133 protein-coding genes and 2 other annotated features (2 of these 135 only partly in view) are annotated in these 114,072 nt (G+C 36.9%); of the genes, 108 read left to right on the top strand and 25 right to left on the bottom strand.

From position 1 onward, the window contains the following. On the bottom strand, positions 1–208 hold the start of the coding sequence (locus AC6CHJ_RS10715; RefSeq protein WP_249774600.1) for a transglycosylase domain-containing protein. 2,477 nt of this gene lie to the left of the window's left edge; only the first 208 of its 2,685 coding nucleotides appear in the window; the start codon lies at positions 206–208; its stop codon lies off the left edge, out of view. Positions 209–670: 462 nt separating this feature from the next. Then, positions 671–871: a binding site (T-box leader), on the top strand. 45 nt (positions 872–916) lie between these two features. On the opposite strand from AC6CHJ_RS10715, the gene tyrS reads away from it, so the two are divergent. Further along, positions 917–2,185 carry a tyrosine--tRNA ligase gene (gene tyrS, locus AC6CHJ_RS10710; RefSeq protein WP_147196027.1) on the top strand — a complete coding sequence of 423 codons (1,269 nt, stop codon included), beginning with the start codon at positions 917–919 and terminating at the stop codon, positions 2,183–2,185. Between the two features lie 120 nt (positions 2,186–2,305). On the opposite strand, the gene AC6CHJ_RS10705 is transcribed toward tyrS, so the two are convergent. After that, complete coding sequence (locus AC6CHJ_RS10705) at positions 2,306–2,557, bottom strand: glutaredoxin family protein (RefSeq protein WP_392992691.1); 252 nt, start codon at positions 2,555–2,557, stop codon at positions 2,306–2,308. Positions 2,558–2,710: 153 nt separating this feature from the next. On the opposite strand from AC6CHJ_RS10705, the gene AC6CHJ_RS10700 reads away from it, so the two are divergent. The 3 genes from AC6CHJ_RS10700 (at position 2,711) to AC6CHJ_RS10690 (ending at position 4,142) form a co-directional block, all read left to right on the top strand. Further along, entirely contained in the window at positions 2,711–2,974 is a 264-nt protein-coding gene (locus tag AC6CHJ_RS10700; RefSeq protein ID WP_147196024.1) for a metal-sensitive transcriptional regulator, read from the top strand. 16 nt (positions 2,975–2,990) lie between these two features. Continuing rightward, the gene (locus tag AC6CHJ_RS10695; RefSeq protein WP_066788941.1) at positions 2,991–3,287 is read left to right on the top strand and encodes a rhodanese-like domain-containing protein; all 297 of its coding nucleotides are present in this window, start codon (positions 2,991–2,993) and stop codon (positions 3,285–3,287) included. 81 nt (positions 3,288–3,368) lie between these two features. Then, positions 3,369–4,142: a sulfite exporter TauE/SafE family protein gene (locus AC6CHJ_RS10690; protein ID WP_392992695.1), complete on the top strand. Its 774-nt coding sequence runs from the start codon at positions 3,369–3,371 to the stop codon at positions 4,140–4,142. A 61-nt stretch (positions 4,143–4,203) separates the two neighbouring features. Here the strand turns inward: AC6CHJ_RS10690 and AC6CHJ_RS10685 are convergent, their stop codons facing one another. The 3 genes from AC6CHJ_RS10685 to AC6CHJ_RS10675 form a co-directional block, all read right to left on the bottom strand. Next, positions 4,204–4,509: a CotD family spore coat protein gene (locus AC6CHJ_RS10685; RefSeq protein ID WP_244946683.1), complete on the bottom strand. Its 306-nt coding sequence runs from the start codon at positions 4,507–4,509 to the stop codon at positions 4,204–4,206. A gap of 174 nt (positions 4,510–4,683) precedes the next feature. Beyond that, positions 4,684–4,941 carry a transporter suffix domain-containing protein gene (locus AC6CHJ_RS10680; protein WP_244946682.1) on the bottom strand — a complete coding sequence of 86 codons (258 nt, stop codon included), beginning with the start codon at positions 4,939–4,941 and terminating at the stop codon, positions 4,684–4,686. A 124-nt stretch (positions 4,942–5,065) separates the two neighbouring features. Then, positions 5,066–5,575 carry a DUF3231 family protein gene (locus AC6CHJ_RS10675; RefSeq protein WP_147196019.1) on the bottom strand — a complete coding sequence of 170 codons (510 nt, stop codon included), beginning with the start codon at positions 5,573–5,575 and terminating at the stop codon, positions 5,066–5,068. 472 nt (positions 5,576–6,047) lie between these two features. Here AC6CHJ_RS10675 and AC6CHJ_RS10670 point away from each other — a divergent pair, with 472 nt between their 5' ends. After that, on the top strand, positions 6,048–6,170 hold the full coding sequence (locus tag AC6CHJ_RS10670; protein ID WP_498288447.1) for a hypothetical protein: 123 nt from the start codon (positions 6,048–6,050) through the stop codon (positions 6,168–6,170). 141 nt (positions 6,171–6,311) lie between these two features. On the opposite strand, the gene AC6CHJ_RS10665 is transcribed toward AC6CHJ_RS10670, so the two are convergent. Continuing rightward, a complete protein-coding gene (locus tag AC6CHJ_RS10665) occupies positions 6,312–6,938 on the bottom strand; it encodes a DUF4352 domain-containing protein (RefSeq protein ID WP_392992700.1) in 627 nt (208 codons plus the stop codon). An 847-nt stretch (positions 6,939–7,785) separates the two neighbouring features. Next, positions 7,786–8,388: a 30S ribosomal protein S4 gene (gene rpsD / locus AC6CHJ_RS10660; protein WP_066788927.1), complete on the bottom strand. Its 603-nt coding sequence runs from the start codon at positions 8,386–8,388 to the stop codon at positions 7,786–7,788. Positions 8,389–8,780: 392 nt separating this feature from the next. On the opposite strand from rpsD, the gene AC6CHJ_RS10655 reads away from it, so the two are divergent. Next, positions 8,781–10,649: a sensor domain-containing diguanylate cyclase gene (locus AC6CHJ_RS10655; protein ID WP_392992704.1), complete on the top strand. Its 1,869-nt coding sequence runs from the start codon at positions 8,781–8,783 to the stop codon at positions 10,647–10,649. Positions 10,650–10,663: 14 nt separating this feature from the next. On the opposite strand, the gene AC6CHJ_RS10650 is transcribed toward AC6CHJ_RS10655, so the two are convergent. Next, positions 10,664–11,149 (bottom strand): free L-methionine (R)-S-oxide reductase MsrC, encoded by a 486-nt coding sequence (locus tag AC6CHJ_RS10650; protein ID WP_147196016.1) that lies wholly within the window; start codon positions 11,147–11,149, stop codon positions 10,664–10,666. Positions 11,150–11,167: 18 nt separating this feature from the next. Beyond that, on the bottom strand, positions 11,168–11,962 hold the full coding sequence (gene hisJ, locus AC6CHJ_RS10645; protein WP_392992709.1) for a histidinol-phosphatase HisJ: 795 nt from the start codon (positions 11,960–11,962) through the stop codon (positions 11,168–11,170). Between the two features lie 145 nt (positions 11,963–12,107). Between hisJ and ezrA the strand changes: the two genes are divergently transcribed. Continuing rightward, the gene (gene ezrA, locus AC6CHJ_RS10640) at positions 12,108–13,793 is read left to right on the top strand and encodes a septation ring formation regulator EzrA (protein WP_249774596.1); all 1,686 of its coding nucleotides are present in this window, start codon (positions 12,108–12,110) and stop codon (positions 13,791–13,793) included. A gap of 182 nt (positions 13,794–13,975) precedes the next feature. Here ezrA and AC6CHJ_RS10635 read toward each other — a convergent pair whose 3' ends face one another. The 3 genes from AC6CHJ_RS10635 to AC6CHJ_RS10625 all read right to left on the bottom strand — a co-directional run bounded on the left by AC6CHJ_RS10635 (position 13,976) and on the right by AC6CHJ_RS10625 (position 16,026). Further along, a complete protein-coding gene (locus tag AC6CHJ_RS10635) occupies positions 13,976–15,148 on the bottom strand; it encodes a tyrosine-type recombinase/integrase (RefSeq protein WP_498288445.1) in 1,173 nt (390 codons plus the stop codon). Positions 15,149–15,222: 74 nt separating this feature from the next. Next, positions 15,223–15,669 (bottom strand): ImmA/IrrE family metallo-endopeptidase, encoded by a 447-nt coding sequence (locus tag AC6CHJ_RS10630; protein ID WP_498288443.1) that lies wholly within the window; start codon positions 15,667–15,669, stop codon positions 15,223–15,225. A 9-nt stretch (positions 15,670–15,678) separates the two neighbouring features. Continuing rightward, positions 15,679–16,026, bottom strand: coding sequence for a helix-turn-helix domain-containing protein (locus tag AC6CHJ_RS10625; protein ID WP_498288441.1), 348 nt, complete (start codon positions 16,024–16,026; stop codon positions 15,679–15,681). Between the two features lie 196 nt (positions 16,027–16,222). Between AC6CHJ_RS10625 and AC6CHJ_RS10620 the strand changes: the two genes are divergently transcribed. From AC6CHJ_RS10620 to AC6CHJ_RS10365, 52 genes are all read left to right on the top strand, one after another. Then, on the top strand, positions 16,223–16,453 hold the full coding sequence (locus tag AC6CHJ_RS10620) for a helix-turn-helix domain-containing protein (protein WP_498288439.1): 231 nt from the start codon (positions 16,223–16,225) through the stop codon (positions 16,451–16,453). A 34-nt stretch (positions 16,454–16,487) separates the two neighbouring features. Beyond that, a complete protein-coding gene (locus tag AC6CHJ_RS10615) occupies positions 16,488–16,670 on the top strand; it encodes a helix-turn-helix transcriptional regulator (protein ID WP_498288437.1) in 183 nt (60 codons plus the stop codon). Between the two features lie 30 nt (positions 16,671–16,700). Then, positions 16,701–17,645, top strand: coding sequence for a hypothetical protein (locus AC6CHJ_RS10610; protein ID WP_498288435.1), 945 nt, complete (start codon positions 16,701–16,703; stop codon positions 17,643–17,645). Positions 17,646–17,742: 97 nt separating this feature from the next. Continuing rightward, positions 17,743–18,114: a hypothetical protein gene (locus tag AC6CHJ_RS10605; RefSeq protein WP_498288433.1), complete on the top strand. Its 372-nt coding sequence runs from the start codon at positions 17,743–17,745 to the stop codon at positions 18,112–18,114. Between the two features lie 10 nt (positions 18,115–18,124). After that, on the top strand, positions 18,125–18,502 hold the full coding sequence (locus AC6CHJ_RS10600) for a YopX family protein (RefSeq protein WP_498288431.1): 378 nt from the start codon (positions 18,125–18,127) through the stop codon (positions 18,500–18,502). Between the two features lie 5 nt (positions 18,503–18,507). Then, on the top strand, positions 18,508–18,771 hold the full coding sequence (locus AC6CHJ_RS10595; RefSeq protein ID WP_498288429.1) for a hypothetical protein: 264 nt from the start codon (positions 18,508–18,510) through the stop codon (positions 18,769–18,771). 60 nt (positions 18,772–18,831) lie between these two features. Next, positions 18,832–19,311, top strand: a complete 480-nt coding sequence (locus tag AC6CHJ_RS10590; protein ID WP_498288427.1) for a siphovirus Gp157 family protein — start codon at positions 18,832–18,834, stop codon at positions 19,309–19,311. A 15-nt stretch (positions 19,312–19,326) separates the two neighbouring features. Next, entirely contained in the window at positions 19,327–20,262 is a 936-nt protein-coding gene (locus tag AC6CHJ_RS10585; RefSeq protein ID WP_498288425.1) for an AAA family ATPase, read from the top strand. Between the two features lies 1 nt (position 20,263). Further along, positions 20,264–20,698, top strand: coding sequence for a DUF669 domain-containing protein (locus AC6CHJ_RS10580; RefSeq protein WP_498288423.1), 435 nt, complete (start codon positions 20,264–20,266; stop codon positions 20,696–20,698). An 82-nt stretch (positions 20,699–20,780) separates the two neighbouring features. After that, entirely contained in the window at positions 20,781–21,059 is a 279-nt protein-coding gene (locus AC6CHJ_RS10575; protein WP_498288421.1) for a hypothetical protein, read from the top strand. A gap of 13 nt (positions 21,060–21,072) precedes the next feature. Next, positions 21,073–23,436, top strand: coding sequence for a phage/plasmid primase, P4 family (locus AC6CHJ_RS10570; protein ID WP_498288547.1), 2,364 nt, complete (start codon positions 21,073–21,075; stop codon positions 23,434–23,436). Positions 23,437–23,703: 267 nt separating this feature from the next. Continuing rightward, positions 23,704–23,925: a hypothetical protein gene (locus AC6CHJ_RS10565; RefSeq protein ID WP_392995876.1), complete on the top strand. Its 222-nt coding sequence runs from the start codon at positions 23,704–23,706 to the stop codon at positions 23,923–23,925. 10 nt (positions 23,926–23,935) lie between these two features. Beyond that, on the top strand, positions 23,936–24,376 hold the full coding sequence (locus tag AC6CHJ_RS10560) for a hypothetical protein (protein WP_498288419.1): 441 nt from the start codon (positions 23,936–23,938) through the stop codon (positions 24,374–24,376). Next, positions 24,363–24,776, top strand: a complete 414-nt coding sequence (locus tag AC6CHJ_RS10555) for a YopX family protein (RefSeq protein WP_498288417.1) — start codon at positions 24,363–24,365, stop codon at positions 24,774–24,776. The genes AC6CHJ_RS10560 and AC6CHJ_RS10555 overlap by 14 nt, the downstream gene beginning before the upstream one ends. After that, complete coding sequence (locus tag AC6CHJ_RS10550; RefSeq protein WP_498288415.1) at positions 24,773–25,312, top strand: ERCC4 domain-containing protein; 540 nt, start codon at positions 24,773–24,775, stop codon at positions 25,310–25,312. The genes AC6CHJ_RS10555 and AC6CHJ_RS10550 overlap by 4 nt, the downstream gene beginning before the upstream one ends. 1 nt (position 25,313) lies before the next feature. Next, on the top strand, positions 25,314–25,679 hold the full coding sequence (locus tag AC6CHJ_RS10545; protein ID WP_498288414.1) for an organic solvent tolerance protein OstA: 366 nt from the start codon (positions 25,314–25,316) through the stop codon (positions 25,677–25,679). Then, positions 25,676–26,023 carry a hypothetical protein gene (locus AC6CHJ_RS10540; RefSeq protein ID WP_498288413.1) on the top strand — a complete coding sequence of 116 codons (348 nt, stop codon included), beginning with the start codon at positions 25,676–25,678 and terminating at the stop codon, positions 26,021–26,023. The genes AC6CHJ_RS10545 and AC6CHJ_RS10540 overlap by 4 nt, the downstream gene beginning before the upstream one ends. Next, positions 26,020–26,442: a dUTP diphosphatase gene (gene dut / locus AC6CHJ_RS10535; RefSeq protein WP_498288411.1), complete on the top strand. Its 423-nt coding sequence runs from the start codon at positions 26,020–26,022 to the stop codon at positions 26,440–26,442. The genes AC6CHJ_RS10540 and dut overlap by 4 nt, the downstream gene beginning before the upstream one ends. Before the next feature lie 22 nt (positions 26,443–26,464). Further along, positions 26,465–26,659 (top strand): hypothetical protein, encoded by a 195-nt coding sequence (locus AC6CHJ_RS10530; protein WP_498288409.1) that lies wholly within the window; start codon positions 26,465–26,467, stop codon positions 26,657–26,659. A 38-nt stretch (positions 26,660–26,697) separates the two neighbouring features. Next, positions 26,698–26,937 (top strand): hypothetical protein, encoded by a 240-nt coding sequence (locus AC6CHJ_RS10525; RefSeq protein ID WP_392995860.1) that lies wholly within the window; start codon positions 26,698–26,700, stop codon positions 26,935–26,937. Between the two features lie 4 nt (positions 26,938–26,941). Next, a complete protein-coding gene (locus AC6CHJ_RS10520) occupies positions 26,942–27,457 on the top strand; it encodes a hypothetical protein (RefSeq protein ID WP_498288407.1) in 516 nt (171 codons plus the stop codon). Between the two features lie 219 nt (positions 27,458–27,676). Continuing rightward, on the top strand, positions 27,677–28,093 hold the full coding sequence (locus tag AC6CHJ_RS10515) for a DUF722 domain-containing protein (protein WP_498288405.1): 417 nt from the start codon (positions 27,677–27,679) through the stop codon (positions 28,091–28,093). A 486-nt stretch (positions 28,094–28,579) separates the two neighbouring features. Further along, on the top strand, positions 28,580–29,233 hold the full coding sequence (locus tag AC6CHJ_RS10510) for a hypothetical protein (RefSeq protein ID WP_498288403.1): 654 nt from the start codon (positions 28,580–28,582) through the stop codon (positions 29,231–29,233). 187 nt (positions 29,234–29,420) lie between these two features. Next, positions 29,421–29,636 (top strand): hypothetical protein, encoded by a 216-nt coding sequence (locus tag AC6CHJ_RS10505; RefSeq protein WP_498288401.1) that lies wholly within the window; start codon positions 29,421–29,423, stop codon positions 29,634–29,636. Positions 29,637–29,655: 19 nt separating this feature from the next. Continuing rightward, positions 29,656–29,955 (top strand): HNH endonuclease, encoded by a 300-nt coding sequence (locus AC6CHJ_RS10500; protein WP_498288399.1) that lies wholly within the window; start codon positions 29,656–29,658, stop codon positions 29,953–29,955. A gap of 125 nt (positions 29,956–30,080) precedes the next feature. After that, positions 30,081–30,395, top strand: a complete 315-nt coding sequence (locus tag AC6CHJ_RS10495; RefSeq protein ID WP_498288397.1) for a hypothetical protein — start codon at positions 30,081–30,083, stop codon at positions 30,393–30,395. After that, positions 30,392–32,071 carry a terminase TerL endonuclease subunit gene (locus tag AC6CHJ_RS10490; protein ID WP_498288395.1) on the top strand — a complete coding sequence of 560 codons (1,680 nt, stop codon included), beginning with the start codon at positions 30,392–30,394 and terminating at the stop codon, positions 32,069–32,071. Before AC6CHJ_RS10495 ends, AC6CHJ_RS10490 begins: the two co-directional genes overlap by 4 nt. Before the next feature lie 33 nt (positions 32,072–32,104). Next, entirely contained in the window at positions 32,105–33,253 is a 1,149-nt protein-coding gene (locus AC6CHJ_RS10485) for a phage portal protein (protein WP_498288394.1), read from the top strand. Next, positions 33,253–33,948: a head maturation protease, ClpP-related gene (locus AC6CHJ_RS10480; RefSeq protein WP_498288393.1), complete on the top strand. Its 696-nt coding sequence runs from the start codon at positions 33,253–33,255 to the stop codon at positions 33,946–33,948. Before AC6CHJ_RS10485 ends, AC6CHJ_RS10480 begins: the two co-directional genes overlap by 1 nt. Before the next feature lie 15 nt (positions 33,949–33,963). Further along, a complete protein-coding gene (locus AC6CHJ_RS10475) occupies positions 33,964–35,115 on the top strand; it encodes a phage major capsid protein (protein WP_498288391.1) in 1,152 nt (383 codons plus the stop codon). 23 nt (positions 35,116–35,138) lie between these two features. After that, positions 35,139–35,306, top strand: coding sequence for a hypothetical protein (locus AC6CHJ_RS10470; RefSeq protein WP_498288389.1), 168 nt, complete (start codon positions 35,139–35,141; stop codon positions 35,304–35,306). 8 nt (positions 35,307–35,314) lie between these two features. Next, positions 35,315–35,614, top strand: a complete 300-nt coding sequence (locus tag AC6CHJ_RS10465) for a phage head-tail connector protein (protein WP_498288388.1) — start codon at positions 35,315–35,317, stop codon at positions 35,612–35,614. Further along, positions 35,598–35,990 carry a phage head-tail adapter protein gene (locus tag AC6CHJ_RS10460; RefSeq protein WP_498288386.1) on the top strand — a complete coding sequence of 131 codons (393 nt, stop codon included), beginning with the start codon at positions 35,598–35,600 and terminating at the stop codon, positions 35,988–35,990. The genes AC6CHJ_RS10465 and AC6CHJ_RS10460 overlap by 17 nt, the downstream gene beginning before the upstream one ends. Next, positions 35,987–36,388, top strand: a complete 402-nt coding sequence (locus AC6CHJ_RS10455) for an HK97 gp10 family phage protein (RefSeq protein WP_498288384.1) — start codon at positions 35,987–35,989, stop codon at positions 36,386–36,388. The genes AC6CHJ_RS10460 and AC6CHJ_RS10455 overlap by 4 nt, the downstream gene beginning before the upstream one ends. Continuing rightward, entirely contained in the window at positions 36,385–36,768 is a 384-nt protein-coding gene (locus AC6CHJ_RS10450; RefSeq protein WP_498288382.1) for a DUF3168 domain-containing protein, read from the top strand. The genes AC6CHJ_RS10455 and AC6CHJ_RS10450 overlap by 4 nt, the downstream gene beginning before the upstream one ends. A gap of 2 nt (positions 36,769–36,770) precedes the next feature. Then, positions 36,771–37,355, top strand: a complete 585-nt coding sequence (locus tag AC6CHJ_RS10445; protein WP_498288381.1) for a major tail protein — start codon at positions 36,771–36,773, stop codon at positions 37,353–37,355. 57 nt (positions 37,356–37,412) lie between these two features. Next, a complete protein-coding gene (gene gpG, locus AC6CHJ_RS10440) occupies positions 37,413–37,739 on the top strand; it encodes a phage tail assembly chaperone G (protein WP_498288379.1) in 327 nt (108 codons plus the stop codon). Between the two features lie 197 nt (positions 37,740–37,936). After that, entirely contained in the window at positions 37,937–42,871 is a 4,935-nt protein-coding gene (locus AC6CHJ_RS10435; RefSeq protein WP_498288377.1) for a phage tail tape measure protein, read from the top strand. Then, positions 42,868–44,511, top strand: coding sequence for a distal tail protein Dit (locus AC6CHJ_RS10430; RefSeq protein WP_498288376.1), 1,644 nt, complete (start codon positions 42,868–42,870; stop codon positions 44,509–44,511). The genes AC6CHJ_RS10435 and AC6CHJ_RS10430 overlap by 4 nt, the downstream gene beginning before the upstream one ends. A gap of 12 nt (positions 44,512–44,523) precedes the next feature. Then, entirely contained in the window at positions 44,524–47,049 is a 2,526-nt protein-coding gene (locus tag AC6CHJ_RS10425) for a phage tail spike protein (protein WP_498288374.1), read from the top strand. After that, the gene (locus tag AC6CHJ_RS10420) at positions 47,049–48,512 is read left to right on the top strand and encodes a tail fiber domain-containing protein (RefSeq protein ID WP_498288372.1); all 1,464 of its coding nucleotides are present in this window, start codon (positions 47,049–47,051) and stop codon (positions 48,510–48,512) included. Before AC6CHJ_RS10425 ends, AC6CHJ_RS10420 begins: the two co-directional genes overlap by 1 nt. Beyond that, positions 48,505–48,675, top strand: a complete 171-nt coding sequence (locus tag AC6CHJ_RS10415; RefSeq protein ID WP_498288370.1) for a hypothetical protein — start codon at positions 48,505–48,507, stop codon at positions 48,673–48,675. Before AC6CHJ_RS10420 ends, AC6CHJ_RS10415 begins: the two co-directional genes overlap by 8 nt. After that, on the top strand, positions 48,653–50,173 hold the full coding sequence (locus AC6CHJ_RS10410; protein ID WP_498288368.1) for a tail fiber protein: 1,521 nt from the start codon (positions 48,653–48,655) through the stop codon (positions 50,171–50,173). The genes AC6CHJ_RS10415 and AC6CHJ_RS10410 overlap by 23 nt, the downstream gene beginning before the upstream one ends. Positions 50,174–50,231: 58 nt before the next feature. Beyond that, positions 50,232–51,200: a hypothetical protein gene (locus tag AC6CHJ_RS10405; RefSeq protein ID WP_498288366.1), complete on the top strand. Its 969-nt coding sequence runs from the start codon at positions 50,232–50,234 to the stop codon at positions 51,198–51,200. A gap of 2 nt (positions 51,201–51,202) precedes the next feature. Then, positions 51,203–51,775 carry a hypothetical protein gene (locus AC6CHJ_RS10400; protein ID WP_498288364.1) on the top strand — a complete coding sequence of 191 codons (573 nt, stop codon included), beginning with the start codon at positions 51,203–51,205 and terminating at the stop codon, positions 51,773–51,775. A 1-nt stretch (position 51,776) separates the two neighbouring features. Then, positions 51,777–51,935 carry a hypothetical protein gene (locus tag AC6CHJ_RS10395; protein WP_498288363.1) on the top strand — a complete coding sequence of 53 codons (159 nt, stop codon included), beginning with the start codon at positions 51,777–51,779 and terminating at the stop codon, positions 51,933–51,935. A 116-nt stretch (positions 51,936–52,051) separates the two neighbouring features. Next, positions 52,052–52,558 carry a hypothetical protein gene (locus AC6CHJ_RS10390; protein ID WP_498288361.1) on the top strand — a complete coding sequence of 169 codons (507 nt, stop codon included), beginning with the start codon at positions 52,052–52,054 and terminating at the stop codon, positions 52,556–52,558. Between the two features lie 112 nt (positions 52,559–52,670). Continuing rightward, on the top strand, positions 52,671–53,024 hold the full coding sequence (locus tag AC6CHJ_RS10385; protein ID WP_498288359.1) for a hypothetical protein: 354 nt from the start codon (positions 52,671–52,673) through the stop codon (positions 53,022–53,024). A 12-nt stretch (positions 53,025–53,036) separates the two neighbouring features. Further along, entirely contained in the window at positions 53,037–53,288 is a 252-nt protein-coding gene (locus AC6CHJ_RS10380; protein WP_498288357.1) for a phage holin, read from the top strand. Position 53,289: 1 nt separating this feature from the next. Next, the gene (locus AC6CHJ_RS10375) at positions 53,290–54,081 is read left to right on the top strand and encodes an N-acetylmuramoyl-L-alanine amidase (protein ID WP_498288355.1); all 792 of its coding nucleotides are present in this window, start codon (positions 53,290–53,292) and stop codon (positions 54,079–54,081) included. A gap of 266 nt (positions 54,082–54,347) precedes the next feature. Next, the gene (locus AC6CHJ_RS10370; protein WP_498288353.1) at positions 54,348–54,569 is read left to right on the top strand and encodes a transcriptional regulator; all 222 of its coding nucleotides are present in this window, start codon (positions 54,348–54,350) and stop codon (positions 54,567–54,569) included. Then, a complete protein-coding gene (locus AC6CHJ_RS10365; protein ID WP_498288351.1) occupies positions 54,566–54,949 on the top strand; it encodes a YhjD family protein in 384 nt (127 codons plus the stop codon). Before AC6CHJ_RS10370 ends, AC6CHJ_RS10365 begins: the two co-directional genes overlap by 4 nt. A 36-nt stretch (positions 54,950–54,985) precedes the next feature. Here the strand turns inward: AC6CHJ_RS10365 and AC6CHJ_RS10360 are convergent, their stop codons facing one another. Genes AC6CHJ_RS10360 through AC6CHJ_RS10350 form a run of 3 tightly spaced genes read right to left on the bottom strand, consistent with a single transcriptional unit; the run spans position 54,986 to position 57,332 of the window. After that, positions 54,986–55,486 carry a hypothetical protein gene (locus AC6CHJ_RS10360; protein WP_498288349.1) on the bottom strand — a complete coding sequence of 167 codons (501 nt, stop codon included), beginning with the start codon at positions 55,484–55,486 and terminating at the stop codon, positions 54,986–54,988. Between the two features lie 12 nt (positions 55,487–55,498). Beyond that, positions 55,499–56,107, bottom strand: coding sequence for a replication-relaxation family protein (locus tag AC6CHJ_RS10355; protein WP_498288347.1), 609 nt, complete (start codon positions 56,105–56,107; stop codon positions 55,499–55,501). Beyond that, positions 56,043–57,332, bottom strand: a complete 1,290-nt coding sequence (locus tag AC6CHJ_RS10350) for an FtsK/SpoIIIE domain-containing protein (protein ID WP_498288345.1) — start codon at positions 57,330–57,332, stop codon at positions 56,043–56,045. Before AC6CHJ_RS10350 ends, AC6CHJ_RS10355 begins: the two co-directional genes overlap by 65 nt. 271 nt (positions 57,333–57,603) lie before the next feature. On the opposite strand from AC6CHJ_RS10350, the gene AC6CHJ_RS10345 reads away from it, so the two are divergent. Continuing rightward, complete coding sequence (locus AC6CHJ_RS10345; protein WP_498288343.1) at positions 57,604–57,819, top strand: helix-turn-helix domain-containing protein; 216 nt, start codon at positions 57,604–57,606, stop codon at positions 57,817–57,819. 59 nt (positions 57,820–57,878) lie between these two features. Here the strand turns inward: AC6CHJ_RS10345 and AC6CHJ_RS10340 are convergent, their stop codons facing one another. Then, on the bottom strand, positions 57,879–58,088 hold the full coding sequence (locus AC6CHJ_RS10340) for a helix-turn-helix domain-containing protein (RefSeq protein WP_150284186.1): 210 nt from the start codon (positions 58,086–58,088) through the stop codon (positions 57,879–57,881). 183 nt (positions 58,089–58,271) lie between these two features. Between AC6CHJ_RS10340 and AC6CHJ_RS10335 the strand changes: the two genes are divergently transcribed. After that, positions 58,272–59,159 (top strand): helix-turn-helix domain-containing protein, encoded by an 888-nt coding sequence (locus AC6CHJ_RS10335; RefSeq protein ID WP_498288341.1) that lies wholly within the window; start codon positions 58,272–58,274, stop codon positions 59,157–59,159. Between the two features lie 29 nt (positions 59,160–59,188). Here the strand turns inward: AC6CHJ_RS10335 and AC6CHJ_RS10330 are convergent, their stop codons facing one another. After that, positions 59,189–59,692 (bottom strand): hypothetical protein, encoded by a 504-nt coding sequence (locus tag AC6CHJ_RS10330; protein WP_498288339.1) that lies wholly within the window; start codon positions 59,690–59,692, stop codon positions 59,189–59,191. A gap of 218 nt (positions 59,693–59,910) precedes the next feature. On the opposite strand from AC6CHJ_RS10330, the gene AC6CHJ_RS10325 reads away from it, so the two are divergent. From AC6CHJ_RS10325 to AC6CHJ_RS10280, 10 genes are all read left to right on the top strand, one after another. After that, positions 59,911–61,059: a cysteine desulfurase family protein gene (locus tag AC6CHJ_RS10325; RefSeq protein WP_498288337.1), complete on the top strand. Its 1,149-nt coding sequence runs from the start codon at positions 59,911–59,913 to the stop codon at positions 61,057–61,059. A 4-nt stretch (positions 61,060–61,063) separates the two neighbouring features. Then, positions 61,064–62,266, top strand: coding sequence for a tRNA uracil 4-sulfurtransferase ThiI (gene thiI, locus AC6CHJ_RS10320; RefSeq protein WP_150284816.1), 1,203 nt, complete (start codon positions 61,064–61,066; stop codon positions 62,264–62,266). Between the two features lie 79 nt (positions 62,267–62,345). After that, positions 62,346–62,552, top strand: a complete 207-nt coding sequence (locus AC6CHJ_RS10315; protein WP_066788894.1) for an alpha/beta-type small acid-soluble spore protein — start codon at positions 62,346–62,348, stop codon at positions 62,550–62,552. Between the two features lie 98 nt (positions 62,553–62,650). Continuing rightward, positions 62,651–62,863 carry an alpha/beta-type small acid-soluble spore protein gene (locus AC6CHJ_RS10310; RefSeq protein WP_066788891.1) on the top strand — a complete coding sequence of 71 codons (213 nt, stop codon included), beginning with the start codon at positions 62,651–62,653 and terminating at the stop codon, positions 62,861–62,863. A 119-nt stretch (positions 62,864–62,982) separates the two neighbouring features. After that, positions 62,983–64,563: an acyl-CoA synthetase MbcS gene (gene mbcS / locus AC6CHJ_RS10305; protein ID WP_392992716.1), complete on the top strand. Its 1,581-nt coding sequence runs from the start codon at positions 62,983–62,985 to the stop codon at positions 64,561–64,563. Between the two features lie 70 nt (positions 64,564–64,633). Continuing rightward, positions 64,634–65,545, top strand: coding sequence for an EamA family transporter RarD (gene rarD, locus AC6CHJ_RS10300; RefSeq protein WP_392992719.1), 912 nt, complete (start codon positions 64,634–64,636; stop codon positions 65,543–65,545). Positions 65,546–65,611: 66 nt separating this feature from the next. Continuing rightward, positions 65,612–66,622: a signal peptide peptidase SppA gene (gene sppA, locus AC6CHJ_RS10295; protein ID WP_392992722.1), complete on the top strand. Its 1,011-nt coding sequence runs from the start codon at positions 65,612–65,614 to the stop codon at positions 66,620–66,622. Between the two features lie 13 nt (positions 66,623–66,635). Continuing rightward, complete coding sequence (locus tag AC6CHJ_RS10290; RefSeq protein WP_392992725.1) at positions 66,636–67,172, top strand: RDD family protein; 537 nt, start codon at positions 66,636–66,638, stop codon at positions 67,170–67,172. Between the two features lie 221 nt (positions 67,173–67,393). Then, positions 67,394–67,900, top strand: a complete 507-nt coding sequence (gene tpx, locus AC6CHJ_RS10285) for a thiol peroxidase (RefSeq protein ID WP_147196000.1) — start codon at positions 67,394–67,396, stop codon at positions 67,898–67,900. A 63-nt stretch (positions 67,901–67,963) separates the two neighbouring features. Beyond that, positions 67,964–68,902 (top strand): class I SAM-dependent methyltransferase, encoded by a 939-nt coding sequence (locus tag AC6CHJ_RS10280; protein WP_392992729.1) that lies wholly within the window; start codon positions 67,964–67,966, stop codon positions 68,900–68,902. 46 nt (positions 68,903–68,948) lie between these two features. Here the strand turns inward: AC6CHJ_RS10280 and AC6CHJ_RS10275 are convergent, their stop codons facing one another. Further along, on the bottom strand, positions 68,949–69,407 hold the full coding sequence (locus AC6CHJ_RS10275) for a universal stress protein (protein WP_392992732.1): 459 nt from the start codon (positions 69,405–69,407) through the stop codon (positions 68,949–68,951). A 231-nt stretch (positions 69,408–69,638) separates the two neighbouring features. Here AC6CHJ_RS10275 and ald point away from each other — a divergent pair, with 231 nt between their 5' ends. Further along, positions 69,639–70,751, top strand: a complete 1,113-nt coding sequence (gene ald, locus AC6CHJ_RS10270; RefSeq protein ID WP_147195997.1) for an alanine dehydrogenase — start codon at positions 69,639–69,641, stop codon at positions 70,749–70,751. A gap of 110 nt (positions 70,752–70,861) precedes the next feature. Here the strand turns inward: ald and AC6CHJ_RS10265 are convergent, their stop codons facing one another. Further along, entirely contained in the window at positions 70,862–71,959 is a 1,098-nt protein-coding gene (locus AC6CHJ_RS10265) for a M24 family metallopeptidase (RefSeq protein ID WP_392992736.1), read from the bottom strand. Positions 71,960–72,107: 148 nt separating this feature from the next. Here AC6CHJ_RS10265 and AC6CHJ_RS10260 point away from each other — a divergent pair, with 148 nt between their 5' ends. Continuing rightward, on the top strand, positions 72,108–72,788 hold the full coding sequence (locus AC6CHJ_RS10260; RefSeq protein ID WP_392992739.1) for a metal-dependent hydrolase: 681 nt from the start codon (positions 72,108–72,110) through the stop codon (positions 72,786–72,788). Positions 72,789–72,853: 65 nt separating this feature from the next. After that, positions 72,854–74,164 (top strand): DRTGG domain-containing protein, encoded by a 1,311-nt coding sequence (locus AC6CHJ_RS10255; RefSeq protein WP_392992742.1) that lies wholly within the window; start codon positions 72,854–72,856, stop codon positions 74,162–74,164. An 87-nt stretch (positions 74,165–74,251) separates the two neighbouring features. Here the strand turns inward: AC6CHJ_RS10255 and AC6CHJ_RS10250 are convergent, their stop codons facing one another. Further along, positions 74,252–74,569 carry a YtpI family protein gene (locus AC6CHJ_RS10250; protein ID WP_221297910.1) on the bottom strand — a complete coding sequence of 106 codons (318 nt, stop codon included), beginning with the start codon at positions 74,567–74,569 and terminating at the stop codon, positions 74,252–74,254. 179 nt (positions 74,570–74,748) lie between these two features. Between AC6CHJ_RS10250 and AC6CHJ_RS10245 the strand changes: the two genes are divergently transcribed. From AC6CHJ_RS10245 to AC6CHJ_RS10205, 9 genes are all read left to right on the top strand, one after another. Further along, entirely contained in the window at positions 74,749–75,684 is a 936-nt protein-coding gene (locus AC6CHJ_RS10245; protein WP_147195989.1) for a DHH family phosphoesterase, read from the top strand. Positions 75,685–75,711: 27 nt separating this feature from the next. Continuing rightward, positions 75,712–78,798 (top strand): DNA polymerase III subunit alpha, encoded by a 3,087-nt coding sequence (gene dnaE, locus AC6CHJ_RS10240; RefSeq protein ID WP_498288333.1) that lies wholly within the window; start codon positions 75,712–75,714, stop codon positions 78,796–78,798. A gap of 69 nt (positions 78,799–78,867) precedes the next feature. Then, positions 78,868–79,230 carry a VOC family protein gene (locus AC6CHJ_RS10235; RefSeq protein ID WP_392992748.1) on the top strand — a complete coding sequence of 121 codons (363 nt, stop codon included), beginning with the start codon at positions 78,868–78,870 and terminating at the stop codon, positions 79,228–79,230. A gap of 210 nt (positions 79,231–79,440) precedes the next feature. Next, complete coding sequence (locus AC6CHJ_RS10230) at positions 79,441–80,088, top strand: FadR/GntR family transcriptional regulator (RefSeq protein WP_147195983.1); 648 nt, start codon at positions 79,441–79,443, stop codon at positions 80,086–80,088. Position 80,089: 1 nt separating this feature from the next. Next, positions 80,090–80,947, top strand: coding sequence for an acetyl-CoA carboxylase, carboxyltransferase subunit beta (accD, locus tag AC6CHJ_RS10225; RefSeq protein ID WP_066788844.1), 858 nt, complete (start codon positions 80,090–80,092; stop codon positions 80,945–80,947). Beyond that, on the top strand, positions 80,947–81,903 hold the full coding sequence (gene accA, locus AC6CHJ_RS10220) for an acetyl-CoA carboxylase carboxyl transferase subunit alpha (RefSeq protein ID WP_066788841.1): 957 nt from the start codon (positions 80,947–80,949) through the stop codon (positions 81,901–81,903). The genes accD and accA overlap by 1 nt, the downstream gene beginning before the upstream one ends. A 138-nt stretch (positions 81,904–82,041) precedes the next feature. Next, positions 82,042–83,001, top strand: coding sequence for a 6-phosphofructokinase (pfkA, locus tag AC6CHJ_RS10215; protein WP_066788838.1), 960 nt, complete (start codon positions 82,042–82,044; stop codon positions 82,999–83,001). 18 nt (positions 83,002–83,019) lie between these two features. After that, positions 83,020–84,780: a pyruvate kinase gene (gene pyk, locus AC6CHJ_RS10210; RefSeq protein WP_249774583.1), complete on the top strand. Its 1,761-nt coding sequence runs from the start codon at positions 83,020–83,022 to the stop codon at positions 84,778–84,780. A gap of 70 nt (positions 84,781–84,850) precedes the next feature. After that, the gene (locus tag AC6CHJ_RS10205; RefSeq protein WP_147195977.1) at positions 84,851–85,240 is read left to right on the top strand and encodes an FxsA family protein; all 390 of its coding nucleotides are present in this window, start codon (positions 84,851–84,853) and stop codon (positions 85,238–85,240) included. On the opposite strand, the gene AC6CHJ_RS10200 is transcribed toward AC6CHJ_RS10205, so the two are convergent. After that, a complete protein-coding gene (locus AC6CHJ_RS10200) occupies positions 85,221–86,279 on the bottom strand; it encodes an AI-2E family transporter (RefSeq protein ID WP_392992755.1) in 1,059 nt (352 codons plus the stop codon). The two genes, AC6CHJ_RS10205 and AC6CHJ_RS10200, sit on opposite strands and share 20 nt — an antisense overlap. 154 nt (positions 86,280–86,433) lie before the next feature. Here AC6CHJ_RS10200 and citZ point away from each other — a divergent pair, with 154 nt between their 5' ends. The 15 genes from citZ to AC6CHJ_RS10125 all read left to right on the top strand — a co-directional run bounded on the left by citZ (position 86,434) and on the right by AC6CHJ_RS10125 (position 104,679). Then, the gene (citZ, locus tag AC6CHJ_RS10195) at positions 86,434–87,549 is read left to right on the top strand and encodes a citrate synthase (RefSeq protein ID WP_147195974.1); all 1,116 of its coding nucleotides are present in this window, start codon (positions 86,434–86,436) and stop codon (positions 87,547–87,549) included. Positions 87,550–87,732: 183 nt separating this feature from the next. Then, complete coding sequence (gene icd / locus AC6CHJ_RS10190; RefSeq protein ID WP_066788824.1) at positions 87,733–88,998, top strand: NADP-dependent isocitrate dehydrogenase; 1,266 nt, start codon at positions 87,733–87,735, stop codon at positions 88,996–88,998. 75 nt (positions 88,999–89,073) lie between these two features. Next, on the top strand, positions 89,074–90,012 hold the full coding sequence (mdh, locus tag AC6CHJ_RS10185) for a malate dehydrogenase (RefSeq protein WP_498288330.1): 939 nt from the start codon (positions 89,074–89,076) through the stop codon (positions 90,010–90,012). Between the two features lie 119 nt (positions 90,013–90,131). Continuing rightward, positions 90,132–90,578 carry a MaoC/PaaZ C-terminal domain-containing protein gene (locus AC6CHJ_RS10180; protein ID WP_392992761.1) on the top strand — a complete coding sequence of 149 codons (447 nt, stop codon included), beginning with the start codon at positions 90,132–90,134 and terminating at the stop codon, positions 90,576–90,578. Positions 90,579–90,606: 28 nt separating this feature from the next. After that, positions 90,607–91,317, top strand: a complete 711-nt coding sequence (locus AC6CHJ_RS10175) for a response regulator transcription factor (RefSeq protein ID WP_066788816.1) — start codon at positions 90,607–90,609, stop codon at positions 91,315–91,317. Continuing rightward, entirely contained in the window at positions 91,317–92,852 is a 1,536-nt protein-coding gene (gene pnpS, locus AC6CHJ_RS10170; RefSeq protein ID WP_147195968.1) for a two-component system histidine kinase PnpS, read from the top strand. Before AC6CHJ_RS10175 ends, pnpS begins: the two co-directional genes overlap by 1 nt. 314 nt (positions 92,853–93,166) lie before the next feature. Further along, the gene (gene polA / locus AC6CHJ_RS10165) at positions 93,167–95,791 is read left to right on the top strand and encodes a DNA polymerase I (protein WP_498288328.1); all 2,625 of its coding nucleotides are present in this window, start codon (positions 93,167–93,169) and stop codon (positions 95,789–95,791) included. A 12-nt stretch (positions 95,792–95,803) separates the two neighbouring features. Beyond that, on the top strand, positions 95,804–96,676 hold the full coding sequence (gene mutM, locus AC6CHJ_RS10160; protein WP_066788809.1) for a bifunctional DNA-formamidopyrimidine glycosylase/DNA-(apurinic or apyrimidinic site) lyase: 873 nt from the start codon (positions 95,804–95,806) through the stop codon (positions 96,674–96,676). 15 nt (positions 96,677–96,691) lie between these two features. Then, positions 96,692–97,285: a dephospho-CoA kinase gene (gene coaE, locus AC6CHJ_RS10155; RefSeq protein ID WP_147196136.1), complete on the top strand. Its 594-nt coding sequence runs from the start codon at positions 96,692–96,694 to the stop codon at positions 97,283–97,285. A gap of 148 nt (positions 97,286–97,433) precedes the next feature. Next, entirely contained in the window at positions 97,434–98,456 is a 1,023-nt protein-coding gene (locus tag AC6CHJ_RS10150; RefSeq protein ID WP_066788803.1) for a glyceraldehyde-3-phosphate dehydrogenase, read from the top strand. Between the two features lie 201 nt (positions 98,457–98,657). After that, positions 98,658–99,137 (top strand): transcriptional regulator NrdR, encoded by a 480-nt coding sequence (gene nrdR / locus AC6CHJ_RS10145; protein WP_066788799.1) that lies wholly within the window; start codon positions 98,658–98,660, stop codon positions 99,135–99,137. A gap of 21 nt (positions 99,138–99,158) precedes the next feature. Next, complete coding sequence (locus AC6CHJ_RS10140) at positions 99,159–100,961, top strand: DnaD domain protein (protein ID WP_392992772.1); 1,803 nt, start codon at positions 99,159–99,161, stop codon at positions 100,959–100,961. Between the two features lies 1 nt (position 100,962). After that, a complete protein-coding gene (dnaI, locus tag AC6CHJ_RS10135) occupies positions 100,963–101,907 on the top strand; it encodes a primosomal protein DnaI (protein ID WP_147195962.1) in 945 nt (314 codons plus the stop codon). A gap of 58 nt (positions 101,908–101,965) precedes the next feature. Beyond that, positions 101,966–102,200: a binding site (T-box leader), on the top strand. A 96-nt stretch (positions 102,201–102,296) separates the two neighbouring features. Beyond that, on the top strand, positions 102,297–104,219 hold the full coding sequence (gene thrS / locus AC6CHJ_RS10130) for a threonine--tRNA ligase (protein WP_249774573.1): 1,923 nt from the start codon (positions 102,297–102,299) through the stop codon (positions 104,217–104,219). A gap of 241 nt (positions 104,220–104,460) precedes the next feature. Next, entirely contained in the window at positions 104,461–104,679 is a 219-nt protein-coding gene (locus tag AC6CHJ_RS10125; protein WP_392992779.1) for a hypothetical protein, read from the top strand. Positions 104,680–105,080: 401 nt separating this feature from the next. On the opposite strand, the gene AC6CHJ_RS10120 is transcribed toward AC6CHJ_RS10125, so the two are convergent. After that, on the bottom strand, positions 105,081–105,428 hold the full coding sequence (locus AC6CHJ_RS10120; protein WP_249774572.1) for a DUF2019 domain-containing protein: 348 nt from the start codon (positions 105,426–105,428) through the stop codon (positions 105,081–105,083). Positions 105,429–105,543: 115 nt separating this feature from the next. Between AC6CHJ_RS10120 and AC6CHJ_RS10115 the strand changes: the two genes are divergently transcribed. The 6 genes from AC6CHJ_RS10115 to AC6CHJ_RS10090 all read left to right on the top strand — a co-directional run bounded on the left by AC6CHJ_RS10115 (position 105,544) and on the right by AC6CHJ_RS10090 (position 109,380). Beyond that, positions 105,544–106,008 (top strand): hypothetical protein, encoded by a 465-nt coding sequence (locus tag AC6CHJ_RS10115; RefSeq protein WP_392992782.1) that lies wholly within the window; start codon positions 105,544–105,546, stop codon positions 106,006–106,008. Between the two features lie 396 nt (positions 106,009–106,404). Continuing rightward, positions 106,405–106,752, top strand: a complete 348-nt coding sequence (locus tag AC6CHJ_RS10110) for a hypothetical protein (RefSeq protein ID WP_147195951.1) — start codon at positions 106,405–106,407, stop codon at positions 106,750–106,752. A 67-nt stretch (positions 106,753–106,819) separates the two neighbouring features. After that, entirely contained in the window at positions 106,820–107,803 is a 984-nt protein-coding gene (locus AC6CHJ_RS10105) for a 3-oxoacyl-[acyl-carrier-protein] synthase III C-terminal domain-containing protein (RefSeq protein ID WP_498288325.1), read from the top strand. A 188-nt stretch (positions 107,804–107,991) separates the two neighbouring features. Beyond that, positions 107,992–108,354, top strand: a complete 363-nt coding sequence (locus tag AC6CHJ_RS10100) for a hypothetical protein (RefSeq protein WP_249774569.1) — start codon at positions 107,992–107,994, stop codon at positions 108,352–108,354. A 120-nt stretch (positions 108,355–108,474) separates the two neighbouring features. After that, positions 108,475–108,972, top strand: coding sequence for a barstar family protein (locus AC6CHJ_RS10095; RefSeq protein ID WP_249774568.1), 498 nt, complete (start codon positions 108,475–108,477; stop codon positions 108,970–108,972). A 24-nt stretch (positions 108,973–108,996) separates the two neighbouring features. Next, positions 108,997–109,380, top strand: a complete 384-nt coding sequence (locus tag AC6CHJ_RS10090) for a hypothetical protein (RefSeq protein ID WP_249774567.1) — start codon at positions 108,997–108,999, stop codon at positions 109,378–109,380. A gap of 77 nt (positions 109,381–109,457) precedes the next feature. Here the strand turns inward: AC6CHJ_RS10090 and AC6CHJ_RS10085 are convergent, their stop codons facing one another. Continuing rightward, a complete protein-coding gene (locus tag AC6CHJ_RS10085; RefSeq protein ID WP_498288323.1) occupies positions 109,458–110,180 on the bottom strand; it encodes an HAD-IIB family hydrolase in 723 nt (240 codons plus the stop codon). Then, on the bottom strand, positions 110,161–111,369 hold the full coding sequence (locus AC6CHJ_RS10080; protein ID WP_498288321.1) for a glycosyltransferase: 1,209 nt from the start codon (positions 111,367–111,369) through the stop codon (positions 110,161–110,163). Before AC6CHJ_RS10080 ends, AC6CHJ_RS10085 begins: the two co-directional genes overlap by 20 nt. A gap of 428 nt (positions 111,370–111,797) precedes the next feature. On the opposite strand from AC6CHJ_RS10080, the gene infC reads away from it, so the two are divergent. Genes infC through rplT form a run of 3 tightly spaced genes read left to right on the top strand, consistent with a single transcriptional unit; the run spans position 111,798 to position 112,939 of the window. Next, a complete protein-coding gene (infC, locus tag AC6CHJ_RS10075) occupies positions 111,798–112,304 on the top strand; it encodes a translation initiation factor IF-3 (protein ID WP_066788772.1) in 507 nt (168 codons plus the stop codon). Between the two features lie 32 nt (positions 112,305–112,336). After that, positions 112,337–112,537 (top strand): 50S ribosomal protein L35, encoded by a 201-nt coding sequence (gene rpmI / locus AC6CHJ_RS10070; RefSeq protein ID WP_066788770.1) that lies wholly within the window; start codon positions 112,337–112,339, stop codon positions 112,535–112,537. A gap of 42 nt (positions 112,538–112,579) precedes the next feature. Then, complete coding sequence (gene rplT, locus AC6CHJ_RS10065; protein ID WP_066788767.1) at positions 112,580–112,939, top strand: 50S ribosomal protein L20; 360 nt, start codon at positions 112,580–112,582, stop codon at positions 112,937–112,939. A gap of 107 nt (positions 112,940–113,046) precedes the next feature. Here rplT and AC6CHJ_RS10060 read toward each other — a convergent pair whose 3' ends face one another. Then, positions 113,047–113,484 (bottom strand): RrF2 family transcriptional regulator, encoded by a 438-nt coding sequence (locus tag AC6CHJ_RS10060; protein ID WP_498288319.1) that lies wholly within the window; start codon positions 113,482–113,484, stop codon positions 113,047–113,049. A 169-nt stretch (positions 113,485–113,653) separates the two neighbouring features. On the opposite strand from AC6CHJ_RS10060, the gene hmpA reads away from it, so the two are divergent. Then, positions 113,654–114,072, top strand: partial view of an NO-inducible flavohemoprotein gene (hmpA, locus tag AC6CHJ_RS10055; protein ID WP_498288318.1) — the beginning only. It continues 769 nt past the right edge of the window; only the first 419 of its 1,188 coding nucleotides appear in the window; its start codon is at positions 113,654–113,656; its stop codon lies off the right edge, out of view.

Below are 114,072 nucleotides of genomic sequence, written 5' to 3'. Positions count from 1 at the left end.
TTTTTGGCATATTCGGCTCATGCTTTACAAGCGAAGCGAAGTAGCCAGCGCCAATCGAGCCGACAAATACCAGCCCCATCACAACAAACAGAATGAAGATCAAAAATAAATTCCAAATGACACTAGAAGTAATACGGAAATACTTCATCCCTGTTTTCTCGGCTAATTGATCAAGCTTTTGATTTATAGTGGCTATCCATTCTTTCATTTTTTCAATCACACGCGACCAATGCTAAAAAGTCATATCAATTGTTAGATGATTCACTTTTAGCAAGAGGCCTACCTCCTTTTATAGTATGAATTCCAAAAGAAATGCGCACTACTGCTATAATAGTGCCCATCCAAAGGCTACCTCGGTAGCATCTGTTGTACTAAGAAGTCCAGGTTATAGGCACAATTACTTGCTATGATTCTAATGTTTTTGTATAAAAAAGAACATAATAAAGAATACTATTCTTTGTACGTCTGCCTAATGCAGACTGGTGAAGTATCATTTTATATAGTCTATCTCTTTCTTTATGTATTTATACAAATATTTTAGTATACAAGCAATAATCAAAAGTGCTATTTTATAACCTTTTAAAATATTGTCTATTATACCATAAGTCGAATCAACGACAAGATTACTTATTGACAACAACTTAAAATGCAGTAAAATAGTCATTAATATATTCTTGCGATGAAGCATGCCTGAGTAATGGCCATATTTCCTGTTTAGAGAGCTAGCGGTTGGTGCAAGCTAGTCATAGTATGGACGTGAATTACACATGGGGAGCAAGAACGCAGCCGCTGCGATAAAGCGATTTAAGCGGAAGATGAAAATCTTCAAGCTGGGTGGTACCGCGTTAAATTAGTAATTAACGTCCCTGCATTTTTAAATGCAGGGGCGTTTTTATTTTTATTAGGAGGGAAAAAGATGACAAATGCACTACTAGAAGACTTACAATGGCGAGGATTGCTATATCAGCAAACAGATGAGGAAGGCATGGAAAAGTTATTGACTGAAGAGAGTGTTTCTTTATATGTAGGCGTTGATCCGACTGCTGACTCGATGCATATCGGCCATATTGTACCTATGTTAACTCTTCGTCGCTTCCAACAAGCTGGACATAGACCAATATTGGTAGTTGGCGGCGCAACTGGTATGATTGGCGACCCATCCGGAAGACAATCAGAACGTAGTCTTTTGACAGCTGAACAAATTGATAACAACGTAGCAGGGATTAAAAAACAATTAGAACAAATTTTTGACTTCTCTGAAGGTGAAAATGGCGCAAAACTTGTTAATAACTACGATTGGGTTGGAAAATTAAGTACAATTGAATTCTTACGCGACTACGGCAAGTTAATCAACATCAATTACATGCTAAGCAAAGATACTATTGCTTCTCGTTTAGAATCTGGATTGTCATTTACTGAATTTACGTATACCTTGATTCAAGGGCTGGATTTTAACCATTTATATGATCATTACAATGTTAAAATCCAAGTTGGTGGTTCTGATCAATGGGGTAATATTACAACAGGCCTTGAAGTAATTCGTAAAACGCATGACGAAGAAGCAAAAGCGTTCGGTTTTACAATTCCATTAGTAACCAAATCAGATGGGACGAAATTCGGTAAAACAGCAGGGGGAGCGATATGGCTTGATCCTGAAAAAACGTCTCCTTATGAATTTTATCAATTCTGGTTGAATACTGCGGATGCTGATGTGATTAAGTATTTAAAAATCTTTACGTTCCTAAGCAGGGAAGATATTGAATCGTTGGCGGAGAAAGTGGAATCAGAGCCGCATCTTCGCGAGGCTCAAAAAACATTGGCTGCGGAAATGACAAAGCTTATCCATGGAGAAGCAGGGTTAGACCAAGCACTTCGCATTACTGCTGCATTGTTCTCTGGTGATTTGAAATCACTTTCAGCAGACGAAATGAAAGTTGCTTTTTCAGGCGTACCATCAGTTGAATTGCAAAAAGAAGAAAAAAATATTGTCGATCTATTAGTTGAAGCAAACATTTCTTCTTCTAAACGCCAAGCACGTGAAGATGTTACAAATGGCGCTATTTCAATTAACGGGGAAAAAGTAAAGGATCTAGACTATGTAGTCGATGCAAAAGATCGTATGGAAGATGCGTTTGCTATCATTCGTAGAGGTAAAAAGAAATATCATATGGTGAAATTTAATTAAAAAAGAAACCGCAATGGGGAAAAGTTCAGTAATTCCCAACATTGCGGTTTTATAATTTTAGAAGTAATGTGTGTAGCTTGATTCAATACATTGTTTAAACTTATTTTTTTGCAAATCTATTTAAGAAAATCTTTTAAATCTGTTAATAACGCGGCTTGCTGTATTCGGATCATATCCTAGCACCCATTCACCATTTATAGAAGTCTGTGGTGCTCCTAGTCGACCGGTTTTTTGCATTAAAAATTGTGCCACGTCTGGATTGTTGCCAATGTGGACTTCTTTATAGGGTAAATTTTGATCCTGCAAAAAACTTTTCATCAATTCGCAATAACCACAATTCGATGTAGAGTATATCGTTATATCAAGTTTCATTATATCTTCCTCCTTGATTATACCCTAATAGGTATATAAACTATACAACATAGGGTATTATAATGCAAGAGGAATAAATCTGTTCTTCTTGATTTGATACCTCTCTGGGTATATTATAAAGCATATGAATAGAAGTTCCTGTGAGGTGAGTATATGGAATATAATGATCAAATTCGCAACCGTTTAAAAAGGATTGAAGGGCAGCTACGAGGTGTTCTGCGAATGATTGAGGAAGATAAGGATTGTAAGGATGTCATTACGCAACTCTCAGCCTCTCGTTCAGCTATAGACCGTACTATTGGTCTGATTGTGAGCACCAACTTAGTACATTGTATGAAAGAAGAAAAAAATTCAAACGGCAAGGATTCAGAAGCGTTGATTAAAGAAGCGGTTGAATTATTAGTAAAAAGTAGATAATAAAGGGGAGATAGTCATGAAAACAATTACACCAAGTGAAGTAGCAAAAAAATTAGCTGAAGGACAAGCACTTTCTCTTATTGATGTACGTGAACCTGAGGAAATAGCTTCTGGGAAAATTAGTACAGCAAAAGAGATTCCGCTAGGCACATTACCAGAAAATCTAAATGAATTAGACAAAAATAAGGAATATATTATGGTTTGCCGTTCAGGCAATCGAAGTGGACAAGCAACTCAATATTTGGAGGAACAGGGATTCCAAGCGGTCAATATGGAAGGCGGAATGTTGGCTTGGGACGGTCCTATTGAATAGCTAGCTATATAGATGGAAATAGGGTATGCAATCCGCGTGCCCTTTTTGGCTTGTAGTTAATATGAGAATAGGAGGGGAAGAATGGGGCTAATCGTTGTATTAATGATACTTGGGATTATCGGTTCCTTTTTTTCAGGGTTAGTAGGTGTCGGTGGGGCCATTGTGATGTACCCTTTATTATTTTTCGTACCACCCTTGCTTGGTTTCGAAAAATTTACTTCGTTAGAGGTATCCGGCTTAACGGCATTTCAAGTATTTTTCTCAACATTGAGCGGTATATTGACACATAAAAATGATGGTTCTCTGCGAGGTAATCTTATATGGCTAATAGGGCTTCCTGCGTTAGTCAGTGGTTTTATGGGCGGATTAGTCTCCAAGGAAGTACCTGATACATATTTAAATATGTTATATGGCATTCTAGCTATTGTTGCAGTATTGATGATGTTTCTTCCTAAGAAGGATGCAGGGGAAAATGGATGGGCGAAAAATGTGACAGGTGTATTAGCTGTTGCTACAGGTATTATCGTCGGCTTTGTTGCAGGTATGATAGGAGCAGGAGGAGCATTTCTCTTTGTCCCTCTAATGATTCAAGTCATCCGAATTCCAACACGTACAGCTATGGCGACATCTCTTGCCATAACCTTTTTATCTTCTATAGGCACCATCATTGGAAAAATATTATCACATAGCATTGATTATCGATTGGCAATTTGGCTGGCGATTGCTGGTTTAATTGGTGCGCCTATTGGTGTTCGAATTAGTAAAAAATTGTCTGTTCAAAAATTACAGTGGACGTTCGCTGGCCTTCTAATCATAACAGCAGCCAAAATATGGTGGGATGTATTTTGGGGTTAATAGAATAATAAAAGCTAAGACGTTATAAGCAAACGCCTTAGCTTTTTTCATTATTCAGTGACTAACAGCGACCTCTGTGATGCATTTGGTGTCTTGGATGAGGCATTGGCATTGGGCAAACTGTGTTATTTTCAACGCATTCTTCCACAACAGAATGTGTTTCTGGGAAGTAGTGTTGATTGTTGATTACATGCCGATTAACTGTTGTTACATGTGTTGGATGGATATGTGGTACGACAGTAGGAATAATATTAGTTCTTACAATTTGCCGTGTAGGAGATACCCGCGGCGGATCATACTGTGCTGGTAACATGTTTGGTGGGCAGCATATTGGCATATTGCAATGGTGAGGATGTCTTCTATTCATTCAAATGACCTCCTTTGTGTGTTAAGGTGTGTGTCCTTAATAAGATATGACACTTGTAAATAAACACAGCGGTCATTTGCCTATTGATGCTATGGGTTTTTCCGAACTGAAAACTAAATGGATAACTTTACATTGCAAAAAAACAACAATATATCTTAATGTGTATGTGATGATTCATTTATTTCTCTTTGCTTTTTTCCACGTGTTAGGATTTAAATAACTTTTGAACTTTGCGGCTGCTTCTTTCCCAACGAGCAAAGCACCAATCCAAAAGATAATTTCTGCAATTATGAGAACGCTAGTTATAATTCCTGCCTTTAACTTTGTTGAGATAGGGAAAAATGGAGTCATAACAGGTATTAGCCATAGAATCATAGAGAAGATTAATAGTCCAATTCCTAGTTTATAAACGAATTTTTTTTCTTTAGGCAATACGAGAATCCTCCTGTTGTTATAGTTTATGTATAAAACTATAGAGGAGTACCGGCGAAATCACAAGGTTTAATAGTGAAGCTATAAATGAAAGAAGGCTACCCAGTGGTAGCCTCAACTCTTTTTATTCATCTGGGTAGTTTAAATGCAATGGCGGCATAATAAGCCATCCTTTTTCTTTTTCCAATTTGAGCACTTTTCCTGCAAATTGTCCTTTTTTCATATGGAACTGAGCGTACATCATGGCGATGTCTTCTCTGATGGACATGCCGAGAGCTTGACTACAAGCCATTAATCCAGTAGCTGTGTCTGCAGCAAGCATTGCACAGATTTCCGGATCGTTAAATTTAGCACCGGCTGGAATATCCTCTAAATTAGCATTTGGTCGTTCAGGAGGTGCTGGTGGAAGGGCAATCCCATTCACTTTCAACAAAGTTTCTAATTGCTCATTTTCTTCTTTGCAGCATTGAATAGCTTCCTCAAGGAGTTTGCCTAATTCTTTATCACCTGTATGATTGTATAATGTTTGGTAAGCTGCAATTAAACCATTATTAGTGGCGAAATTCGTCCAAATAGTGATTGCTTCTCCATAATTTAATGGCTGATCTTTCGGATTTCCGCTTAACATACCCATTCTTAACACTCCACTCGTATTTTAATAATATGACTTAAATAGAATGTGCAAACAAATGGTATTTATACATTGATACTATTTTGGGAACAAAAAAAGCTTGTATCCGGAATAGGGGTACAAGTGAAAAAGAATTTTTTTCAGGTTGATAATTTATTAATAAAGTTTGAATTTAAATTGAATTTGGCAACTTGACAAGGGTTGTTTTATTAGTTTTAGATAACATATTTACATTAATGACATAACTTTTTCATGAACATTATTATGAGTATAGAGGGATTTTTATGAAACAATATATACTCAATAAGAAGTTATATAAACGTATATAGACTTATTTGTAAAGGTGAGAATGGAAAAAATAGAGTTTTTAAAAAATTTCCTAAAAGATGATATGATAACATACCTTTTATCAAAGGACTTATAACTATTTATCAACAAGTTATTTTGTTAAAACAGATAACTAAGGGTTGATTTTATGGAAATGGATAATGAAAGATTGCAACAAATCAAAATGAATTCAAAAACTTCATATCAATATATTAAGAAAGTAGAAAAAGAATACAAAGAACGAAGCTTTGGATACCAATATAACGTATAGTTTTGTTGTATCTAATCAAGATGAACCGATTATTGGGAAGGTCAAATATAAATTCATTAAGGCTCACTTCTTGGATATTTTAAAGTAGACTCATATGAAGGATAAACATAAAAGACCGCATTTCTGCGGTCAATTTTTGTGCTATTTTTTTAATTTGATAACTTCAGTTTCAGTACCGAAAACACCAGTTTGAACTTGAAGTTTTAAGTCTTTACTTTGTGCTACGGTGTTGGCAACATCAAAGACAACTTTTCCTGAGATTTGTGATTCTGGATTGACTTCTTGAAGGAAAAAGCTATTGTCAATATCACCACTTTCAGATTGATTTGCACTCATACTTCCTGCGCTATCAGCCTCAAAGGTTTTATTTTCTTTCAACAGTTTAAAGAAATTCGAATCGACAGTTACAGCTTTATCACCATTATTTTTTACAGATACTTCGATAACTACGAATTTCTCACTCGCTTTAGTTGGTAGAGCAGATGGTCCGACTTGGTCAGCCAAGCTAATAGAGTTTACTTTATATTGCATTTTACCAACTTTGACTGTATCACCAATTTTATATTCTTTTGCTTTTTTTGTTTCCTTTGATTTTTGCGTTGTATCTTTTGATACAGCTTTCTTACCTTCTTTTTTCTCAGTTGATGTAGCTGTTTTATTAGTATTATCAGCTTTATCATCAGAATCGTTGCTACAAGCGCCGATAATAACGCCTAGCACGATGAAAATTACTATGATGGTTAAACAACCACTAAAAATCTTCTTCATTGTGTAAATCCTCCTGTTTTGTAGTTTAAAAGTATTGCCGGCATTTAATATACCATACTACCTAGCATTTTGTTGATACTTTTTTGATAATTTTTTGGTTTTTTTTGCTAGAGTAAGTATTATAATGGAAATTCAAGGTCTTTTAGCTTGGAAATGTTGTTTCAATTACTCCACTAAAATAAAAACTCGGGATATAGAGTAATTTTTAGAAATCCTCCATTTAGAGGAGATAAATTTAAGATGGAACCTACGCCAGCAGTGGAGCAAGTACTTCAATTAGTAGAGGACCTGGAGCCGGATGAAAAAAAGAATTTCTAGAAGCTCTCACAACTAAGTATAGGTCTCTTAGGGAAGACAGAAAGTTATGTGTAAAATGGATTAATCTATAATCTTATAACCTGGTAAATACAATATGAGCGATAAAGTACATAAAGCCCTAAAGCTAGTAGTAGAATTAGAGTGTTGTATTTCTCAATATAGTTCTAGGAAAACATTTAATTTATAGAGAAGGATAAACTTGAAGAACTAGAGCGAGAAGAAAAAGAAAAAATTAATTAAGTAATATAAAAAACGGCACTTTTTAGACTTATCTAAGGAATGCCGTTTTTTCGCCTGCCTTTAATATTTATTAATGCTCCCCCAACAGTATTATCAAGGGTTTGAAGGTTCCCCCAGTGCTTTTGAAGCTGCATATTGATGATTAATCAAAGAGTTCCCCCAGTACATCCCCCAAAAAACGAGTGATTATGGGGAGAATTGGAGAACAGAGAAAAACAAAAAAACCTTGCAACCGTTGATATAACGGGAACAAGGCTTTTAAAAAGAGTTCTTTTGAAATCTTTAAAGACTATCTTGAGTAGTACTCAACGATAAACGCTTCATTGATTTCAGCAGATAATTCGCTGCGTTCTGGAAGACGTACAAATGTACCTTCTTTTTTGTCAGCATCGAATGAAAGATATTCTGGAACGAAGTTGTTTACTTCGATTGATTCGCTAACGATTGCTAGGTTTTGAGATTTTTCACGAAGAGAAATCACTTGACCTGGTTTAACGCTGTATGAAGGAATATCAACGCGTTTGCCATCAACTAATACGTGACCATGGTTTACTAATTGGCGAGCAGCACGACGAGTGCGAGCTAAACCAAGACGATAAACAAGGTTGTCTAAGCGAGTTTCAAGAAGGATCATGAAGTTTTCACCATGAACACCATTCATTTTACCAGCTTTAACAAATAGGTTGTGGAATTGACGTTCGTTCATACCGAACATATGACGAAGTTTTTGTTTTTCTTGTAATTGTAAGCCGTACTCAGACAATTTTTTGCGTTGAGTTGGGCCGTGTTGACCTGGAGCGTATGGACGCTTTTCGATTTCTTTACCTGTACCGCTTAAAGAAATACCTAAGCGACGTGATAGTTTCCAAGATGGACCTGTATAACGAGACATTAATAGTCTCCTCCTTTGGTTTTTTATTTAGCATAAAATAAAAACCAATTGTATTTAGCTCCATTGCCATTTTATTTTCATGTATCTTCGCTCATGCAGCCGAAGAGTTACCAATACACCGTCTATTAAATAGAGGAATAAAATGAACAACCAAACCATACAACCGCTGCGTTTATTTTACACAAAGAATATTGTAGTATTTGGACTGTTTTCTGTCAAGCAAATCAATTAAATATAGTTGAGAAATCCAGTGGCAAAAAATTACACAGTGATTTATAATTGAGATTATCGGAATAAATTATTAATTATTAATAGTTTAATATACTTATTTATTTTATTCGGAAATAGTCATAACTACTTAGATAATGGTCAAAGAAAAAGGTGATATAATATTGGGAAATCTCCAAATAATACAAAACATTAAAAGCTACCTATTGGATTTTTGGATTGCTCATGTAGATCAGTCGTTGACAGATACTGAATATTTTCATGAATTTCAAATGATCGCCAAACAAGAATTTAAAATGAAAAAAGTAGAATATTTAAAGCTAGAACACGGCTTATTATGTCCATTGCCAAATTCAACCTTACAAGCACTTCCGTTTAATTCGATTGCACCTTATGTGGAAGAAACACATCCTTTATCTGAAACAAGTGCAAAGCTGATAAATAAAGTACTTAAAATAGATAGTGACGTCATCATTCTAAAAGATGAAAAAGACCATATTTTTGCCTTAATTGTTGTTGAAAACACACCTGAGTGGCAATGTTTTGCCTCGACGCCTTACGTAAAAGAATTAGAAACGTTGTTATCTAGTCTAATATTGTCTCTAATAAGTAAAGAGAAAAACTTTTATGAAGCAAAATTAAATGGGGAATTATATGAAATGACGGCTATTTTTCATTCCACTATGAATATTAATACAATTTTAGAGGCGATGATTCAAAGCATTAAAAGGACATTTCCACAATTTAAATCAAAATTGATCTTATCGAATGACCAAGACCGACTACAAATTGAAGATGTAGAGGTATTTGATTATTTATTAGAAAGACCTTCTACGATTGAAGCTTATGTATCAGGAGAGATTACATCGGAGGAAGCCAAGGATATCAACAATTACTTGCTGAATGTGCCTATTATTGGAAAGCAAGGCATATATGGTGTGCTTCAGATTTTTGCTTCACCTAATTATCATTTTAGCTCAAAAGAAAAGAAATTCTTGTCTCATTTAGCACAGACATCTGGCAATGCTCTAGAAAATGCAAAACTTTATCACCAGTCGCATCGCCTAGTAGCAGATCTGCAGCTAATCAATGAAACATCGCAAAGGTTAAATATGAAGCTTAATAAGGAAGAAATCATTACTTTTTTGACAATGCAACTAAAGAAATCTTTTTTGCCATCAGAAATTTGCTTTGTCTTTAAATCTCATGATGGTTATCAATATATGGGAGATACAGCTGCTTTCTTTTGCGAGGAAAACGCTTCTGTGTACAAAGAATTTATAGCAACACACTTTGAGAAAAGTATGGAGCCTCTCTTTATAGCTGAGTTTAGCCAAGTGGTGGCAGAAAAGACAAAGTATAATTCAATGATCGTTGTCCCTATTATTATAAATGAGAAGGTACAAGGATATTGTGCAATATTCCATGTGGACTCTTACTATTTCTCATTTGATAGTTATAAACTAATGCAGTCTTTAATTCGACATTCTTCATTAGCAATTTCTAATATTCTACTTAGAGAGCAACTCCAGGAAATGATTGATAGAGACCACTTAACAACACTGTATGCTCGTAAATATTTAGAAAGATATATCGAACGTTCTATGGAAGTAGATGATTTCGGCGCATTTATTTTATGTGATATTGACGATTTTAAGAAGATAAATGATACGTACGGTCACCAGACAGGTGATGTTACTTTGCTTATGATAGCAAAACATCTACAGGGTTTGGTAGAGAACCAAGGTATTTGTGCACGTTGGGGAGGAGAAGAAATGGCCATTTATTTGCCAAACAAAGGACTTGATGAAACAATGGCTTTAGTTGGCAAGATTATTAATAGCATACCACAAGTGACTAGCCCTCCAGTTACTATTTCATCAGGTATCGCATTATGGAGAAGCGATGCACGGTTTACGTACCAACGTGTTTTTAAAAATGCTGATGTAGCTCTTTATGAAGCTAAAAATACAGGGAAAAATAAATATTGCATCTTTCAAGGACCGCCTATAAATGAAAAAGCTGATGCTTAAGCATCAGCTTTTTATTATAGGTGAATATGACGGACTAATACATTAACGAACTGTTCAAGACCAGCTTGATCGTCGTTACTGAATCTATTTTTTATAGGGCTATCAATATCTAACACCCCATAGAGCTCTCCATTAACGATTAGAGGGACAACAATCTCTGATTGTGAAGCACTGTCACAAGCAATATGACCAGGGAAAGCATTGACATCCTCTACAACTAACGTCTCTCGCGACGAGGCTGATGTACCACAAACGCCTTTTCCAAGCGGGATATGCACACATGCAGGGAGTCCTTGGAAAGGTCCTAGCAGCAATTCATTATTTTTCATAAGATAAAATCCGCACCAATTAATATTATCTAAAAATTGGTTAAGTAAAGCTGAAGCATTGCTTAAATTCGAGATGGAATCCATTTCTCCATCTAATAATGCATCCAATTGCTTAGCTAGTAATTGATATTGAGCTGTAATATCGCCGCTGTAATTTACTTTTTGAAACATTCCTATACCTCCCGTTGTTTAGCGATCAAATGGAAAAAGTCCTTCCTCATAAGGATGCAAATCATCTGGGTGATGGGCATCTGAACCATGAATAATAGGAATTCCTAATGATTTTGCGTATGATATATATGATACGGTTGGATGTGATCCATTGCAATAAAGTTTTGATAGAGTAGCATAATTTACACCCAATTCATAGTTGTGTTTTGCTATGAGTTTTAAAATATCTATTAATTGTTGTTTAGATAGTAGATTTTCTTGTAGCTCATCAGTAGGGAAAAGCAAAGGATTGCTGATTCTCTTTGGCTTATAATTCCCTAAGTTTGATTGGATAGATTTTGTTATGGTTTTATAATATAGGTTGTAAACGGATTGTAGCGTATCCTTTTTTCTTGCGAGACTTGTCAATTGATCAAAAGGATGGTCGACACATGTATAAGATTGACCACACTTGAGGAATCGGACAGTTAACATTGCATCATCGATATGTGGGCCTATAAGGTTTAGAAAACTTGTCGTTTCTCTTTCATAGTCTTCAAGATAATCTACCTCAAAGCCAATGCGAATATGAATGAGATCTTTATATTTTTCTTTAAGTCTTTGCATTTCATCCATGTAAACAAGTAAACGTCCAGGGCTCATTGTTCGGCCGTCTTTCGGGCAAAAGTCGACAAAATTTGAAGGCAATGGGGCATGTTCTGTAAAGGTTATATCCTCATAGCCTAATTTAATTGCTTTTTTGATATAATCTTCACAAGGAATTGTAGTGCCATTAGGACAAAAAGAGGTATGAATATGGGCGTCACGTTTCATAAAATCCCTCCATTTTTAAAAAATTAATCGAATTATAGATAAATTAATAAGAAATCATTCATATAGATAAACAAAAAAACAAAAAACATGGTAATATTAAGCTTAATTAGATGCTGAAAAACTGATTAGGGACAGGGGGCTTACGATGAGTTTTTTCATTGCCGCAATCATCGTATTATGTATAATTATAGCAATTGTCTTTATATTTCGTCGAAAACATCGAACTGAAATTCAAAGACTAGAACAAAATAAGCAACAAATTCAAAATAAGCCAGTGCTAGAAGAGTTGATGAAAGTAAAGGCACTCAACATGAATGGTCAAACAGAAGAAATGTTTGAACGTTGGCGAAATAAATGGACAGAGCTCATGGATGTTGAGATGCCGAAAATTGACGAACTACTCTTTGATGCGGAAGAGCAAGTAGACAAGTTTCGTTTTGGCAAGGCGACAGAAATAGAAAAAGATATCGATTCGCGCATAGCTGAGTATGACAATGAAATGGCCATCATTTTGAAAGAGTTGGATGAATTAGTTGGAAGCGAAGAGAAAAATAGAGTTGAGATTGAACAGTTGAAGGAACAATATCGTTCGGCTCGTAAGACTCTCCTTGCCCATCAATATTCATATGGTCCTGCTGCTGTTCCGCTTGAGAAAAGACTAGAAACATTTACTCCACAATTCGAAGAATACGAGGAATTAACGAGCTCAGGAAATTACCTGAAGGCAAGGGAATTAGTTGTGAATTTAAGTAATGAAGGACAACAAACCTTTAAATTGATTAATGAAATCCCAACGCTTCTTACAGAAATTCAACACAAAATTCCATCAGATATTCATGAAATTAGAAATGGGCACCGAGAGATGGAAGACCAATCCTACTTCCTTGTACATTTGGAGATTTTAGACAAGCTAGAGGAAATGGAAAAAAGTTTAGCTGAATTCAAACAAAAAGTAGCTGATTTGGATATTGATAATGTTCAACAGCAAGTGGAAGTAATAAAAGATGAAATTGAATCCTTCTACGATGCATTAGAAAAAGAAGTCATTGGGAAGAAATATGTTGATCTTCATTTTGTCTCTATCGGCGAGCAACTGGAATCAACTTTAAAAGCGACAGAAGAAATGGCTATAGAAGCGGAAGCAGTCCAAAAAAGCTATCGATTGCCTTCACGGGAAGCAGAAATTCCCAAAAACTGTAAACAACAACTGCTGGCTCTTCAACAACGCTATGACTTTTTAGCTGTAGAGGTACGAGAAGAACAATCTGCTTATTCAAGCATGGAAGAGGTTCTAAAAGAGCTGAAGGACTCAATAGAAAATCTATTCCAAGAACAAAAACAATTTGCTGAACGCATGAACAACCTTCGCATAGATGAAAATAAAGCAAGAGCTACATTGAACAACTTAAGAAAAATGCTGTCTGATACTGAACGAATGATACATAAAGCAAATCTGCCAGGTATTCCGGAGGAAATGGATGCCAGATTAGAAGAAGCTACTGAAAGAATCTTTATTGTGGTCAACAATCTGCAAGAGATCCCTCTTAATATGGAAACGGTTTATAAGAACTTGGAAATTGCAGAAAAATGTATAGAAGAAGTTCGGCAAACAGCAGTTGAAATGCTTGAGAATGTTCAATTAATTGAATCAATTATTCAGTATGGAAACCGTTACCGCAAGACAAATCCAGCCATGCATCAACAATTATTAGAAGCTGAAGCAGCATTTCGTGATATGAGGTATGCCAAAGCTCTGGAGACGGCTGCAACTGCCGTAGAAGCGGCTGAGCCAGGGGCTATGAAAAAAATTCAAGTACTTGCCAAGGATTAGGTTTGGCGTTCATAATAGAAATGCATTAAGCCACCGCACAGGTTTTTGTGCAGGTGGTTTTCTTTTGGAAGGAAGGTACCAACAATGATTTATTTAGACCATAGTGCAACAACAGCGATAAACCCTTGTATACCGAGGTTTTGAAAGTGGCGATATATAAGAGGTGACCAAGAAGTGACTTTTTATAGAAACATATTTAAAAGGTCACTCGCTTTTTCTTTATCCTTTTCAGTTAAGTGACTATAAATATTAAGCGTTATTTTAATGTCACTATGGCCAAGTTGCTCCTGTATAATTTTAAAATTGACTCCCTTGCTGACCATAAAAGAAGCATAGGAATGTCTTAAATCATGAAAAGAAATTTTAGGGAGATTATACTTCTTTACAATTCGTGCCCACTCAGTTGATGTAGTTCTTGGATTCATTGGGTGACCGTCGTCTCTTGTGATTAAAAAATTGATTGGATTATTATCTTCATCTTTTAATGGTCGCCAAGCACTGCCGGATATTAATTGTAATTTGCGTTTTTCTTTTACATATAACTCTAATTCCTTCATAAATGTGGCCGGAACATTAACTGTTCTTGGCTTTTTATTTTTAGTGGGTCCTAAAACCAGTTTCTTTAATCTCTTATCGTATTGGAGCGTTTTATCAATCAAAATTGTATTGTTTTTAAAATTTATGTTTTCTAAACGTATTCCAGATAGCTCACCTAGTCTTAGACCAACTAATGCAGCTAGCTTAATTTTTATTCTCATTACAGGCTTTAATTCATCAGCGATTTTAAATAAATATTTTAGTTGGTCTTCATCATAAAAGTTTTTCTCTTTCCGAGTAACTCGAGGGGCTTTTATATTATTCATTGGGTTTTCTTTAATAACTCCCCATTCAATTGCTTTTGAAAAAACACTTTTCAATACTGTGAATTTTCCTGCTGTAGTGTTTCCTGTTGAATCATTTTCTTTCCACTCTTTAAAGCATTTAACTATATGGAAAGTTTTAATTTTATTCAACTTAAACTTTCCTAATTGTTCTAATATACCGTGTGAAAGATGGTACTCATAAATATCCCTTGTTTTTATAGATAGATCTACCTCAACGTAAGTATCCATCCATCTGTCTGTGAATTCTTTAAAGGTAATACTTTCTGTGTTATGAGCTTCAGTAGATGTAGCAACTTCTATTTCAAAATCCTTAATCGCTTTGCTAATTGTTCGTTCTGTCAATTTGTTAAGAGTAACATTCCTATGTTTTCTTAATCGTTCTCCAGTTTCTTCGTTATACCCTAGCTCAACAGTTATTTTGATTCTTGGTTTCCCACTTTTGGTTGGTGGTAGTTCTACATAACTTGCCATGTATATTCCTCCCATACTTTTGTAAAAAGAAAAGAGTAGCAATTGCCACCCATCAAATGATTGCGATCACCCCCTTAAAGTTTTTCGATATTCAATGAATCAAATGAAATTCTGTAGCCGTTATGAATTTTTGCAACACCATATTTTTGTGTGTAATAATTCAAAGCTTCTTGTAAATATTTTGGCGTGATATCTAAATAGAAACAGATATCATCAGGTAACCAATGTTCATTCTCATGACATTCAATCAATTTTTCTAGTGGAACTAGCTTTTCGTATCCCCACCTCCTTGCCACTATTTCTAATTTTCGACTTCGAATTTCGTCCAAATCAGTAATATTTCCATAAGTTGTTTCATGATGACCTATTTCCTCAGCTAAAACGCAATGCTTTTCAATACTGTTAAGCCGTTTGTTTAGGAATATAATATTGTCAAAATATAATCCAGATAACCCTCTAGGTAATTCAGCGAATTTAATTGTTATTTGTGGATATTCGGCAATTAAAGAATCTAACCCCATACAAACACCTCATTTTTTACGTTGTGATTTAATAAAGTCTATATACTTTTTTATATCCTCAAGTTCTTCTTCTGTAACATCATCATCGATATGAGCAGCTATAGTTTCAATTTTAGAATTATGTACTTCTGTTTGATCAACTATATCACTGAAGAAATACGAACCAGGTACACCAAAGTAGTCCGATAAAATTCGAACAGAATCTAATTTAGGCTCTGCATCGCCTGTTTCCCAACGACTAATAGAACTTTTACTTAGTTTTGTATTGTATTTTTTATTTAAATTCTCTGCTAGCTCTTCAAGTGTTAGTGAACGTGATGTTCGCAAATTTCTTAGTAAACTTCCGAAATTGGACATTTGTTATTCTCCTTTAAGTAATTAAATTAAATAAATTCTTTATATATGTTAGATACATCTAATATATTATAGGTATTATTCCGTAAATGCAACATATAATTCAATTTTTGTTCCGAAAACGGGAAAATATTTATTGACATATTATTTAATAGATTATAAGATTAAGTTGTTCCAGAAACGGAACGGAGGTGAAGAAATGGCAAATATGTCTATAGAGGCTACTAGGCGTAGAAACCCTTACAGAAAATTAAAAGCATTTATTGTTGAGAAAGGGTTGTCGCAAAAAGAAGTCGCTAATTACTTAGATAAAACACCTAGCGCACTCAATCAAAACCTAAATGGAACAGGCGGAGATTTTTCTTTATCAGAAGCAAGGTTGCTTATTGAAAAATATAATGTACCACCAGAATATTTTTTTGAAATTTAGTTCCGTTTATGGAACAAAAGGGGGTGAAAGTATATTGCGGAAAATTCGAGGTGTAGAAAAATTAGTCGAATATCTAAATGAAATAGGTTGTCCGATATCAAAGGCTACGATATACCGATTAATGCAAACTAAAGAAATACCTGTTCGTAGACCTGCACCAAGAGTAATCATTTTTGATTTAGATGAAATAGACGATTGGCTTGGAGGAAATGCTTAAACTGTTTTTTAATCCAAAGGAGGAACAAAAATGTACCAACAATTAAACGAAAACGCGTATTTAGACAAAGTAATCAACATGGTGGACAAGTTTCGTGAAGAGTTAGTGGCGATGAAGAAAGAAGTTGCTGCAACAACTGTGGAGGAAATTATCGAGCATGAAGGGTTGAAGCTTCGTAAGGTTAATAGAGATACAAAGAAAGGTGATTATGTTCGATTCTTTGAAGAAGAACATGAACATACAAAAGCGAATGTTTTTTATGAAGTTGTAGACGGCAATGACTTTTATAAAGATGATGATGGGTTTTGCGGATATACAACAAGCGGTTGGGGAGGAGCTGACTTAAGAGAAGTATTTGAAGTTGTGAAGGAAATTACACCTGAAGAATTACCGTTTCCAGAAGTTGAGCTTTCTGCAAATCAGAAACGTGCAGCATTGATTGAAAAGGCTAAGGCATTTGTGGAGGAACAAAAAACCACTATTGCTGGGATTGCGGTTTATGGGCCAAATAAAAATCAAAAGGTTGAATTTAAAGATGTATTTGTTCCGCGAAATAATCGTACAAATTTCAGACATTCAGCATGTAAAGCTGAATTTATTGTAAAGAAAAATAAATTAACTTGTTTATTAAAAGGTGTAGAAACAAGCAACGTTTATGGTGTTGGGCGTTCGAAGTGTGCACCAGGAGACGTATTCAACGAACATATTGGACGAGCTATTGCATTGGCTAGAGCGCTTGAAATTGATGTGCCAATAGATTTTATGTTAGCTATACAGCCAGATGAATTTGTCGTTGGTCAATTAGTAGGCAGTACTGATCCAACAAGCATTTATCATAAACCAGTTGAAACTGTAGAGGTCATAAAAGGTCACGCTTATGACAAAGATGAAGAACATTGGTCACTGCATGATTTAAAAAGAGGTTATTGTGTCATAACTGACGACACAAACGCCCTATATCACGAGGTGAATTAAATGGACCATACCACACTAGCACTAATCATATTCCCGCCAGTTTTAATGTTTTTACTTGGGATTATGATAGCTCACAAACCAGAGGAGGAGAAATAACATGCAACTATATGTAAATGTGGAAGGTAAATTGAACAAGGTTTTTAGCGCTTCAATAAGTGATGACAAATTTACAGGTGTTTGCTACACGACTGAAAACAATGAGTACAATTCTTTAAGCGATAGTAATGGAGATCTTCAAGGCAAAATTGTTATTAAGGACAGCAACACAGAAAAGCTGAAAGATAAGCTCGAACAACTTTTACAAGATGAAACGGATTTATTAGACGATTGGGCACATACAGTCGCACAAGAAGAAACATTTGAAGCCTGGAAGAAAAGTAAAAAGCACTATGATAATCAATCAACAAAAATTCAAGGTATTGAAAGCTCTTTGAAACTAGTAAAACGCACACTAGGTTACAAGGATTAGAGGTGAGCAAATGAGGGAGATTAAGTTTCGAGCTTGGTTTAAAAATGAAAGTGTAATAAAGAATGTCGCAATCAATAATATTTATGAAGGTAATAGTACACATTTACATTTATCGCCTATGCCTATGAGTGATTACAGACCGATTGAACTAATGCAATACACAGGCCTTAAAGATAAAAACGGCCGTGAGATTTATGAGGGAGATATAGTTGAACAATTAAGTGAGCGAACTTATGAATCAATAATAGGAGTAGTCAAGTTTATAGAGAGCAGTTTTGTCATTGAATGTATTGGTTTAGAAACGGGTGTATATCTATTTGACGAAGTTGCTTACAACGCTGTTCTAGGAAACATCTACGAAAATCCAGAACTATTGGAAGGAGTGTAGATAAGATGGGGAATCTTTGGGGTCAGCCATTCGGTGACGTGAAATTAAAACGTGCTAGACGTTCGGAATTAGTACAAGCAATTGCAGATTTAGAAGAACGCGGTTATGAACTAATCAGACAAGGCAGAACGCATAAATCATTTAAAAGCTACACGCACAAGCAGGAAACTAAGACCCATTTAAACCGCATTAAGTACGATGGCGACGAAGTATCAGAGTCATTTTACGCTGTAATGAGAAAAAAGCCCGCTAAAGATGGCAGTCTTTAACGAGCACTCAAATAAATATTTTACTAGTAACAATATATCACAAAATGAGGTGAAGTATACATGGCAAATTTATATGAGTTACAAGGTGCCTATGCTCGAATCCAATCCATGATCGAATCAGGCGAAGAAGGCTTAGAAGATACTCTCGAATCTATCGAAGGTGCACTAGAAGAAAAACTAGAAAGCTATGCAATGGTTATTCGTAATATCGAATCGGATGTTGAAGGTTTGAAATCAGAGGAACAGCGTTTGGCAGGACGTCGTAAAAGCATGGAATCAGATATCAAACGTATGAAAGCTCATATGCAAAATGCGATTTCTTCCACAGGAGAGAAGAAGATCCAAGGTGAAAAATTCACTTTCACAGTACAGAAAAATCCACCTTCTCTCAATATTGTGGACGATAAGGCGATTCCCGATGAATTTGTAACGGTTGAAACGGTTCGGAATATCGATAAAAAAGCTTTATTAGCAAAAGTGAAAATAGAAGAAGTTCCTGGTGTAGAAATCAAACAAGGTGAAAGCCTTCGGATTCGTTAAGGGAGGTGAGTAGAAATGAATGAATTTGAAGTACACGATGCCATAAGGGAAAAGCAAAAGGCCTTAATTGGAATCGTTGGACCTTCTGGCAGTGGTAAATCATTAAGCGCATTAAGGTTAGCATTTGGATTAATGAAAGAAGCCTATCCAGATTTACCAGAAGAAGAAGTGTGGAAGAAAATTGGCGCTGCAGATACAGAACATAAACGATTGTTAAATTATGTGGGTCAAACCTTTGGAAATTTAAAAATCGGATCGTTTAAGCATGTTAATTTTACACCGCCATATAATACAGACCGCTATCAGTCAGCAATACAAGCCTTACGTAGAACTGGTGTGGAAGTAATAATCGTGGATAGCCTTTCTCACCAATGGCAAGGCGAGGGAGGGGTTGTTGAAACACATGGAGGTATGCAAGGTAACTCGTTTCAAAACTGGGGTAAGCTTGCGCCTGAATCTAGTAAGTTGGTTAATAGCCTAACAACTTCAGACATCCACATGATTACAACTTTGCGAGTGAAAAGTGATTATGTAATTGAACAGATTGACGGTAAGAACGTGCCTAAGAAAGTCGGTTTGAAGCCCGTTCAAAAAGATGATATGGAGTATGAGTTCGATACTGTCTTTAGTTTAGGGATGGATCATTACGCTCGAATAAGTAAAGACATCACTAACTTATTTGAAGGTGAGTTTCAGATTACAGAAGAAATTGGCTCTAAATTATATCGCTATTTAGAACTTGGTGTCGATGTACAAGCAGAAGAACGTGCTAAACGTGAAGAGCAAGAAAAAGAACGTCAAATGTTGGTTAAGGGGATTAGAGCGAAAGCTTCAAAAAATGAAGCTACGCAAAAGGTTGTCACTAATTGCGAATTTAAAGCTAACCAATCAGTTGAACAAATGAATTATAGAGCAGTCACAAAAATAGTTGAACTAATAGGAGGAATTTAATATGGGATTCAAAATTAATCACGAAGAAGCAAAAGGGTTTGATTTAATTGCGGCAGGAGATTACGAAGTAACAGTTATCAATTACGAAATGGGTAAATCATCTAACGGTAATAACAAAATTACAGTTGATTATGAAATTCGTTCTGATGTACCTCAAGATCATCAAGGACAAAAAATTCTATATGACAACTTCACAATTACAGATAATGCTATGTGGCGGTTACAAGCTGTTGCTAAAGCTGCTGGTTTCCCTGACGGAATGGAATTTAACTCTTATAAAGAGTGGGCTGAAACATTACGCGGTAAAAATTTAGTTGTCACAGTTGGGCATCGTGAATATAACGGAAAGAAATATCCTCAAGTAAATGGTTTTAAAGAATCGCAAGTTGACACACCAACAAAAGTAGAAGTTTCAGAAGATGATATTCCGTTCTAAATAACAATTTCATAGAGAAGTCCTTTTGCTTGGGCTTCTCTTTTCTATTCTCAAAATAGTATTAATGAATGAAGGTGAAGAGTTGAATTACGAATTTAACGTGAAAGTTATTTTTCATGAAAATTGTATTGAATCTTATGAAAAATATTCTTTTATTGCTAACAGTTATCCTTCTTTCCGCACAGAGTTTTTGAAGCGTTTCGGTAACTTAACGACAACAAATAAATTGATGAAACAGAAAGAAAGGTTGAAACAACTTTCCTATATAGCAGAAAATACGAAACAATTTGTCGGATTTGTAAATGTTAATACAGATTTTGAAATTGAAATCGCTGCTAAAAAAGTGGAATGCATTGATTAGGAGGGCAACTATGATAGCCGAAAGACCTTACAACTTTAACGAAATACCTGCCGAACTCAAAGCCCTTCCACAATGGATCCTATGGCGGTTTGAAGAACGTGGTGGGAAGAAAACAAAAGTTCCATACCAACCAGATGGAGAAATGGCACAAGCAAACAATCGCCGTACCTGGTCTACCTTTGCAACAGCTGTGAAGTTTTATATGCAAGGTAACTATGATGGCATTGGCTTTGTATTCAGTCGCCAAGATAACTATATCGGGATTGATATTGATAAGTGTGTTGTGGACGAAAAGCCGAATACATTTGCTACTGAAATTATTGATACTTTGGACAGTTACACGGAGTTTTCGCCAAGTGGAACAGGGATTCACATCATCATCAAGGGTGGTCTTCCACAGTCTGTGATGGGGACGGGACGAAAAAATGTAAAACATGGATTAGAGATTTACTCTTACGGCCGTTACTTCACTTTTACAGGTAACCGTGAAAATTCGAATGAAGTAATTGAAAGAACAGATGAACTGGCCGAGGTTTTTGAAAAGTATTTTGATGATAGCGACATTCAAGGTCGCGTTAATTTAGCAGAGTTTGAAAAGGATGAAATCAAACATTCTAACGAACAGCTTTGGGAAATGATGTTTCGTTCGAAAAACGGTGATGAAATCCGCAGCTTATTCAATGGCAATTTAGTCAACGATGATCATTCAGCGAGCGACTTAGCTTTATGTAATCACTTGGCATTCTGGACAGGTAAGAGTGCTACTAGAATGGACACCATGTTTCGTGAAACTGCCCTCATGCGTGATAAATGGGATGTAATTCATTTTACAGATACAAATGAAACGTATGGAGAACGAACGATTGCAACGGCCATTTCAACAACTACTGCAACCATATTGGATAACATGCATGAGTATGAAGAGTTCTCATTCAATTTCACTGGTGAAGATGTGGACGACGAGGCAGCCGAAGAAAAGCCGAAAAAGAAATTTCGACTTACCGAACTTGGCAACGCTGAACGAATCGCATATGAATATGGCCATGTAATCAAATATGTAAGTGATATGGGCTGGCTTATATGGGACGGCAAACGGTGGAAGATTGATAACAAAAAAGAAATTGAACGTATCACTGCTAAAGTTTTACGCAGCTTGTACAAATCAGAAGATGAGATGGAAAACAAATGGGCGCGTATGTGTGAACGTAGGAACATTCGGATGAACAGCATTAAAGACTTGATGCCTTTAGTTCCAGGAGAGCGTGAAGACTTTGATAAGCATAAGTACCTTTTCAATGTTGATAACGGCATTCTCAATCTCAAAACAGGAAAGCTGCAGCCGCATAATCGTGAGTTAGGACTAACAAAAATCGCTAATATTTCATTTGATGAAAAGGCTACATGCCCGGAATGGTTAAGTTTTTTAGATTCAATATTCCAAGGCAATAAAGAATTAATCGAATATATGCAGCGATTGATTGGCTACAGCTTAACGGGTGAAATATCCGAACAAATAATGGTTTTCTTAATCGGAGGTGGCTCGAATGGTAAATCAACCTTTATCAACACGATTAAAGATCTTATGGGCGAATACGGCAAGCAAGCAAAATCCGATACGTTTATCAAAAAGAAAGAAACAGGAGCCAACAATGACATTGCACGATTGGTCGGCAGTCGCTTTGTCAGCGCGATTGAATCAGAAGATGGAGAACAACTATCTGAAGCATTTGTGAAGCAAATAACAGGCGGTGAGCCGGTATTAGCGAGATTCCTGCGACAAGAATACTTCGAGTTTATTCCAGAGTTTAAAGTATTCTTCACGACTAACCACAAGCCAGTTATTAAAGGCGTGGATGAAGGTATTTGGCGCCGAGTTAAGTTGGTCCCTTTTAATCTGCAACTACCAAAAGAAAAGCGTGACTTAAAGCTTCCTGAAAAGTTATCTCTCGAAATGCCAGGCATCTTGAATTGGGCGCTTGAGGGGTGCATGAAGTGGCAGAAGATGGGGTTGCCGGAGCCAGAAGTCGTTAAGAAGGCAACAGGCGATTACAAAGAAGATATGGATATATTAGGCCCATTCCTTTATGAATGTTGTTTCGCACCAATGATAGATGAAGTGAAAATTGAAGCAAAAGAACTTTTTGAAGTCTATCAAAACTGGTGTTTCAAAACAGGTGAATTTGCATTGAAGAATCGTGCGTTTTATCGAGCAATGGAAACAAAAGGATTTAAAAAGCAAAAAGGCGCTAAAAATAAAACATTCATTCATGGGGTTACTTTGAAGGAGCGAGAAGTTACGTTTAATCGCCAATTGTTAGCGGAAAACAATGAAAAAAGCGAAAAAGGTTATTTAAGTAACCCATACAAATTGTCTTAGAAAGCCAGTCATATCAAGGGTTTAAACCTATTTTTCTTCTTTTGGGTTACTTTTTGTTATCAATAAAATATATAAATAAAAAAATAATATAAATATATAAGTATATTAGGAGCGTGTTTGAACTTTCTCACTAACCTTCGGTAACAAAAATAGCAGAATCCTTGTGGCTCTAAGGTTGAAGAGGTTTTTGTTTAGTAACCCATAGCTGTTTTTTCGCTAATTTTAAATGTTTTTCACTAACCCTTAAATAATTTAGAGGTGAACAAAATGGTTGGAGATTTTATTAGAGATAACGTTATTCGTGAACAAGGTTGCAAAATTAGTCATAAAGCGTTGTATGAAAATTACGTTAGATATTGTTTTGATTTAGGTGTTAAACCTAATTCTAAAAATAAATTTGGAAGAATGATGAATGAATTTGGCTATGGTGCAAATGTAAATTATTGCGGTGTAAGAATGCATAAAGGAATTCGGTTGAGGAAGGAGTGAGTTTACTTCCATGCAAGTTTTAAAAATACTTTCAACCATCTGGAAATCCGGTGCTGAAATGAGCATGCTGCCATCTGGTGAAATTGAAATGAAAAATCATAAAGTTGTGCCACCTGAAACTATGAAGGCAGCTGAACAGGTATTTCCGCAAATTGAAGATTGGTTTAAATCATGGGCGAACGCAAAACCGATTGATATAACCATTCAAAAAACATTGCATCAATACTGTGGATGGACAAAGAACGAATCGATTATTAATTGGCTCAATAACGATATTGAATCAACTGAATTATTTCATGATTGGACGGTTGTTCTTGCTAAAAATGGTTGGATAGATATTTATGAGGATTATCGCCAATTTGAAAATGATGAATCAAAGAAGATGGCGCAGGAGATATATGAACGTGCTGTTGCATTTGCGAAGGGAGGAAATAATGATGAGGGAAATTAAGTTTCGTGCTTGGGAACCATTAAACAAAAAAATGCGAGTTTTAGATTTCTGCTTGTATCAATTTAACTATGGAAGTCTAAATTCACACAAGTTCGTTCTTCCGCCTAACCACCAGAGTATGCAAAACCCATATACTTTCATGAACTTAGATGCAGTGAAAGTAATGCAATACACTGGTCTTAAAGATAAAAATGGTCGTGAGATTTATGAAGGGGATATATTGCAATTTAGTGGGCGTGTGGTTGCTTGTGGAATTGTTAAATACAACGAAAATTTATGTTGCTTTCAAGCATGCCACCAAATGTCCTGCTGGTTGATTTGCAAGGAAAGTGGAGTGGAAGTTGAAATCATCGGCAATATTTACGAAAATCCAGAACTATTAGAAGGTGCTGCACATTGATTCATTACTCTTACACAGATACAGAAATCAATAAAATCCTAAAAACCATGACCATTGTGGTTGATACTCGTGAAAATGTAAACGGCCATATCCTGGACTACTTACATGCGAAGGATATTCCAGTAAAAATCAAAGCACTCAAAACAGGCGACTATTCTGCTATGATTCCCGCTAATCCTGAGTTTGGCATTCCGAGAGATTTATATCTTAATAGTTGCTTGGAGCGAAAAAACTCGATTGATGAGATTACAGGCAACTTGCAGAAAGATACACGCAAAGCATTTGAAAATGAATTAATTCGAGCAAGTCAAAATCCATTTGTTTTAGTTTGCGAGGATAAGGACGGGTACGAAAAAATCCTTACAGGCAAATACAGAAGTCGTTACGATCCAAAAGCATTGCTGGGTACACTCAAAACTTTTGAAGCACGATACGGATTCAGCATTGTGTTTCTTGATAAAAAATACAGCGGAAATTATATCTATTACCATTTCTATTATCAAGCTAAAGAATATCTAAAAAAGGGAGCGTTTTAACATGGCAAAAGTACAACTTAATCAAAAGGAGCAACACTATGCAGATACACGTATCGAGGCAGAAGAAATCGTTGAAACAGCAAAAGAAAATAAAAATTTAATGATGAACAAAATCACAGAGAAATTCAACAAGTATGGCCAGTATTTCCTTGTTGATTTAACGTACCAATACAGCACACCAAAAGAAGTTATGGAAAGTAAGCCGGAAGATGATACGCCAGAAGGTCAGCTAAGTATTGAAGATGTTGAAGAACCGCATGAGGGTGTGAAATACGAGGTTGATAACAATGGAGTTGTTTCAGTTCCTGAAGAACAATTGAAGACAGATGAAGTAGAGTTTGATGAATTTGCGGGTGCTACAGAATGACCACAGAGGAACTAATCTTAGCAAATCCAACATTGTTAGCAGTACGACAACTGTTAGATAACCAAACGGTTAAAGGCTATGCAAAGTACGGTACAACGGTCAATCCAGATGATTATTCTGTGGAAGAATGGATTGACCACGCGCAGGAAGAAGCAACGGATCTACTTGTTTATTTGGAAGTATTGAAAACAAAATTAAATGAATCGAGCAAGAAAACAGCCAATGAAATGGAACGATTAAGAGAAGCATTAGAAGCCATTGCAGCTGATACGAAAACCTGGACAAACCCAGATGAAACGATTCCATATGTAAATAAAATTGCTAGGGAGGCATTGGTGGAATGAAAGTAAAAGTAAAAAAGCTTGCTGAACATGCGGTAATGCCAGTTAGAGCATATACAACGGATAGTGGTTTTGATTTATTTGCACTTGATCAAGTAATCATCTCACCATTTCAAAAAGTGGCAGTCGGTACAGGGATTGCATTTGAGATTCCGGCAGGTTATGAAATTCAGATTCGCCCAAAAAGTGGAGTGTCATCTAAAACGCCATTAAATGTGATTGTAGGCACAGTGGACAGTGGATATATAGGAGAAGTTAGCATTATTGTTCAAAACGTTTCTAGCGAGCGTTACGAGATTCCTAGAGGATACAAACTGGCGCAGGCAGTGTTTCAAAAGCTACCAGACATTGAGCTTGTGGAAGCAACGGAATTGAGTAGTGGTGATCGTGGAGCAAACGGATTTGGGAGCACAGGGGTTTAGAAGAAATGAGGAGGCATGCTAAATGAGTGAATCTATACCATTTATGCTTGTTACTAATGAGAAAGTTAAAAAGGGTCAAATGATAAATTTTGAGGATAAAAAATGTCGTATAACTTCCATCAATGAAATTGAATGGTTTCAAAATGGCTATAAAGTTATCGGCAGATGTAAACAATCTGAATTAGATAAATGGATGAATGGGATAAAGAATCTGTAGCTTGATGCTAATAATTTTAAAACTAAGGAGGAGGACCAATGAATGTAAGAAACGGAATCTTAATTGAAAATCCACGTGCTCGCCTAAAAGTTGAACGAGTGAATGCTTATAACAAGCAAAGGGATAGCAAGCAATATGATGTGTATGTAGAAATGCAGCACAGAACAGAAAAAGACTGGACAGTCGTAACGCCATTTGAAGAACATTATATTCGCGCCTTAGAACAAGAAGGCTACAAGATTATAAAAAATTTCGAGATTAGAAGAATAGGAGGGTAACAACATGAATCCAACAGAAAGGCGGTTAAAGAATGAGTTAAAACTTAAACGCATTGAGATTATGTACCAGACTACTGAAATCTTTAAGAAGAATTGTGAGCCTTGCACAAAAAAGGATTACGATTCCTTGGAACCTTGCCGGAATTGTCAAACATACAAGCAATTACGAAAGCTTGGCACCGAATTGCTAAATTTGTCCGCTAAAGAAAAAGGTAGCGAGATTCACCATCTTAAAGAAAATTTGCTAGGTACGCTTACACTGAATAAATATAGAGAAATGAAAAAAGCTGGTCTAACTGATAAAAAAATTGCTACAAAGCTGAATACAACTGAGCATTACGTGAAGATATGGAAAAAAGAACATATTCCAAGAGAAAAGTATGGTAAGCTTGCTGATTTAACTGTGGAGGAATACAAAGATTTGAAAGCACAAAAATACACGGAAAAAGAAATTGCTGATATGAAGAAAGTGACAGTCGGTACTTTGTTTATTTGGCGGAAAGAACGGGATTTGGCGTAATCTATATATTTTTTACCCTTGAATAGAACGTCAGTTTGTATATTTAAGCTATACAAAGTTCGACATTTAGATTTAGCAAACCATTATACAATTAAAAGCCATAGAAGACTACTAGAGAGATTTTAGAACTATTTTAATAGTCTTAATCCTCTCGCTGTCTAAATGGCTGTAAGGGGCTTTAAATGAGTTATTTTTAGTTAGAAATAAAGAGGTGAGATTGTGGCAGCATTGACGCGTACAGATATAAAAAAGATAGAAGAATATTGGATTAATCATGAACAGAATAAAAAGCAATTGAAATACCGCGAATGGGAATTGCTTTATCCGTATCAGGAAGAAGAACGGATCGGTGGCATATCCAGCGGTAACATATCCAATTCGACACAGCAAAAGGCTATGGCACTTATGCAGGATGCGTTTTACCAAAATCTCAAGAAGATTGTGGAGGCAATCGAAGGATTGTATACAACATTGGACAGTGATTCTAAAACTATTGTAGACATGAGGTATTGGTGTAGGAATGACTTTTTCGAATGGGAAGATATTGCAGATAAACTATACATGTCGAGGCATAAGGTCTTACGTAAAAGAAATATGTTACTTGATAAGACAGCAAAAGCCATAGGATGGGTGTAAGGGATGCATAAACAATACTAAAGAACGAATAAAATATTCTATTGCTCTGTATGTACTCTTATAAGGAGGAACTTTGGCTTGAAGGATATAATGGATACGATTCAATTTTTTTATATTGACCGTTGGAAGTTTTATGCGTGGATGTTTTCAACAATGGCTTTGTGGTTGGTTATTCCTCACTGGAAAAGTAATCGATGGATAAAAAGAAAAATCGTTTGTTTGTTTATATTTACTATATTCGCATATTACTTCGCATTTAAATCTTTATTTGCTTGAACTTTCTAATACTAGCGAAGTTCACTAAAAAACCATGTAAAGTGATAGCATGGAGTTTTTGATAAGAAGCTTCATGATTCTTCCTTTGGATATGGGCCACTCGTAAAGAGTGGTTTTTTAAGTTCACATTCAATCGAGTGCGGCTTTTTTTTGAATGTATTAATGACAGCCTTACTTTATAAATGTAAAATGTGTAAAGGAGGTCGTTAAATGTTTAAAAATTGGACTAATAGAGACTGGTTATGGTTAACAAGTTATTTTATTTTTATAGTAATAATCCTTTTGGCGAATTACTATCTTGAATGGGAAACTAGTCTATCAATTATATCTAGTGCTACATCAATAGCTTTAGCAATTTTAGCCATTTTCTTGTCATTAAAACAAGATTCTGAAAACAAAATTTCTTCAGATTCCAAGCATTTAGAGTTATCAAAACAATTGAGAGAATTGTCACTTACGTTAATTAGTAAACAAAACGGGATAGCTGAGGTTGTAAATAATGTTGAAGAATCAGTAGACACAAATAGTGAATTGGATGAAAAACAAGATAGTTATACTCAAAAACAATTATTAGAGTATGGAGAAAAAGTCAAAAAAGAAACCATTCAAAAGTTTGAAAAAGAATTAAATAAACAAATATTTAATGAAATTGAAAATTTAAATAAGATTAAAGACAATATTAACGTTAGGAAAATAGATCGTAGGATACCGAAGAGTAAAGCAATTATTAAAGATTATATCGATAGTGTTGATAAATTTTCACTAAATGAGATAGTAAATCACTTAAGTGAATTGGGAATTAATATGACTACCAAAGAAGTTATCATTATGATCAAAGCGATTGAAGAGGAACGTGGAAAATAAAACTTTGAAATATTATTACAGTAGTCACATCAAAAACGATGTGGCTTTTTCTTATGCCTTGATAACGACACATGATAACAGTCCATTAAAGATCGTTACGATGTGGTGACTATGAATTATCGTGTGTTGTTGTGAGGGTGTAAGTCAGGTTCGCTATGGACCTAGATAATAGTTGTGGAGGGATAACATGCAAAAAACGGATGTCACTAAACTTAAACAACAATTAGAAACTGCTTCAGTACATGTAAATGCTTTATCTGTTGAGATAGATGCAATTCGAAATGTGATTGGAAATTTAATTAAATGTCCTCATTGTGGGAGCTTAGAGGTTTCAACCTACATGACTGACAATGCTAAACTTTATCAACTAAAGTGTGACAAGTGCAATCAACTGGTTGAATAGTGTGGAGGGATAGCAACAAATGAGATATAAAAAAGCCAATCCATTCTACTTATCAACCGCTTGGAAGCATAAGCGATTAGAAATCCTCAAGCGTGACAACTACGAGTGCCAATGGTGCAAGGAAGAAGGCAAAGTTCAAACCAATGAAGATACAATCCTTGAGGTTGATCACATACAAGAGCTTGAAGACTTTCCTGAATTAGCTTTAGACAATGACAATCTTCGAACACTTTGTAAAGACTGTCACAACAAAAGACACAATCGTTTTGGTTTCCGTCAGAAAAAGAAAAACAAATGGGCTGATGATGAACGATGGTGATACCCCCGGGTCAAAATTTTCCACTAATTAGGGAAAACTGGAAACCGGTGGGAAGGGTGTACTGTCCAAATTTTTTCGTTTTATCGCGTACGTTAGGGGGCTATAGGGGGGAGGGGGTGTAACTTATGGATTTAGAAAAAATGAAAGAGCAGCTATTGAGCCGCATTGATCAAGATGATTTATTGGAAATTAATAAAGTTGAGCGCATGATTGGCTTTATGAAAGATTTACAAAAGTGTGATGAAAAGATTGAAGCGGAAGGTATATCGCAGATAACCGAAAATGGTTCGCAGCGTTTCAATAAAAGTCATCCATTGCTAAATGAAAAAATTAAAATTAATGGCCAAATTATTGCGTTAGAAAAAACAATCAACTTTATTAATGAAGGTACTGCTGCATCTACCCCAGTTGTGGAAGACCCAGGAGATGGTTTAATTTGATTGTAAATAAATATGTACTTGAATATATCCAACTGTATCGAGATGGAAAAATAAAATTAAATGAAGAACGAATCATGCTGATTGATTATCTGGAGAAGTACATATTCAATCGGGATGATTTATTTTTTGATGATGAAATGATTGAAAATGCCATTAAGTTTACGGAGAAATGGTATTTCACATTAACACCTACAGATAAATTTCTATACGCGTTTGTTTTCTTGTTCTTTAAAGAAAATAGGCGCGTTTTTTATCGGAAAAGTTTATGGTTGGTGGCACGTGGTTTTGGTAAGAACGGTAAGATTTCAGCGCTTGTCAATTTCATGATTAGCCCGTTGCATGGCATTTCGGATTACAATATCTCACTCGTAGCCAATAGTGAAGAACAGGCTAAAACATCATTTGATGAAGTCTACAACGCTATTGGCCGCGGTGGTGCGCTAGGTAAGATGTTTAAGCGTACTAAGACACAGATTTTATCTAATAAAACAAATGCCATTTTGAAATATCGTACTTCCAATGGTGAAACAAAGGATGGTTTGCGAGATGGTGCTGTAGTATTTGATGAGATTCACCAATATGAGAGCAATAAAGACGTAGCTGTTCATATATCTGGTTTAGGTAAGAAAGCCAATCCGAGAGAGTTTTATATTGGTACAGATGGATATGTGCGCGATGGCTTTTTAGACAGCATGAAAGATCTAGCCATAAAAGTATTAAAAGGTGAAGCAAGGGTCAATGCAATCTTCCCCTTCATCTGCAAACTGGATAATGAAGATGAGATCAACAATCCAGAGACGTGGGAAAAAGCTAATCCGATGTTGTGCCAGCCTCGCGGTGAATATGCAGTAACCTTATATGACACGATTTATGAGGAATATGAGAACCTGCAAGATGATCCTTCCACATACGAAGAGTTTGTAACAAAACGTATGAACTTGCCAGTAGTTGATTTAGAAAAATCAGTGGCTAAATGGGAAGAAATCGAAGCGACGAACAGACCTTTACCTGATTATAAAAATAAAGAAGCTATTGGTTGTGTAGACTTTGCGAGCATACGTGACTTTGCTGCAAATGGTTTGTTATTCCGAGATGGTGAGAACTATTGCTTTGAAACACATTCATTTGTCCGTAAAGAGTTTGTGGACAAATATTATGGTTATTCAAGAAAGCCAGATGAACAAACGAGAGAAAAATTCGCGCCAATTCGTGAGTGGGAAGAAATGGGGCTCCTTACGGTTTTGGACGAGCCAACTATTGATGTGAAAAAAGTTGTTGGTTGGTTTGTTGAACAACGTAAACACTGCACTATCAAAAAGATTATTTCGGACAACTTCCGTCTCGAACTTTTACGCAAAGAATTTGAAGATAACGGTTTTGAAGTAGAGGTTATCCGAAACCCGCGGGCTATTCATTCGTTGTTGGCCCCGCGTATTGAAACTGCATTTGCTAATCGTCAAATCATCTTTGGTGACAATCCACTAATGCGTTGGTATACAAACAATGTCCTTGTGAAAATTGATAAGCAAGGAAATAAAACGTATGAAAAGAAAGAACCAATTAGGCGGAAAACAGATGGTTTCCAATGTTTTGTTCATGGAATGTACAGGGCGGATGAAATACTTGATACAGACATCGGAGGAGCATTAGACTTCCTTAATTCATTATCATTCTAATAGCTGTAATTGTGGAAGAAAGGAGGTGAGAAGTTGGGTATTTTGGAAAACTGGCTAAAGAGAAATAGTGAAGCAAAGGAAGCTCGTTGGTTAGCCGATTATGAATTCATCATCGAAAGTTCACAGCGTACTTATTTAAAGGAAATTGCTCTTGAAACCTGCATAAATTTTATTGGGCGTACAATGTCTCAAACGGATTTTCGCCACAAGAAAAATAAGAAACGGTTAAAAGATGATTGGGATTACATTTTAAATGTTCGGCCTAATACAGATACCTCTGCATCGGATTTTTGGCAAGCGGTTATTGGTAAGTTGATTAGAGATAATGAAGTTCTAATCATTCCTTATCAAGGGCAACTTTTGCTTGCTGATTCTTTTTATAGAAATGAATATGCATTGTATGCAGATACATTTAAGGATGTCACAGTTAAGAATTTCACTTTTAATAATCTTACTTGGAACATGGATGAAGTAATGTACCTTACTTACAACAATCAAAAGCTTACTGATTTCATGAATGGTTTAATTGAGGATTATGCGAATCTATTTGGCTCCCTTATAGATGCGAGTAGACGTAGTTATCAAATTCGCGGCTCAGTTGATTTCGATTCACAACAAAAGATGGATGATGAAGAAAATAAAAAAGCACAAACCTTTATTGATAACATCATGAAAGCAGTTAAAACTAGCGTAACTGCCATCTTCCCATTATTTAAAGGGATTACCTACACCGAATATTCTAATGGATCTGTACGTGGTCCAACTATAGAAGAGATTGAAAAAGTGAAACGGGCTTTGATTGATGATGTATCAGATATTTTAGGAATCCCAACAAACCTTGTTCATGGTGATGTTGCTGACTTAGAAAACGCAATGACTTCTTACATCGAATTTTGTATTAAACCATTAACTAAAAAGATTGTGGATGAATTAAATGCAAAGTGTGTTAAAAGAGAAGATTACATGAACGGAGAAAAGTTTGAAGGTCGTGGGGTAACTGATAAAGACATTATTAAATATGCAGAAGCAGTTGATAAATTAGTTGCAAGTGGCGGCTTTTCTCGAAATGATGTTCGTGAAGAATTTGGTCATGAACGTGTTGATGATCCAGAACTAGATAAGTATGTTCTAACTAAAAACTATCAAACAGTTGATTCAACTGTGGAAGGAGGTGAAAAGTGATGAAACATAAAATCAAAGGTGATATTGTAAGTTGGAATTCGAGCATTTGGGATTTTAACTATAAAATGAAGTCAATTAAAGAAGATGAAGATATTGAGCTACAAGTCAATTCCTATGGTGGTGACGTGTTCGCGGGTATTGACCTAATGAACACTTTAAGGAGCCATAAAGGTAATGTGACTGTAGAAATCACTGGTATTGCAGCTAGTGCAGCATCAATTATTGCGATGGGTGCTGATAACATCAAAATGTATTCAAATTCACAATTAATGATTCATAACGCTTGGACTATTGTTGCTGGCAATGCTAAAGAACTACGTAAAGCAGCGGATGATTTAGAGAGTATCGGAGAATCTGTTTTAGCTTCATATACTCATAGAGTTGAGGCTAGTACAGTTGAAAAGTTGCTAGATGAAGAAACTTATTTATCTGCAAGCAAAGCAAAAGAGCTTGGGTTTATCGATGAAATCCTTGATGCTGATCCAGAAACGGTTGAATCTGAACTGTTCCAGAATAAAGCAAAAGCATTCAACAACAACATTGTTGCTCATAAGCAAGAACCAAAAGGTAATGATGAAGCGCTTATGCAATTGATTGGTGAATTGAAAAATGATATCGAACAACTTAAAAACGAAAAGACTAATGAACCTACTCCAGTACCAGTTGCTGCGAAAAAACATGGGTTCATTTTTTAATGGAGGGAAACATTTATGGTAATCAAATTAAAAAATCATACTGAAGCGTATGACGAAGCAAAGAAAGCATATGCAGCTATTGCAAAGGACGAAAATGCAACACCTGAGCAAGTGGAAACAGCATGGAACACAATGCAAGACGAGTTAGTAAACTCTCTTACTACTCAAATTTCTAATCGTGTACAAGCAGAAAATAATGATCAAGCTGTGTTAGTTAATCGTGGTGTTAATGCATTAACTTCTGAAGAAAGTAAGTTCTTCAATCAAGTAGTGCATTCAAATGGCTTTGAAGATGATTTAATTCTTCCGGAAACAACAGTGGATCGTATTTTTGAAGATTTAACTTCTGAACATCCATTGTTATCTGAAATAAATACGGTCAACTCAGGGATTCGTACACGTGTAATTCGTTCTAATCCAGAGGGTGCTGCAGTATGGGGACCAATCTTCGGAGAAATCAAAGGTCAATTAGATGCAAACTTCTTCGAAGAAAACTTCGGTCAAAACAAATTAACAGCATTTGTTGTATTGGCGAAGGATTTAGAAGACGTTGGGCCGGCTTGGATTGAAGCTTACGTACGTACACAAATTCAAGAAACTTTTGCAGTGGCATTAGAAAATACAATTATCAACGGTGCTGGACCAAACAAATATGAACCAATTGGTTTAATTCGCGATTTAAAAGCTCCAGTTGATCCAACAACAGGCTACGCTAAAAAAGCTGTAGCTGGCACTTTAACATTTGCGGATTCTAAAACTACAATTACAGAATTGGCAGCACTTATGAAAGGCCTATCTACAAAAGAAAACGGTAAATCAATCAATATTTCTGGCCGTGTAGTCCTTTTAGTAAACCCAGCTGATGCATGGGGTATTAAAGCGCAATATACTATTCAAAATTCATTGGGGGCATTTATCACAGCATTACCATTTAGTTTGCGTGTAGTGGAATCAGAATTTGCTGCTGAAGGTGAAGTTGTAGCGTTTGTAAACAATCGTTATAACATGTACCGTGCAGGCGGTGTTCAAGTACGTAAGTTTGATCAAACACTTGCTTTAGAAGATTGCAATTTATATACTGCAAAAACTTTCGCTTTCGGGAAGCCAGATGACAATAATGTGGCTGCTGTGTACAAGCTAGAAACAGAAACTATTCCAGCAGGATAAAAATATTCTAGGAGGTATTCAGAATGGTTAAATATAAAGTGAAAAAATCTTTCCGCGATATTCATACGAATGAAGTATATAAAGCTAATACAGAAATCGAAATGACGGTTAAAAGAGCCGAAGAGGTAGAAAAAAACCTCGACGACTCTTTTTTAGTACGCGCAGATGAACCTGACAAAGATAAAAAGTAGGTGATTGAATGACAATCACAGATGAATTGCTTATCAAATTTAAGAAGCGTATGAAGATTTCACATAGCAGTGAGGATGATACCTTAAAAGACATCCTCTCGGCTTCTGTGGAGGACGTTAAAGCAAAGTGCGGTCAATTTGATGTCTATGAAAATGAACGTGCTAGAGAGCTAGTATTTGAGCGTTCACGCTATGTCTATAACGATGCAGTAGAATATTTCAATGATAACTTTGCTAGTCAAATTACATCATTAGCGTTGGAGCTATACACGCCAAGTGAGGTGTTAGTAGATGAAACCACAATTTAATGAAAAAAAGACTGGTAGTGGCGAACTACGGACACCAGTTATGTTTTTTGGTTATCTTCCACATGAAGGACCAGAGCCAGGTGAAGCGGAAAAGAATATTCTTTATGAGTGTTTTGCTGAAGTATACTCGGCTAGTGCTAAGGATATCGACATCTTAAATTCAGGACATGAAGATCAACAGCTGAAAGTCATAAATACAAAAAATGCAGTTACAATCAATATCCGCGATACATTCGGTGAGTATTATCCTGATACAAAGCATTATGTTGAATTGGATGATTATCGTTTCAAAGATATACGATTTAATGTTTTTGATGTTCGTCCACACATTTCTAAAAACGATTTAATAACCATTTTATTGGCGGTGATTACATGAGTGTGAAAATCACAGGAATAGACGCTATTCAAAGAAACTTAAAGAAGCAATTATCAGAGTCTGCATTAGAACGTGTTCAAAATTCAGCATTAAAGGCTGGAGCAACAGAAGTAGCAGAAGAACTCTCAAGCGAGCTAACAAAGTTTAAAGATACAGGCGCAACTGTGGAAGAAATCACAATTGGTAGAGTAAATTCACGTCATGGATATAAAAATATTATCGTTGGTTGGAATGGGCCTATGGAGCGTTATCGATTAGTACACTTAAACGAGTTTGGTTATACACGGGACGGAAAAAAACATAAGCCAGAGGGCTACGGAGCTGTACGTCGAGCAATCGATAATAGCAAAGTAGCCTTTTCTAATGCCGTAGAAAGTGAGTTTAAGAAAAAGCTATGACAGATGTATTGATGTTGATTTATAACCAACTCATGACGAATAGCGTTATCGCAGAAAACTGCAAAGATCGAATTAAATTCTATGAATATCCCGAAACAGGCGATGTCACAAAGCCATTTATTGTAATTGATCCCTTAGATGTGCCTGTTCCAACTGTATATGCAAGCAATGAAAATCATGCTTTCGAATATGTATATCAAATTGATGTAGAGACAACCAATCGATTGTTAACAAAAATGCTCCAAACAGAAATAAGAAATGAAATGAAAAAACTTGGTTTTGGTCAATTGCGCGATGGTTTAGACGAGTATTTCAAAGAAACTAAACGCTATGTAGACGCAAGGCGATACCAAGCCACTATAAAAGAAGAGGTGTTGTAAAGATGGGTATTAAAGTAGGTTTTAAACGTGCGACATTTGCTGTTTTAGATAAGACAGGTCAAATCGTGCCAGACAAGATGTTTATTGTGGAAGGTAAAGCTGGGAAAGGCGGTACAACAGAAGCAACTATTTCTGGTATTTCACCTGAATCTGTAAAGGTTCATGCATCCAATGTACCTTACTATATTTCCCAAAAAGGAACAGGGGACGTTAAAGCGGATATTAGTATTTTGGACATTCCAGAAGAAATGCTAGATGCAGTGCTTGGTCGTAAAAAACATACAGATGGTTTTACACTAATTGGTGAAGATACTGAACCTCCATATGTAGCTGCCATTTTAGAATCTTCTACAGCGAACGGAGATCCAGTACTGTTTTCTTTGTTAAAAGGAAAAATGGCGTTAGGTGATGTAACACTTAGAACTATCGAGGATACTCAACCAGAACCAGATGCTGAAACTTTAACCATGGACTGTGTCGCTAATGATGATGGACAAACAATTGCTCATGGTATTGGTTCAGAATTGAAAGCGAAATTAATGGCCTATGCATTCCCAGGTTATACACCTGAAGTGCCAGTAGGTTAAGCAGTAGCCTTCCGTTTTGGAGGGCTTTTATTTTTATTTAAAATTGGAGGAATGAAAATGTACACATTAGAACTAACGAATCCAAAAACGAAAGAAGTTAAAACTCATACGCAAGAATGGGTAAGTAGTAAAAATTTAATTGCTGCATTGAAACTAAATAATGAAGTTTATGAAGATGAAGTAGAACAAACATTAGCTTTAGTTAATTTTGTAGCAGGTTTATTTGATATTAATTCTGATGAAATTTTAGAAGGAATACAAGCTCATGAATTGATGCAAAGGATGTATGTAATTTATTACAAAGTGCTGGGTTACAGCGAAAAAAAGGCTCAACTTCTAATTCAGATGATGCAGGACGTGGAGACGGAGGCGGAACTGGATTAAGTGCTCAAGAATATCTAGATGATATCAATAGACTAGTCAAACAGCTTATGCAAGGCGGCATGAGTTATATGGATATTATGAATGCCGATTTTAATCATTTAATGGAAATTTTAAATACATCTGATAAGAAGAAAGAACGAACAATAGATTTAGCGGACTTTGTAAAGTCAATCTCATAAGAAAGGAGGTAAAACAAATTGTTAGGAAACCAACCACTTGGGAAAATGATAATTGAAATGGATCTCAACTCCGCGAAGTTCACCAAAGGGCTAACGGCAGTCAATCGTTCAATTAAGTCAGCAGAACGTGAAATGAAAGCAAACGTAGCTGTATTGAACAATTCTGATGATAAGTATGGGGCATTGGGCAAGCAAGTTGAAGGCTTGAATAAAGTCATGTCGTTAAACGAAAAGCGCATTGAGCAGTTAAATAAAAAGCGAAAAGAAGCACTGAAAACTGAAGACGAAAGTTCTAAAGCGATACAAGCTTTAAACAAAGAAATCAATACAGCTGTTCAACGTCAAAGTGCTTGGGAAAAGCAACTTAAAAATGCTAAAGCTGAAATGGTAAACTTTAAGGCTTCCACAAAGGATTTAGAAGATGAATTTTCTAAGCTGAAAAAATCAACCGATGATAATGTAGCGAGTCTGAAAAAGAGCGGACTAGCTTTTTCCGCGCAGAAAGAAAAACTCAAGGGGCTAAGTGAACAAAGCAATAAACACCGTCAAATAGTTGAGTTGCAGAAACAAAAAGTAGATGAGCTTACGAAAGAATTTGGTGAGCATGATCGTAGAGTTGTAGAAGCAACAAGTAAATATAAATCCCTTGTGGAAGAACAAAAGAAATTAGACAACTCCTTTAATTCACTTAATCGAAAAGTAGGCACTGTGGGTCCTCGAATGGGGAAATTAGCGGATAACTTAGGGAAAGCAGAAGCTAAACTGAAAGGTTTATCTGATCGTTCTATTGAAACAGGCAACAGAGTTAAAGATGCAGGAAGAGATATTACTTCTACCTTTGGAGCGATAGCTACTGCTGGGGGTTTAGGTCTAGGTTATACCATTAAGCAAGCTGCCGACTTTGAACAAGCAATGGCAGATATCAAAGCTTTAATGGCACCATATGAATGGACACAATATGGAAAAACTTTGACTAAGTTGGTTAAAGATTTAGGCGTAGAAACTAAATACAGCAATAAGGAAGTTGCTCTAGGTGCGCAAGAATTAATTAAAGCTGGTGTTGATTTAGAAGCTATTATGGGTGGTGGACTGCGTTCTGCCTTATCACTTGCAACAGCAGGTGAACTTGAATTAGGCGATGCAGCAGAAATCTCTTCCACAGTTTTGAACTCATTTAGAGATGATGGAATATCAATGGCTAAAGCTGCCGATTTATTAGCAGGATCAGCCAATGCCTCTGCCACATCTGTGGAGGAAATGCGTTATTCCCTTTCTATGGTGGCTAGTGTCGCTTCTAGTGTTGGGTTTAGCTTTGCAGATACTAATAATGCCTTAGCGGTTTTTGCTCAAAATGGACTTAAAGGTTCTGATGCGGGTACATCCTTAAAAACCATGATTATGAGGTTATCTCCACAAACCCAAGCAGCAGCAACAATCATGGAGGATTTAGGGATTTCAACAACTAATACCACAGCAGGTTATAAATACTTAGTTGAAAAAGGAATTAAACCTGCATCTCGTACTATACCGGATTTGGAAAAGGCTTTCCATGAGTTGGCAAAACAAGAATTAGGTTCCGGTGCTTCCAAAGCAGATTTGGCTAAAGAGACAGATAGGTTGAGAGAGTCTAGTGGCTTTTTATCTTCTGCCTTTTATGATGAACAGGGCAATGTTAGATCCATGACCGAAATATTCGGCATCCTAGAAAAGTCTACAAAGAACTTATCCAAAGAACAAAAAATTAATGCGTTTAATATCATGTTCGGTTCGGATGCTATTCGTGCCGCAATGATTGCTTCTAAATCAGGTGCTAAAGCATTTGATGAGATGGGCGTAGCCATTAACAAAATTAAAGCAGATGACGTTGCTAAAACTAAAATGGATACCTTAAAAGGATCAATTGAACGCATGACAGGTGAAATTGATAGTGCGGCTTCAGCCTTCGGAGAAAACTTAATACCACTTGTGGTAAAAGGCGCAGAATCTGTAGAAAAACTTGCTGGTTGGTTTAACAAATTAGATGACAGTACAAAAGGATTTATTGCTAGAGGTGCTGCTGTCAGCGTAGGGATTACAACACTAGGTGTAGGCGTAGGGTTGCTTGGATTAGGATTAGGAGGATTATATACAGGCTTCGGTAAATTAGCAAAAGGTGGAGCAGGTATTCTTAAATTTTTATCTAATGGCGCAATTAACCTAGGTGGTTTTAAGAGTAAAACAGAAGCTAGTAGATTAGCATTAGATGCTGAAACAAATGCTTTAAATACAAATACTGCAGCCTTACAAAGGAACAATTCGGCAAGAGGTGGCGATGTTGCTACTATTGGTCGTAGGAGTAAAAAAGGTGTAAAAGGCGCTACAGTATTACCAAATGAGGTTGTAACTACTGGAAGTAGGACGGCTAAGAATGCTCAAAAGATCGGTAAAGGTGCAAAGGCTTTAAAGTTTGTAAAAGGTGCTGGAGCTATTGGTGCGGTTGCAGGGCTTGGCTCACTAGTCTATGAAGTAGCAAGCGGATCTGGAACTAAACAATCGATTGGAGGATCTCTTGGAGGTTCTGTAGGAGGTATAGCTGGAGGAGCGGCACTAGGAGCTGCTATTGGCTCCGTTGTTCCTGTTTTTGGTACTGCACTTGGAACAGTGGTTGGAGGTATAGCAGGAGGTATAGCTGGCGATAAACTCGGTTCATCTATCGGCCAAGCATTTGACAAGCGAGATAAAAAAGAAGAGGCCCTAAAAAAAGCAAGAAGAGATGCCGAGAAAGGTGCAAATTTATCTTTAAATATCAAAGGGATAAATAAATCTACTAAATCAGCTCTGAAGGAATATGACGCTTTATATCGTGGCGCTAAAGTTAAGTTAAATCAAATCATGATGTCTAATACGGTGATCAACGAGAAAATCAAAAATGATACCGTTAAGCAATTCACTGATATGAAAAATAGCGTGCTTTCCACAATTAAAGAGCGTCAACAAAAAGAGCGTGTAGAAGCACAAAAAGCCTTAGCTTCAAACAAATCATTATCTGATAAAGAAAAACAACAAGCTCTCGCTAACTTAGATAAAAAACATAAAGATGAGATTGATAAGATAAACAAAAGCAATGAACGTATCAATCAAATTATGAGTACAGCATCTAAGGAGAAAAGAGCCTTAAATAGCAAGGAAAAAGCAGATGTTACTCGTATCAATAAGCAAATGTATAACGCTAAGATTAGAAATACTGCTCATAGTGAGAAAGAATTGACTCTTATTAATAAACAGCGCAGTAAACAGCGTTATGATATTACGACTAAGGAAATGCATGATACTATCAATGCTGCTAAAAAAGAACACGACAAAACAGTAGAACAAGCTAAAAAGAAATTTAACAAAAAAGTTGCATATGCAAAGATTCAACGTGATCAGCTTGGCGTTATAACCGACAAAGAGTATAAAAAGATTGTGGACGATGCACGTAAAGAAAAAGAAAAGACCATTAATCAAGCGAAAGACAAGAGAAATGGTGTAATCAAACATGCCAAAGCACAAAAAAGAGAATCAACTAAGGCATCAAGAGAGCAAAAAGAAACCAATATTAGAAATGCTCAAAAAGAGACAAGTGGTATAGGTAAAGCATGGAGTAGTTTTACAGGGTTCTTCAAGCGCGCATGGGATTGGTTAACGGGTTTCTTTGGTGGCAAAAAAGCTTCTGAAGCACCTGCATATAACGCTAAATCTAAGGGACCATATGCTACTTATGCAAAAGGAACCTATCAAGGTAAGCATAAGGGTGGTACTGCATTAGTCGGTGAGGAAGGCGCGGAACTATCGTATATACCGAACCGAGGTTATTCGTTACTTGGTGTAGGTGGTCCTCAAGTATTAGATTTACCAAGCGGTTCAGCAGTTCTTCCACATGACAAAACAAAAGATATTCTTAGCAGATACAACTTCCCTGCCTTCAAAAATGGAACTGGTGATGACAATTGGTTTAAAAAATCACTTAAAGGTGCAGGTAACTTCGTAAAAGATGGTGTAGGGTATTTAAAAAACCAAGCACTAGATGCATTTGACTTTGTAATGAAGGGACCAAAATTTGCATGGGATAAGTTGACGAATGCTTTTAGCTTCGATAATAAATTCCCTAAAATTATGGATAAGTGGACTGCAGGTACAATGTCTGGCTGGGTTAAGAAGCAAACGTTAAAAGCATTTAAAGGCCTATTTGGAACAATGGGTGGCGATATTACACTAGGTAATACCGCTGTTACCAACCAATGGGGCGTTTATGATTCTTTGTATCAAATCGCTCAAAAAGTAATGAGCTCTCCACTTGGTAGAGGGTTAGTTGTGACAAGTGGACATAGACCAGGTGACACTTATGATCATGGTAGACATGCAGCCATTGACTTGAGTGGTTTCGGGTCTAATGGTGGTTATAAAGCTGTTGCGAAATGGGCTTCTATGTTGCCAGGAGTTGCTTATACAATCGGTGATAATACCGTGTTTGGTCGGAAATATGGTAATGGTTTAAAACCTTCTTGGGCAACCGGACACATGAATCATGTTCATATCTCTTCGTGGCCGGGTGCTAAGTATGAAGATGGCGGTATTATCAATAAGCAACATTTAGCTATGGTGGGCGAAGGAAATAAAAAAGAAGTAATGATTCCATTGCAACCTAGACCTGGTATGCGTAGTAGAGCCTTAGATTTATTGGCATATGCTGCACAGAACTTATTAGGAAACAATTCTTCTTCCTCATCATCAACTGTGGAGGAAAGTGGCATAGTTAAATTGCTTACCCAACAAATGAACATGATGCAACAACAGATTGATTTATTAACACAAATATTAGCTAAGAATACCGATTTAATTGTAGATGGTCGTGTCCTTGCTAAAATGGTTAATAGTTATAAAAACAAAGAAGAACAAAGGAAAAATAGAGCGAGGGGGATGCCTACAATATGAGTGCAATGTCAATAATATATGGTGGCGTATCGTTTAAATCGCTCGATATTTTTATCAACGATAGTATTCCACAAGCTCCACAATTATCGAGAGTAACACAGGACATTCCAGCCAGAAGGGGTGTCCTTTTTTATGGCAATACAATAGGCGAGCGAGTAATTGCAATAAGTATTACGATTATGGCTTCCACACGACGAGAACAAGAAGATAAACGCCGGGCTTTGGAAAACTATATCATTCAAGATACAAACGTCGAGAAAGAACTATATTTCGATGATATGCCTGATTGGGTGTATTATGGTTCATTCACTGAAATAGGTGACTATAGCAGGCTACAAGGCTATGACTTACAAACGACTTTAACATTCACCTGTAGTGATCCGTATCGGTATGGAGATCAAGAACAAATCGATGTTAAAGGTAGTACTTTACTTCTCACGCCAAAAGGCGAGCAAGAAATTTACCCTATATTTGGAGCGATAGCGAAACAAAACTTAACTGAAATTGGTGTGAGCACGAAAGACCAATATGTTTACTGTGGAGGAGAGGTCAATGTAGAAACTGGTGAGACGCCTATTAAGAAATATGAAACTATTCTGCATGATACCGCACAGAATTTAGGCTTATGGCAACGTGTTTCAAATGATACGGTTTCATGGGAAGTTGAAGGTGGGCATATCGGTAAAGGTTCTTATTTCAAACAAGGAAAAGATTCTTTTGAGGTTGATACATTTGGTACAAAACAAATTGCTAATGATTATTGGTATGGAGCAGGGCTTAAATACATGCTTACTGCAGCATTAACCAATTGGCGTGTTACTTTCCGTATTCAATCCATTTCTAAATACCATCGCTCTATGACTAAGCTTGAATTATATTTGCTTGATACAACAGGTAAGCGAATCGGCAAATTGAGTATAAAAGATACAAGTAAAGGTACAGAGCAGTCAGCATATGTGCAAGTTTTTCGTGCAGACGGTACCACTAAAACAGTTGGTGAATTTAAAGCAAAATCTATAAATGCAAAGAAGAAGAAAATAACCATTAAAGGTAAGAAAAAAGTAAAGCAAACCGACAAAAAAGGGAAAGTGACTTACACATACAAAACTATAACGGAAACTGTGAATGAGACGTCTGGAGAAAATAAATATAGTGATTTCTATGGATATATGATTCTTGAAAAGAATGGTCAGCGGCTTATCGCAACAATTGTTTCATTAGATCCAAAAACAAGGAATGAAATGTCGCGAAATGAAATGACTTGGGTAGATGATAAAGGTACCTTTACAGGTCAGCTTGCTGGATTTGGTTTAGTTGCGGCAAAGCATGATATTAGGGAAGACGCCATTGGACAATCCTATAGCAATAACTACTTAGCTTTTTGTGATTTAAAAGTTGAAAAAATAAATATTATCACTCAAACAGAAGTAATTAATACAGCTCCAGAAGTTATTATTTTCACTGGAGATGAAATTGTGATTGATTGTGAAAAGGGGCGTGTCTACAAGAACGGCATGTTGTGGATGGATACTTTGGCCATTGGAACGGATTGGATTAAACTTCATGGTAATTTAACCGAAGAAATAGCATTTAGCGAAGGATTAGATTGGTCGGTTACTTACAGGCCGACATCGTATTAGGAGGTGTATAAGTTGAATTTATTAGTTATGCATACAGATTCAAGAGGTTACGACAATCTAAATTATAAGGTTGTCGCGTCATTAAGTAACGACAATACGCAAAGCTGTCCGTTTTATAATGACTTGCGAATCGAAAAGATAGAAAACTTTGATGATACTTATACACTCTCCGTTCCTGAAGATCGCCAGGAGGCATCGTTGCTTGTGGATGGTGCCTTTATTTTATTTGAAGATGAAAGTGAAAAGTATAGGCTATTCCGCATTTATAGTGAAAGTAGTCAAGCTATCGGCAATGTTCATTCGAAAACAGTTGAATCTGAAAATGCCTTTATCAATGATTTGAACAAAACTATTGTTGCAAAGGCTAAATTGAAGGATGTTGATTTTTCAGAAGCTATGGCCCATATCTTGGCGCTTAGTGGTTGGGAAGTTGGGAATGTTGAATGGCTGGGTGAAATCATATCTCTAGAGTTTGATGGAACGACAAATGCCCAAGAAGAATTACAAAACTTAATCAATACATACCGCGGTGAAATCGATGCGTATGTAAAAGTGAGAAACGGTCGTATCGTCGGTAAATACTTTGATTTAGTTGAAAAACGAGGCAGAGATAATACAGGCAGACGTTTTGAATATCGTCGTGATATAAAAGGTGTTACGCGTACAAAAGTCGATACAGAGCTTTATACAGCTATTAAAGCATGTGGTAAAGATGGATTGACTTTTGCTTCAATCAACAACGGATTAGATACGGTTTATGATCCAGAAGCCAATGAAATTTACAATGATGGCCGTGAATATCTCGTTAAATACTTTGAATATGAAACTACATTTCCTTCTGCATTATTAGTAGCTGCATATGAAGAATTAAACAAGGTGAATCATCCAATTTACAATTACGAAGTTGAACCTGCTCTATTAGATGAAACGTCCGGCTATGATGAAGAACCTGTGTTGTTGGGCGATAGTGTACGAGTTGTTGACTTTTCTATGCAACCTGAAATGACTGTTAGTGCACGAGTAATTGAAAAACAAACATCCTATAGCAATGTTGGCGCAAATACTGTGATACTTGGTGAATATGTAGAGTTAGAAAACAATGTGCCAGGACTTATTAAAAAGTTACAGTCGAAACTTGATGATGTAAATAAGAATGTAAAACCTGTCTATCGTTTAGAAATCTTTAGTAGCAATGGGGTTGTTATCAAAAATGGAGTCGGTGATACTCAATTAACAGCACGTGTTTATAAGGATAATGAACGAGTATACGGACAACCTCATCAATACAAATGGGAGAAGATCTTACCTGATGGCAAGCACGATACTGAATGGGAAATGGCTAATGAAGGTGTAGGGCAGAGTGTATTTTGTGATGCCCTCGACTTTGTTAAAAACGTTTCTTACAAATGCAGCTACTTAACTGATGAATATAACTATGTAGCGACTGCGTATTTTAAAACGGAAGTAGATCGCGTAATTGACGAAGTAAATAAAATGCGTACTGCAAATAGCATTGTAATACCTTTTATCACAGATACACACTATGCGACAGATGCACTTGAGGACCAACAAGCAAAATTAAGGGCACTCTACCACATAAACAATGTTGTGGAAGTTACGCATCAGATTGACTGCGATGTTGTTGTGCATGGTGGTGACATTGTGGATGGAAAGACAAGCAATTATCTTAATAAAGCCAATTTGAAAACAGTTGTAGATGCACTGAACGAATCAGATTGCCCTGTCATGTTTGCTAAAGGAAATCATGATGATAATGGTCTTGGTGACGTTCGAACAGCAGGGAATCAAATGACAGCCTGTACAAAACCTGCAGAAATGAAACCAATATTAAGCAAAAAATACATTGAAAATAAGATTGCCTTTTCATCCACAGATAACGCGAATTATTGTTTTTACGATATTGAGGATAAAAAGGTAAGGGTGTTTGTACTTGACAGTTATGATCTTCGTTATGACTTACTAGGTAGCGACAAGAAAAATAAGTATCAATCTCGTAAATATGGTGCTTATCAATCCAAGCAAATCAATTGGCTTGTAGAACAGCTGAAAAGCACTCCTAAAGATTATAAAGTACTTACCTTCCATCATTACGCTATGTATGGTGCAGCGTCACAAGATGACACACCAATCATCAACAGTGAGATTGTAGCTGGAATATTAAATGCTTGGCAATATGGCAACAGTTATAGTGGGAGAGGTACAAATAATGATTATCCAGTAACGGTTAATGTTAATTTCTCTACTCGTGGTAAGGGTATGTGGTTAGCTGCATTTAATGGTCATTGGCATAGCGATAAAGCTAAACGAGAGGGATTAGGCAATGTCCCAACCATTATGAGCCTATGCAGTCTTGGCGCTCGTGATAACGACGGGAATAATCGTACTCTTGGTACTACTGTGGAAGATGGTTGGGATGTAATTGTAGTTGATTTAGATACCAACATGATAAATCTTATACGATTCGGAGCAAATGCCACGAATAGGCCTGTACGGTCTTATGCAGGAGGTGTTAGCTAATGAAAGCAGTCGCTAGTAGTGAGGTTACATTAAGTAGTACGAATGATATCTTTGTAGGGCCAAAACCTCCTCCATATCCGGTAAAAGGCCAATTATGGCTTGATACTTCGGTTAAGCCTCCTGTCTTACGCATGTGGGATGGAGAGAAGTGGGTAGCTTTACAGATAGATATAGATAAACTTGATCCAGATTTAATCAAGAATCTTCGAGACGAAAACCAAATAGCTTATGAAAATGCAATGAAATTTGCTACTGCCTTATCTGATCGGATGAAAGGGGAAGCTGCACGTTTAGATGGATTGTTTGCTAACGTTGATTCATTAAGTACCAAAGTGAATACGAATGGTACTGAAATCTCAACTATCAAGCAATCTTATTTTGGTTTAGAAACAAAAGTGAAAAACTTAGAAACCAATACTTCCTCCACATTCACGCAGTTAAGTGATCAGATTAATTTACGAGTGTTAAAAGGGAATGTAATTAGCCAAATCAACCTTGAAGCTGATAGTGCCTATATATCAAGTAAGGCCATTGTTTTGGATGGTGACACTACTATACTCGGTACTTTCTATGTTCCAAAGGTTTTGAGTGGATCAACGGTAAATGGAAATGCTTATACATTAATTGAAGGAGCATTTCTAAAAAGTCGAGGTTATTTTACTAAAACTTGGTTAGATAATACGAGATCAAGTTGGCATGAGGTCACGATTGATAAAGGTCATATCAAAATGAAAGATACTATATATGGCGGTGCTGTTTATTACACATCTAGAGGGATAAGTACTCAAATGGATGGAGATAACGATGGGCAAGCATCAGGTACAATCGAGTTTATGTCACGTAAATACCTAAATAGTGTTAACGGTTTGACCATTTCTTCATCTGGTCGATTAGCTTTAGAATCAACTAATGGATCTCGAATATATATTAACCCACGTGGAGCAGCTGTTCACATTGCTGATGAAAATGACAATTATTATGACTTATATGCAAGCAATGTTTTTGCTGCTAGAACAATGTTCATAGATGGTTGGGAAGTAGCAACAAAGAATTATATGAATACCTCACTTTCAAACGGATATAGAATAGGTTCTTGGATTGTAGGTACATCTAATCTTAATTCTGCATCCGACAAAATCAAAATGGGTAATGATACAGGAAATATAGTATGTAGCAATCTAACCCAAACGTCACAAAGAGAATTGAAGAAAAATATCAAACCATGGGAAGGCGACGGTTATGGAATTGTTAAGAGTGTTCCAGTTCGACAATTCCAATATATCGATGAACTAGATGAAGAATTTCCGCATGTTGGTTTTATCTTGGATGAAGTGAGTCCATGGATGGCAGACATTGAGGGATATGGCGTATCAGTAAATCAAACAGTTAATATTCTATGGAATGCTTTACAAACTGCAATTGCAAAAATCGAAAGGTTGGAAGGAGTGATAAGCAATGGATAAAGAAGAAATTTATCAGAGCATGATTCAAACATTAGGTCATAAAGTTTCCAACTTAGAAATAGAAAAGGCTGAATTAAATGCTCTTTTAGTACAAGCTCAAAAGCATATAAATGCACTAACTAAAGGAGGTGAAAACAAAGATGAAGCTCCTGTTGCTGAATGATGTTGATACGCTAAAAAGTAGTGATAACGCGACGAAGATTGAACTTGCTATTGTGGATGAAAATAATCAATTTGTTAACTTGCAACTCTTTAAATCTATAAACGTTGCTATTGGTTATCAAGGAAGTTTAATCAATACAGAAACACCGGTTATTGATTATGAGAAGAATTCAATTTCTTTTACTATGTCGCATAGTTTGCCAGCAGGAAAGTATGTAATTGAAGTCAATTTAATCAACCAAGATGATACTGTTAGTATAGCGCCCAATGCAGGCGTTTTTATTTTGACCATTGAGAAATCACTTGGAGAAGTCGGCGAAACCATTACTGTTATATCAGTTCAACAATTATTAAATGATATGGCAAACACTTTAGAAATTACTAAGGAAATAAGGACGATTGTGGAGGAAGCTAATAATAAATCGACTAATGCAGAATCGATGGCCAAAAATGCCGATGAGAATGCACGTATAGCAAATAAGAATTCAGAAGAAGCAAATACAAAATCTGATACAGCTTTAGCAACTGCAACGGATGCTAAAACAAACGCTGATCAATCAAAGATAATTGCTGAAGATGCAAATCAAAAGTCAGATACTGCAGTAAAGGCAGCAGATGAAGCATATGCTCAATCAAGTAAAGCAATTACTGATTCCTCCACAGCTATTGAAGATGCAACGAGTGCTGTTCAAACAGCTGAAAATGCTAAAACTACTGCCGATGGATTAGCCGTGAGTATTGCCGAAGCCAATAGTACAGCAAATGAAGCGAGAGCTACTGCTGAAAATGTAGAACGTCGTTTTGGCGAATTAATTGCCAGTGATACTAGTGCAGAGGTAATCGATTCACGAACTGATGAAGAAGGCGTTATTCATCCTCATCTAAAAGATAGATTGGCCAGTGATGCAAATAAGAGGTTTTTAGGTGATTCAGAAACATTACAAGCAGCTAAGGAATATACAGATCATGCAATCGGCAATGTAGATTTGACTGAATTAGATAACCATGTAGCTAATACAGGAATCCATGTTACACCAGAACAGAAGCAGATATGGACGGATGGAACTAACAAAGCTGAAACAGTTTCACAAGCTTTACTCAATAAGGTCGATAAGGTAGAGGGAAAAGATCTATCGACAAATGACTATACAACTGTCGATAAAAACAAATTGGCTGGAATCGCAACCGGAGCAAATAAAACAACATATACAGATAGTGTTACCAGCACATCTATCACAACTGCAGCAACTCCAAATGCAGTCAAGCAAGCCTATGATAAAGCTTCTACAGCACAACAGGAAGTGGATGCTTTGGAACAAGTTGTTGCTGAACATTCGGCAGATACAATGTATAAGTCTGGTGGAGAATTTACAGGTATAGCGAAGGCACACAGCAATACTTCTTTTACTATCCCGCAATTAAGAAATATCATCTTATCAAATTTAGATGCTGATATTAACATGATGGGGGAGGGCGATATATGGATAAAATTCAAATGATATTACCTACTAGGTTGAATCTTTATTCCGTTGAGACAAGGGAGTTGTTAGTTTAATTATGGCTGAGATAACACTTAAAACTGTACCACACGCTCTTGGAGTGGAAGCTGGTAGTGTCAAAGATAGTATCACAAGTAGTTATATTAGAATTGTTAAAGATACAGTTACAGGATTGATTTATTATAAGGCATCTGCAACGATGGGTTCGTTAGATTATTTATTTAAATTCCCAGGAGAAACTGGAGTTCCAATAAATTTTCAAACATCTTATCGTATTAGTTATAATGATGGTACAACATCAGAGGTATCAGAGCGTGGCACTCAAAAAATTAATGTTAGTGCTAATAGAAAGACTATGGAAGTTTATATACCAATTTCCTCTCAAGCGAAAACAATCACAGGAAACCGTTCAACGACCAATAACACCACTAGTACTGGTAGCTTTAGATTTGATGCTAACAGGTATAATGGGCAGTACTGGGAAACCAGCGTTTTATTGATTACTAAGGCGGTTGATATTATTGAACTAGATCCTAATTGGTTTAATACTGTCCCTGTCATTAGCTTGGACACAATTGACAACAGCACACTCTACGAAAACGACGACTTAGTTATTAATGGTCAGGTAACTGATGCAGACAGTGGAAACATTGTAAATGTGAAGTTTCAAGTGAATGGTGGTGCTACACGGGTATTAGCTACGGGAGTATCAGACGGTACGAATAAAATCCTATTTAATAAAGCGCTAATATTTAAGGCAAGTAAGTTGTTCGATGGTGAAATAGCAATAACTGAACCACTTGTAGAAGGTGCTGCCTATCAATTAAAGGTTTGGGCAGAAGATGATCGAGGAGGGAAATCAGCAGAACTTATAAGAACATTCAAGGTTATTCCCTTTCCAGGTTTGAGTATGAAAATCTATGACATTCAAAAGACCGCCATTTCAGGAAGCGTTAAAGTTAATGGTTCCTTAAGGGCTATTCAAAAGATTTACGTCAAGAATAATGGTATTTTGAGGGAGGCTTGATTATGTTACAAGTAATTGACTATGTAGAGAATGACTCAATCATTTCAGCAGGATTTAAAAAGGATAATTATGTGGTTTATGGATCAACGAGCAAAAAAGAAGGGCTGGTAAACATCGATTACCTACAGGATATTTACGAGAAATGTAAAAAGTCATTGGACTATGAAGCAAAGCGGAAAAAGGAGAATAAAACGAATTCTATAACTACAGACAAAATAGGCGAATCTTTTATTCCGGAGAAACCAAAACCATCAAGTTTGAATGTAGACTTTTCAAAGCTCACAGGTGTTGTGCTTGATCAATATGGAGATGTTTATTCTGATAATGTTCAGTTTCATGTTGAAGGTACTAACAATGCATATATAGAAGGAAACAATGTCGTGACAAAACCTGTTAAATCAGATGAAACCTATTTTCTCATAGCCTCATATGAAGGTTTGATTGAATCAAACGAGAGAATTATTATAGCGGTTAAGTCAGATGAAATAGAAATAATAAAACAGCAAATAAACGATGTACAAGAGTTTATTGTGAATCAGCAATATGATGAACTTATTAAGCAAGGGGGGATTTAACATGATTTATAACCTATTGAAGAATTTAATTATGGCTGGCAATTATGATAAAACTGATATGGAGAACAAGTTAGACGTGTTTTTTGCTTTTGATAGAATTACATTAGAACAGTACCAAGAGCTCTTAGGTTTAATAAACAGTCCATCTGTTACAGAATAGGAAGATGATACGACATAAACGCAGTCAATCGACTAGCGTTATTTTTATTGTCAAAAAGTAAAGGAAACCTCTTCCCCCATGTCGAAACATAATAGATAGAGAGGTGGGGGGTTCCGATGAATAAGGATTTTGAAAAGTTTTTAGAGAAACCGAAATATATCGAGCAAATCGAAAAGCAGGATAGATTAATGAAGAAGGTAGAAGATTTTAGCTTACCTCCAGAAATTTTGAAAACTATATCTGATTTTGAAGACAGCTTGAATGAAATTGAATATGATGAGTTGCCTGTTGACGGAGATATCTACTATCAAAGAGAATCCTTGGAGTTATTAAGGAAAATCGAGGAGAACACAGGGCAATTAACTACATTAGTTGAGCTAATGCAATTGAATGTAGAAAATCAAGCTGAAATAGCAGAGTGGATTAAAGAAATAAATGAAATTACAACTGCTAAATCAATTGAAGAGGCAGATAGCAAATATACAAAAGTTATGAAAGAATTAACTGATAAAGTTAATGATGCGGAAACACTCTCAAAATTATATGAGTACGGAAAAGGAGCTTGGAATGTAGTAAAAGTTTACCTTAATACTCATAATGGTACCGATTTTGAAATCAAGTAAAGTATTAAAAAGTTGAAGCCTTCCACAGTTATTGTGGAGGGTATTTTTATATAGAGAGATAAGCCCTGTTACGGCTTAGAAAGGGGGACGAGTCATGGAAGGGGGTTCGTCAATGTTTGAAACAGTACAGAATCATGAGGAAAGAATTGTGAACTTAGAACGTGCAGATCATCAGCATGAAGAAAGGTTAAAGCGACTTGAAGATAGCCATATCAAGCTAGAAAACACGATGATGGTAGAGAGCCGAGAAACAAGAACTGTGATGAAAGAACAAACTGATAAAGTATTTGAGCTAGTAGAAAATACAATGGGCTTTCAATCAACTAAAAACACACAGAATCATGAATTGAAAATGTTAAAGTGGAATACTTTAGCCACAGTTTTCTTAAAAATCTGTGGAGGAATAGTCGCACTGTTTACAACAGGTGGGGCTTTTTATTATGTATTAGAACACTATTTCAAATAGGAGGTCATTAAATTGACAACGGACAAGTTAAAAGAATATTTTGCGTTGTTTGGAGGATGGTTATCAACCGTCCTTTTATTATTGCAAACCTTAGGGCTTTATTTCGATTGGTTTAATCCTGAAAGTATAGATGCATTTGTTGCCGTTCTAATGGCAAGTATACCGTTTATCATTGCAGCTTATGGAATTTACAAGAACACATATGTAGTAACTAAAGTAGCGAAAATCCAAGAGTATGAACTCAAAAAGAAAGGGTTGAAATAATATGGGAAAACAATTTGTAATCAGCAGTGGACATGGTGACAAGGTTGCAGGGGCTATTGGTATTCTAAACGAGCATGATGAAGCTAAAAAGGTAGTTAATCGTGTATTTGATATTCTAACTAAGGAATATAACGGTGTCGGTTTTAAGTATCACGAAACAACGGGTACAACGCAAGATCAAAACTTATCTAATATTGTTTCCTTCCACAATGGCAAGACAAGAGAACTAGATGTTAGCATTCACTTTAACAGTGCTACACCTGCTGCAACAGGCACAGAATGCTTATACTACGATGCTTTAACCTTATCCGCTAAAATGAGTGCAGCTATGGCATCAGCTCTTGGCATTGTAGACAGGGGAGCAAAAGAACGTAAGGAATTGTATTTCCTACGTAACACTAATAAGCCAGCAATCCTTTTAGAAGTATGCTTTGTAACATCTGAAAAAGATGCGGCTGCTTATCGTAATAACTTTGAAGCATTGTGCCAAGCTATCGCAAAAGTTATGGCAGGGCATTTAGGATATACAAAAATCCAAGTTGCAGGAGTTTCTAAGCCTGCTAACGAAGGTTATTACACTAAGAAATTTGACCGTTTAGTCACTCTAACAGACATTGGTGTCTACGAAGACAAAGAATTTAAAGTGGAAAAGAAACGCCATAATAAAGATACAAAGCTTGATATCATTGACATTGCTCACTCTAAAAATGGCACTCCACGCTTCATTGTTTGTGGAGGATATTGCACAGCTAATCGAGAGTATGTAAAGGCATATACAGTTAATAAAGAGTAAAGCTTTCTCCCTCAGATTGACACATGATATAATCAAATTATCCCAAAAGAATAGCTAAATATTGTGTTTAATAAATAAAAACGCGGCCTCCCATGTTACTAAAAAGCATGAGACTAGCCGCGTTTTTTTGTTTTTATCTTTATACATAACTTAAAGTCCTGTTACACATAATGGTAATGGGACTTTTTTTGTCTTGAAACAAGAACGAACGTTCTTTATAATTAGATATAACAAACAGATGTTCTTATTTTAAAGGAGGAATCACGATGAAAGAACAGTTAATAAAAGCTATGCAGCATAACCAATTGGTTGATTTAATGTATATTTCACAAGAAGGAGAAATTACAAAGCGTCGAATAAAGCTAATCAATATTGTTGGTGACAGATTCCAAGCCTTTTGCTTCACTAAGCATGCAAAGCGTACTTTTATTACAGATAATGTTCTTGCAGTGATGCCAGTCCTTAGAAAAGAGCGAAACATCATATGAATAGTGAACAAGGCGATTTGGTTCATAAGCAAATCATTTTAGATTTAGCAATACGGACACTTGAAAGAGATCGAAAGCTTTTAGATAGTTTTAAATCATTTGGAGCTTTTGATATGTGGTTCGAAATTAAAATAAAAGAAACTAAACAAGAAAAGCTGAATGTAAAAAGAAAATTAGGTGCTATGGGTATACGTGTTGAAAACGAGGTAAGGGAAGATGATTTTATAACCGTGTACGAAGTGCTTTATAGAGGTGCGACTAAGATTCTTCGATATTCTAATATCGCGCTTAGAAACTGGACCAATGAAGAAATAAAGCGCCTACTAAATATGGAATATAACACAACAGCAAATGTTAATAAGAAGGTGTATCACAAGTAATTGTGGATGTACCACACCCCTCAAAAGAGGGGATTTTTATTGCGGTTGAACTGCTGTGCCAGCTGTTTTTAAGATGTTTAGAAGCATTGGCGACATCTGAATCAATACATAACCAATCGCACTATTGAAGAATATCGAGTAGGCTTTTTCCTTTTGTCCTAAAATTATAAAGAAACATGCACCGACCATCATAAGACTAGCTAGAGGCAATGCCAGGGCGACTAGGATATCAATAATGGGATTCATGATTGTTGTAAGTACATCTAATGAAGTGCCTGCTATATGGTCTGTGACAGCGCCTGTTGGTATTGCTGTAAAAGTATCTGGTGTTCCTTGTGGAATAGCTGGACCTGATACAGCAGCTACTTCTACAGGTGTTGAAACCTTAGTCAAACTATTCCATGCAACCATTCCTAAACTCGCCACAGTAGGCACACATGCAGCAATAGCTAAATCTTTTCTTGTAGCATGTTGGCTCCCAAAATCAGTCCATTCACTCTCGGGCACGACTTCCACTTTATTCTTTTTGAAAAACATTCCATCTCTCCTTTATTCTTTAATCTCGTCATATAGATACACTTGGCAAACAGGAAGGTCTTTACAAAGTTCCTTTAATTGCATTCGACGTAGTTCCGAGGTGGTTAGCCATACCAAAGTAGGGAAGTGATCAAGTTCTTCAGCAAGTAAACCGTTCTGAAATAATTCTAAATATCTTTTTGCTTTGATTCGGTTTTCAGACATTGGTTGTAAATTATCTACTTCAAGAAAGTGTGTTGTTTCTAACTTTGAATACATAGCATCCACAATAACTGTGGAATGACCATCTGAAACTTTGATTTCATTTTTCCAATCGCTAGGGCAACTATTATAAAAGTAGAACTCATTTCGCATGATGTAATGCTGAACGTTACTACTTTTCTTTCGTACTTTTTCACATCCAACATATTCCCGACCATTTTTATTAAGGTAGTAAACACTTTGACTAAAATCTCTAATGCTATTGAGATAATCAGACAAACCATTTAGCACTCTATTTGTATTCCGCTTTTTACCCAATCCAAAATAGAAACGTAATTGATCACGAGTAAGGAAATCAAATTTCTTCAAAAGTGACAGTATGCTTTCTTCCCTTTGTGACAACTGTCTTAGTTTCGGCAATGTTCTTCTGAACCTCCTCTTTAACTTCCTCAATGTACGGTTCAATTATTTTTTGAATTTTATCGTTGGCAATGAATGGTGATTGAACAACATAACGTTTAACGGTATTTTTATAAATGCCTCTCCCTGGGATATCCGGTAACTTATCAGCACCAGATTCATCTAAAACAACACGTGAAGCTGTATCAGTATCAACCACATAGCATAAACGAGCTATAATATTTCTTTTTGTTTGTGGAGGAATGACTTGCATTGTTGGATATTGAGTACAAAAGATTAAGTAATATCCTGCGGAACGTCCTCGTCTAGCTATGTCGGTAATTATCGTCATAGCTTTTTTATACTCTGTTAGATCAGCAGCTTCATCAATAATGACGAAATGTCTCTTTTTCACATTTGCTTCTTTCACATCTTCAAAGCCCTTATCGACAACATTCTCAAATGAATGATTCATCTTTTTTTGAATATCTATTAAAATCTTTTCGGCTTCTTCCGGATCTCTCGAATAGTTTTTTACTTGCTTGCAATTTCTGAATCTGTGGAAGGCTGAACCGCCTTTTAAATCAATCAAAGAAAGCTCTACATTGTCCGGCTGTTGGTTAATAAGACAAGTAGTAATAAGCTTCAATATAGCGCTTTTACCATAGCCAGTAGCTCCTGCAATAATTAAGTGTTTATCTTTATCAAAATCATGGCGTATGATATTTCCATTTCGCATATATCCAATTGGAACTGACCAGGATCCAGTTCTTAAAAGTTCTTCATTCCAATTAATTTGTTTACCTAAAGGTTTATCGAATACACGAATAATTAATAAGCCGTCAAAATCTAACTCGATTTCTTTTGATTCAGATAACCTTTCCTTCCACAGTGACTTTAGTGAGTTAATAATCCCATCATCAAAATTCAAAGCCTTTAAATCGTTGAATGTAATTTGCTTACTTTTGTTACTTAAACCATCGGAAATTATTTTTTGCTTAGTTAGATAATCATCAAAACTTCTGCCTAAAGGAATTCGATATTTGTATTCCCAACCCCAATTATGCTTCTTTTTATGGACGAGTTGAGTGGTTAAAGTTTCTTTTCCATCCTTCACATTTAATCCACTCAAAGAAATAATTCGTTGGATTTTGCCGCTATCATTTTCTTTCAAATCTTGTTTTTTCAAAAATGCTTTTACAGCAATTCCAGCAAAAATGCTTGTAGTCAAAAATTCGAAGATCATTGAATAACTCCTTTCTAATGGTTTGCGCCACGGCGGTTATCTTACGTAGTAAGAGTTGTAGTTAATGAGCATCTGAAAAGTGTTATGTACGCATTGAAAATAAAGGGTTTTGACGTTGCCCACTCGAAATAGTCAAGGAGCATTTGTATGAGTAGGTAGGTGGGTAGATGCCTTAGTAGTTATAGATTATGCGTTTAACGTATAAAAAGAATTTGTCCAAATAAATAATTTACGTTTAACGTATAAAAATTGTTTCGAAGGTGGGCATATGATGGAGCATAAAATCGAGATTAAGTTGAAGCAATTATTGAAGGAATCAAATATGACACAACAAGAATTAAGTAGTAAAACAGGACTTACTCAACGGACAATTTCTGTTTTGGTTAATAACAAAATTGAACGTGTACCAAAAACAGCATTATCTAAGATTGCCGATGTTTTTGAATTAGAAGATATACGAGATCTGATTGATTTCCAAAAAGAATAAGTACATAAAAAAAGACCGTTCTTCCACAGTTGATGGGAGAGCGGTTTTTTTGCTTGTTTTTAATTATCTTCATTAATCAAACTAAACAATTCGTTTAAATCATTGATCTGTAAAGCGACAATAATTTTTTCTAATGCTTCCTTGGGATACATCTTCACTTTGTTGTTTGCAATTTCACTAATTAATCGAGTAGTAAGTCCAGTCTTTTCTGCTAAATCCTTTTGGTTCATGTCACGTTCTGCAAGTAAAATTTTGAGTCTTGATTTCAAGTACAAAAACTCCACCTACTTTCATTCCTTTATTGTTAATTCAATTATAAATAAAAAAATAAAATTACGCAATTAGTAATTGTATTTCATTTTTAATGATGTTATTATATTGGTAATAAAATTACTAATAAGATAATTATATGTTGTTAAAGGTAACTATATTATGAATAGGAGGTGGAAATGATGGCAGCGTTCGATTACTTAAAACAATACATAAACTTTGCTTCTGTGGAAGAAATGGACCAAGAAGTTGAAAAACATATCCAATCACATTATTATGATTTAACTGCAAGCGAACGCGCCATCATTTTCAAACTCGCTGCACATGCTTTGGAATATCCAGGTGTAACACATCTAAAGGCTTCTACAATAGCGGCGGCATTGGAGATCAGCACTAAGACCGTTTACCGGGCTATAAAAAAATTAGAATTACTTGGGATTATTAAGAAGGAAAATACGGTTAAATCAAAAGGTGGGCAAGGTGCTAACATCTTTATTATTTTAAAACACAATGTCCCAGCGGAAATGTCCGAGCGTGAAAATGACGAAAAGTCTTGCGAGAGTAAGGGAGAAGAGGGGATTGTAGAAAACCAATCATCTAAATCTTTTAATCTTTTAAAACAAGCACTACAAAATAATAATATATACAGTAATGGGGCTAATGAGCCTGTAAGTGAGGAAAGCAAAGAGCAAAAGATAAAACAATATGGCAATGAGTATCAGCAATCGCTATACAATGTTATACGAATGATGCCTTTTGCTGAATCAATAGTGAATGCAGCATATGAGATCTCATTAGCTTTAACAATGAAAACAAAAGAAGATTTCATTCTGGCCAAAGATACAATAAAGAAAGTATCAATGGATATGCTTAGCCATTTACGTGTTTCTTCCACAGTTAGAGCAGTAGTAGAAGCTGCATATAATAAAGCTAGGAATCGACGTGACAGCCATTCTAACTTAGTTAGATATAATTGGCTTCGTATGCAGATAAAGCCTTCTGTTTTGGAAGAAAAGGCGAGTGTGAAGCCATCCTTTGATGTAACCAAATACAATTGGTTAGGGAATTAAAAAAGACCACCTTTTTTGGTGGTCTAAAATTAATCAATTATCGGATCTACCCAATAATCGTCTGAAATAGTTTCTAAATCTTCACTATCAAAATACTCATCGAAGTCAATTTCATTTATATCCTGTGCGTAGAAATCAAGTCCCATTACCTTTTCGTCACTTTCATCTCCGGAATCATCATTAAAAGAAGTGTACCAATTTATTTTAACAGATCCCATTTCTTCAGTAGTATCTTGTAAATTTCTGATTATACGTTCTGTAGCTTCTAAAAGTTGTTTTTTGTACTTATCTTCACTTATAGCTAGTGGTCCATTTAAGTTAAGTGTAGCATACCTTTTATCCTCTATTTCTATGCTTCGAATGCTTTTTTTACCTTCGGTAGCATCTTTACCAATAGCATCATGCACAGCTGCAGTTAATGATTGTTTAGAAAGTTTGGTCATATCAACTTTATCCATCTCACTTGAGCAACCGCTAATTAGCATAATAATTGTTAGTACTGCAGCAATGATATGAATTTTTTTAAATTTCATATTGCCCCTCCTTTACCACTAATATACTATACAAACAAATAATAAAAAAGACCGCCAATATGACGGTCTAATTGAACAAAAAAGAGTGACGAGAAGTGACTAAGAAGTGACCAAACAATAAGATTAACCTAGATTTTGATATACTTAATGCGACTAACCTATATTTTGCAGTATAATGAATAGCGTTAAATCAACATTTAGGAAGTAAGTGAAACGAAATGAATAGAGACCTTATTTATTTAGACCATAGTGCAACAACAAAACCGAATAAATCCGTTTTAGAAACATTTGTCCAAGCGAACGAACGTTATTATGCAAATCCAGCTTCTCTACACCAAATGGGTGTTGAAACAAACACGCTTTTGTCGAGAGCAAGAGAACAAATAGCGGCTATTATAAAAACAGAACCTGAACAAATTATTTTTACCTCTGGTGGAACTGAATCGAACAATTTTGCCATCAAAGGATTAGCAAGAGCTAATAAACACCGTGGAACAAAGATACTAATTTCTGCTATCGAACACGCGTCTGTTGAAGAAAGTGCCAAAGCGCTAGAAAAAGAAGGTTATACAGTAGAAAAAGTTCAAGTAAATGAATACGGTGTTATTTCAATAGAAGACTTAAAAAAGAAATTAACAAAAGATACGGTTATAGTCAGTATCATGCATGTAAATAATGAAATAGGAGCGCTTCAACCTATTTCAGAAATTGCTCGTATTGTGCATGAAAACAGCCGTGCCTTTTTCCATATGGATGCTGTGCAGAGTTTCGGGAAAATTCCTGTTCATTTTGCTGGAGAAGAAGGACCAGATGCTCTTACTGTTTCTGGCCACAAAATTAATGGTTTGAAGGGCACTGGTTTCCTAGCTCTTCGCAAACAAGTAAATATCGAAACAATAATTCATGGCGGCGGGCAAGAAATGGGATTGAGAAGCGGTACGGTGGCGGTACCACAGGCTGTCGCTTTAGCAAAAGCTGTAAGAATGGCGCATGAAACACAACCTGCACATGAAGAACAATTTAGCCAATGGCGTGATGATTTGCATGCCTTTTTACAACAGTTTCCGTATGTTCGCACTCTATCCTCTAACAACGGTGCACCACATATAGTAAGCTGTGCTGTACAAGGGCTTCGAGGCGAAATATTAGTCAATGCTATGCAGCATGAAGGGTTTATTATTTCTACATCAAGTGCATGTTCTTCTAAGGATCATAGCATCAGCCATGTAGTCAAAGCCATAGAAATTGATCCTTCCTATGAAAAAGGAGTAATTCGGATAAGCCTTGGTGAAGGTATTACTGAAAAAGATATACAAGCATTCAAAACTGCGTTTAAAAAAGTAATGATGCAAGTAAAGGAGTTTTAAATAGATGAAATGGCATGAAATATTAATAAGATACGGAGAAATCACAACAAAAGGCAAGAACAGAAAATTATTTATTAATCGTCTTAAAGAAAATTTGCGGTATACCTTTGCAGATATCCCAAACATGCGTATCCGTTCTGAAAGAGATCGTATGTATTTGAGCAGTGAGGTAGACACTGAGATGGAGGAAATTCTGAACCGTCTGCCTCATATCTTTGGGATTCACTCCTTTAGCCCTGTAGCAGAATGTGAACCAACAGTTGAAGCTATGAAGGAATTAGCTGTTGAAATCGTACAAGGGTTGGACTACGAAGGAAAAACATTCAAGGTAAATGCAAAACGTTCATTCAAAAACTTTCCTCTAGATACGTATGAATTGCAACAAACAATAGGTAGTCATGTATTAGGCACACTGCCAGGCATGACCGTTCAAATGAAAAAACCAGATATTGAACTGCGAGTAGAGGTACGTGAAAAAGCTGTTTACATGATGGTAGATGTTATTGCAGGTGCAGGTGGTTTGCCTATTGGCTCGAACGGAAAGGCGCTACTACTTCTTTCTGGTGGAATTGACAGCCCTGTTGCAGCTTATTATATGATGAAACGTGGCGTTCGAATTGAAGCCATCCATTTTTTCAGTCCGCCATTTACAAGTGATCAATCATTAACTAAAGTGAAAGAACTATGCGATAAGATTAGCCGTTTTGGCGGTAATATTCGCCTGCATATTATACCTTTTACTGAAACCCAACAAACTATTCAAAATAGTGTACCTGAAAACGTCACAATGACTTCTACACGCCGAATGATGATGAAAATTGCGGACGAGGTACGAAAAGAAATAGATGCAAAAGCGCTTGTTACAGGCGAAAATTTAGGACAAGTTGCTAGCCAAACGCTAGAAAGTTTAGCTGCCATTAATGATGTAACGACAACACCTATTTTGCGTCCATTAATCACATTTGATAAGTTAGAAATCATCGATGTAGCACAGAAAATCGGTACGTACGATATTTCAATTCGACCTTATGAAGATTGCTGTACAGTATTTACGCCAGCTAATCCAAAAACAAAGCCGAGAGTTGAAAAAATGAATTACTACGAAAGCTTTACTGATTTCGAAGAAATGATTCAACGTGCTGTGAAAAACCGTGAAATTCACTCATTCCCTAAAACAAAAAGTGATGATTTCTCTGAGTTGTTGTAAGAGGTTTTAATTTTTTTTAAAATACCTTGTATGTTTTTTCGCTTCTGAGACATTCTATATGCACAAGGAGGTGAACAACATGTCAAACAACAACTCAGGTTCAAGACAATTAGAAGTACGCGGCGCTCGTCAAGCGATTGACCAAATGAAATATGAAATCGCTCAAGAGTTCGGTGTAAACCTTGGTGCAGAAGCATCTTCTCGTGCAAACGGTTCAGTAGGCGGAGAGATTACTAAACGCTTAGTAGCAATGGCTGAACAACAAATGAACGGTTTACAAAAATAAGTTGGGTCATACCTTAGCATACCCAATTTTCACAAAGGATAGGATTTGAAATAAGCTTTATTAAAGTTTATTCACTTCAAAAAAGGGAGGGTAACAACATGTCAAACAACAATTCAGGTTCAAATCAATTAGAAGTACGCGGTGCTCGCCAAGCGATCGACCAAATGAAATACGAAATCGCACAAGAATTCGGTGTAAACCTTGGGGCAGAAGCATCAGCGCGTGCTAACGGATCCGTTGGCGGAGAAATTACTAAGCGTTTAGTTGCGATGGCTGAACAACAAATGAACGGTTATTCCCAAAACAAATAATTGAATATAGAAAAAGCTGAGGAAGAAATAATTCTTCCTTGGCTTTTTTAATGGAGTAAAAAGTTGGACAGTATTCTGAAAATTCTATATAATACTTCAACAAAGGGGAGTGATTTTCGATGAAACGAGAGGAATTAATTGCACCTGAAGTATATAATCTGGTCAGAGAAATAGAGAAATATGCAGCGGAACCTACGAAAACAGCTTTACGCTTTGAAAACGAGCATGGAAGTACAGATACCATCACGTATAAGGCATTAATCCAGAAAGCAAATCAAATGGCAAACGTATTTGCGAGCCATGGTTTGCAAAAAGGTGATGTTGTTCTTATTATGGTACCGCGTTTAATTGACGCTTATATTACATATATCGCAGCATTAAAAGCAGGGCTTGTTGTGATACCAAGTTCTGAAATGTTAAGGGCTAAGGAGATTGACTATCGTCTAGCACATAGCGGAGCTAAAGCTGTTATTGCCTATGAACCATTTATAGAACAATTTGAACAGGTAGAGAATCTTCAGGACGTCCAACAGTATGTGATTGGCCAAGCCCCTGCTCCATGGATTGAACTGATTCAAGAAACAGAGCAAGCGTCAGATGTGTATGAAATAGCTGATACGAAAAGCAGCGACATGGCATTTCTTTCTTACACCAGTGGCACAACTGGTAATCCAAAGGGTGTTGTGCACACGCATGGATGGGCATATGCCCATTTAAAAACAGCAGCTGCACATTGGCTTGGTATTCAAGAAGGTGATTTAGTTTGGGCAACAGCAAGCCCTGGCTGGCAAAAGTGGATTTGGAGTCCCTTCCTGTCAGTATTAGGAAGTGGAGCAACTGGTTTTGTTTATAATGGCCGCTTCCAGCCGGAAAAATATTTATCACTTCTTGAAAAATACAAGGTTCAAGTATTGTGCTGTACACCTACTGAATACAGGCTGATGGCAAAGGTAGACAATCTTGATGTATATGATTTAACGACATTGCGAAGCGCAGTTTCCGCCGGCGAACCACTAAATCAAGAAGTGATTAATCTCTTTAAAAAACACTTCGATTTAGATGTAAGGGATGGCTACGGACAAACTGAAAATACATTATTGATTGGCAATTTGAAGGGTGAACCATTTAAACCAGGTTCTATGGGCAAACCTACACCGGGCAATCTTGTAGAAGTGATTGATGATGAAGGTATTCCATGCCCAGCTGGTATAGTGGGCGATATAGCTGTCCATCGATCAACTCCAGCACTGTTTAAAGAATATTTGAATGATCCAGAAAGAACGACAAGACAGTTCAGAGGAGATTACTATGTTACAGGAGACCGTGCTAGAAAAGATGAAGACGGATACTTTTTCTTTGAAGGTAGAAACGATGACATCATTATTAGTTCAGGGTATACCATTGGTCCATTTGAAGTGGAAGATGCTCTCGTAAAGCATCCGTTAGTTCAGGAATGCGCAGTAGTTGCGAGTCCTGACGAGGTACGCGGCAGCATAGTAAAGGCATTTGTTGTATTGAAGGATCACTCAATGGCTTCAGACGAATTAGTGAAAGAGCTTCAAAATCATACAAAGGAACTGACAGCGCCTTATAAATATCCGCGTGAGATACAATTTGTTGAGGAACTTCCTAAAACGACATCCGGAAAAATAAGACGAATAGAGTTACGAGAACACGAGAATAGAAAACTGCATTCTTAAGTTATTGAAAAGACTACTTATTATTGGTAGTCTTTTAATTATGGCTAGAAGCCAAAAGGAGGCGAGTAGGATGGGAAATGAAAAAAAGGGGATAGTTGCATCAGTCTTTGCGTATATATTGTGGGGACTATTTCCTCTTTATTGGAAAGTGATTCAGCATGTTACAAGTGGTGAAATATTGGCTAGCCGCGTAATTTGGTCATTTATTCTTACACTTATTTTTGTCCTGCTGATTAAGCAAGGTAAAGTATTAGTTAAAGATTTTCGTGAATTATGGCAAAATCAAAAAGCATTTTGGAGTTTGTGTTTGGCAGCTTATTTAGTATCGGCAAACTGGTTTATTTACATATGGGCAGTAAATCATGATCATATTATCCAGACAAGCTTAGGTTATTATATGAATCCGATCTTTTCTATTTTGCTTGGCATTATTTTCTTGAAAGAACGAATGACTAAAGCACAGGTGCTAGCGCTATTGATGGCGGCTATTGGCGTTATTATTTTAATTGCATCTTATGGGCAGATTCCATGGATATCCATTGGTTTAGCTTTAAGTTTTGGATTTTATGGATTGTTGAAAAAGCAAATCGCTTTGGATGCAACAAGAGGGCTTGTTATTGAAACAATGTTTATCTTCCCAGTAGCGATTATCTATTATTGCTATCTTTATTTCCAGGGAAATATGTCGTTTCTTCATGTCGATATGAAAACAAATGTGTTTTTAATAGGAACAGGTATTGTAACAGCTCTACCGCTTGTTTTATTCGCGGTAGGGGCACAAAATATCCCTTTATATTTAGTGGGCTTTATACAATATATCGCTCCAACCATGACGTTAATTCTAGGCGTATTTCTTTATCATGAGTCATTTGGCCAAACAGAATTAATTTCATTCTCATTTATTTGGTTAGCCTTAATTATCTTCTCGATTTCGACCATCTTGGAAATGAGGAAAACATACAGACTTTCGCACAAGTCATAAAAATGATGAAACATTTAACGGTTTGGCTCGTATGTTTATAATGCAGGGTGAAAGGGAGGGTCATAAATGACAGTAAAAAGATGGGTGGCGCTTGGCATAGCAATCGTACTATTTGCCATGTCTGCCTTTGTAAGTATTGCTTTATCATTTGCTAAAATGGACTTCAAAAAAGGGTTAGAATCTATTGCTGATCTAGATAGTACATATGATTATAATGTGTTAAAAAATGGAAATCCATCGAAGCAAATTGCAGTCCTTACTGTGAATGGAACGATACAAGACACTGGTGAGAACACGTCTATTTTTAGTAGTGAAACATATAATCACCAGTATTTTATGGATCAGCTAGAAGATATCAGAAAGAATAAGAGCGTTAAAGGTGTGTTGCTTAAAGTAAATTCGCCTGGTGGAGGTACGAATGAATCTAAACAAATTTATGACAAAATAAAGGAAATAAAAAAAGAAAGAAACATACCTATTTATGTTTCAATGGGTTCCATGGCCGCTTCAGGCGGTTACTACATCTCTGCACCAGCAGATGTCATTTATGCTGATGAAGAGACATTAACTGGTTCCATTGGTGTCATTATGCAAGGGATGGATTATAGTAAATTAGCGAAAAAATTAGGGATTGAATTTAACACAATTAAGACAGGTCCGTATAAAGATATTATGAACGGTTCGCGTGAAATGACACCTGCAGAAAAGAAATTGCTTCAAAACATGGTGAATGATTCTTATGGACGTTTTGTTAAAGTAGTTGCAGATGGTCGCGGTATGTCTGAAAAAGAAGTTAGATCTATTGCTGATGGACGCATTATGAATGGTTCTCAAGCGGTGAAAGCAGGCTTAGTGGATCGTTTAGGTTATAGTGAGGATGCATTAAAAGCGTTGATGAAAGATAACAAACTTCAAGGAGCAGAGGTATTTGAATATAGCACTGACGAAGGATGGGGTTCCATTTTCTCTGCAAAGTTAAGCAGTAAACTTATGCCTTCTGCTGAAAAAGAAGCAATTAGCAAAATGCTGTCTACTAGCAGCGCACCAAGAATGATGTACTTATACGGTGAAGAATAAAGGGGGCGTTGAAATGTCAGAGACACTAAATGAATCTGCAACAAGTTTAAGCCCGCTCGAAATAAAGAAAGTACCAGAGTATCATTTAAAGGCAGCAGGTTTTTGGACTCGTTTTTGGGCTTATTTAATTGACTTGGTCGTGATCAGTTCGATTACAGCCTTAACTATCGGCCCACTTTTTGATTTGATGGGCTGGGATGATGCACGAATTCTTTATCTATCTCCCTATAAATTTGTTGCAGCCATTCTGTTTTATGGTTATTTTGTTTTAATGACGAAGTGGCGAGCTCAAACACTCGGAAAGATGGTTTTCGGTATTAAGGTAATAAGTGACAAAGGAATCCCATTAACATGGGGTACTATACTATTTAGAGAATGGATAGGGCGCTTTATATCTGTAAAGATTTTAATTTTATATATTGTGGCCGCATTTACGCCGAAGCATAAAGCTGTCCATGATTATATTGCAGATACTGTTGTCGTTCATGAGAAAAGCTATGAAAAGATAGAAAAAACGATTGCAATAGAGCAGAGTGCGCATACAGTTTAATTATCGTGACTGAATTGCGTTAACAGGATTGATTCCCCATGCTCAAAAATTGAGAAGCAAAGAATTTTTGGTTTGGGGATAATATAGTATGTAAATTCGTAAGAGCTCTTAATCTCAGTGGGTGTTACAGAAAACATACTGAGTCAAGTTTCATGATAAGAGTCTTCCTAGTTGCAACAAGCTAAAAGATTCAAGTAATATTAAGTCAAGGAGGCGTTGAAATGGTACAAGTAACATTTAAAAATAATCCCGTAACATTAGTAGGTCCAGAAATTAAAGTTGGTGACAAGGCACCTGAGTTCACTGCATTATCTACTGACATGCAAGAAAAACATTTATCAGACTTCGCAGGCAAGAAAGTTTTAATCAGTGTAGTTCCATCATTAGATACAGGTGTTTGCGATGCTCAAACTAGACGTTTCAATGAAGAGGCAACAGGCTTAGGTGAAGATGTTGTGGTTCTAACAATTTCTTGTGACCTTCCTTTTGCACAAAAACGTTGGTGTGGTGCAAACGGTATAGAAAATATTTATACTTTATCAGATCATCGCGATTTGTCATTTGGTGATGCATATGGCGTACATATGCAAGAGTTGCGTTTGCTAGCACGTTCTATTTTCGTTGTTGACCAAGATGGAAAGGTGGCATATGTAGAATATGTGCCTGAAGGAACAGACCATCCTGATTACGACCATGCGATTGATGCTATCAAATCACTTAGCAAATAAGTAAATTTCTAGCTGGGGACCCACTCTATCGTCGAGTGGGTTTCCGTTTTGAAGGAGAGCATTATGGAAACTATTGAAGTCCTTTTTTCATTTATAGATAAAGAAACAGAAAAACATGCAGAATCAGATCAATCAACCTATCTAGACGGTTTATTAATAACGTTAAACAGATGGCTAGATGCTGAAATAAAGCCTGAAGTTGAACCAACAAAAGAAGAAATTCGTAAAGCTATCCAGTTGGCGATTCTTAAAGGAATGAGACAAAGCTCTCAACCGAATCATCAGATGACGCCTGATTCGCTTGGCCTTTTGGTAGGTTACTTTGTGGAACAGTTTTTCGAGAAAGAAATCAAAGAAGATCAACAAATTACAATGCTTGATCCAGCGATCGGCACAGCGAATTTGCTGATGACGGTTATGAATCTCTTAGGCGACAAGATTGAGGGATTCGGTATTGAAATTGATGAGCTTTTAATTCAAATTGCGGCATCATCTGCAGAGTTAGAGGGACAGCCATTGTCGTTATATCTACAAGATGCTCTTGAAAACTTGATGATTGATCCAGTAGATGCTGTTATTTGTGATTTGCCAGTAGGCTATTATCCAAACGAAGAAATAGCTAAGCAATATGAAGTAAAAGCAGACGAGGGTATGACATATGCCCATCATTTGTTCATTGAGCAATCGTTGAGATATACAAAAGATGGCGGATATTTATTCTTCTTAGTGCCAGATCATCTATTCGAATCAGAGCAAGCACAGCTTTTAAATAAGATGATTGCTAAAACTGCTTGGATACAGGCAGTTGTCCAACTGCCGGATACTTTGTTCTCAAGTAAAGCACATGCAAAAAGTTTATTTGTTTTGCAAAAGAAAATGGATGGCGGAAAAGCCGTCAAAGAAGTGTTGCTTGCAAAAGTGCCGAATATGAAAAACATGCAAGCATTAGAGCTGTTCTTCGCTAAAGTGCGCAAATGGAAAAAAGAAAACAAAGCTAATTAAAAAGATAAAAGCCTGCATAGCAACTAAATGCTCTGCAGGCTTTTTATTATTTGCTTTCTTCTACTGAATCTGTGCGTACCACAAGCACATCACATTTTGCAGATCGTACAATGCTTTCAGATACACTACCGATTAAAAATCGTTCAACTGTATTGAGCCCTGTAGCACCGCAAATAATTAAATCTGCATTTACTTTTTTAGATACATCTCTAGTAATAATTGTTTTAGGTGAACCGTATTCGATTAAGATATTGACATTTTTTATGCCAGCAGCTTCTGCTTCTTTCTTGTAGCCAGCTAATAGCTCATCCGCGAATCCTTGCGCGCGTTCTTGAATGGAACGGTCATACGCTTCAATGGCTGCAAATGAACGTGTATCAATAATATTGACTAAATTAAGTGAAGACTCATTACGATTAGCTACTGCAACTGCCTTTTTGAATGCATACTCCGCTTCTTTTGAACCATCTACTGCCACAATAATGTTTTTATAATCTAATGCCATATTCGATTCCTCCTTTTTATAAATCTAGTATACCACCATTTCCCATCAATTTACGTTCACTTTTTTACATATTTAAGAAGATTATAAAAAGTATTGAACGAGCCGCTATTATTAATATTCAAAATTATTGACAAAAATAGAAGAATATTTGTTACAATAGACATGTTATTATGTGAACATTCAAATACATAACAAACAATGATCACTTTTTTATATTTAGGAGGATGGGATATGAAAATCGGTGTTCCAAAGGAAATTAAAAACAACGAAAACCGTGTAGCAATGACGCCAGCAGGTGTTGTGAACTTAACAATGCATGGTCACGAAGTTTTTATTGAGACGAATGCAGGTCTAGGCTCTGGCTTTACAGACGAAGACTACAAAGCTGCAGGTGCTCACATTGTAGAGACTGCTGCTGAAGCATGGAAACAAGAAATGGTGATGAAAGTAAAAGAACCGATCTCTTCTGAATTCGGTTATTTCTATGAAGGACAAATTCTCTTTACTTACCTACATTTAGCTCCTGAGCCAGAATTGACTCAAGCATTACTAGATAATAAAGTGGTTGCGATTGCTTATGAAACAGTTCAATTACCAAATCGCAGTTTACCGCTATTATCACCGATGAGCGAAGTAGCTGGACGTATGGCAACACAAATTGGGGCGCAATATTTAGAAAAACAAGAAGGCGGAAAAGGCATTTTACTTGGCGGTGTACCAGGGGTTACTCGCGGTAAAGTGACAATTATTGGTGGCGGTATGGCTGGAGCAAATGCAGCGAAAATCGCTATCGGCATGGGCGCAGAAGTAACAGTTATTGATCTTAGCCCTGAACGACTTCGTCAGTTAGATGATCAATTTGGCACAGATATACAAACATTAATGTCAAATCCATACAACATTGCAGAGTCTGTAAAAAATTCTGATTTAGTTATTGGTGCTGTGCTAATTCCTGGTGCAAAAGCTCCTAAATTGGTAACAGAAGAGATGATAAAATCAATGTCTCCTGGTTCTGTTGTTGTGGATATTGCAATTGACCAAGGCGGTATTTTTGAAACTTCTGACCGTATCACAACACATGATGAGCCAACTTACATCAAGCATGGCGTTGTACACTACGCAGTAGCGAATATGCCTGGTGCAGTTCCACGTACTTCAACTATGGCCTTAACAAACAACACAGTGCCATTTGCACTTGAAATTGCAAACAAAGGCTATAGCCGCGCATGCCTAACTAATGAAGCGTTGAAAAAAGGGGTTAATACTCTTGATGGAAATGTAACATTTGAGGCAGTTGCAGAAGCATTAAACTATCCATATGTATCTGTTGATTCATTATTATAAGTAAATAGATTAAAGGCAAACCAACTTCGGTTTGCCTTTTTTTGAGTTTCATGAGATTTGCACTAAAAAAAGAAGGATGAGTTGTGTTCATCCTTCTTTCATAGTAAACATTATTTTGGTTGAATGATATGCAATTCTTTCGGGAAGCTTGTAAGCACTTCTACGCCGTTCTCTGTTACATATACATCATCTTCAATGCGTACGCCAGCCGTGTCATTTTTATAAATTCCTGGTTCAATGGTAAAGACCATACCTTCTTGCATCGCCATTTCATTCGCGCCATGCACAGAAGGGAATTCATGCACTGAAATGCCAAGACCATGTCCTAGACGGTGTGTAAAATACTCGCCGAACCCAGCATCTTCAATTACTTTACGTGATGCATGGTCAAGTTCTTTTGCTAGTACACCTGGTTTAACCAGTTCGATAGCTGCCTCATTTGCTTTTTTCACTGTTTCATAAACTTCTTTTTGAGCATCTGAGATTTCGCCGAATGCAACCGTTCTCGTAATATCTGAACAATAGCCTTTGTAAACAACGCCTAAATCAAAAAGCACAAGATCGCCTTTTTGGATTTTTTGCGTTCCTGGTGTTCCGTGCGGAGAAGCTGCGTTTAATCCTGTCAGAACCATTGTGTCAAATGACATATAAACGCCTTTTGCCTTCATTGCTGCTTCAATGGCAGATAGTATTTCGATTTCAGTTTTGCCTTCGGCTATTTCATTGCAACCAACTTCAATCGCATAATCCGCTAATTTTGCTGCTTCACGCAATTTTTCCAATTCATCCTCAGATTTAATGAGGCGCATTTGGTTTAGTTGCTCATCTAGACCAACATATTTTGTGTCGTTAAAGAAATGTTGAAGAGCTTCTAAGCGTTCTACTGTTAAGTGTGATTTTTCAATTGCAAGTGTGTGTAATGGGACGTTTCGGGTATTAGTAGTATGGTGGAAGATTTCCCATGCGTTTTCTGTATCCTCATGGCCTACAGCTTCAAACGCCCACCCAGCAGCTTTTGCATCCGGCACTTCCATCTTAGGGCAAATCATAAATGGTTCTGCTTCTTTAAAAATCATAATACCCAACAAACGTTCATGTGGGTCACTACGGAAACCTGATAGGTAAAAGACATTGTCTGGCGTAGTAATGAATGCCGCGTCAATATTTTTTTCTTGTAAGTATTGTTGAATTAGCTGCACTTTATTCATAAAAAAATCCTCCCTTTAGAGACTAGAGACTATGAGTGTTATTTATTGAGTATAAATACTCTCCCTATACAGTCTATCATAAAAAGAGGGAAATGAAGTACCAAGCGAGAATACAACTATGAGAAACTTTTGAAAGGAAGATTACTTTATGAAAATTTCATTCCATGGGCATTCGATTGTTAAAATTCAAACCAACAACCATACTATTTTAATTGATCCTTTTATCACTGGAAATAGCCAAACCGATTTAAATGTAGATGATCAAAATCCAGACGTCATTTTACTGACTCACGGACATAATGACCATGTAGGAGATACAGTTGAAATTGCCAAAAAATCCAATGCACTTGTGGTAGCTCCGAATGAATTGGCAGATTATCTTTCATGGCAAGGATTAGAAACACATCCAATGCATATTGGGGGAGCACGTCAATTTGATTTTGGTAAGGTCAAGCTTACTCAAGCATTCCATGGCTCATCTTATGTAACAGAGGACAAGCAAATTATTTATACAGGTATGCCTGCGGGGCTCCTTTTATTTATCGAAGGAAAGACAATTTACCATGCAGGTGATACAGCTTTATTCAGTGATATGAAATTAATCGGAGATATGCATCCGATTGATATAGCATTTTTACCGATTGGAGATAATTTCACAATGGGGCCTGAAGATGCTGCAAAAGCTGTTGAATTTTTAAATCCAAAAGAAGTTGTACCTATTCATTACAATACTTTCCCTGTAATTGAACAGGATTCACAGGCTTTTTCTAACATGGTAGGCAATGGTACTGTGCGAATTATGAATGCCGGCGACCAATTTGAATTGTAACTATAACAGTTTGAAGTAAATATGGTACACTTAAGCCAAGAGACCGTTAAGAAATAGGTGATTTTTTGGCTACAAAACATGAAAAAATACTCCAATATATTGAATCATTGCCAGTGGGCGATAAAATTTCAGTCCGCCAAATCGCAAAAGAAATGTCTGTTAGCGAGGGTACTGCCTATCGCGCGATTAAAGAAGCTGAGTCAAGGCGTCTTGTCAGTACGATTGAACGTGTGGGCACCATCAGGATTGAGAAAAAGAAAAAAGAAAATATTGAGCGGCTTACATTTGCCGAGATTGTCAATATTGTGGATGGACAAGTATTAGGCGGCATTAACGGTTTGCATAAAACCCTTACGAAGTTTGTGATTGGCGCCATGAAACTGGAAGATATGATGCGCTATACAGAAGCAGGGAGCTTGCTTATCGTCGGCAACCGGGCGCGTACGCATGAGATGGCTCTTAAAGAAGGAGCTGCTGTCCTCATTACAGGTGGTTTTGACACCACTGATGAAGTGAAAAAACTGGCAGACCAGCTTGAGCTTCCTCTCATTTCAACAAGCTATGACACATTTACAGTTGCAGCGATGATTAACCGAGCCATTTATGACCAGTTAATCAAGAAAGAAATTTTATTAATTGAAGATATCGTGATTCCGTTAAAAAGAACATCCTACTTGAAGACAACAGATACAGTAAGAGAATATAACCTGTTGAATGCTGAAACTACTCATGGCGGATTCCCTGTAATTGATAAGCATGGCAAAATTGTAGGTATTGTAACATCACGTGATTTGATTGGTAAACATGAAAGTGATCATATTGATCGATTAATGACCAGAAATCCAATTACAGTATCATTAAAAACGAGTGTGGCAACAGCTGGCCATCAGATGATTTGGGAAGGGATTGATTTGCTTCCTGTAGCAGATGAACATGGCATTTTGCAGGGGGTTGTAAGCAGACAGGATGTCTTGAAAGCACTGCAAATGGCACAAAGGCAACCACAGCACGGAGAGACGATTGATGATTTGGTGAAGAAGGAAATGGAGATGGACGTGTCAAACGACGAGATGGTGATCAAATTTAACGTGACCCCTCAAATGACCAATCAATTTGGCGCGATTTCATACGGAGCTTTTACTACATTAATCGTCGAATCGGGTTCCTTCGCACTCAAAAAAGTTAAACGTGGGGAAAGTGTAATGGAGAATATCTCGATTTACTTTATTAAACCGATCCAAATCGAGTCAATAATTACAGTAAAACCACGAATTTTAGACATGAGCCGCAAATTCGCTAAGATGGACTTTGAGGTTTATAGTGAAGACTTGCTTGTCGGTAAGGCTTTAGCTACTTTCCAATTGCTTGAGCGATAAGGGGAAATCCCCTTGTGGATGAAAATATAGCGAAACGTATAGACGTAATCGGTTAAAGAAGTGAAAAAAGTGATGCACAGCTGTGCATCACTTTTTGTTCAATTTTTCTTCTTCAGCGATATATTGACCATAATGACGTACTCGTTTACTGAAGCTTATGAAAACAAAGAAGCCAAATACAATCAAAATAGCGCAAATCACATATGTAAGTACTGTATGATAAAGGATGATTTGGTTTATGCCAAACAAGACTAACAATACTCCAAGCGATACACCTGCACGGCCTGCATACCACTTTTTGCGAATCGGTAAGTTTGTTCGGAATTGTTTTGTTTTGAAATATAGGTAAAATACAACCGTTATCACGACTAATAATGCTAAAATAATATTTACTATATTACTCATCGTGTTCCTCCTAAATGCAAAGCTATCTTTATTCTACTGATATTGTGTAGAAAAAGATAGTAGAAAGTAGGAGACGAGAGTTTGTAATTAAATGTACAGACAGATAATTAATTGATTAGAGAAGAAAGCACAATTCAACTATTGGAGCTTCATTTATCGTTTAAAGGAGACAAAAAAATATGAAAAAAGAGATTATCGATACAATTGCTGAGTACGACACGATTATAATTCACCGACATGTTCGTCCAGATGCAGATGCATACGGCTCACAGTTAGGGTTAAAAGCTATTTTACAAGCAACTTATCCAGAGAAAACTATCTACGCGGTAGGAGAGCACGACCATGTCTTTAGCTACTTAGGTTTGCCGGATGAAGTATCGGATGAGGCCTATAACAAAGCTTTAGTCATTTGCACAGATACAGCCAACACGGAACGAGTTGATGATCAACGTTATCATACCGGTGACTTTTTAATAAAGATTGACCACCATCCCAATGATGATCAATATGGCGACCTACTATGGGTGAACACTGCTGCTAGTTCAGCGAGTGAAATGATTTATGAATTGTATAAGGAAGGTAGCGAAACAGCCGGTTGGAAGATGAATCAAAATGGTGCCAGATTATTATTTGCAGGTATCGTGGGGGACACCGGACGTTTTATTTATCCAAGTACAACAGAAACTACCTTCAAAGTAGTGGGTGACCTCATCTCTTATGGTTTTGATCGGACTGAGCTTTTTAATAGTATGTATGAATTGGATCCTAATCTGTTACAACTGCAAGGATATATTTATCAAAATTTCGCAATGGATGAAACAGGCGCGGCATATATAAAATTGTCAAAACAACTACTAGAAGAATATGGCGTGAGCGCAAGCGACACTTCAGCATTAGTAAGCACGCTTGGCGATATTAAAGGAATTAAAGCATGGGCCATGTTTGTAGAGGAAGATAGCCAGATTCGTGTTCGATTACGTTCAAAGGGTCCTATCATCAATGAATTGGCTAAAAAATACCGTGGTGGAGGTCATCCTATGGCATCTGGTGCAACAATCTATCAGTGGTCAGAGGCTGACGAAGTGATTCAACAATTAAAAGCACTTTGCCATTAAGGAATAAAAAGAAAGGTAGAGATGATAATGCAGCCTGTCTATTCACAAATCGTTACAGCGGCTGATATGCTCAAAAGTACCATACGCATTGATGAACTCCTTTCATTTTTAAAAAGGGAAGGGGCCAAGGCAGCAGCGATTACTGATTCTAAATTATATGGTCTATTGCCTTTTTGGCGAGCATTCAAGCAAAGTTCAATACACCCTGTCATTGGCTTAACGGTACAAGTTGAGTTCTCCGCTGGTATATGCAGGCCGCTTGTACTGTATGCCCAAAATAACGAAGGATATCATCACCTATTGAAAATCAGTTCGTCGACATCATTGCGAGAAAACGAAGCATTGCCGCTGCGATGGCTGCATGGGTATCGGACAGGTTGCATTGCTTTGCTTCCTATTAATGATGATAATTGGCAACAGGAAAAGGTATTTGAGGATATCGAGCAAATTGCGGAAATCTTTGATGCAGAGCACTTTGCTATTGGCATAGACCGACCAGGTGGAATTAAATCGCCTAGGGAAGACCAAATAGTTCACTATTGTACAGAACGTGCTATTACGATTTGCGCCACTCATTTGAGCACTTTTCTACAAGAAGATCATGCTGATGCATTTCAAGTGGCCAGGGCGATCGCATTAGGAACCAAAATGGCAGATCAGCAAAAACTGACATTACGAGAAAGACAGCAATATATACCTACTTCAGTTAATTGGAAAGAGTGGTTCCATGACAAAGAAGAGTGGTTAAAGGCAGCAGAAAATTTGCTTCTTTCTTGTCAGGTAGAACTAGATTACAAGAAAAGCTATATGCCCAAATTTCCTACACCCGCTGGAGTAGATGCAACCGATCTTTTGAAGGATAAATGTCTAACTGGATTACGCGAAAGAGTTCCGAATGCAAACGAAAAATATCATAGCCGCCTACAATATGAATTAAGTATTATCACCAAAATGGGGTTTGCAGATTACTTTTTGATAGTAGCCGATTATATTGAATACGCAAGGAGCAAAAATATATTGACAGGACCCGGCCGGGGATCTTCAGCCAGTTCATTAGTGGCGTATACAATGCGTATTACAGATGTCGATCCATTGCAATATGGCTTGCTTTTTGAGCGATTTCTAAACCCGGAACGTATTACACTTCCTGATATAGATGTCGACTTCGCCGATTATCGTAGAGAAGAAGTCATTCATTATGTAGCAGAGAAGTATGGGGCAAACTATACATCGCAAATTATTACATTTGGAACATTATCTGCGAAGGCAGTTGCAAGGGATGTGGCGAGAGTATTCGGCTTTAATACTGAAGAACTATCTTATATATCCTCACTCTTGCCAAATAGGCCTGGGCTGTCATTGCAAGAAGCTTGGCAGCAATCAGATGTCCTCAGAAACCATGTCAATTCTAGCAATCTGCATAAGAAATGGTTTCAAATAGCTCTTCAATTGGAAGGTTTACCGCGAAATGCATCAACACATGCGGCGGGCGTTGTGTTATCGCCAGAGCCGCTTGTCAACATTGTCCCAATAGAAAAAGGCAATGAAGGGCTCTATTTAACTCAATGGCCGATGGGAGATGTAGAATCTGTCGGATTATTAAAGATGGACTTTTTAGGACTTCGCAATTTAACAATCTTAGAGAGAATACGCTCTATGATTTTATATAATGAAGAACGCTTTTTACAGTTTGAGAAAATTCCATTACATGATTCGAAAACCTTTGAATTACTGAAAAATGGCGATACCAATGGCATTTTTCAATTAGAATCAGAAGGCATGAAGCAAGCCCTTAAAGAGATTAAGCCAACTTCCTTCAATGATATCGTTGCCGTGAATGCTTTATACCGACCAGGCCCTATGGAATTTATTCCTGTCTATAGTAAAAGGAAGCATGGGCTAGAAAAAGTCGAAATGCTGCACCCTGTGCTAGAGCCGATCTTAGGTGAAACGTATGGTGTCATCGTCTATCAAGAGCAAATATTGCAAATTGCCTCCCGTATGGCCGGATTCTCGATGGGAGAAGCTGATCTCTTACGCCGAGCTGTAAGTAAAAAAAAGAAGGAATTGCTCGATTCAGAACAAGAACACTTTGTCACAAGTAGTATTGAACAAGGGTTTGACAGAAAAGTAGCAGAGGAAGTTTATCAGCTCATTGTCAAATTTGCTAATTATGGATTTCCAAAGAGCCATGCAGTGGCGTATAGTATGATTTCATATCAAATGGCTTATTTGAAAGCTCATTTTCCGGCCTATTTTTATGCAGCCATGCTCACATCTGCTATGGGTAATCAAGAAAGATTCAATAAAATTCTGCAAGAGGCGAAGCAAAAAGGCATCGCTATTCTATCGCCATCCATCAATCGTAGTGGACGTTCATTTTACGTACAGAATGGATCCATTCGCTATGCTCTCTCAGCTATTAAAGGCGTGCCACATCCATTTTTAAACAAGCTAATAGAGCTGAGAAGGAATGGTCATGGAAATTGGCAGGATATTTTTGATTTAGCTTTAGACTTAACAGCTGTCCATTTTAATCGTAAAACCATAGAGCCACTTATTAAAGCTGGAGCGCTAGATGAATTCGGCAAGGATCGTGCTGTACTGTTGGCTACGATTGATGCGGCTGTCAAGCATGCGGAATTGTATCGACCAGATCAAGAAACAACATTATTAGATGATGACTCCTTCTTCTTTGGAAAGCCAAAGCACGCTAATGCAAGCCCAATCCCAGAAAAATTAAAGCTCCAGTACGAGAAAGAAGTGCTCGGTACATATATATCGATGCACCCGATTCAAAAGGTGAAGCAGGCTCAACATTTGGTAACACCAGCTTTTGATAACCTAAAAGGACTAAGAGGAAGACATTTTGTGAAAGTGGTTGGTTTAGTAACAGAGATAAAGCAAATTCGGACGAAAAAAGGCGAATTGATGGCTTTTGTACAACTAGAAGACGAAACGGGTATCCTTTCGCTTACCGTATTCCCGAAAGAATATCTTCACGCAATCGAATGGCTAAAGGAAGAACAGATTATAATGGCAGAGGGCAACTTGGAGCAAAGAAAAGGGCAAGTTCAGGTAATCTATAAAAAAGGGGCTGTCCTTTCATCGTAAAAAAAGGATATTGAGTTGATTAAAAAGAATACCCCCTAGAGAAGGAAAAAATTTGCTGGAGGGATTTTTATGATACTCGGATTGCATCACGCTCAAATTACGATACCTAAAGGAACTGAAGATCAAGGGAGAAAATTTTATTGTGGCATTCTCGGATTGTCAGAAAGGGAAAAGCCTGAATCACTAAAGGGAAGAGGTGGTTTTTGGTTGGAAGTCGGAGATCGAGAAGTTCATGTTGGAACAGAAGAAGGCTTTGACCGATTAACAACAAAAGCACATTTGGCCTATCAAGTGAAGAATCTATCAAACTGGAAAGAAAAATTAGAGCAGAATGGAATTCAGATTATTGAGGGCGTGCCAATCCCTGGTTTCAACCGTTTTGAGTTTAGAGATCCATTCGGAAATAGAGTTGAAATGATTGAGGCGCTATAGTATGTCTGCCTATCTTTTTAACTCTTTTACAAACTTTGCTGTAAAACCAAAAATCACTATGAAATCATAAAGAATTTGTCTAAACTGTGTGACTATCGCACAGTTTTTTTCTATAGCACTTTACTAAAATATATATTTTTTGCTATCATTATAAACAAAAGTGGTCTGACCACATTTTTCGACAATTTATTTATAGTAGGGAGATATAGCATGAGCGCTGAAAAGCCTGCTACAAAAATGTTTATCCAAATTGTGCGGGAATTGCGGGGGATTATTCAAGATGAAGAAATTCCACCCGGGGGCAAAATCCCATCAGAACGAGTGCTGGCTGAACGATTAAATGTTGGGCGTTCATCCATAAGAGAAGCGCTCCGTAGTCTAGAATTGCTGGGTTTAATTGAGACACGCAGAGGTGGAGGTACCTTTGTAGCTGATTTTAATAACCATCAATTAGTCGAAGTATTGGCTATGTTTATTCTGCAAGAAGAAAAAGATATTAGAAACGTGCAAGCGGCACGGATGATTATTGAGCGTGATGCCATTCGAATAGTGGCTGAGGATGAGGCGCTCAGAAGTCTGCCGGTTTGGGAAAGTCTGTTAACGAATGTGATTATGAATGGAAAGATTGAGCGTGAAGACGTCATGAGAGAAATTATGATTGCATCACAAAATAGGCTTGTCTTAAAAATTTGGATTCTCTTAAAACAATACAGTAATGAACCCTATAAAAATCAATCAACGGCCGAAGAACAGCCGATAATTAAAATGTTTTTGAGTGAACTGATGCTAGGCCATACACAAAAAGCGATTGTGGCTTTTGAAGAATGGGCAGCGCTACTACATAAAGGGAGAGAATGACATGAGTATTCGCGATATATTTAAGAAAAATAAACCTAATCGAAAAACGATGACAAGCAAGGGACAGCATGACGTACCTGAAGGAATTGTGACAAAATGTCCTGAATGTAATCATGTTATGCTGACAAAAGATTTGCAAAAAAATCAAAAAGTTTGTCCGAATTGCCAATATCATCACAAATTAACTTCCCAAGAACGTATAGAGGATTTCTTGGACGAAGGCACTTTCGAATCATTTGATGATCATTTGCAAACAGTCAATCCGTTAAATTTCCCCGGGTATGTTGAAAAAGTGAAATCTGATATGAAAAAGACAGGCTTAAATGAAGCTGTTTTAACGGGCACAGGCATGTTAGAAGGAAATAAAGTGGTTGTCGCTGTGATGGACTCTTTCTTCCGCATGGGTTCTATGGGATCTGTAGTCGGTGAAAAAATCACAAGAGCGATTGAAAAAGCGACAGAGCTTGGTGTACCATTTATTATCTTCACTGCTAGCGGCGGTGCGAGAATGCAAGAAGGTGTAATATCGCTCATGCAAATGGCTAAAACTAGCGTTGCATTAGAACGTCACGGAGCAAAAGGAAATTTGTTTATTTCCATCATGACTCACCCTACAACAGGGGGAGTATCTGCTAGCTTTGCATCCCTTGGTGATATTAACTTGGCGGAACCACAAGCGCTAATTGGTTTTGCAGGGCGCCGAGTAATCGAACAAACTGTAAGGGAAAAATTGCCGAATGATTTCCAAACAGCGGAATTCTTACTGGCACATGGTCAACTAGATGCTGTTGTCCCTCGCTCTGATATGCGTAAAACGGTTGGCACTTTAGTGAAATTGCACGTGAAGGAGGCAGTCTAATGGTAAAAACATTACCTTTTGAAGAACCACTTGTTCAATTGAAAACAAAAATTACTGAGTTGAAGGAATATACTTCTGACGCAGAAGTAGATTTAACAAAAGAAATTACACAATTAGAAGAACGATTCACCAATCTTGAAAAAGATATATATCATAATTTAAAACCGTGGGATCGTGTGCAAATCGCGCGTCATCCTGAACGTCCGACAACACTTGATTATGTGAAGGTTTTATTTGACGATTTTATCGAACTTCACGGTGACCGTAATTTCGGTGATGACGAAGCAATCGTAGGGGGAGTCGCTTCATTTGAAGGAACACCAATCACGATTATTGGCCATCAACGCGGGAAAGATACAAAAGAAAACATTCGTCGCAATTTTGGTATGCCTCATCCAGAAGGTTACCGAAAAGCGTTGCGCTTAATGAAGCAAGCTGAGAAATTTAAACGACCTATCATTTGCTTCATTGATACAAAAGGAGCTTATCCCGGAAAAGCAGCAGAAGAACGCGGGCAAAGTGAAGCGATTGCTCGGAATTTATTAGAAATGGCAGGATTGAAGGTGCCGATTATTAGTGTTGTTATCGGTGAAGGAGGAAGCGGCGGTGCACTTGCTTTAGGTGTTGCAAACCATGTGCATATGCTGGAAAACTCCACTTACTCTGTTATTTCGCCTGAAGGTGCCGCTTCTATTCTTTGGAAAGATGCAACGCTAGCTCAAAAAGCGGCAGAAGCGATGCGTATTACGGCTCCAAATTTAAAAGAAGAAGAGATAATTGAAGAAATTGTTCCAGAAGTTTTAGGAGGCGCACATAAGGATATAGATACACAAGCATCCTATTTGAAAGAAGTTCTTTCTAAATCATTGAGTGAGTTGAAAACACTAGATGAAGAACAATTAATCGACCAACGCTACAACAAATTTAGGAAAATTGGTGTTTTTTCCGAAGAATAGTACAAAAAGACGTCTGACAAGTGCAATTAATGGTATATTATAAAGTAAAAGGCTGTTTTAAACGAAGAAAAGTCGTTTGAATCAGCCTATTTCTTTCATTCTATAGGATCAATCCTATCAGCAGGAGGATTTATACAAATGAAAAAAATTGGTGTGTTAACAAGCGGTGGAGATGCGCCTGGTATGAATGCAGCTGTTCGGGCAGTTGTCAGAAAAGCAATTTTTCACGGCATGGAAGTCGCGGGCATTTATCACGGCTATCAAGGATTAATCAATGGTAATATTGAAAATCTAGACGTAGGTGATGTAGGTGATATCATCCAGCGGGGTGGCACGATGCTACATTCCGCCAGATGTCTAGAATTTAAAACAGAAGAAGGGCAAAGAAAAGCAATCAGCCAGCTTAAAGAGCATGGCATCGAGGGCTTAGTCGTTATCGGCGGAGATGGTTCTTATCGAGGAGCCTTAGCTTTGAGCAAATTAGGTTTCCCTAGCGTAGGTGTACCAGGAACGATTGATAATGATATTCCTGGCACTGATTACACCATCGGTTTTGATACAGCTTTAAATACCATTATTGAAAGCATAGACAAAATCAGGGATACAGCAACTTCCCATGAGCGCTCGTTCATTATAGAAGTAATGGGACGCGATGCAGGTGACTTAGCATTATGGGCTGGCCTTGCTGGCGGTGCTGAAACTATCCTTATTCCAGAAGTTCCATCAGATATTGATGGACTTGTCAGACGCTTAGAGCAAGGATATGAACGTGGCAAAAAACATAGTATTATTATCGTCGCAGAAGGTGTCATGTCTGCAGGCGAGTTAGCTACACTATTAAAAGAAAAAGCGGATATAGAAACAAGAGTATCAGTATTAGGGCATATTCAACGCGGCGGGTCGCCGACGGGTCGTGATCGTGTATTAGCCAGTCAGCTAGGTGCAAAGGCAGTGGAAGTTTTAATGGAAGACCGAGGCGGAGTGGCAATTGGCATTCGTAACCATCAGGTGGTAGACTATGAATTGAGTGAAGCGTTTAATAAAGCACATAAAGCGGAATTATCTATGTATACCCTTTCGCAAGAACTATCGATCTAAAATTGGAGTGGTACTATAATGAGAAAAACTAAAATTGTTTGTACGATTGGACCAGCTAGTGAATCTAAAGAAACACTGATTGCCTTAATTGAAGCTGGAATGAATGTGGCTCGATTAAACTTTTCACACGGAAGTCATGAAGAACATGGAGCGCGAATTAAAACGATTCGTGAAGCAGCTCAAGCAACGGGAAAAGTAGTAGCAATCTTGCTTGATACTAAAGGACCTGAAATACGTACACATAATATGGAGAATGGCGCTATTGAGCTTACTGCAGGCCAAACGATTGATATCTCTATGTCTGAAGTGCTTGGCAATGAAAAAATGTTCTCAATTACGTACGAAAAATTAATTGAAGATGTGAGAGAAGGTTCTGTCATTCTACTTGATGATGGATTAATTGAACTTCAAGTGACAGGCATAGATAATGAGGCAGGCATTATCCATACGCTTGTCGTGAACGCAGGAGTACTTAAAAATAAAAAAGGCGTGAATGTTCCAGGCGTTTCTGTTCAATTGCCAGGAATTACTGAAAAAGATGCAGAAGATATCTTATTTGGTATTCAGCAAAATGTAGACTTTATCGCAGCTTCTTTTGTACGTCGACCATCAGATGTAATGGAAATTCGTCATTTGCTAGAGGAAAACGAAGGCAGCCATATCCATATCATCCCTAAAATCGAAAACCAAGAAGGCGTTGATAACATTGATGAGATTATCCAAGTCTCTGACGGTTTAATGGTGGCTCGCGGTGACTTAGGTGTAGAAATACCAGCAGAAGAAGTACCTGTTGTCCAAAAAAGTTTGATTTCTAAATGTAATTGTGCTGGAAAACCGGTTATCACAGCTACTCAAATGTTGGATTCTATGCAACGCAACCCACGTCCAACACGTGCAGAAGCAAGTGACGTAGCCAACGCTATACTTGATGGTACAGATGCTATCATGCTTTCAGGAGAAACAGCAGCAGGCCTATATCCTGTAGAAGCTGTTAAAACGATGGACAAAATTGCCCACCGAATTGAGGAAACATTAGACCACCAACGTTTCGTTAATGAGCGCAGCAAAGAAAAAGGAACAAATCTGACAGAGTCGATTAGCCAAGCAGTAGCAGATACTTCATTGAACTTGCAAGTTGCGGCCATCTTAGCACCGACTGTAAGTGGAAACACAGCTAAAATGATTGCGAAATACCGTCCAGGTGTTCCAATTATCGCTATGACGTCTTCACAAGAAGTTTGCCGCAACCTGGCTTTAGTATGGGGCGTCGTACCAGTAGTAGGACCAAAAGTTACATCAACAGATGAAGTATTGGAACAAGCAGTCCATTCTAGTCTAGAAAAAGGTTACGTAAAACATGGGGACCTAGTTGTCATTACAGCGGGTGTACCAGTAGGTGAAGCTGGTACAACCAACTTAATGAAACTGCATGTAATTGGAGATATGATTACAAAAGGGCAGGGCATCGGCAAGACTACAGCAATCGGTAAAGCACTTGTAGCACGCAATGCTGAGGAAGCATTAGCACAAGATCCGACAGATCGCATTATAGTAACAATTGGTTCTGATCGGGATATGATGCCTGCCTTAAGTAAATGTGCTGGTTTGATTACAGAAGAAGGCGGTTTAACAAGCCATGCCGCAGTTGTTGGCCTGAACTTAGGCATACCAGTTATCGTAGGAGTTAAAGACGCCACAAAAATTATTTCAGAAGGGCAAGAAGTATCAATGGATGCCGTTTCTGGGGTAATCTATTACGGTTCTTCGCGTATACTGTAGTTTGACAGTTGCTAATTAGCCATGAGTATATTCAGTAATGGTGCTTCTCCAACAAAAAGAGGTGAAGGACATGAAAAAGTTTCTCCTACTATTAATCGCAATCCCGTTCATTGAACTGATTTTTGTGATGCTTTGTGGAAAGATGATAGGGGTTTTACCCACACTATTGTTGATCCTTTTCACAGGGATATTAGGTGTATATATGGCGAAAACAAAAGGATTAAAAGCCTTTGAACAGCTACAGAAGTCGATCAAAAACGGACAAGCTCCTGGTGATGCCATTATTGATGGAGTATTAACGTTGATAGGTGCTATTTTATTAGTCTTGCCTGGCTTTGTTTCGGATATTTTAGGTTTATTGCTTATGCTTCCATTCGTAAGGAAAATGGCGAAACCCGGAATTTATTACTGGCTACGTAAAAAAATGAAGAGTAAGCAAACTATCTTGATGCAAAGATAGGATGTTGCTTGAATTTAACGGCTATTAAAAGAACAAATGGACTGATGATAATGCCTGCTACTCCAAAAAGTAGTAAGCAAATGGCACTGATGATAAATGCATGGACTGAACGGATTTGCATGGTAGAAGCCCACATCATAGATTCTGCAAATTGCCTGATTAGTTGAATAGCCACATAAATCACGAGAAGTTGGATGCCTAGAGCAACTTTTCCTATAATGATGAATACGGCGCCTAAAGGAATTAGAAATAATCCTATTCCTAAAAAAGGCAGAAAGTCACAAACAGAAACTAAGAAGGCTTTACCGACAGGTTGTTCGAAACCCAATGCATAAAATGATATCGACAGTAATGCAAATGTTAATATAGCAAGCCGAATTTCGACACCAATGAAATAGCTGAATAATAAAGCAGCTTCTTCAAATATCCTTTGAATAGATTCTCTAAAACGAGCAGGAATATAGACAAAAAACCATTGTCTATTCCTGCTTGTTTCATATAGAGCAAAGTAGAAAGCAATGATAAATATCGTTACTTCCACTAGATTTTGCATAATATCTTGGATGGATTGAAAAATCTTCGATAACATAACATCGATAAGAGAAAGTAATTGATCTTGAATTTGAGCGATAATCCCTGATGGAATATGAATCAATGCAGACATTTCGGATAAGCGGCTTTTAAGCACAGGCAACGTATCGATTAGAACAGTTGCTATAAATAAAAAGACAGCAGCAATGCTCGCAATAATGAAGATTTCAGCCAGTAATGCTGCTAAAAAAGAGGGGACTTTCAAACGTTTATGTAAAAAATGAAGAATAGGCGATAGAAAGTATGCGAACACAATGGCGAGCGTAATTGGCAATATGGCCCAAGAAAATAGAGCTAAAAGCAGTACAAAGCCCCAAAATTTGAGCTTTGATTGCAATTTTTTATCAGAAATTTTTATAATTATTCCTCCAAATTCCACTAATTCCTTTAAGTTACATTTAATCGAAAATTCTATTAATTGCTTAATAAATGCATAGATAATCTCCAAAAATCCAATTTTTTAATGAATGAGTGTTTTTCATTCACAAATACGACAAAGTTTATTATAATATCATTGTAAGCGATTTACTTATAGGTTCATATGGATCACGTTCAATGTTGATATTATCAACATAATTTGGTACAAAAAGGAGCGAGATAAAATGGCAACAACTAAAGGTTTAGAAGGCGTTGTAGCAGCTGAAACAAAAATTAGCTCAATCATTGATGATACTCTTACATATGTAGGCTATAACATTGATGATTTAGCTGAAAACGCATCTTTTGAAGAGGTAGTGTACTTACTATGGCACACACGCTTGCCTAAAGCGGACGAACTAGCAGAAATGAAACAACAGCTAGCTGAGCAAATGGAAGTGCCACAAGCAGTGCTAGACCACTTCAAAACTTACGACATCAAAGCAGTACATCCTATGGCTGCCTTGCGTACAGTAGTTTCTTTACTAGCTTTATATGATGAAGATGCTGAAGTTATGTCAGACGAAGCGAACTATCGCAAAGCAATCAAATTGCAAGCTCGCATGGCAACAGTTGTAACAGCATTTGCTCGTATTCGTGCAGGCAAAGAACCGATTGCACCGAAAAAAGATTTATCTTATGCGGCGAACTTCTTGTACATGCTTTCTGGTAATATTCCAGAACCAATCGAAGAAGAAGCATTCAATAAAGCTTTAGTGCTTCATGCAGACCATGAACTAAATGCTTCTACATTCACTGCTCGTGTATGTGTAGCTACATTATCTGATATGTATTCAGGTGTTACTGCAGCGATTGGCGCTCTTAAGGGCCCTCTTCATGGTGGTGCCAATGAACAAGTGATGAAAATGTTATCAGAAATTGGTTCTATTGATAATGTTGAATCTTATATCCAAAATAAATTAGACAACAAAGAAAAAATCATGGGCTTCGGACACCGTGTATACCGCCAAGGCGATCCTCGCGCGAAGCACTTACGTGATATGTCTGAAAAATTAACAAAACTTAACGGCAATCCTGAACTTTACGAAATGTCAGTGAAAATTCACGATATGATCGTAGAGCAAAAACACCTTCCAGCAAATGTTGATTTCTTCTCTGCATCTGTTTATGACGCGTTAGGTATTGAACACGATCTATTTACACCAGTATTTGCGGTTTCACGCGTATCTGGTTGGGTAGCTCATATTCTTGAACAATATGCGAACAACCGTCTAATCCGTCCACGTGCAGAATACGTTGGACCAGGCATGCAAACTTATGTGCCAGTAGAAGAAAGATAGTTCGCAAGATTTGGTAAGTAAACGGCAAACATTGGAATATTCCTAATGTTTGAGCGTTGCACCCAGCATTACAGGCAGCGGCTGCCAAGAAGGTGTCGTGCACGTAAATGTAGGGTAAAATAAATAGGGCGACGCTTCTATAGCGCTTGCCCTATGTGTATGAATATAGGAGGCAAGGAACAAATGGCTAATGACAAAATCGTAGTAGAAAATGGTGTACTAAACGTACCAAACAATCCTGTAATTCCATTTATCGAAGGTGACGGTATCGGTCCTGATATCTGGGCAGCTGCTTCACGCGTTATCGATGCTGCAGTAGAAAAAGCGTACAATGGTGAAAAGAAAATTGAATGGCTTGAAGTTTTAGCTGGCCAAAAAGCATTCGACAAAACAGGTGAATGGCTGCCACAAGAAACTTTAGACAAAATCAATGAATATTTAATCGCTATTAAAGGTCCTCTTACAACACCAATCGGTGGAGGTATCCGCTCTCTAAACGTGGCGCTTCGCCAACAACTTGACCTTTATGTTTGCTTGCGTCCTGTACGTCATTTTGAAGGTGTTCCTTCTCCAGTTAAACGTCCAGAAGATGTTGACATGGTAATCTTCCGTGAAAACACTGAAGATATCTATGCTGGTATTGAATACAAAGAAGGTTCAGATGAAGTGAAAAAAGTCATCAACTTCCTTAAAACAGAAATGGGCGTAAACAAAATCCGCTTCCCAGAAACTTCTGGTATCGGTATTAAACCTGTTTCAAAAGAAGGTACAGAACGCTTAGTACGTGCTGCAATCAACTATGCAATCAAAGAGGGTCGCAAATCGGTTACTTTAGTTCATAAAGGTAACATCATGAAATTCACTGAAGGTGCTTTCAAATCATGGGGCTATGCAGTAGCTGAAAATGAATTTGCAGACAAGACTTTCACTTGGAACCAATATGATGCTATTAAAGAAGAAAAAGGCCAAGAAGCTGCTGATAAAGCTCAAGAAGAAGCATTATCTGCTGGTAAAATCCTAATTAAAGATTCTATCGCTGATATCTTCTTACAACAAATCTTGACTCGTCCAAAAGAATTTGATGTTGTTGCAACAATGAACTTAAACGGCGACTATATTTCTGATGCATTGGCTGCACAAGTTGGTGGTATCGGTATTGCTCCAGGAGCGAATATCAACTATGTATCTGGACACGCTATTTTCGAAGCTACACATGGTACAGCTCCTAAATATGCTGGTTTAGATAAAGTAAATCCATCATCAGTACTACTTTCAGGCGTATTAATGCTTGAACACTTAGGCTGGAAAGAAGCTGCTGATTTAATCACTGCTTCTGTGGAAAATACAATTGCTTCTAAAGTTGTAACTTATGACTTTGCGCGTCTAATGGACGGTGCGAAAGAAGTAAAAACATCTGAATTCGCAGATGAACTAATCAAAAATATGTAATTTAACAAAAAGGAAAAGGGAACAGTTTTGCTCCCTTTTCCTTTTTTTACACTATACGAAAAGGAGCGGGTATGAATGGCAACTAATCGAAAAAAAATTTCCGTTATCGGAGCAGGTTTTACTGGTGCAACAGCTGCATTTTTATTAGCGCAAAAAGAATTGGGTGATGTTGTTTTAGTTGATATTCCTCAAGCAGAAAATTCTACGAAGGGTAAGGCTTTAGATATGGCAGAAGCTGCACCTGTACTAGGATTTGACGCGAAAGTCATCGGCACAGCAAACTACGAAGATACCAAAGGTTCGGATATCGTCATTATTACCGCAGGTGTTGCTAGAAAGCCCGGTATGAGCCGAGATGATTTGGTGCAAATCAATCAATCTGTCATGAAATCTGTTACTGCAGAGATTGTAAAGCATGCGCCTAATTCTACTATTATCGTGTTGACCAATCCGGTCGATGCGATGACATACACCGTATATAAAGAGTCAGGCTTCCCGAAAAATCGTGTTATTGGCCAGTCAGGAGTTCTAGACACTGCACGCTTCCGCACGTTTGTCGCTGAGGAATTAAATCTTTCTGTTAAAGATATTACTGGCTTCGTGCTTGGTGGTCATGGCGATTCAATGGTGCCACTTACCCGCTATTCGTATGCTGGGGGAATACCGCTTGAAACATTAATTCCAAAGGAACGCCTAGATGAAATTGTGGCTCGCACACGGACAGGCGGAGGAGAAATCGTCAACTTGCTTGGTAATGGCTCTGCGTACTACGCGCCGGCTGCTGCTCTTGTAGAAATGGCTGAGGCCATCTTACGTGATCAACGTCGGATTTTACCTTCCATTGCCTACTTGGAAGGTGAATACGGCTACAATGGGATATATCTTGGAGTACCAACAATTCTCGGAGGCGATGGCATCGAGAAGATTATTGAGTTGAACTTAACCACAGATGAAAAAGCCTCTTTGGATAATTCGGCTGAAGCTGTAAAAAATGTGATGAATGTACTTTCCTAGCATCTAAAGCAGGGGGATAGGCAATAGTTGCCTATCCCTTTTAATTTTGGATAATAACTCGATTTTTCAGTCAATTGCTGATACTATGGAAATATAGAAAGCTCTAAAGGGGGGTTCTTGTGTTACTCGATAAAAAAAGAAAACTCGGAAAAAGTTTAGAAGAACTAGCCGTAGGCGATTCAATCTTGCTGACAGAGAAAATTGAAGATAAAGATCTCTTGTTGTATTTAGGTCTTACCAATGACAATAACCCATTATACATTCAACATGACTATGCTGCGGAAACATCTTTTGAAAAACCCGTAGTGCCTGCAATCATGCTTGCAGGTGTTGTTAGTTCTGCCGTTTCTAAGCATCTGCCAGGACCAGGCGCCTATATAAGAGAGCAACACTTCCAATACCCAAAACCCTTGTATCATTACGATACGATAAGTATTGAGTTAATATTGAAAGAAATCAAACGTGAGCAATCTGAAGTTATTATTTCAGTCGTAGGAAAAGACAGTAAAGAAGAGATTGTATTAAAAGGAACTATTGTCGCAGTTCCGCCTACACATCCATTATAAAGTTTTCTACTACTGCGGAGGCAAAAACATGAACCCAAAGGTTTTAATTATTGAAGATGAAATTTCGATATCAACATTATTAGAATACAATTTAAAACAAGCAGAATATGATGTAATCACAGCTTTAGATGGCCAAGAAGGCTTAAAGCGTGCTATAGAAGAACAACCAGATTTGATTTTGCTAGATCTGATGTTACCAAAATTAGACGGTATGGAAGTTTGTAAAGAACTTCGTGTACAGAAGATCAACACACCCATTATTATGCTGACAGCAAAAGACGATGAATTTGACAAAGTGCTAGGGCTCGAATTAGGCGCAGACGATTATATGACAAAGCCTTTTAGTCCCCGTGAGGTCATTGCCCGCGTTAAGGCAGTTTTAAGACGATCAAAAGTAGGCGAACGGCAAGCGAAAGAAGAGACAAGTGAGCTAGTTTATCATATGGGACATCTTAAGGTGCTTCCAACACGCTTTGAAGCCTATTTAGACGGAAAACCACTTGAATTTACACCAAAGGAATTTGAACTATTAATCTATCTATTACAAAATAAGAATAGAGTGCTTACCCGCGATCAATTATTAAGCTCTGTTTGGCATTATGATTTTGCTGGCGATACGCGGATTGTAGATGTCCATATCAGCCATTTGCGTGAACAGATTGAAGAAAATAGCCGAAAACCTAAGTACATAAAAACAATTCGTGGTTTAGGCTATAAATTTGAGGAGCCTAAAGTTTAATGCACTCATTGCGATTCCGTTTACTGTCTATATTTGGTACATTATTTCTTGTTACATTGGCTGGTCTGGGCTTTACACTAGGGCAGCTTTTTCCGCTTTTAGTAAAAGATTCGATGGCCACCAATACATTGGAGTCTAAAGAAAATGTGTCACAAGCCATTGAAAAGCTGCCTTATCCTATTACTCAAACAGAAAAAAATCAGGTTATAGATTCAATTGCCCACAATACAAAAGCGCAAGACTTAACAGATATCCGCTTACAGCTTTGGTTGTTAATCGGCATTATTTTTGTAGTGGCATTTATTTTGTTGTTATTTGTGACCGACCGTTTAATTAAAAATCTAGCAAGGCCTATTGATCATGCAAGAAAGACAGCCCTTCAATTAGCTGAGGGTAATTACCGTGCAAGAACATACGAAATAACAGGCTCACCTACGCTCCGATTAAGCAAGGCGATGAATGTCCTAGCAAGAAGTTTGCAGGAAATCATGACGACAAGAGAGATTGAACAAGAACGGTTAAAAACCTTAATTGAAAATATGGGAAGCGCACTGGTGATGATTGGCAGAAAAGGTGAAATTACCATTACCAACCGTATTTTTACGGAATTATTCCATCAGGAGTACGCAGAAATACAGCAACAGCAATTCCGCCATTTGGGTTTGCCGGAAGAGTTGGTCGATTTTGTAGACCATGTATTCATGACAGAAGTGCCATATAGAAAGCAGCTGCATTTAAAAATACAGCAAGAATTCCGCGATATAGAAGTATATGGAGCGCCGGTAGTTGGAGAACATGGCCTTTGGCTTGGCGTTGTAATCGTAATTCACGATATTACGGAAGTGGTCATGCTTGAACAGATACGCAAAGATTTTGTAGTGAATGTTTCGCATGAACTAAGGACCCCTGTTACGTCGATTAAAGGTTTTTCAGAAACACTCTTGGATGGTGCTTACAATGATCAAAGCACTTTACTGTATTTCTTAGATATAATCAACAAGGAGAGCAATCGGCTACAAATTCTTGTCAATGATCTTCTAGACTTATCGAAGATTGAGCGACTAGGATTTACGGTCAATATGGAAAAAACAAGCTTGCGTGATATTATTGTTCAAACAGTTGATATGATTCACTCAAAGTTAGAAGCGAAAGAGATGGAGTTTGAAGCAGAAATAGACCAAGATGTCATCATTAATGGAGACCCCCATCGGTTGGTCCAAATACTCTTGAACCTTATGGACAATGCCATCAATTATTCAGAAGAAAATTCAAAAATTACATTAAGGCTTTATAAAAAAGGACATGAGGGAATTATTGAAATTGAAGATGAAGGGGTAGGTATCCAAGAAGAGGAGATTCCTCGGGTATTCGAACGTTTTTATCGTGTGGACCGTGACCGTAGCCGTAAATCAGGTGGTACCGGTTTAGGCCTAGCAATCGTCAAGCATTTAGTAGAAGCACACCATGGCAAAATACAAGTTGACAGTGTTGAGGGAAAAGGAACAACCATGCGACTGTTTTTCAATCTAGCGTAAAACGAGGAATTAGTTTCCTCGTTTTTTTATTTGGTTAAAATGCATTTTGCTCTTTTTAAATGAAATATAAGGGTAAAGGTTACTACCTATAAATGCGTGTGTGCCGCTTACTCTCGATTAGATTAAGTAATTTCCACTGAGTTATAAATAGGGTCTGCGTCTTTTTTTCTTTCCAGAAGCATGCATGGTAAAATATGAAGAAGAGCAAAGTGTATCTATCAAAGTGGGCTATCGACAGAATGAAGAAAAGCCTCAATATATAATTTGTTGAATGATAACTATACGAAGAAAAACATATCTAGGAGAGTGCCAAAATGACAAAGGAAAAATTGCTGTTATTGGATGGAAATAGTCTGGCATACCGAGCATTTTTTGCGCTGCCGTTGTTAACGAACGACCAAGGTATTCATACCAATGCGGTGTATGGCTTTACCACCATGCTACAAAAGATTTTAGAAGAAGAAAAGCCAACAAAGATGCTAGTAGCATTTGATGCAGGGAAAACCACATTCCGCCACAGCACCTATTCAGATTATAAAGGTGGGAGACAAAAAACGCCGCCGGAACTATCGGAGCAATTCCCTTATTTAAGGAAATTACTAGATGCGTATCGTATTAAACAATATGAATTAGATCTCTATGAAGCAGATGATATCATCGGGACACTAAGTAAAGAAGCAGATGAGCAAAAACTCGAAGTGATTATTGTATCAGGTGACAAGGATTTAACGCAGCTCGCATCTGATAACACAACCGTGTATATTACACGCAAAGGAATTACAGATATCGAACATTACACACCAAGCCATATTGAAGAAAAGTATGGGCTAACACCTCATCAAATTATTGATATGAAAGGCTTAATGGGCGATTCATCCGATAATATTCCAGGAGTGCCAGGTGTCGGGGAAAAAACAGCCATCAAATTGCTTAAACAATACCCGACCATTGAAGAACTCTTTCAGCATATCGATGAAGTTAGTGGTGCCAAGCTGAAGGAAAAACTGGCAGCAAATGAAGAACAAGCAAAAATGAGTAAGGAGCTTGCAACCATCAATCGTCAAGCACCGATAGATATTAAGATTGAAGAGTTAAATTATGAAGGACCTGATGTCGATACGCTGTTCTCTTTATGGCAAGATCTATCCTTTAAGTCTCTGATTCAAAAGAGCGAATTTGAAACCGAGGAAAAGGAAATTGAAGCCATCGAACTGGATATCGTCGAAACAATAACAAAAGATCAATTGGCAAGTCCAATGGCGATTCATTTGGAACTTGAAAATGAGAGCTATCATACATGCAAACGTTTTGGTCTGGCCTTATCAAACGGAAACAAGACGTATTATATCCCATTTGAACAATTGCAAAATTCACCCGAGTTAATTGATTGGCTTCAGGATGAAAATCAGAAAAAATATGTTTTTGATTCCAAAGCGATACAATCAGCTCTTTATCGAAGCGATATCCATTTAAAAGGAGTAGAATTCGATTTAATACTGGCGGCTTATATCGTGAATCCAGCAATGTCTACAGATGATTTGGCAGCTGTAGCAAAAGAATTTGGTTATCGCGATGTCCAAACCAATGACATTATTTATGGTAAAGGTGCGAAGAAAGCGATCCCGAGCCAAGAAGTCATTGCAGAACATGCCAGCAGAAAAGCGAATGCTGTTTTCCACTTGCAGACAAAGCTTGAAGAACAATTAAAAGAGAATGAACAATTTGATTTATACCGAAATTTGGAATTGCCGCTCGCTTCGATTCTTAGTGAAATGGAAAGTGAAGGAATTACAGTAGATCGGGAACGACTTGTTGAGATGGGCCGAGAGCTTGCTGAAAAATTAAAGAGTATTGAAGAAGAAATATACCAAGCAGCTGGCGAAAAATTCAATATCAATTCACCTAAACAGTTGGGTGTTATTCTATTTGAAAAATTAGGCCTGCCGATAATTAAAAAGACCAAAACCGGCTATTCTACAGCTGCTGATGTGCTCGAAAAATTGGCACCGGAGCATGAGATTATCCAGCATATTTTAGAATACCGTCAACTAGGAAAGCTGCAATCCACTTATATTGAGGGCTTGTTAAAAGTGATTTTAGAAGATGGGAAAATCCATACACGCTATCAGCAAGCATTAACCTCTACTGGACGATTAAGCTCTATTGATCCTAATCTGCAAAATATCCCAGTGCGTTTGGAAGAGGGACGAAAAATCCGCCAAGCATTTGTGCCTTCTCATCCCGAATGGAAGCTATTTGCTGCCGATTATTCGCAAATTGAATTGAGAGTTCTCGCACATATGGCGAATGATGAAAATCTGAAAAGCGCTTTTGTGCATGATCAAGACATTCATACAAAAACGGCTATGACGGTATTCCATGTAGAAGCAGATGAAGTGACTTCCGATATGAGACGTGCCGCAAAAGCAGTAAACTTTGGGATTGTTTATGGTATTAGTGATTATGGGTTATCTCAAAACTTAAATATTACGCGAAAAGAAGCTGCAGACTTTATCGAACGCTATCTATCCAGTTTCCCAGGCGTTAAAAAATATATGGCAGAAAGTATTCAAGAAGCTAAAGAAAAAGGATTTGCAGCAACCATCTTAAATCGTCGCCGCTATCTACCTGATCTGCATAGTTCTAATTTTAATCTACGAAGCTTTGCAGAACGGACAGCAATGAATACACCAATCCAAGGCAGTGCAGCAGATATTATCAAAAAAGCGATGATAGATATGGCAAAAGCTTTAAAAGAGCATAACCTAAAAGCAAAAATGTTGTTACAGGTGCACGATGAATTGATTTTTGAAGCACCGAATGAAGAAATCGCCATACTAGAAAAATTAGTACCTGAAGTGATGGCGAATGCCATTAAACTCCAGGTGCCACTAAAAGCAGAATTCGCTTCAGGCGATACGTGGTATGAAACAAAGTAAGGAAGTGATAACATGCCTGAATTACCAGAAGTAGAAGGTGTTGTACGTTCGCTTCAACCTGTCGTGGCGGGAAAAACTATCCGTCACGTCGAGGTTTCAAATACGATCTGTACATCGATCAACAAAGGGAAGGCGTGTATTATAAAAGGAATGGACCCTGAGACCTTTTCTAACAGGTTGAAAGGGACAAAGATAATGGATGTTGAACGACGATCCAAATATATATATTTCTATTTGGAGGATGGGGCAGATGAAGCGATTCTCGTGAACCATTTAGGCATGACAGGCGCATGGTTTCATGTCCATTCACTCAACGAAATCAAAGAAGAAAAGTTTCGTAAGCATATCCATGTCATATTGGCTTTTGAAGAAGATGAATTTCTTGTTTATGCGGATATTAGGCGGTTTGGAGAGTTAAGGCTCCTTGATTCGATTGCGGATCATCCACCTTTGCTTGAGATTGCTCCTGAACCATTTTCACCGGGGGCACTGGAATATTTCCTAATGAAATCTGCCTTGCCTAAATATGCGAATAAACCTGTGAAGGAAGTAATCATGGACAGTCATGTCGTAGCTGGATGTGGCAACATATATGCAACAGAAGCGCTTTTTCGCATGAAAATTCATCCGAACAGGAAAATGGCGCGCATTAGTGAAAAGCGGAAAAAAGACTTATTCGCACACATTGTCGCTATCTTACAAGAAAGTATAGAAGCAGGTGGTTCTAGTATATCAGACTATCGGAATATAAATGGAGAAGCAGGGAGCATGCAAAATCGTCTTCAAATGTACGGTAGGAAAGCGTGTCCAATATGTCATACTAATACAAAACAAATGGTAATCGCGGGCAGGAATTCGGTCTATTGTCCGCATTGCCAACATTAAAGGTGAGTGAGTAATTTGATTATCGGCTTAACTGGGAGCATTGCCAGCGGAAAAAGTACAGTAGCGAAAATGCTGGAGGAAGTAGGACTGCCGATTGTAGATGCAGATCTTGTAGCGCGCATCGTTGTGGAACCAGGTACCCCCACATTGGAGAAAATAAGCGAAGTGTTTGGCAAAGAAGTACTACTAGAAAACGGTGAATTAAACCGTGAAAAATTGGGAGAGATCATCTTCCATAATCCCGCTAAAAGGGTAGAGTTAAATTCGATTATGCATCCAGCAATACGGCAAGAAATGCTGAGACAACGCGATGAACTAACTGAGGCAGGGGAGCCACATATCGTAATGGATATTCCTTTATTGTTTGAAAGCCATCTGCAGCATTTTGTTGAAAAAATCCTTGTTGTCTCTGTGACAGAAGAGAACCAATTAACTCGCCTGATGGAGAGAAATCATTTGTCAAAGGAAGAAGCGTTAGCACGAATTGCTACGCAGCTGCCTCTCTCTGAAAAAGAAAAAGGTGCAGATGCAGTCATTTATAACAATCGTGACTTAGAGAATACACGTACACAATTGTTAGCTATTCTAAAAGAGTGGGACATTATTTAATCAAAGTATACAATTGTCTGAAAATATACTGAAAATATAAACTTTAAGCTATAAGCACTATAATAGGTTTTCCTTTCTGTTTAATGTGTTATACTATTTGTGAGATAAGTAATTAAGTATAACGCGCTAAACAGGGAGGATTTTTTTCATGACAGTTTCTATCGCTATTAATGGTTTTGGTCGTATCGGCCGTATGGTTTTCCGCCAAGCGATTTTGCAAGATGATCTTAATATTGTGGCAATTAATGCTAGCTATCCTGCTGAGACATTGGCTCATTTGGTGAAATATGATACAACACACGGTAAATTTGAAGGTGAAATCGAAGCCACTGAGAATGCTTTGATTGTTAACGGCAAACACGTACAACTTGTAAGCGACCGTAATCCAGCAAATTTACCTTGGAAAGAGTTGGGTGTTGATCTTGTCATTGAAGCAACAGGTAAATTCAATGAGCGTAGCAAAGCAGCTTTGCACCTTGAAGCAGGCGCAAAAAAAGTTATTTTAACAGCGCCGGGTAAAAATGAAGACATTACAGTAGTAATGGGTGTAAACGATGATAAACTTGATCTTGCAAAACATGATGTCATTTCTAATGCTAGCTGTACAACAAACTGTCTAGCGCCTGTCGCGAAAGTACTAAACGACACATTCGGAATTGAGAACGGATTAATGACGACTGTCCATTCTTATACGAATGACCAAAAAAATATAGACAATCCACATAAAGATTTGCGTCGTGCAAGAGCATGTGCTGAATCTATTATTCCTACATCTACAGGTGCCGCGAAAGCGCTAACACTTGTATTGCCGGAATTACAAGGAAAATTGCACGGTATGGCATTACGTGTTCCAACACCAAACGTATCACTTGTTGACCTTGTTGTAGATTTGAAACGTGATGTTACAGCTGAAGAAGTGAATGAAGCATTCCAACAAGCAACTGAAGGTTCGCTAAAAGGAATCCTTGAATTTACAATGGAGCCTCTTGTATCAAGCGACTTCAACAGCAATCCATCTTCTGCAATTATTGACGGTCTGTCTACGATGACAATTGGTGACAATAAAGTTAAGGTGCTTGCTTGGTATGATAATGAATGGGGTTATTCTGCGAGAGTAGTAGACTTAACGAAAAAAGTAGTCGCAGGTTTAAAAGAAACTGTAAATGTATAGAATTTAATGTCAGATAGCCTTCTAACCTACTACTAGGTTAGAAGGTTTTTTATTTAGTTATGACCTATAAGTACTCAAAAAGAGGCACATGCATTCTATTTATACTCTTGTTCCGTTTTTGGTACACTTTTTTCGGCTATTTCGCACATTTTTTGATATAATAGATAAACTAATATGTTGCGTAATCAGGAGAGAAAAATTATGAAATGTCCAGCTTGTCAATATAATGGAACAAAAGTGATCGATAGCCGGCCTGTTGATGATAATAAAGCGATACGCCGCCGAAGAGAATGTGAATCTTGCAGTTATCGCTTTACTACATTTGAAAAAGTAGAAGAAATGCCGCTGATTGTCATCAAAAAAGACGGCTCACGCGAAGAATTTAGCCGTGAGAAAGTATTGCGGGGGCTCATCCGTGCATGTGAAAAACGACCAGTCGCTTTAAATGTGTTAGAGGAACTGGTTTTTAATATTGAACAATGTCTCCGTAGGATCGGCAATGCAGAAGTTCGTTCTGAGGATATTGGCGAGATGGTCATGGAGCGTCTCTCTAAAATAGATGAAGTTTCGTATGTCCGCTTTGCATCTGTTTACCGCCAATTTAAAGATATTAATGTGTTTATTGATGAATTAAGAGAGCTGATTGAAAGACAGTCAAAGGAAACCGAAAGTGGACACTAATCAAGGTGGAGATGTTGGCTAATGAACTTATTTAAAGAACTGCAACCAGTTGATCGCTTAACTATTCGTGTGCCTTTTCCCTTGTCCAGCTATGATCGAAAATTAATTACATTACTATATCAACCGTTGATCGGTGCAGAGCCGATCAGCCTTTATTTTTTATTATGGGCAGAAGGAGAGAATATAGAGGATTACTCCATGTCCCATTATCATTTAATGAATTCATTAGATTTGCCTATTGCGCGTATCTTTGAATCAAGGATTGCACTAGAAGCAATTGGTCTTTTACGCACATGGCGTAAAGACGAGCAAGAAACACGTTCTTTTATATATGATGTCATGCCGCCGCTTGATGCCGCTGCTTTCTTTGATGACCCGCTTCTTTCCATGTTTTTGTTTAGCAAGATTGGCGAAACGGCTTACCGTAATTTGCGCCAGCGTTTTGTGACAAAAGGGTTATCGAACTTTGGATATCAAGAGGTGTCACGTTCATTCACGGATGTGTATCGTCCCGTTTCGCATAATATCCCATCAGATGGTATCCAATTGACAGGATTACAGGAAAAGCCGAAAGAGCTTCCGTTCCACTATGAAGAATTCGATTTTCAATTGCTGCGGACGAGTCTGTCTGAACAGCTTGTCCCTTCTTCCATTCTGACTGCAGAAATTAAAGCTACGATTGCAAAGTTGGCCTTTTTATATCATTTGACTCCATTTGATATGCAAAAAGTGATTCTTCTAGCATTAGATGACGGGATGAATTTAAGTGATCTACGATTGAAGAAAGAAGCAGCTGATTATTATAAACTCACCGTTTCAAAAGAGCCACCGTCCATGCAGCCGATTGCCCAAAAACAAGAAGTATTTGAGCATACGCCAATTATAGAAGAAGACTTAAATCCGATGGAAATGGAATTAATCCGATGGTTTGAATCTTCTTCACCCATCGATGTCCTAAAAGATGTAGCGGGCGGTAGAGAACCGTTCCCAAATGATATTCAATTAGTGGAAGACTTGGTAATGCAATATGAGATGTCAACGCCTGTTGTTAATGTACTCATACATTATGTTTTTCTGCGTAACCACGGAAAGTTGAACCGCAAATACATTGAGACCATTGCCTCTCATTGGCGACATACAGGTGTAAAAACAGCGCGGGAAGCAATGAAATTAGCGAGGGAATTTGAAGAACAAAAAAGCAATGACCCAAAACAACAGCTTCCTAGCGAAAAGAAAGATTATACAAAAGAATATAAAGTTCTCAAAGCCTGCGCGGGCGCATTTTATCATTTAGCTCATTTTGTAGACAAGGATTTTCAAAATCCTGCTGCATTAAAAAAAGAGGCTATTACAATACTGGAGCAAGCCTCACCGAAGGAATTGCTAAGCATGCTTGTAAAAGGGAAAACGCCGTTTGAAAAGGATGTCAAGGTGGTAGAAGATTTTACAGCCAAATATGACGACATCAAGAAACCAGTTATGAATACATTAATTCATTATGCTTACTATGTCAGTAACGCTAATTTAAATAGTTCTTTTCTTCAGTCTATCGCAACAAATTGGCGAAAGAATAATGTTCAAAGTGCTGAAGGGGCGTTCAAATTTGCGGAGGATTATCAGCTCCAAAAGAATCGAAAGCAATATACCCCGAAAAATCAAACATACAACCAAAAGCAAAATGTACCTGACTGGTACTATGAAAATAAAATGAAACAACAGCAGAAAAAAGAGGAAAACAAAGAAACAACTCATACCGATTATGATAAGAAACGGCAAGAAGTAATGAAAAAATTAGGATTGAAAGAAGGAGAGGTGGATTCATAACATGCAGCCGATTAACAGAGAACTGAAAAAAATGATGGATTCACAATTTCAATCACGCTATAACGAAATGCAAAAAGAAATCTTAGAAAATCAAAATGTTCAAAAGTTTCTCGCTGAAAACGATCAAGTTGCCAATAGGGAAATGGTCGAAAGAGGTTTAGGCAAGCTTTATGAATATGTCAATCAGCATCATGACTGCAGTGCTTGCGAATCTGTCGCTCTCTGTAAAAATGCGATCAATGGCTTCATTCCAAAGCTCACAGTCATTAGAGGGCAAATCGATCTTGAATACATTCCATGCCAAACTAAGAGGATGGAAGATAACCGTCGTAGGGCAGCTTCGATGATTTCTAGTATGCATATGCCTAAGGATGTATTGAAAGCTCGTATTGATGACTTGGATAAAAGCAATCCTTCTAAGGAGACAATCAGTGATGTAGCAGAACTGTTTATTCAAAAAGTACGCAAAACAGGTGAATTACCGAAGACTGGCTATTATATTTATGGCAACTTTGGTGTTGGTAAATCATATGTACTTGGCGCCATTGCCAATGAACTGGCAACCATGGAAATTAAAACAGTTATGGTATATGTCCCAGATTTTCTAAGTGAATTAAAGAGTGCTATTGGTGATCAAACGCTGTCAGAAAAAGTGGATTTCGTCAAAAAAGCACCCGTCTTAATGCTGGATGATATAGGGGCAGAGAACTTGTCTGCTTGGACGAGAGATGAAATTATTGGTACCATTCTTCAATATCGGATGAATGAGGGTTTGCCAGTCTTCATTACCTCCAATTATGACTATGATCAATTGGAGAAACATTTCGCGACAACACAAAAAGGGGAAGTAGATGTCATGAAAGCAGCTCGTATCATGGAGCGCGTCAAGGCACTTACTACAGACTTCGAGATGATTGGTGAAAACAGAAGGCTTTATCAAGATTAAATGATTTCACTTGATTTTCAAAAAGATTCAGTTTATAATTTCAAACATAATCTAAATATTAAATGCTTAGAAAAGGACAACAATTGTCTGTACGGCTTAAAGAGAGAGAAGCAACTGGTGAGAGCTTCTTAGTAACGGCATTCAATTTACCCCCTTGGAGCAGCGTCAGTGAAAGAGAACAGTAATTGTCGCCGGAAGCGGTCCGTTAACCGATCTTGAGCTTCGTCTATACAAGGATTTTCTTGTTTAGAAGGAAGAAGGGTGGAACCACGAGCACAAACCTCGTCCCTTTGCGGATGAGGTTTTTTTGTGTATTTAAAAACAAATAGACAAAAAATCTCCTAGCTTGTGGCCTAGAGCTCTTGAAAAAATAAAAAGGAGAGATAAAAATGATTAAATTAACATTCCCAGATGGCTCAGTAAAAGAGTTTGAAAAAGGCATTACTACAGATGAAGTCGCTTTATCTATCAGTCCAGGACTACGTAAAAAAGCAATTGCCGGCAAATTCAATGGTGCTTTAGTAGACACAAAAACACCACTTGAAAGTGATGGTACTATTGCTATCTTAACACCGAATGATGAAGAATCATTAGAAGTTATGCGTCATTCAACTGCACATTTACTTGCACAAGCTGTAAAACGTTTATTCGATGGCGTGAAGCTTGGTGTTGGACCAGTCATTGAAGGTGGCTTCTACTATGATATCGATTCACCTGAACCAATCACTTCAGACGATTTCCCGCGCATTGAAAAAGAAATGAAAAAAATCATTTCAGAGAATCTTGAAATCGTTCGTCACGACGTATCACGTGCAGAAGCGCAAAAACGCTTTGCAGATGATGAATACAAAGTGGAACTTCTTGAAGCTATTCCTGAAGATGAACAAGTATCAATCTACGAACAAGGCGAATTCTTCGACCTTTGCCGTGGTGTCCATGTACCTTCAACAGGAAAAATTAAAGAATTCAAGCTGCTTTCTATCGCTGGTGCTTATTGGAGAGGAAACTCCGACAACAAAATGCTTCAACGTATTTACGGTACTGCCTTCTTTAACAAGGAAGATTTAAAAGCACACCTACAAATGCTAGAAGAAGCAAAGGAACGTGACCACCGTAGAATTGGGAAAGAGCTTGAATTATTCACTAATAACAAATTAGTCGGCATGGGCCTTCCATTATGGCTGCCAAATGGTGCGACAATCCGTCGTACAATCGAACGCTATATCGTTGATAAAGAAGTCTCTCTTGGCTACAAACATGTTTACACACCAGTTCTTGGCTCAAAAGACTTGTATGTAACTTCGGGCCACTGGGATCATTACCAAGAAGATATGTTCCCGCCAATGGAGATGGATAACGAAACTCTAGTGCTTCGTCCAATGAACTGTCCGCACCATATGATGGTGTACAAATCATCTATGCATTCTTATCGCGACCTTCCGCTACGTATTGCAGAGCTTGGCACTATGCATCGTTACGAAATGAGTGGCGCTGTATCTGGCCTTCAACGTGTCCGCGGCATGACTCTAAACGATGCACACTTATTCGTTCGTCCAGATCAAATCAAAGAAGAATTCAAAAAAGTAGTGGAACTTATCTTAGCTGTATATAAAGATTTCAACTTGGATGACTACGAATTCCGTCTGTCTTATAGAGACCCACAAGATACTGAAAAGTACTTTGATGATGATGAAATGTGGAATAAAGCGCAAAGCATGTTGAAAGAAGCAATGGATGAATTAGAATTGGATTACTATGAAGCTGAAGGGGAAGCGGCATTCTATGGCCCTAAACTAGATGTTCAAGTAAAAACTGCTATCGGCAAACAAGAAACATTGTCCACTGTACAGCTTGACTTCTTATTGCCAGAACGCTTCGACCTGAACTATGTAGGAGAAGACGGTAAACAACATCGTCCTGTTGTTATTCACCGCGGTGTCGTATCAACAATGGAACGCTTTGTTGCATTCTTGATTGAAGAATATAAAGGTGCATTCCCAACATGGTTAGCACCAGTGCAAGTTCAAGTAATCCCTGTTTCCAACGATGTGCACTTCGATTATGCGAAGAGCGTACAAGAAAAACTTCAAGCAAAAGGCTTGCGTGTGGAAATGGATTACCGAGACGAAAAACTGGGTTACAAAATCCGTGAATCACAAATGAAAAAGATTCCGTACATGCTTGTACTAGGCGACAAAGAAATGGCTGATGGCAGCGTCAATGTCCGCAAGTATGGCTCTAAGGATTCTGAAACAGTTCCATTTGATGAATTCCTAAACAAAATTTTAGAAGACGTACAACATTTGGGCTAGATGTATCAAAAGCGGCTTTTCGTTTATTAGACGAAAAGCCGCTTTTTGATTTTAAATAAATTTAGATAATTATTCTTAAGTAGTTTATTTTTATTTAAAAGTAAGTTACTATTTTTTTAGGCTATTTTATTAAAATTTTACTTTTAGAATTCAATCTCAAGAAGGTATCTTGCTGCTCTTCTTATGTCATCTATAAAGTATGGAGAATATTTATAGTTGATGGCAAAAGGAGGGATATAAAGTGCACATATTAATTGGTATTTTATTAGAATTGATAGTAGCAGTAAGTTTAATTTGGCTAATCAATTTGTTAATAAAAGATTATAAAGAGAGTAAATCGAGTTTACCTAAAACCATTATTTCGATAATACTTGAGGTTACTTTAGGGGTTCCTGGTTTTTATGTTATATTTGTGATCGCTTGTTTTCTATTTGGAATTATTCTTTTGTTTTATTATTAAACTCTAAGATTTATATGTGAATTTTAAATTATTCATTATGAGACAAATAAATTTAGGAATTTAGGGGACAACAAAGGTTAAAAGGGGACTTATATATTGAATTACTTTAAACTTTTTATCTTTATTTTTATATTTATATTTTCTGCTTTTTATTTGCAAGCTATTTGGGATATGCAAAAGGATTTAAGTATTAGTACGATCATTTTATCAATCGTATGTATTTATTACTCTATAGTAATGGCATCTAGATTAATGGAAACAACAAAAATTTTCGTATTACCTATCTTCGTAATCATTAGTCACTTTATTACAAATGGGATTTTAAAGATGGATCATCTTATTAAATAATATATAAAAAACGTAAAATTCAAAGGACTACTAACAAAAATCCTTTGAATTTTTTATTTAAGATAATCTTTTAAATTTCCTTCATCCCATTCGCTAAGTAATATTTCCGTACTAAAACCAAACAGATCAGGTTTCCTCGCTAAAGGTTTTAATACCTCTTTTGCTTTTTCCTCATTTACTGATAGAAAGTGAATAGCAGACTTGAACTTTACATAATCATTTGGATGATCAAGTAACTTCTCTAACTCATTAGTGTCTATTCTTTTTAGTTCTTTAAAGTTTTTGAAACATATATCATATAATCTATTTGTTTTCCTAGGTTTTTCAACAACTTCAAATGCAGAATTTCCATAATCAATAGCAGATTTAATACACTTTTCTATCAAGAGATTTATATTCATAGAACACTCCATTGATTAGGAATAAATTTTACTTTTAATATTAAATATAATACCGGTTGAATTCAAGTTTATCTATAGAGGTTATTAAACTTTTAGCAAAAAGGAGAGATAAGGAATGATTTATCAGAGAAGAGATTTGGATTTGTTAGAGGACCGGTATGAAAATGAATTTGTACTTTCTGTCCTAACAAATGAAGAACCAAGAGAACTAAATCATATGTTAGAAGCAAAACCAGAAACCATTTTTAAAGATTATTGGGAGAAACAATATAGTTTTGTAATTTTATTTTCTAATTTCATGTTAGCAAAATTAGGCCTAGAATATCTACTTCTTAAAAAGAACAACTCATTTTCTTTAATAAGTATCTCAAGAAAAAATAACTTTAATAAAATCCTAAGCATTCTTAGGGAATATGAATATGTGAATGGATTTTGTTTTTTCATGATTAAATCATTAGACGGTTTAAATTTTGAGTTACCAATAGATAGTCAGGAAAGAGTAAAAGTAACTCAGTTATCAAATAATGAAATTGTTATTTTTCAGTTTGATGTAGAAGAAGTAATTTTAATTAAGTATTAAATTCTTTGAGGTCCTAAAGTTAGAGAATTACTTATTCAGATGAAACATAACTATAGAGAGCTATAATAATAAACAAAAGAAAAGAAGCAAAGTAAGATATATAGTATGTAAAGGTGAGTTAAAGCTCTTAATTCCAACTATATCTAAGTCAACGCTTCTGTTAAATGCTAGTAGAAAATTATTAAGCTAGATGTCATTATAGGTATAAAGTATACTGGATTTAAAAATATACAGAGACAATTTTATGTGAAAAATATGTGAATAATGTGCCTTTGTATCCTCTTTTATCAAAAATGATTTTGCAACTTTATTATTAGTTTGTTAAAATGTTCTAGGGAAAAGGTAAAAACACCATATTTTCTTAAATATTTATATTAAAAGGGGAAAAGTAAGACTATGTCAGTATCCACTTATAAAATCACAAAAAATATTTCAGCTAAAAAAGTAGAAGTAACTGTGGGAGAACAAATGTCAATCCCAGAAGCACAACGTTTTGCTACCGAATTTCAACAAACAGTTGCTTCTGTTGATGCAAGTAATTTTGAGCTGGATGTAGATTGCACAGGCATGAAAGTCCTGAATCAAGAAATGGCTGAATCATTAGAAGGCGCTATGGGACTCTATCTTCAAGCAGGATTCAAAAAAGTTATCTTTGTAGTGCAAAATAACACAATATTAAAAATGCAATTATCACGTATTGCCCGTAAAGCGGGATTAACAAATGCTGATGTTATCAACAAATAAATAAAAACTGAAAAGGTTATAGTAATTTACTATAGCCTTTTTGAACATCAAAGGAGAATTTTGCAGCATGAATAATATTAAAATTAAAGATGTGGCTATTTTTCATCCTCAAAACAGTGTAGATAATGATTATTATACAGAGCATTTTGATAAACAAGGAAAAGATGTTCGGGGTCTTTTAAAAGCAATGGGAAGAGAACGTCGATATATAATCGATGATCCAAATGAAACGCCCTTAACAATGGGAATTAAAGCGGTGAATGCTGTTTTAGAAAAAACAAAGCTTACTGCAAAAGATTTGGATATGATTATTTTTACCTCACAAACGCCAGAAACTACTTTACCTTCAAATGCTATTCGATTATTTGATGCTATTAAACCGAAAGCAGAAACAATTGTATACGATTTGAATGCGAATTGTGCAGGTATGACGGTAGCACTAGAACAAGTCAGTCATTATATGAAGTCTAATACGTCGTTACAGTATGCATTAATTGTCGGAGCGGATTATTGGTCCTTAATTAGTGACCCTGAAGATCCACTATGTTATACATGCTTCGCCGATGGTGCTGCGGCTATGATTATAGAAAGAACAACAGAAGATGTTGGTTTTATTGATTCTACATATCATGTAAATACAGTTTTTGCTGAGAAAATGATGTATCCAGCAGAAGGATTAACAAAGGGGATTAGGGAAACAGGTGACTTAAAGTATGCTAGAACCATTCCTTTTGATGGTGGCATAGTTTTAGATGCGACCTATGGCATGCTTGAGACCCTATTTAAAAGGAATAACGTAAATCCTAGTGAAGTAAAATACTGTTTTTCACAATTTGCATTAAGTAACATTAAGAAAATTAAAGAGCATTTTAGCTTAACTGATGAACAAGTGGTATACGTAGGGGATGAGTTTGGCTATACAGGTACAAGTAGTCCCTTTATAGCTTTACACGAAGGAGTAAAGTCTGGCCAAATAAAGCGAAATGATTATGTGATTTTCTGGACAATTGGTGCAGGGTTTGAACTCGTGGCAACACTTATAAAATATTAAACGTGTATATCTTACATTTATGTTAAGAATTTAAACGACAAAAGTAGACCTTAAGCTCTTATAGAGTTTAAGGTCTTTTATAGTATTATTAATAATAATGTGTATGTATGTAAATAAGAGTAAAATAGATTTAGATATTTCGAAAACGCCAATTTGTAGTATTTAAAAATATATTAAAGAGGTGATGTATGAAAATTTTAGAAAATATTATAATTCCTTTGTTTCTTAGTATTTTGCTAGTATACGATTTCTTTCCTAGTTTGCAAAACATCTTCTATATACCAAGATCACTTTTAATTGCCTTGATGTTAATTGCTATAGTTTTATTCGCTATTATAAATTATACCAACAAAAATAAAGAGAAGACCTCTGTGAAATTTAAGGTATTCATTACTGTTTATTTACTAGCGCTTACAGCTTTATTAACTGCACTAGGAGGCCATTCTTTATCAGGGATTTCTATAAAAAACCCTCTTATTTGGTTGATAGCAATTGTTACAGTTCTAGAAGGCTTTAAAACTAAAAAACAGCAAAATAATATTTTGGATTAGTTAATACAATAAGACACTGGAGTACTTCATCTTATCTTCCATTAACATGGAACTAATTATTTCTTATTTATTGTCAAGGCAATAAAAAACTAGAGTGATACAAATTATTAGGAGAAAAACATGAATACAATTGATTTTGAAAATATTGAAGTACTTTTTCATATGACATATGAAAAGAAATTATTTAAAAATTTATATGAACATACAATAGAATCTTACAAAAACAGTGAGAATTTTACTTCTTTAATAGAGGGAGAGAAATGTAAAAGTTTGAGGCGCTTTTATAAAGAATTTGCGAAAAAACTTGAATTCCCCCCTTACTTCAACAATAATTGGGATTCTCTTGATGAATGTCTTAATGATTTAGAATGGCTAAATAGCAAACAATACGTGTTGTTTTTCCAAGATTTCCACTTACTATTAAGTAAAAATGATAAAATACAAAAAAGAATTTTTATGGGTTTATTAGGTTCATCGGTTAAAGAGTGGAGAGAAGGAAGGAATTATGATTCGTTTCCTACTTTACCTAGTCCTTTCCATATTGTTATTCATGGGAATGATGCTGTATTGAATGAACTAAAATCCAATAAGGGAATAAATGGAATTCATTTATTCTAATTACAAATATAAAAGAGGTTAAGTATGGGGTATAAAAAAACTGTTTATCTTGCATTTTTCTTTTCAGAAATAAAATGTCATAGTAAAGCCATTTCAACTCTGAAAAACGGTTTGGATACATTGACTGATAAAAGAGAGAGATCAAGCGTTATGATTAATATAGGGATGGAGTTAACAAAAATTAAGAAGTATAAAGAGGCAGTTAAATACTTTCATAAAGGATTATCAATGGTAGAAAATGAAGTTTTAGAATACCATCCAACCTTTATATATATCCTTAAAGTTATCCATGATTATGAAGAAAATGGACTTTATCAAAAATGGTACTATAATTTTATTAATCGTGTATCCTATGATAAAAAATTTAAACGAATTATAAAAAAATGTGATGAACCAGTACCTAGATAAACTAATTCTAAATTAACTTGGTATCATTAGAAGACAATATAAAACGGCTTTCGTGTATTCGAACGAAAGCCGCTTTCTTATTTCTTCACAAGTGAATAAAAATGTTCCCAACCTTCTAATATACCTGCAGCAAATTCATGTTCTGCAAAGTGAATGTTTGGATAACCGCGTAGTTTTTCGAGTTCAGGCTGATGGTTAGCAACGACGACAGCTGGAAATCCTTGAGTTAGCATATCTTCGTCATTTCCTGAATCACCTGCTGCAAGTACTCTTGCTGTTTCGGATGCATATTGTTCTATTACATATTGCAGAGCAGAGCCTTTATTAGCCCCTTCTGGCAATATATCAAAGTCTTTCCCTGAACTATATATGCAATGGCAAGGGATCTCTGCATTTTTTAGTTGAAGTTTAGCTGCTTCTACTATATTTTCATCTTGAATGGTGTAGGATAGGCGATTTTCATTAGGTACAGGATGTTTTGCAATTGAAGGAAGGAAGGTCATGATGAATTTGATATGTTCCGGCTCCCAGTGTGCCTGTGTTTTCTGTTTCCAGCCAATATCTTGTTGGAAATCAGGCCCTGTGTAGATGGTAGCCCCGGCATCGCAAACCAAAATATCCGGCAGGGGAATCTCATGTGCTTCTAACAATTGTAGCGTAGATTGTTTGTGCCTACCTGTAATAAAAATAGTAGAGAATGTTCCTTCTATTATACGAAGCAGTGTACGAAGAGCTTCTTCGTCACCAACTAATGTATTATCTAAATCAGTTGCAATAATGTTATTTTTGAATGCATTCATGTTGTAACTCCTTATAGATAGTGCTGATTTGGCCAGCAATTTCGCACCAGTCAAATTGCTTTTCAGCATTTGTTTTAGCATTATACCCAAGCACTTTATTTAAAGCTTCATTGTTTAAGAGGATATTCATCGCCTCAGCGAATTTTTCAGCATCGCCTCTCGCTACATGAAGACCAGTGCGTCTAGGGAGAACGACATCTTGCAATCCGCCAACTTTAGAAGCAATAACTGGGCAACCGCATGCTTGTGCTTCAGCTGCCACCATGCCGAATGATTCGTAGAATGATGGAACAATAGTTGCAATGGCATTGCGATAATAATCGGCAAGTTCTTTTTCTGTTTTTGGCCCTAAGAATAGGATACGATCTTCAAATCCTTTAATTGCCTCGCGTAAATCTTTGTTTTTAGGATCGTTTGTCATGTGATCGATGGCATTTTTACTCCCACCTATGACAAATAATTTAATGTCATCTGGCACTTGATGGTTCTGTAATAATAATTTGAAGGCTTCAAGTAAGACATAAATGCCCTTTGGTTTTTCCAAACGGCCGACATATAAGTAGTATGGATCCTGATGAAGATTAAGCGGGGTCTCAATATACCTTGCAGAAACGCCAATGGAAACCACTTTGATAGGAGCAGGGGATGGAACTGTGCTCTCAATCAACTCTTTTTCATTTTGAGTGGTAGCAATAATTTCATCAGCTTCTGTAAGCACCTTGTTCTCCATTTGAAGACGAATTTGACTTGCTTCGCCAATACCATTTTTCTTAGCTATGCCGAGTGAATGATTAGTGTGCACCCATGGTATGTTAAATTCGTTCTTGAGCATGCTGCCTAAAATACCTGACATCCAGTAATGCGTGTGTACGAGTGAGTATTCTTCTATATGAATAAGCTGGAGCATCTCTTTATAAAAAGCAGGCAGTAAGTCAAAGATCTTTTCTTTTTCAATGGCTCCTATATGACCTGCAGCAATGCGTATTACGCGATTATTCTTTCCGAAGTGTTCTATTTGAGGCGACTGTGCATTTGACCAATGTGTAATCACATCTACTTCATAATCTTTTTCTTCTAAAGCCAGCGCCAGTTGTTTTACATAGTTGTTTTGCCCGCCTGCTTGTTTACTACCAAGTGGAACAAGCGGATCACCATGTTCTGAAATAAATAATATTTTTTGTTTCAACATTTTTCTCTCCCCCACTAAAGTAATTAATAAAATTTCTGAAAACCTAGCATATGTTGTTCTATAGCCTTTTAGACTGGAATTGAAACATTGCGAAGTAAGATAGCGAGAGTTTGTGTCGAGTAAAAGAAGATTTGTATTATTAATTGACAGTGTTTTGCGAGCATGTTATTATAGTTAAGGTTATGAATACAAGTTTGTGGTTGAAGTAGAGGCTGCCCGCTTCTCACCTGTTCGATTTTTGATGTTGACAGGTACTATGATAGAACGGATCACGCATTTTCGCGTGTACATATATCTCGCGGGCGGACATTTCGACTAATGTCCGCCTTTTTTTGTGGACATCGAAAGTACCGTACCGATCATCGGGCAACTAGCCCAAACCATGTATTCGCGACACTACTTGGAGGTGGATTGTTATTAGCAAAGACATGTATGTAAACGAAGGCATTCGCGCACGTGAACTTCGTGTAATCGACCATAATGGTGATCAGCTTGGAGTAAAAACACGCAATGAAGCCTTGACAATTGCAGAACGTGCAAATTTGGATCTTGTCCTTGTGGCTCCTCAAGCCAAGCCACCAGTAGCTCGTATCATGGATTATGGTAAATTCAAATTCGAGCAACAAAAGAAAGATCGCGAAGTACGCAAAAACCAAAAAGTCATCGTGATGAAAGAAGTAAGATTAAGTCCTACAATCGATGAACACGATTTCCAAACAAAATTGCGTAACGGAATTAAGTTCCTTGAAAAAGGGGACAAAGTAAAAGCTTCTATCCGCTTTAAAGGCCGTGCAATTACGCACAAAGAAATTGGCCAAAAAGTATTAGATCGCTTTGCAGAAGCTTGTGCCGACGTTGCAACGGTTGAACAAAAACCGAAAATGGAAGGCAGAAGTATGTTCTTAGTGCTTCAACCTAAGAACGAGAAAAAATAAGTTTTAGTCGAACAGTTTAGGAGGAATTCGAAATGCCAAAAATGAAAACTCACCGTGGCGCAGCTAAACGTTTCAAAAAAACGGGTACTGGTAAATTAAAATATGACCGTGCTTACGGCAGCCACTTATTCGCAAACAAATCTACAAAAGCTAAACGTCACCTACGTAAAGCTAACATCGTGTCACCTGGTGACTACAAACGCATTAAATCTTTACTTACAAACATTAAATAATAATATAATATATTCAGTAATGAATAGCAGGAGGTAATTTGTATGCCACGCGTAAAAGGCGGTACTGTAACACGCGCTCGTCGTAAAAAAGTTTTAAAATTAGCTAAAGGTTACTTTGGCTCTAAACATACATTATATAAAGTTGCTAACCAAGCAGTAATGAAATCTGGTCAATATGCTTATCGTGACCGTCGTCAAAAGAAACGTGATTTCCGTAAACTATGGATCACACGTATCAATGCTGCTGCTCGCATCAACGGTCTTTCTTACAGCCGTTTAATGCACGGTTTAAAAGTAGCTGAAATCGAAGTTAACCGCAAAATGTTAGCTGATCTTGCTGTAAACGATGCAGCTGCATTCGCTCAATTAGCAGACGCTGCTAAAAAAGCTGTTGCGAAATAATTATAAAAAAAGCCTATGATTAACTTCATAGGTTTTTTTGTGCTTTTTTTAATAATAAAAAACCTTCGTTCTTGAATAAACGAAAGGTTTTTTTATTATATATTGAGCTAATCATTAAACAATATAGCAGCAATTTCCTCTTTTGAATGAAGAAAATCGGATAATGTATATTCATCCAAGACAGACATATATGCATGGAGGGCTTTATTTAGCGCGCCCTTTAAGCTGCATACAGGTGAAATGATACACCCAACGGATTCCGGGTTGAAGCAATCGACTAAATAGAGATCTTCTTCTGTTTCCCGAATCACTTTGCCTAGTACAATTTCTTCTGGTTTTAATGCAAGACGAATACCGCCACCGCGGCCTCTTATTGTTTCTATATATCCAAGTTTGCCCAGCTCATGTGTCACTTTCATTAAGTGATTTTTCGATATGCCATAGGCTTCTGATATTTCTTTGATTGTGGCTAATTTTTCTGCATCCATCGCACCGAGGTAGAGGAGGACACGTAAAGAGTAATCAGTATACAAAGTTAATCGCATGAGGATCACCACCATTTCTATATATCCATTATACCATGTTAGACTGAATTCATCTTTTTTAAAAGATATATTTGAAATATGTCTTTTTTGTTAAAGATGTATTTATAATATTGCTTTAAGAATTAGATAGGTGTATCTTTGAGTTGTTAAAAGAAAAGGAGTGTTTGATATGTTATCACAACAAACTATGGATATTGTAAAATCAACTGCACCAGTATTAGAAGTACACGGAAATAATATTACAAAAACCTTCTATAAAAATATGTTCGCAGCACATCCTGAATTATTAAATATTTTCAACCATGCAAACCAAGCAAAAGGACGTCAACAAGCAGCACTAGCAAACACAGTGTATGCAGCTGCTGTACACATTGAAAATCTTGGTGCTATTATGCCGGTTGTTAAACAAATTGCACATAAACACAGAAGTTTAGGTATTAAACCAGAACATTATCCAATTGTTGGCGAACATTTACTAGGTGCAATTAAAGAAGTGTTAGGTGATGCAGCAACAGATGATATCATTAATGCGTGGGCAGAGGCATACGGCGTCATCGCAGATGCATTTATCTCTGTAGAAGAAGAAAT

The sequence above is a fragment of the Rummeliibacillus sp. GQ308 genome, assembly GCF_059759115.1.
The sequence above is the reverse complement of the archived record's forward strand: the minus strand, read 5'-3'. Positions and strand labels throughout refer to the sequence as shown.

Excerpts from the sequence above, each read along its gene's own strand:
- tyrS (WP_147196027.1), top strand. The coding sequence starts at position 917 with ATGACAAATGCACTACTAGAAGACTTACAATGGCGAGGATTGCTATAT.
- AC6CHJ_RS10705 (WP_392992691.1), bottom strand. The coding sequence starts at position 2,557 with ATGAAACTTGATATAACGATATACTCTACATCGAATTGTGGTTATTGC.
- AC6CHJ_RS10700 (WP_147196024.1), top strand. The coding sequence starts at position 2,711 with ATGGAATATAATGATCAAATTCGCAACCGTTTAAAAAGGATTGAAGGG.
- AC6CHJ_RS10695 (WP_066788941.1), top strand. The coding sequence starts at position 2,991 with ATGAAAACAATTACACCAAGTGAAGTAGCAAAAAAATTAGCTGAAGGA.
- AC6CHJ_RS10690 (WP_392992695.1), top strand. The coding sequence starts at position 3,369 with ATGGGGCTAATCGTTGTATTAATGATACTTGGGATTATCGGTTCCTTT.
- AC6CHJ_RS10685 (WP_244946683.1), bottom strand. The coding sequence starts at position 4,509 with ATGAATAGAAGACATCCTCACCATTGCAATATGCCAATATGCTGCCCA.
- AC6CHJ_RS10675 (WP_147196019.1), bottom strand. The coding sequence starts at position 5,575 with ATGGGTATGTTAAGCGGAAATCCGAAAGATCAGCCATTAAATTATGGA.
- AC6CHJ_RS10670 (WP_498288447.1), top strand. The coding sequence starts at position 6,048 with ATGGAAATGGATAATGAAAGATTGCAACAAATCAAAATGAATTCAAAA.
- AC6CHJ_RS10665 (WP_392992700.1), bottom strand. The coding sequence starts at position 6,938 with ATGAAGAAGATTTTTAGTGGTTGTTTAACCATCATAGTAATTTTCATC.
- rpsD (WP_066788927.1), bottom strand. The coding sequence starts at position 8,388 with ATGTCTCGTTATACAGGTCCATCTTGGAAACTATCACGTCGCTTAGGT.
- AC6CHJ_RS10650 (WP_147196016.1), bottom strand. The coding sequence starts at position 11,149 with ATGTTTCAAAAAGTAAATTACAGCGGCGATATTACAGCTCAATATCAA.
- hisJ (WP_392992709.1), bottom strand. The coding sequence starts at position 11,962 with ATGAAACGTGACGCCCATATTCATACCTCTTTTTGTCCTAATGGCACT.
- ezrA (WP_249774596.1), top strand. The coding sequence starts at position 12,108 with ATGAGTTTTTTCATTGCCGCAATCATCGTATTATGTATAATTATAGCA.
- AC6CHJ_RS10635 (WP_498288445.1), bottom strand. The coding sequence starts at position 15,148 with ATGGCAAGTTATGTAGAACTACCACCAACCAAAAGTGGGAAACCAAGA.
- AC6CHJ_RS10630 (WP_498288443.1), bottom strand. The coding sequence starts at position 15,669 with ATGGGGTTAGATTCTTTAATTGCCGAATATCCACAAATAACAATTAAA.
- AC6CHJ_RS10625 (WP_498288441.1), bottom strand. The coding sequence starts at position 16,026 with ATGTCCAATTTCGGAAGTTTACTAAGAAATTTGCGAACATCACGTTCA.
- AC6CHJ_RS10620 (WP_498288439.1), top strand. The coding sequence starts at position 16,223 with ATGGCAAATATGTCTATAGAGGCTACTAGGCGTAGAAACCCTTACAGA.
- AC6CHJ_RS10610 (WP_498288435.1), top strand. The coding sequence starts at position 16,701 with ATGTACCAACAATTAAACGAAAACGCGTATTTAGACAAAGTAATCAAC.
- AC6CHJ_RS10605 (WP_498288433.1), top strand. The coding sequence starts at position 17,743 with ATGCAACTATATGTAAATGTGGAAGGTAAATTGAACAAGGTTTTTAGC.
- AC6CHJ_RS10600 (WP_498288431.1), top strand. The coding sequence starts at position 18,125 with ATGAGGGAGATTAAGTTTCGAGCTTGGTTTAAAAATGAAAGTGTAATA.
- AC6CHJ_RS10595 (WP_498288429.1), top strand. The coding sequence starts at position 18,508 with ATGGGGAATCTTTGGGGTCAGCCATTCGGTGACGTGAAATTAAAACGT.
- AC6CHJ_RS10590 (WP_498288427.1), top strand. The coding sequence starts at position 18,832 with ATGGCAAATTTATATGAGTTACAAGGTGCCTATGCTCGAATCCAATCC.
- AC6CHJ_RS10585 (WP_498288425.1), top strand. The coding sequence starts at position 19,327 with ATGAATGAATTTGAAGTACACGATGCCATAAGGGAAAAGCAAAAGGCC.
- AC6CHJ_RS10580 (WP_498288423.1), top strand. The coding sequence starts at position 20,264 with ATGGGATTCAAAATTAATCACGAAGAAGCAAAAGGGTTTGATTTAATT.
- AC6CHJ_RS10565 (WP_392995876.1), top strand. The coding sequence starts at position 23,704 with ATGGTTGGAGATTTTATTAGAGATAACGTTATTCGTGAACAAGGTTGC.
- AC6CHJ_RS10560 (WP_498288419.1), top strand. The coding sequence starts at position 23,936 with ATGCAAGTTTTAAAAATACTTTCAACCATCTGGAAATCCGGTGCTGAA.
- AC6CHJ_RS10555 (WP_498288417.1), top strand. The coding sequence starts at position 24,363 with ATGAGGGAAATTAAGTTTCGTGCTTGGGAACCATTAAACAAAAAAATG.
- AC6CHJ_RS10545 (WP_498288414.1), top strand. The coding sequence starts at position 25,314 with ATGGCAAAAGTACAACTTAATCAAAAGGAGCAACACTATGCAGATACA.
- AC6CHJ_RS10540 (WP_498288413.1), top strand. The coding sequence starts at position 25,676 with ATGACCACAGAGGAACTAATCTTAGCAAATCCAACATTGTTAGCAGTA.
- dut (WP_498288411.1), top strand. The coding sequence starts at position 26,020 with ATGAAAGTAAAAGTAAAAAAGCTTGCTGAACATGCGGTAATGCCAGTT.
- AC6CHJ_RS10530 (WP_498288409.1), top strand. The coding sequence starts at position 26,465 with ATGAGTGAATCTATACCATTTATGCTTGTTACTAATGAGAAAGTTAAA.
- AC6CHJ_RS10525 (WP_392995860.1), top strand. The coding sequence starts at position 26,698 with ATGAATGTAAGAAACGGAATCTTAATTGAAAATCCACGTGCTCGCCTA.
- AC6CHJ_RS10520 (WP_498288407.1), top strand. The coding sequence starts at position 26,942 with ATGAATCCAACAGAAAGGCGGTTAAAGAATGAGTTAAAACTTAAACGC.
- AC6CHJ_RS10510 (WP_498288403.1), top strand. The coding sequence starts at position 28,580 with ATGTTTAAAAATTGGACTAATAGAGACTGGTTATGGTTAACAAGTTAT.
- AC6CHJ_RS10505 (WP_498288401.1), top strand. The coding sequence starts at position 29,421 with ATGCAAAAAACGGATGTCACTAAACTTAAACAACAATTAGAAACTGCT.
- AC6CHJ_RS10500 (WP_498288399.1), top strand. The coding sequence starts at position 29,656 with ATGAGATATAAAAAAGCCAATCCATTCTACTTATCAACCGCTTGGAAG.
- AC6CHJ_RS10495 (WP_498288397.1), top strand. The coding sequence starts at position 30,081 with ATGGATTTAGAAAAAATGAAAGAGCAGCTATTGAGCCGCATTGATCAA.
- AC6CHJ_RS10480 (WP_498288393.1), top strand. The coding sequence starts at position 33,253 with ATGAAACATAAAATCAAAGGTGATATTGTAAGTTGGAATTCGAGCATT.
- AC6CHJ_RS10475 (WP_498288391.1), top strand. The coding sequence starts at position 33,964 with ATGGTAATCAAATTAAAAAATCATACTGAAGCGTATGACGAAGCAAAG.
- AC6CHJ_RS10470 (WP_498288389.1), top strand. The coding sequence starts at position 35,139 with ATGGTTAAATATAAAGTGAAAAAATCTTTCCGCGATATTCATACGAAT.
- AC6CHJ_RS10465 (WP_498288388.1), top strand. The coding sequence starts at position 35,315 with ATGACAATCACAGATGAATTGCTTATCAAATTTAAGAAGCGTATGAAG.
- AC6CHJ_RS10460 (WP_498288386.1), top strand. The coding sequence starts at position 35,598 with ATGAAACCACAATTTAATGAAAAAAAGACTGGTAGTGGCGAACTACGG.
- AC6CHJ_RS10455 (WP_498288384.1), top strand. The coding sequence starts at position 35,987 with ATGAGTGTGAAAATCACAGGAATAGACGCTATTCAAAGAAACTTAAAG.
- AC6CHJ_RS10450 (WP_498288382.1), top strand. The coding sequence starts at position 36,385 with ATGACAGATGTATTGATGTTGATTTATAACCAACTCATGACGAATAGC.
- AC6CHJ_RS10445 (WP_498288381.1), top strand. The coding sequence starts at position 36,771 with ATGGGTATTAAAGTAGGTTTTAAACGTGCGACATTTGCTGTTTTAGAT.
- gpG (WP_498288379.1), top strand. The coding sequence starts at position 37,413 with ATGTACACATTAGAACTAACGAATCCAAAAACGAAAGAAGTTAAAACT.
- AC6CHJ_RS10430 (WP_498288376.1), top strand. The coding sequence starts at position 42,868 with ATGAGTGCAATGTCAATAATATATGGTGGCGTATCGTTTAAATCGCTC.
- AC6CHJ_RS10420 (WP_498288372.1), top strand. The coding sequence starts at position 47,049 with ATGAAAGCAGTCGCTAGTAGTGAGGTTACATTAAGTAGTACGAATGAT.
- AC6CHJ_RS10415 (WP_498288370.1), top strand. The coding sequence starts at position 48,505 with ATGGATAAAGAAGAAATTTATCAGAGCATGATTCAAACATTAGGTCAT.
- AC6CHJ_RS10410 (WP_498288368.1), top strand. The coding sequence starts at position 48,653 with ATGAAGCTCCTGTTGCTGAATGATGTTGATACGCTAAAAAGTAGTGAT.
- AC6CHJ_RS10405 (WP_498288366.1), top strand. The coding sequence starts at position 50,232 with ATGGCTGAGATAACACTTAAAACTGTACCACACGCTCTTGGAGTGGAA.
- AC6CHJ_RS10400 (WP_498288364.1), top strand. The coding sequence starts at position 51,203 with ATGTTACAAGTAATTGACTATGTAGAGAATGACTCAATCATTTCAGCA.
- AC6CHJ_RS10395 (WP_498288363.1), top strand. The coding sequence starts at position 51,777 with ATGATTTATAACCTATTGAAGAATTTAATTATGGCTGGCAATTATGAT.
- AC6CHJ_RS10390 (WP_498288361.1), top strand. The coding sequence starts at position 52,052 with ATGAATAAGGATTTTGAAAAGTTTTTAGAGAAACCGAAATATATCGAG.
- AC6CHJ_RS10385 (WP_498288359.1), top strand. The coding sequence starts at position 52,671 with ATGTTTGAAACAGTACAGAATCATGAGGAAAGAATTGTGAACTTAGAA.
- AC6CHJ_RS10375 (WP_498288355.1), top strand. The coding sequence starts at position 53,290 with ATGGGAAAACAATTTGTAATCAGCAGTGGACATGGTGACAAGGTTGCA.
- AC6CHJ_RS10370 (WP_498288353.1), top strand. The coding sequence starts at position 54,348 with ATGAAAGAACAGTTAATAAAAGCTATGCAGCATAACCAATTGGTTGAT.
- AC6CHJ_RS10365 (WP_498288351.1), top strand. The coding sequence starts at position 54,566 with ATGAATAGTGAACAAGGCGATTTGGTTCATAAGCAAATCATTTTAGAT.
- AC6CHJ_RS10360 (WP_498288349.1), bottom strand. The coding sequence starts at position 55,486 with ATGTTTTTCAAAAAGAATAAAGTGGAAGTCGTGCCCGAGAGTGAATGG.
- AC6CHJ_RS10350 (WP_498288345.1), bottom strand. The coding sequence starts at position 57,332 with ATGATCTTCGAATTTTTGACTACAAGCATTTTTGCTGGAATTGCTGTA.
- AC6CHJ_RS10345 (WP_498288343.1), top strand. The coding sequence starts at position 57,604 with ATGGAGCATAAAATCGAGATTAAGTTGAAGCAATTATTGAAGGAATCA.
- AC6CHJ_RS10335 (WP_498288341.1), top strand. The coding sequence starts at position 58,272 with ATGGCAGCGTTCGATTACTTAAAACAATACATAAACTTTGCTTCTGTG.
- AC6CHJ_RS10330 (WP_498288339.1), bottom strand. The coding sequence starts at position 59,692 with ATGAAATTTAAAAAAATTCATATCATTGCTGCAGTACTAACAATTATT.
- AC6CHJ_RS10325 (WP_498288337.1), top strand. The coding sequence starts at position 59,911 with ATGAATAGAGACCTTATTTATTTAGACCATAGTGCAACAACAAAACCG.
- thiI (WP_150284816.1), top strand. The coding sequence starts at position 61,064 with ATGAAATGGCATGAAATATTAATAAGATACGGAGAAATCACAACAAAA.
- AC6CHJ_RS10315 (WP_066788894.1), top strand. The coding sequence starts at position 62,346 with ATGTCAAACAACAACTCAGGTTCAAGACAATTAGAAGTACGCGGCGCT.
- AC6CHJ_RS10310 (WP_066788891.1), top strand. The coding sequence starts at position 62,651 with ATGTCAAACAACAATTCAGGTTCAAATCAATTAGAAGTACGCGGTGCT.
- mbcS (WP_392992716.1), top strand. The coding sequence starts at position 62,983 with ATGAAACGAGAGGAATTAATTGCACCTGAAGTATATAATCTGGTCAGA.
- rarD (WP_392992719.1), top strand. The coding sequence starts at position 64,634 with ATGGGAAATGAAAAAAAGGGGATAGTTGCATCAGTCTTTGCGTATATA.
- sppA (WP_392992722.1), top strand. The coding sequence starts at position 65,612 with ATGACAGTAAAAAGATGGGTGGCGCTTGGCATAGCAATCGTACTATTT.
- AC6CHJ_RS10290 (WP_392992725.1), top strand. The coding sequence starts at position 66,636 with ATGTCAGAGACACTAAATGAATCTGCAACAAGTTTAAGCCCGCTCGAA.
- tpx (WP_147196000.1), top strand. The coding sequence starts at position 67,394 with ATGGTACAAGTAACATTTAAAAATAATCCCGTAACATTAGTAGGTCCA.
- AC6CHJ_RS10280 (WP_392992729.1), top strand. The coding sequence starts at position 67,964 with ATGGAAACTATTGAAGTCCTTTTTTCATTTATAGATAAAGAAACAGAA.
- AC6CHJ_RS10275 (WP_392992732.1), bottom strand. The coding sequence starts at position 69,407 with ATGGCATTAGATTATAAAAACATTATTGTGGCAGTAGATGGTTCAAAA.
- ald (WP_147195997.1), top strand. The coding sequence starts at position 69,639 with ATGAAAATCGGTGTTCCAAAGGAAATTAAAAACAACGAAAACCGTGTA.
- AC6CHJ_RS10265 (WP_392992736.1), bottom strand. The coding sequence starts at position 71,959 with ATGAATAAAGTGCAGCTAATTCAACAATACTTACAAGAAAAAAATATT.
- AC6CHJ_RS10260 (WP_392992739.1), top strand. The coding sequence starts at position 72,108 with ATGAAAATTTCATTCCATGGGCATTCGATTGTTAAAATTCAAACCAAC.
- AC6CHJ_RS10250 (WP_221297910.1), bottom strand. The coding sequence starts at position 74,569 with ATGAGTAATATAGTAAATATTATTTTAGCATTATTAGTCGTGATAACG.
- AC6CHJ_RS10245 (WP_147195989.1), top strand. The coding sequence starts at position 74,749 with ATGAAAAAAGAGATTATCGATACAATTGCTGAGTACGACACGATTATA.
- dnaE (WP_498288333.1), top strand. The coding sequence starts at position 75,712 with ATGCAGCCTGTCTATTCACAAATCGTTACAGCGGCTGATATGCTCAAA.
- AC6CHJ_RS10235 (WP_392992748.1), top strand. The coding sequence starts at position 78,868 with ATGATACTCGGATTGCATCACGCTCAAATTACGATACCTAAAGGAACT.
- AC6CHJ_RS10230 (WP_147195983.1), top strand. The coding sequence starts at position 79,441 with ATGAGCGCTGAAAAGCCTGCTACAAAAATGTTTATCCAAATTGTGCGG.
- accD (WP_066788844.1), top strand. The coding sequence starts at position 80,090 with ATGAGTATTCGCGATATATTTAAGAAAAATAAACCTAATCGAAAAACG.
- accA (WP_066788841.1), top strand. The coding sequence starts at position 80,947 with ATGGTAAAAACATTACCTTTTGAAGAACCACTTGTTCAATTGAAAACA.
- pfkA (WP_066788838.1), top strand. The coding sequence starts at position 82,042 with ATGAAAAAAATTGGTGTGTTAACAAGCGGTGGAGATGCGCCTGGTATG.
- pyk (WP_249774583.1), top strand. The coding sequence starts at position 83,020 with ATGAGAAAAACTAAAATTGTTTGTACGATTGGACCAGCTAGTGAATCT.
- AC6CHJ_RS10205 (WP_147195977.1), top strand. The coding sequence starts at position 84,851 with ATGAAAAAGTTTCTCCTACTATTAATCGCAATCCCGTTCATTGAACTG.
- citZ (WP_147195974.1), top strand. The coding sequence starts at position 86,434 with ATGGCAACAACTAAAGGTTTAGAAGGCGTTGTAGCAGCTGAAACAAAA.
- icd (WP_066788824.1), top strand. The coding sequence starts at position 87,733 with ATGGCTAATGACAAAATCGTAGTAGAAAATGGTGTACTAAACGTACCA.
- mdh (WP_498288330.1), top strand. The coding sequence starts at position 89,074 with ATGGCAACTAATCGAAAAAAAATTTCCGTTATCGGAGCAGGTTTTACT.
- AC6CHJ_RS10175 (WP_066788816.1), top strand. The coding sequence starts at position 90,607 with ATGAACCCAAAGGTTTTAATTATTGAAGATGAAATTTCGATATCAACA.
- pnpS (WP_147195968.1), top strand. The coding sequence starts at position 91,317 with ATGCACTCATTGCGATTCCGTTTACTGTCTATATTTGGTACATTATTT.
- polA (WP_498288328.1), top strand. The coding sequence starts at position 93,167 with ATGACAAAGGAAAAATTGCTGTTATTGGATGGAAATAGTCTGGCATAC.
- mutM (WP_066788809.1), top strand. The coding sequence starts at position 95,804 with ATGCCTGAATTACCAGAAGTAGAAGGTGTTGTACGTTCGCTTCAACCT.
- AC6CHJ_RS10150 (WP_066788803.1), top strand. The coding sequence starts at position 97,434 with ATGACAGTTTCTATCGCTATTAATGGTTTTGGTCGTATCGGCCGTATG.
- nrdR (WP_066788799.1), top strand. The coding sequence starts at position 98,658 with ATGAAATGTCCAGCTTGTCAATATAATGGAACAAAAGTGATCGATAGC.
- AC6CHJ_RS10140 (WP_392992772.1), top strand. The coding sequence starts at position 99,159 with ATGAACTTATTTAAAGAACTGCAACCAGTTGATCGCTTAACTATTCGT.
- dnaI (WP_147195962.1), top strand. The coding sequence starts at position 100,963 with ATGCAGCCGATTAACAGAGAACTGAAAAAAATGATGGATTCACAATTT.
- thrS (WP_249774573.1), top strand. The coding sequence starts at position 102,297 with ATGATTAAATTAACATTCCCAGATGGCTCAGTAAAAGAGTTTGAAAAA.
- AC6CHJ_RS10120 (WP_249774572.1), bottom strand. The coding sequence starts at position 105,428 with ATGAATATAAATCTCTTGATAGAAAAGTGTATTAAATCTGCTATTGAT.
- AC6CHJ_RS10115 (WP_392992782.1), top strand. The coding sequence starts at position 105,544 with ATGATTTATCAGAGAAGAGATTTGGATTTGTTAGAGGACCGGTATGAA.
- AC6CHJ_RS10110 (WP_147195951.1), top strand. The coding sequence starts at position 106,405 with ATGTCAGTATCCACTTATAAAATCACAAAAAATATTTCAGCTAAAAAA.
- AC6CHJ_RS10105 (WP_498288325.1), top strand. The coding sequence starts at position 106,820 with ATGAATAATATTAAAATTAAAGATGTGGCTATTTTTCATCCTCAAAAC.
- AC6CHJ_RS10100 (WP_249774569.1), top strand. The coding sequence starts at position 107,992 with ATGAAAATTTTAGAAAATATTATAATTCCTTTGTTTCTTAGTATTTTG.
- AC6CHJ_RS10095 (WP_249774568.1), top strand. The coding sequence starts at position 108,475 with ATGAATACAATTGATTTTGAAAATATTGAAGTACTTTTTCATATGACA.
- AC6CHJ_RS10090 (WP_249774567.1), top strand. The coding sequence starts at position 108,997 with ATGGGGTATAAAAAAACTGTTTATCTTGCATTTTTCTTTTCAGAAATA.
- AC6CHJ_RS10085 (WP_498288323.1), bottom strand. The coding sequence starts at position 110,180 with ATGAATGCATTCAAAAATAACATTATTGCAACTGATTTAGATAATACA.
- AC6CHJ_RS10080 (WP_498288321.1), bottom strand. The coding sequence starts at position 111,369 with ATGTTGAAACAAAAAATATTATTTATTTCAGAACATGGTGATCCGCTT.
- infC (WP_066788772.1), top strand. The coding sequence starts at position 111,798 with ATGTATGTAAACGAAGGCATTCGCGCACGTGAACTTCGTGTAATCGAC.
- rpmI (WP_066788770.1), top strand. The coding sequence starts at position 112,337 with ATGCCAAAAATGAAAACTCACCGTGGCGCAGCTAAACGTTTCAAAAAA.
- rplT (WP_066788767.1), top strand. The coding sequence starts at position 112,580 with ATGCCACGCGTAAAAGGCGGTACTGTAACACGCGCTCGTCGTAAAAAA.
- AC6CHJ_RS10060 (WP_498288319.1), bottom strand. The coding sequence starts at position 113,484 with ATGCGATTAACTTTGTATACTGATTACTCTTTACGTGTCCTCCTCTAC.